119 protein-coding genes, 3 tRNA genes and 2 pseudogenes (1 of these 124 running past the window's edge) are annotated in these 109,262 nt (G+C 61.9%); 58 read left to right on the top strand and 66 right to left on the bottom strand.

Annotation, left to right across the window (positions count from 1 at the left end):
• Positions 1–147: the end of a phosphogluconate dehydratase gene (gene edd / locus AC0L2H_RS23900; RefSeq protein WP_473592507.1), read on the top strand. It extends 1,698 nt beyond the left edge of the window; the window shows 147 of its 1,845 coding nt (coding positions 1,699–1,845); the start codon falls outside the window, past its left edge; the stop codon is at positions 145–147.
• Between the two features lie 57 nt (positions 148–204).
• On the opposite strand, the gene AC0L2H_RS23895 is transcribed toward edd, so the two are convergent.
• The 4 genes from AC0L2H_RS23895 to AC0L2H_RS23880 all read right to left on the bottom strand — a co-directional run bounded on the left by AC0L2H_RS23895 (position 205) and on the right by AC0L2H_RS23880 (position 6,819).
• On the bottom strand, positions 205–1,869 hold the full coding sequence (locus tag AC0L2H_RS23895) for a vWA domain-containing protein (protein WP_473592506.1): 1,665 nt from the start codon (positions 1,867–1,869) through the stop codon (positions 205–207).
• Positions 1,870–2,024: 155 nt separating this feature from the next.
• Positions 2,025–3,023 carry a GlxA family transcriptional regulator gene (locus AC0L2H_RS23890; RefSeq protein ID WP_473592505.1) on the bottom strand — a complete coding sequence of 333 codons (999 nt, stop codon included), beginning with the start codon at positions 3,021–3,023 and terminating at the stop codon, positions 2,025–2,027.
• A gap of 33 nt (positions 3,024–3,056) precedes the next feature.
• Positions 3,057–3,956, bottom strand: a complete 900-nt coding sequence (gene folD, locus AC0L2H_RS23885; protein ID WP_473592504.1) for a bifunctional methylenetetrahydrofolate dehydrogenase/methenyltetrahydrofolate cyclohydrolase FolD — start codon at positions 3,954–3,956, stop codon at positions 3,057–3,059.
• Between the two features lie 229 nt (positions 3,957–4,185).
• On the bottom strand, positions 4,186–6,819 hold the full coding sequence (locus AC0L2H_RS23880) for a GumC family protein (RefSeq protein ID WP_473592503.1): 2,634 nt from the start codon (positions 6,817–6,819) through the stop codon (positions 4,186–4,188).
• A 193-nt stretch (positions 6,820–7,012) separates the two neighbouring features.
• Between AC0L2H_RS23880 and AC0L2H_RS23875 the strand changes: the two genes are divergently transcribed.
• A complete protein-coding gene (locus AC0L2H_RS23875) occupies positions 7,013–8,308 on the top strand; it encodes a lipopolysaccharide biosynthesis protein (protein ID WP_473592502.1) in 1,296 nt (431 codons plus the stop codon).
• 407 nt (positions 8,309–8,715) lie between these two features.
• On the opposite strand, the gene AC0L2H_RS23870 is transcribed toward AC0L2H_RS23875, so the two are convergent.
• Genes AC0L2H_RS23870 through AC0L2H_RS23860 form a run of 3 tightly spaced genes read right to left on the bottom strand, consistent with a single transcriptional unit; the run spans position 8,716 to position 11,605 of the window.
• On the bottom strand, positions 8,716–9,633 hold the full coding sequence (locus tag AC0L2H_RS23870) for a DUF6492 family protein (protein WP_473592501.1): 918 nt from the start codon (positions 9,631–9,633) through the stop codon (positions 8,716–8,718).
• The gene (locus AC0L2H_RS23865; protein WP_473592500.1) at positions 9,630–10,436 is read right to left on the bottom strand and encodes a WecB/TagA/CpsF family glycosyltransferase; all 807 of its coding nucleotides are present in this window, start codon (positions 10,434–10,436) and stop codon (positions 9,630–9,632) included. Before AC0L2H_RS23865 ends, AC0L2H_RS23870 begins: the two co-directional genes overlap by 4 nt.
• A complete protein-coding gene (locus AC0L2H_RS23860; protein ID WP_473592499.1) occupies positions 10,433–11,605 on the bottom strand; it encodes a glycosyltransferase in 1,173 nt (390 codons plus the stop codon). Before AC0L2H_RS23860 ends, AC0L2H_RS23865 begins: the two co-directional genes overlap by 4 nt.
• 173 nt (positions 11,606–11,778) lie before the next feature.
• Here AC0L2H_RS23860 and AC0L2H_RS23855 point away from each other — a divergent pair, with 173 nt between their 5' ends.
• From AC0L2H_RS23855 to proC, 3 genes are all read left to right on the top strand, one after another.
• Entirely contained in the window at positions 11,779–12,777 is a 999-nt protein-coding gene (locus AC0L2H_RS23855; RefSeq protein ID WP_473592498.1) for a glycosyltransferase family 2 protein, read from the top strand.
• A complete protein-coding gene (locus AC0L2H_RS23850) occupies positions 12,746–14,065 on the top strand; it encodes an O-antigen ligase family protein (protein ID WP_473592497.1) in 1,320 nt (439 codons plus the stop codon). The genes AC0L2H_RS23855 and AC0L2H_RS23850 overlap by 32 nt, the downstream gene beginning before the upstream one ends.
• 211 nt (positions 14,066–14,276) lie before the next feature.
• Positions 14,277–15,092: a pyrroline-5-carboxylate reductase gene (gene proC, locus AC0L2H_RS23845; RefSeq protein ID WP_473592496.1), complete on the top strand. Its 816-nt coding sequence runs from the start codon at positions 14,277–14,279 to the stop codon at positions 15,090–15,092.
• Positions 15,093–15,114: 22 nt separating this feature from the next.
• On the opposite strand, the gene AC0L2H_RS23840 is transcribed toward proC, so the two are convergent.
• The 3 genes from AC0L2H_RS23840 to AC0L2H_RS23830 form a co-directional block, all read right to left on the bottom strand.
• A complete protein-coding gene (locus AC0L2H_RS23840) occupies positions 15,115–15,357 on the bottom strand; it encodes a type II toxin-antitoxin system VapB family antitoxin (RefSeq protein WP_473592495.1) in 243 nt (80 codons plus the stop codon).
• 149 nt (positions 15,358–15,506) lie between these two features.
• A complete protein-coding gene (locus AC0L2H_RS23835) occupies positions 15,507–16,820 on the bottom strand; it encodes an NAD(P)H-dependent oxidoreductase (protein ID WP_473592494.1) in 1,314 nt (437 codons plus the stop codon).
• Positions 16,821–16,994: 174 nt separating this feature from the next.
• Positions 16,995–18,389, bottom strand: coding sequence for a multicopper oxidase family protein (locus AC0L2H_RS23830; protein WP_473592493.1), 1,395 nt, complete (start codon positions 18,387–18,389; stop codon positions 16,995–16,997).
• Between the two features lie 381 nt (positions 18,390–18,770).
• Between AC0L2H_RS23830 and AC0L2H_RS23825 the strand changes: the two genes are divergently transcribed.
• Positions 18,771–19,679, top strand: a complete 909-nt coding sequence (locus tag AC0L2H_RS23825; RefSeq protein WP_473592492.1) for a LysR family transcriptional regulator — start codon at positions 18,771–18,773, stop codon at positions 19,677–19,679.
• Here the strand turns inward: AC0L2H_RS23825 and AC0L2H_RS23820 are convergent.
• The 6 genes from AC0L2H_RS23820 to AC0L2H_RS23795 all read right to left on the bottom strand — a co-directional run bounded on the left by AC0L2H_RS23820 (position 19,621) and on the right by AC0L2H_RS23795 (position 26,161).
• On the bottom strand, positions 19,621–20,367 hold the full coding sequence (locus AC0L2H_RS23820; protein WP_473592491.1) for a peroxiredoxin-like family protein: 747 nt from the start codon (positions 20,365–20,367) through the stop codon (positions 19,621–19,623). The genes AC0L2H_RS23825 and AC0L2H_RS23820 overlap by 59 nt on opposite strands.
• Before the next feature lie 210 nt (positions 20,368–20,577).
• Complete coding sequence (locus tag AC0L2H_RS23815; protein ID WP_473592490.1) at positions 20,578–21,285, bottom strand: peroxiredoxin-like family protein; 708 nt, start codon at positions 21,283–21,285, stop codon at positions 20,578–20,580.
• Between the two features lie 116 nt (positions 21,286–21,401).
• Positions 21,402–22,748, bottom strand: coding sequence for a dihydrolipoyl dehydrogenase family protein (locus AC0L2H_RS23810; RefSeq protein WP_473592489.1), 1,347 nt, complete (start codon positions 22,746–22,748; stop codon positions 21,402–21,404).
• A 16-nt stretch (positions 22,749–22,764) separates the two neighbouring features.
• Positions 22,765–24,159, bottom strand: coding sequence for an NAD(P)/FAD-dependent oxidoreductase (locus AC0L2H_RS23805; protein WP_473592488.1), 1,395 nt, complete (start codon positions 24,157–24,159; stop codon positions 22,765–22,767).
• A gap of 35 nt (positions 24,160–24,194) precedes the next feature.
• Complete coding sequence (locus AC0L2H_RS23800; protein ID WP_473592659.1) at positions 24,195–25,352, bottom strand: patatin-like phospholipase family protein; 1,158 nt, start codon at positions 25,350–25,352, stop codon at positions 24,195–24,197.
• A 26-nt stretch (positions 25,353–25,378) separates the two neighbouring features.
• On the bottom strand, positions 25,379–26,161 hold the full coding sequence (locus AC0L2H_RS23795) for a 3-hydroxybutyrate dehydrogenase (protein WP_473592487.1): 783 nt from the start codon (positions 26,159–26,161) through the stop codon (positions 25,379–25,381).
• Positions 26,162–26,395: 234 nt separating this feature from the next.
• Between AC0L2H_RS23795 and AC0L2H_RS23790 the strand changes: the two genes are divergently transcribed.
• On the top strand, positions 26,396–26,842 hold the full coding sequence (locus AC0L2H_RS23790; protein ID WP_473592486.1) for a LysR family transcriptional regulator substrate-binding protein: 447 nt from the start codon (positions 26,396–26,398) through the stop codon (positions 26,840–26,842).
• On the top strand, positions 26,836–26,997 hold the full coding sequence (locus AC0L2H_RS23785; protein WP_473592485.1) for a hypothetical protein: 162 nt from the start codon (positions 26,836–26,838) through the stop codon (positions 26,995–26,997). The genes AC0L2H_RS23790 and AC0L2H_RS23785 overlap by 7 nt, the downstream gene beginning before the upstream one ends.
• 67 nt (positions 26,998–27,064) lie before the next feature.
• Here the strand turns inward: AC0L2H_RS23785 and AC0L2H_RS23780 are convergent, their stop codons facing one another.
• The 5 genes from AC0L2H_RS23780 to AC0L2H_RS23760 all read right to left on the bottom strand — a co-directional run bounded on the left by AC0L2H_RS23780 (position 27,065) and on the right by AC0L2H_RS23760 (position 30,954).
• A complete protein-coding gene (locus AC0L2H_RS23780; RefSeq protein ID WP_473592484.1) occupies positions 27,065–27,529 on the bottom strand; it encodes a DUF302 domain-containing protein in 465 nt (154 codons plus the stop codon).
• A 41-nt stretch (positions 27,530–27,570) separates the two neighbouring features.
• The gene (locus tag AC0L2H_RS23775) at positions 27,571–28,773 is read right to left on the bottom strand and encodes an MFS transporter (RefSeq protein ID WP_473592483.1); all 1,203 of its coding nucleotides are present in this window, start codon (positions 28,771–28,773) and stop codon (positions 27,571–27,573) included.
• Between the two features lie 83 nt (positions 28,774–28,856).
• Entirely contained in the window at positions 28,857–29,339 is a 483-nt protein-coding gene (locus AC0L2H_RS23770) for a cupin domain-containing protein (protein ID WP_473592482.1), read from the bottom strand.
• A gap of 194 nt (positions 29,340–29,533) precedes the next feature.
• A complete protein-coding gene (locus tag AC0L2H_RS23765) occupies positions 29,534–30,448 on the bottom strand; it encodes a LysR family transcriptional regulator (protein ID WP_473592481.1) in 915 nt (304 codons plus the stop codon).
• 230 nt (positions 30,449–30,678) lie between these two features.
• Entirely contained in the window at positions 30,679–30,954 is a 276-nt protein-coding gene (locus AC0L2H_RS23760; RefSeq protein ID WP_473592480.1) for a hypothetical protein, read from the bottom strand.
• Between the two features lie 236 nt (positions 30,955–31,190).
• On the opposite strand from AC0L2H_RS23760, the gene AC0L2H_RS23755 reads away from it, so the two are divergent.
• From AC0L2H_RS23755 to AC0L2H_RS23735, 5 genes are all read left to right on the top strand, one after another.
• Positions 31,191–32,021 carry a patatin-like phospholipase family protein gene (locus AC0L2H_RS23755; RefSeq protein ID WP_473592479.1) on the top strand — a complete coding sequence of 277 codons (831 nt, stop codon included), beginning with the start codon at positions 31,191–31,193 and terminating at the stop codon, positions 32,019–32,021.
• 254 nt (positions 32,022–32,275) lie between these two features.
• Positions 32,276–32,545, top strand: coding sequence for a BufA1 family periplasmic bufferin-type metallophore (locus AC0L2H_RS23750; RefSeq protein WP_473592478.1), 270 nt, complete (start codon positions 32,276–32,278; stop codon positions 32,543–32,545).
• Between the two features lie 44 nt (positions 32,546–32,589).
• Entirely contained in the window at positions 32,590–33,618 is a 1,029-nt protein-coding gene (bufB, locus tag AC0L2H_RS23745) for an MNIO family bufferin maturase (protein WP_473592477.1), read from the top strand.
• Entirely contained in the window at positions 33,605–34,390 is a 786-nt protein-coding gene (locus AC0L2H_RS23740) for an HvfC/BufC family peptide modification chaperone (RefSeq protein WP_473592476.1), read from the top strand. Before bufB ends, AC0L2H_RS23740 begins: the two co-directional genes overlap by 14 nt.
• An 11-nt stretch (positions 34,391–34,401) precedes the next feature.
• Complete coding sequence (locus AC0L2H_RS23735) at positions 34,402–34,872, top strand: DoxX family protein (protein ID WP_473592658.1); 471 nt, start codon at positions 34,402–34,404, stop codon at positions 34,870–34,872.
• Between the two features lie 455 nt (positions 34,873–35,327).
• On the opposite strand, the gene AC0L2H_RS23730 is transcribed toward AC0L2H_RS23735, so the two are convergent.
• A tRNA-Thr gene (locus AC0L2H_RS23730) sits at positions 35,328–35,402 on the bottom strand.
• 158 nt (positions 35,403–35,560) lie between these two features.
• Here AC0L2H_RS23730 and AC0L2H_RS23725 point away from each other — a divergent pair.
• From AC0L2H_RS23725 to AC0L2H_RS23675, 11 genes are all read left to right on the top strand, one after another.
• On the top strand, positions 35,561–35,755 hold the full coding sequence (locus AC0L2H_RS23725) for a hypothetical protein (protein WP_473592475.1): 195 nt from the start codon (positions 35,561–35,563) through the stop codon (positions 35,753–35,755).
• A 133-nt stretch (positions 35,756–35,888) separates the two neighbouring features.
• Positions 35,889–37,181 carry a UDP-N-acetylglucosamine 1-carboxyvinyltransferase gene (gene murA / locus AC0L2H_RS23720; RefSeq protein WP_473592474.1) on the top strand — a complete coding sequence of 431 codons (1,293 nt, stop codon included), beginning with the start codon at positions 35,889–35,891 and terminating at the stop codon, positions 37,179–37,181.
• A gap of 148 nt (positions 37,182–37,329) precedes the next feature.
• On the top strand, positions 37,330–37,761 hold the full coding sequence (locus tag AC0L2H_RS23715; RefSeq protein ID WP_473592473.1) for a DUF2948 family protein: 432 nt from the start codon (positions 37,330–37,332) through the stop codon (positions 37,759–37,761).
• Between the two features lie 10 nt (positions 37,762–37,771).
• A complete protein-coding gene (gene hisD / locus AC0L2H_RS23710; RefSeq protein ID WP_473592472.1) occupies positions 37,772–39,064 on the top strand; it encodes a histidinol dehydrogenase in 1,293 nt (430 codons plus the stop codon).
• A gap of 6 nt (positions 39,065–39,070) precedes the next feature.
• Positions 39,071–39,556, top strand: a complete 486-nt coding sequence (locus tag AC0L2H_RS23705) for a UPF0262 family protein (protein ID WP_473592471.1) — start codon at positions 39,071–39,073, stop codon at positions 39,554–39,556.
• Positions 39,557–39,604: 48 nt separating this feature from the next.
• Entirely contained in the window at positions 39,605–40,015 is a 411-nt protein-coding gene (locus AC0L2H_RS23700) for an arsenate-mycothiol transferase ArsC (protein ID WP_473592470.1), read from the top strand.
• A gap of 195 nt (positions 40,016–40,210) precedes the next feature.
• Complete coding sequence (gene infA / locus AC0L2H_RS23695; protein ID WP_006329283.1) at positions 40,211–40,429, top strand: translation initiation factor IF-1; 219 nt, start codon at positions 40,211–40,213, stop codon at positions 40,427–40,429.
• Between the two features lie 90 nt (positions 40,430–40,519).
• Positions 40,520–41,146 carry a Maf-like protein gene (locus AC0L2H_RS23690; protein ID WP_473592469.1) on the top strand — a complete coding sequence of 209 codons (627 nt, stop codon included), beginning with the start codon at positions 40,520–40,522 and terminating at the stop codon, positions 41,144–41,146.
• An 83-nt stretch (positions 41,147–41,229) separates the two neighbouring features.
• Positions 41,230–41,421: a DNA gyrase inhibitor YacG gene (gene yacG / locus AC0L2H_RS23685; protein ID WP_473592468.1), complete on the top strand. Its 192-nt coding sequence runs from the start codon at positions 41,230–41,232 to the stop codon at positions 41,419–41,421.
• Positions 41,422–41,649: 228 nt separating this feature from the next.
• Positions 41,650–41,725: transfer RNA gene (locus tag AC0L2H_RS23680), tRNA-Phe, on the top strand.
• Between the two features lie 160 nt (positions 41,726–41,885).
• Positions 41,886–42,167: a hypothetical protein gene (locus tag AC0L2H_RS23675; protein WP_473592467.1), complete on the top strand. Its 282-nt coding sequence runs from the start codon at positions 41,886–41,888 to the stop codon at positions 42,165–42,167.
• Positions 42,168–42,220: 53 nt separating this feature from the next.
• Here AC0L2H_RS23675 and AC0L2H_RS23670 read toward each other — a convergent pair whose 3' ends face one another.
• Genes AC0L2H_RS23670 through AC0L2H_RS23660 form a run of 3 tightly spaced genes read right to left on the bottom strand, consistent with a single transcriptional unit; the run spans position 42,221 to position 43,028 of the window.
• Complete coding sequence (locus AC0L2H_RS23670) at positions 42,221–42,517, bottom strand: hypothetical protein (protein WP_473592466.1); 297 nt, start codon at positions 42,515–42,517, stop codon at positions 42,221–42,223.
• The gene (locus tag AC0L2H_RS23665; protein ID WP_473592465.1) at positions 42,514–42,753 is read right to left on the bottom strand and encodes a hypothetical protein; all 240 of its coding nucleotides are present in this window, start codon (positions 42,751–42,753) and stop codon (positions 42,514–42,516) included. Before AC0L2H_RS23665 ends, AC0L2H_RS23670 begins: the two co-directional genes overlap by 4 nt.
• Positions 42,750–43,028 (bottom strand): hypothetical protein, encoded by a 279-nt coding sequence (locus AC0L2H_RS23660; RefSeq protein ID WP_473592464.1) that lies wholly within the window; start codon positions 43,026–43,028, stop codon positions 42,750–42,752. The genes AC0L2H_RS23665 and AC0L2H_RS23660 overlap by 4 nt, the downstream gene beginning before the upstream one ends.
• A 91-nt stretch (positions 43,029–43,119) precedes the next feature.
• On the opposite strand from AC0L2H_RS23660, the gene AC0L2H_RS23655 reads away from it, so the two are divergent.
• The 4 genes from AC0L2H_RS23655 to AC0L2H_RS23640 all read left to right on the top strand — a co-directional run bounded on the left by AC0L2H_RS23655 (position 43,120) and on the right by AC0L2H_RS23640 (position 45,033).
• Positions 43,120–43,284: a type II toxin-antitoxin system antitoxin gene (locus tag AC0L2H_RS23655; RefSeq protein ID WP_473592462.1), complete on the top strand. Its 165-nt coding sequence runs from the start codon at positions 43,120–43,122 to the stop codon at positions 43,282–43,284.
• A gap of 103 nt (positions 43,285–43,387) precedes the next feature.
• Positions 43,388–43,672, top strand: a complete 285-nt coding sequence (locus AC0L2H_RS23650) for a hypothetical protein (protein WP_473592461.1) — start codon at positions 43,388–43,390, stop codon at positions 43,670–43,672.
• 110 nt (positions 43,673–43,782) lie between these two features.
• Positions 43,783–44,598, top strand: a complete 816-nt coding sequence (locus AC0L2H_RS23645; RefSeq protein ID WP_473592459.1) for a hypothetical protein — start codon at positions 43,783–43,785, stop codon at positions 44,596–44,598.
• A gap of 207 nt (positions 44,599–44,805) precedes the next feature.
• A complete protein-coding gene (locus AC0L2H_RS23640) occupies positions 44,806–45,033 on the top strand; it encodes a hypothetical protein (protein ID WP_473592458.1) in 228 nt (75 codons plus the stop codon).
• A gap of 7 nt (positions 45,034–45,040) precedes the next feature.
• On the opposite strand, the gene AC0L2H_RS23635 is transcribed toward AC0L2H_RS23640, so the two are convergent.
• A complete protein-coding gene (locus AC0L2H_RS23635) occupies positions 45,041–45,916 on the bottom strand; it encodes an ATP-dependent DNA ligase (RefSeq protein WP_473592457.1) in 876 nt (291 codons plus the stop codon).
• 86 nt (positions 45,917–46,002) lie between these two features.
• Between AC0L2H_RS23635 and AC0L2H_RS23630 the strand changes: the two genes are divergently transcribed.
• Positions 46,003–46,194, top strand: a complete 192-nt coding sequence (locus tag AC0L2H_RS23630) for a hypothetical protein (protein ID WP_473592455.1) — start codon at positions 46,003–46,005, stop codon at positions 46,192–46,194.
• Between the two features lie 347 nt (positions 46,195–46,541).
• Here the strand turns inward: AC0L2H_RS23630 and AC0L2H_RS23625 are convergent, their stop codons facing one another.
• The 14 genes from AC0L2H_RS23625 to AC0L2H_RS23560 form a co-directional block, all read right to left on the bottom strand.
• Positions 46,542–46,751: a hypothetical protein gene (locus AC0L2H_RS23625; RefSeq protein ID WP_473592454.1), complete on the bottom strand. Its 210-nt coding sequence runs from the start codon at positions 46,749–46,751 to the stop codon at positions 46,542–46,544.
• A gap of 120 nt (positions 46,752–46,871) precedes the next feature.
• On the bottom strand, positions 46,872–49,340 hold the full coding sequence (locus AC0L2H_RS23620) for a phage tail protein (RefSeq protein ID WP_473592452.1): 2,469 nt from the start codon (positions 49,338–49,340) through the stop codon (positions 46,872–46,874).
• Positions 49,341–49,351: 11 nt separating this feature from the next.
• Complete coding sequence (locus tag AC0L2H_RS23615) at positions 49,352–50,536, bottom strand: hypothetical protein (RefSeq protein WP_473592451.1); 1,185 nt, start codon at positions 50,534–50,536, stop codon at positions 49,352–49,354.
• Positions 50,533–50,991, bottom strand: a complete 459-nt coding sequence (locus tag AC0L2H_RS23610; RefSeq protein ID WP_473592450.1) for a hypothetical protein — start codon at positions 50,989–50,991, stop codon at positions 50,533–50,535. Before AC0L2H_RS23610 ends, AC0L2H_RS23615 begins: the two co-directional genes overlap by 4 nt.
• Entirely contained in the window at positions 50,988–51,665 is a 678-nt protein-coding gene (locus tag AC0L2H_RS23605) for a hypothetical protein (protein ID WP_473592449.1), read from the bottom strand. Before AC0L2H_RS23605 ends, AC0L2H_RS23610 begins: the two co-directional genes overlap by 4 nt.
• A gap of 117 nt (positions 51,666–51,782) precedes the next feature.
• Positions 51,783–51,944, bottom strand: a complete 162-nt coding sequence (locus tag AC0L2H_RS23600) for a hypothetical protein (protein WP_473592448.1) — start codon at positions 51,942–51,944, stop codon at positions 51,783–51,785.
• A 19-nt stretch (positions 51,945–51,963) separates the two neighbouring features.
• The gene (locus AC0L2H_RS23595; RefSeq protein ID WP_473592447.1) at positions 51,964–53,415 is read right to left on the bottom strand and encodes a terminase; all 1,452 of its coding nucleotides are present in this window, start codon (positions 53,413–53,415) and stop codon (positions 51,964–51,966) included.
• Positions 53,412–53,810, bottom strand: a complete 399-nt coding sequence (locus AC0L2H_RS23590; protein WP_473592446.1) for a hypothetical protein — start codon at positions 53,808–53,810, stop codon at positions 53,412–53,414. Before AC0L2H_RS23590 ends, AC0L2H_RS23595 begins: the two co-directional genes overlap by 4 nt.
• Before the next feature lie 375 nt (positions 53,811–54,185).
• On the bottom strand, positions 54,186–55,295 hold the full coding sequence (locus tag AC0L2H_RS23585) for an AAA family ATPase (RefSeq protein ID WP_473592444.1): 1,110 nt from the start codon (positions 55,293–55,295) through the stop codon (positions 54,186–54,188).
• 38 nt (positions 55,296–55,333) lie between these two features.
• Positions 55,334–55,636, bottom strand: coding sequence for a hypothetical protein (locus AC0L2H_RS23580; RefSeq protein ID WP_473592443.1), 303 nt, complete (start codon positions 55,634–55,636; stop codon positions 55,334–55,336).
• Positions 55,633–55,857 (bottom strand): hypothetical protein, encoded by a 225-nt coding sequence (locus tag AC0L2H_RS23575; protein WP_473592442.1) that lies wholly within the window; start codon positions 55,855–55,857, stop codon positions 55,633–55,635. The genes AC0L2H_RS23580 and AC0L2H_RS23575 overlap by 4 nt, the downstream gene beginning before the upstream one ends.
• Positions 55,844–56,323 carry a hypothetical protein gene (locus AC0L2H_RS23570; protein WP_473592441.1) on the bottom strand — a complete coding sequence of 160 codons (480 nt, stop codon included), beginning with the start codon at positions 56,321–56,323 and terminating at the stop codon, positions 55,844–55,846. The genes AC0L2H_RS23575 and AC0L2H_RS23570 overlap by 14 nt, the downstream gene beginning before the upstream one ends.
• Entirely contained in the window at positions 56,320–56,514 is a 195-nt protein-coding gene (locus tag AC0L2H_RS23565; RefSeq protein WP_473592440.1) for a DNA-binding protein, read from the bottom strand. Before AC0L2H_RS23565 ends, AC0L2H_RS23570 begins: the two co-directional genes overlap by 4 nt.
• A 31-nt stretch (positions 56,515–56,545) precedes the next feature.
• Entirely contained in the window at positions 56,546–57,022 is a 477-nt protein-coding gene (locus AC0L2H_RS23560) for a hypothetical protein (protein WP_473592439.1), read from the bottom strand.
• Between the two features lie 152 nt (positions 57,023–57,174).
• Here AC0L2H_RS23560 and AC0L2H_RS23555 point away from each other — a divergent pair, with 152 nt between their 5' ends.
• The 8 genes from AC0L2H_RS23555 (at position 57,175) to AC0L2H_RS23520 (ending at position 64,932) form a co-directional block, all read left to right on the top strand.
• A complete protein-coding gene (locus AC0L2H_RS23555) occupies positions 57,175–58,404 on the top strand; it encodes a tyrosine-type recombinase/integrase (RefSeq protein ID WP_473592438.1) in 1,230 nt (409 codons plus the stop codon).
• Positions 58,405–58,420: 16 nt separating this feature from the next.
• Positions 58,421–58,762: a hypothetical protein gene (locus AC0L2H_RS23550; protein WP_473592437.1), complete on the top strand. Its 342-nt coding sequence runs from the start codon at positions 58,421–58,423 to the stop codon at positions 58,760–58,762.
• Positions 58,763–59,068: 306 nt separating this feature from the next.
• The gene (locus tag AC0L2H_RS23545) at positions 59,069–60,271 is read left to right on the top strand and encodes a tyrosine-type recombinase/integrase (RefSeq protein WP_019860425.1); all 1,203 of its coding nucleotides are present in this window, start codon (positions 59,069–59,071) and stop codon (positions 60,269–60,271) included.
• 305 nt (positions 60,272–60,576) lie between these two features.
• The gene (locus AC0L2H_RS23540) at positions 60,577–61,659 is read left to right on the top strand and encodes a nucleoid-associated protein (RefSeq protein WP_155249133.1); all 1,083 of its coding nucleotides are present in this window, start codon (positions 60,577–60,579) and stop codon (positions 61,657–61,659) included.
• On the top strand, positions 61,656–62,642 hold the full coding sequence (locus AC0L2H_RS23535; RefSeq protein WP_019860428.1) for a GTP pyrophosphokinase: 987 nt from the start codon (positions 61,656–61,658) through the stop codon (positions 62,640–62,642). Before AC0L2H_RS23540 ends, AC0L2H_RS23535 begins: the two co-directional genes overlap by 4 nt.
• A gap of 562 nt (positions 62,643–63,204) precedes the next feature.
• Complete coding sequence (locus AC0L2H_RS23530; protein ID WP_027047251.1) at positions 63,205–63,450, top strand: helix-turn-helix transcriptional regulator; 246 nt, start codon at positions 63,205–63,207, stop codon at positions 63,448–63,450.
• 71 nt (positions 63,451–63,521) lie between these two features.
• Entirely contained in the window at positions 63,522–63,743 is a 222-nt protein-coding gene (locus tag AC0L2H_RS23525) for a helix-turn-helix domain-containing protein (protein WP_019860430.1), read from the top strand.
• A 4-nt stretch (positions 63,744–63,747) separates the two neighbouring features.
• On the top strand, positions 63,748–64,932 hold the full coding sequence (locus AC0L2H_RS23520) for a tyrosine-type recombinase/integrase (RefSeq protein ID WP_027047252.1): 1,185 nt from the start codon (positions 63,748–63,750) through the stop codon (positions 64,930–64,932).
• Between the two features lie 126 nt (positions 64,933–65,058).
• Here AC0L2H_RS23520 and AC0L2H_RS23515 read toward each other — a convergent pair.
• Positions 65,059–65,134: transfer RNA gene (locus tag AC0L2H_RS23515), tRNA-Ile, on the bottom strand.
• 236 nt (positions 65,135–65,370) lie between these two features.
• On the opposite strand from AC0L2H_RS23515, the gene AC0L2H_RS23510 reads away from it, so the two are divergent.
• Entirely contained in the window at positions 65,371–66,081 is a 711-nt protein-coding gene (locus AC0L2H_RS23510) for an SIMPL domain-containing protein (RefSeq protein WP_473592436.1), read from the top strand.
• Between the two features lie 168 nt (positions 66,082–66,249).
• Here AC0L2H_RS23510 and AC0L2H_RS23505 read toward each other — a convergent pair whose 3' ends face one another.
• Together AC0L2H_RS23505 and AC0L2H_RS23500 are read right to left on the bottom strand one after the other, a co-directional pair.
• Positions 66,250–66,603, bottom strand: a complete 354-nt coding sequence (locus AC0L2H_RS23505) for a hypothetical protein (protein ID WP_473592434.1) — start codon at positions 66,601–66,603, stop codon at positions 66,250–66,252.
• A gap of 379 nt (positions 66,604–66,982) precedes the next feature.
• Complete coding sequence (locus AC0L2H_RS23500; RefSeq protein WP_473592657.1) at positions 66,983–67,429, bottom strand: YcgN family cysteine cluster protein; 447 nt, start codon at positions 67,427–67,429, stop codon at positions 66,983–66,985.
• A 198-nt stretch (positions 67,430–67,627) separates the two neighbouring features.
• Here AC0L2H_RS23500 and AC0L2H_RS23495 point away from each other — a divergent pair, with 198 nt between their 5' ends.
• Positions 67,628–69,775, top strand: coding sequence for an OmpA family protein (locus AC0L2H_RS23495; RefSeq protein ID WP_473592433.1), 2,148 nt, complete (start codon positions 67,628–67,630; stop codon positions 69,773–69,775).
• Between the two features lie 270 nt (positions 69,776–70,045).
• Complete coding sequence (locus AC0L2H_RS23490) at positions 70,046–70,561, top strand: TIGR00645 family protein (protein WP_107652428.1); 516 nt, start codon at positions 70,046–70,048, stop codon at positions 70,559–70,561.
• 18 nt (positions 70,562–70,579) lie between these two features.
• Here AC0L2H_RS23490 and AC0L2H_RS23485 read toward each other — a convergent pair whose 3' ends face one another.
• Positions 70,580–71,446 carry an SDR family oxidoreductase gene (locus AC0L2H_RS23485; protein WP_473592431.1) on the bottom strand — a complete coding sequence of 289 codons (867 nt, stop codon included), beginning with the start codon at positions 71,444–71,446 and terminating at the stop codon, positions 70,580–70,582.
• Positions 71,447–71,630: 184 nt separating this feature from the next.
• On the opposite strand from AC0L2H_RS23485, the gene AC0L2H_RS23480 reads away from it, so the two are divergent.
• Positions 71,631–71,897 carry a type II toxin-antitoxin system VapB family antitoxin gene (locus AC0L2H_RS23480; RefSeq protein ID WP_473592430.1) on the top strand — a complete coding sequence of 89 codons (267 nt, stop codon included), beginning with the start codon at positions 71,631–71,633 and terminating at the stop codon, positions 71,895–71,897.
• Complete coding sequence (locus AC0L2H_RS23475; protein WP_473592429.1) at positions 71,894–72,283, top strand: type II toxin-antitoxin system VapC family toxin; 390 nt, start codon at positions 71,894–71,896, stop codon at positions 72,281–72,283. The genes AC0L2H_RS23480 and AC0L2H_RS23475 overlap by 4 nt, the downstream gene beginning before the upstream one ends.
• A gap of 1 nt (position 72,284) precedes the next feature.
• Here AC0L2H_RS23475 and AC0L2H_RS23470 read toward each other — a convergent pair whose 3' ends face one another.
• Together AC0L2H_RS23470 and AC0L2H_RS23465 are read right to left on the bottom strand one after the other, a co-directional pair.
• Positions 72,285–72,953 (bottom strand): helix-turn-helix transcriptional regulator, encoded by a 669-nt coding sequence (locus AC0L2H_RS23470; RefSeq protein WP_473592428.1) that lies wholly within the window; start codon positions 72,951–72,953, stop codon positions 72,285–72,287.
• Between the two features lie 7 nt (positions 72,954–72,960).
• The gene (locus AC0L2H_RS23465; RefSeq protein WP_473592426.1) at positions 72,961–73,833 is read right to left on the bottom strand and encodes a S1C family serine protease; all 873 of its coding nucleotides are present in this window, start codon (positions 73,831–73,833) and stop codon (positions 72,961–72,963) included.
• Between the two features lie 168 nt (positions 73,834–74,001).
• Here AC0L2H_RS23465 and AC0L2H_RS23460 point away from each other — a divergent pair, with 168 nt between their 5' ends.
• Positions 74,002–74,949 carry a S1C family serine protease gene (locus AC0L2H_RS23460; RefSeq protein WP_473592425.1) on the top strand — a complete coding sequence of 316 codons (948 nt, stop codon included), beginning with the start codon at positions 74,002–74,004 and terminating at the stop codon, positions 74,947–74,949.
• Here AC0L2H_RS23460 and AC0L2H_RS23455 read toward each other — a convergent pair.
• Both AC0L2H_RS23455 and AC0L2H_RS23450 read right to left on the bottom strand, forming a co-directional pair.
• Positions 74,946–75,863, bottom strand: a complete 918-nt coding sequence (locus AC0L2H_RS23455) for an arginase family protein (RefSeq protein ID WP_473592424.1) — start codon at positions 75,861–75,863, stop codon at positions 74,946–74,948. The two genes, AC0L2H_RS23460 and AC0L2H_RS23455, sit on opposite strands and share 4 nt — an antisense overlap.
• 109 nt (positions 75,864–75,972) lie before the next feature.
• Positions 75,973–76,392 carry a VOC family protein gene (locus AC0L2H_RS23450; protein WP_473592423.1) on the bottom strand — a complete coding sequence of 140 codons (420 nt, stop codon included), beginning with the start codon at positions 76,390–76,392 and terminating at the stop codon, positions 75,973–75,975.
• A gap of 66 nt (positions 76,393–76,458) precedes the next feature.
• Between AC0L2H_RS23450 and AC0L2H_RS23445 the strand changes: the two genes are divergently transcribed.
• Positions 76,459–77,085 carry a TetR/AcrR family transcriptional regulator gene (locus AC0L2H_RS23445; protein WP_473592422.1) on the top strand — a complete coding sequence of 209 codons (627 nt, stop codon included), beginning with the start codon at positions 76,459–76,461 and terminating at the stop codon, positions 77,083–77,085.
• Here the strand turns inward: AC0L2H_RS23445 and AC0L2H_RS23440 are convergent.
• Positions 77,018–77,974: a LysR family transcriptional regulator gene (locus tag AC0L2H_RS23440; RefSeq protein ID WP_473592421.1), complete on the bottom strand. Its 957-nt coding sequence runs from the start codon at positions 77,972–77,974 to the stop codon at positions 77,018–77,020. The two genes, AC0L2H_RS23445 and AC0L2H_RS23440, sit on opposite strands and share 68 nt — an antisense overlap.
• A gap of 106 nt (positions 77,975–78,080) precedes the next feature.
• On the opposite strand from AC0L2H_RS23440, the gene AC0L2H_RS23435 reads away from it, so the two are divergent.
• Together AC0L2H_RS23435 and kce are read left to right on the top strand one after the other, a co-directional pair.
• Positions 78,081–78,719: an FMN-dependent NADH-azoreductase gene (locus tag AC0L2H_RS23435; RefSeq protein ID WP_473592419.1), complete on the top strand. Its 639-nt coding sequence runs from the start codon at positions 78,081–78,083 to the stop codon at positions 78,717–78,719.
• A 236-nt stretch (positions 78,720–78,955) separates the two neighbouring features.
• Positions 78,956–79,888 (top strand): 3,5-dioxohexanoate:acetyl-CoA acetone transferase, encoded by a 933-nt coding sequence (gene kce, locus AC0L2H_RS23430; RefSeq protein WP_473592418.1) that lies wholly within the window; start codon positions 78,956–78,958, stop codon positions 79,886–79,888.
• A 15-nt stretch (positions 79,889–79,903) separates the two neighbouring features.
• Here the strand turns inward: kce and AC0L2H_RS23425 are convergent, their stop codons facing one another.
• The 8 genes from AC0L2H_RS23425 to AC0L2H_RS23390 form a co-directional block, all read right to left on the bottom strand.
• Complete coding sequence (locus AC0L2H_RS23425; RefSeq protein WP_097577360.1) at positions 79,904–80,200, bottom strand: HlyU family transcriptional regulator; 297 nt, start codon at positions 80,198–80,200, stop codon at positions 79,904–79,906.
• A gap of 169 nt (positions 80,201–80,369) precedes the next feature.
• A complete protein-coding gene (locus AC0L2H_RS23420; RefSeq protein WP_107652467.1) occupies positions 80,370–81,056 on the bottom strand; it encodes a PadR family transcriptional regulator in 687 nt (228 codons plus the stop codon).
• A 116-nt stretch (positions 81,057–81,172) separates the two neighbouring features.
• Positions 81,173–81,553 (bottom strand): thiol-disulfide oxidoreductase DCC family protein, encoded by a 381-nt coding sequence (locus tag AC0L2H_RS23415; RefSeq protein ID WP_473592417.1) that lies wholly within the window; start codon positions 81,551–81,553, stop codon positions 81,173–81,175.
• A 123-nt stretch (positions 81,554–81,676) separates the two neighbouring features.
• Positions 81,677–82,288 (bottom strand): sulfotransferase family 2 domain-containing protein, encoded by a 612-nt coding sequence (locus AC0L2H_RS23410; RefSeq protein WP_473592416.1) that lies wholly within the window; start codon positions 82,286–82,288, stop codon positions 81,677–81,679.
• Between the two features lie 274 nt (positions 82,289–82,562).
• Positions 82,563–82,856, bottom strand: coding sequence for a GYD domain-containing protein (locus AC0L2H_RS23405; protein WP_473592415.1), 294 nt, complete (start codon positions 82,854–82,856; stop codon positions 82,563–82,565).
• A gap of 200 nt (positions 82,857–83,056) precedes the next feature.
• Positions 83,057–85,084 carry an RNA polymerase sigma factor RpoD gene (rpoD, locus tag AC0L2H_RS23400; protein ID WP_473592414.1) on the bottom strand — a complete coding sequence of 676 codons (2,028 nt, stop codon included), beginning with the start codon at positions 85,082–85,084 and terminating at the stop codon, positions 83,057–83,059.
• Positions 85,085–85,479: 395 nt separating this feature from the next.
• Positions 85,480–87,414, bottom strand: a complete 1,935-nt coding sequence (gene dnaG / locus AC0L2H_RS23395) for a DNA primase (RefSeq protein ID WP_473592413.1) — start codon at positions 87,412–87,414, stop codon at positions 85,480–85,482.
• Between the two features lie 144 nt (positions 87,415–87,558).
• Entirely contained in the window at positions 87,559–87,933 is a 375-nt protein-coding gene (locus AC0L2H_RS23390; protein ID WP_473592411.1) for an RcnB family protein, read from the bottom strand.
• A 388-nt stretch (positions 87,934–88,321) separates the two neighbouring features.
• On the opposite strand from AC0L2H_RS23390, the gene AC0L2H_RS23385 reads away from it, so the two are divergent.
• The 3 genes from AC0L2H_RS23385 to AC0L2H_RS23375 all read left to right on the top strand — a co-directional run bounded on the left by AC0L2H_RS23385 (position 88,322) and on the right by AC0L2H_RS23375 (position 91,775).
• Positions 88,322–89,986: a Na/Pi cotransporter family protein gene (locus AC0L2H_RS23385; RefSeq protein WP_473592410.1), complete on the top strand. Its 1,665-nt coding sequence runs from the start codon at positions 88,322–88,324 to the stop codon at positions 89,984–89,986.
• A 249-nt stretch (positions 89,987–90,235) separates the two neighbouring features.
• Positions 90,236–90,445, top strand: a complete 210-nt coding sequence (locus tag AC0L2H_RS23380; protein ID WP_097572767.1) for a DUF2061 domain-containing protein — start codon at positions 90,236–90,238, stop codon at positions 90,443–90,445.
• A gap of 148 nt (positions 90,446–90,593) precedes the next feature.
• Positions 90,594–91,775 carry an MFS transporter gene (locus AC0L2H_RS23375; protein WP_107652473.1) on the top strand — a complete coding sequence of 394 codons (1,182 nt, stop codon included), beginning with the start codon at positions 90,594–90,596 and terminating at the stop codon, positions 91,773–91,775.
• A gap of 10 nt (positions 91,776–91,785) precedes the next feature.
• Here AC0L2H_RS23375 and AC0L2H_RS23370 read toward each other — a convergent pair.
• Positions 91,786–91,973, bottom strand: a pseudogene (locus AC0L2H_RS23370) (GNAT family N-acetyltransferase); the annotation flags it as partial.
• A gap of 1,173 nt (positions 91,974–93,146) precedes the next feature.
• Between AC0L2H_RS23370 and AC0L2H_RS23365 the strand changes: the two are divergent.
• The 3 genes and pseudogenes from AC0L2H_RS23365 to AC0L2H_RS23355 form a co-directional block, all read left to right on the top strand.
• A complete protein-coding gene (locus AC0L2H_RS23365; RefSeq protein WP_473592409.1) occupies positions 93,147–93,923 on the top strand; it encodes a hypothetical protein in 777 nt (258 codons plus the stop codon).
• On the top strand, positions 93,923–94,351 hold the full coding sequence (locus AC0L2H_RS23360; RefSeq protein ID WP_473592408.1) for a hypothetical protein: 429 nt from the start codon (positions 93,923–93,925) through the stop codon (positions 94,349–94,351). Before AC0L2H_RS23365 ends, AC0L2H_RS23360 begins: the two co-directional genes overlap by 1 nt.
• 648 nt (positions 94,352–94,999) lie before the next feature.
• Positions 95,000–95,227 (top strand): annotated as a pseudogene (locus AC0L2H_RS23355) (MFS transporter); the annotation flags it as partial.
• Positions 95,228–95,255: 28 nt separating this feature from the next.
• On the opposite strand, the gene AC0L2H_RS23350 reads toward AC0L2H_RS23355, so the two are convergent.
• The gene (locus tag AC0L2H_RS23350) at positions 95,256–96,149 is read right to left on the bottom strand and encodes a LysR family transcriptional regulator (protein WP_473592407.1); all 894 of its coding nucleotides are present in this window, start codon (positions 96,147–96,149) and stop codon (positions 95,256–95,258) included.
• A 111-nt stretch (positions 96,150–96,260) separates the two neighbouring features.
• Between AC0L2H_RS23350 and AC0L2H_RS23345 the strand changes: the two genes are divergently transcribed.
• Positions 96,261–97,109: an SDR family oxidoreductase gene (locus AC0L2H_RS23345; RefSeq protein ID WP_473592406.1), complete on the top strand. Its 849-nt coding sequence runs from the start codon at positions 96,261–96,263 to the stop codon at positions 97,107–97,109.
• Positions 97,110–97,188: 79 nt separating this feature from the next.
• Here the strand turns inward: AC0L2H_RS23345 and AC0L2H_RS23340 are convergent, their stop codons facing one another.
• Complete coding sequence (locus AC0L2H_RS23340; RefSeq protein ID WP_473592405.1) at positions 97,189–99,375, bottom strand: heavy metal translocating P-type ATPase; 2,187 nt, start codon at positions 99,373–99,375, stop codon at positions 97,189–97,191.
• Between the two features lie 107 nt (positions 99,376–99,482).
• Here AC0L2H_RS23340 and AC0L2H_RS23335 point away from each other — a divergent pair, with 107 nt between their 5' ends.
• Positions 99,483–99,899, top strand: a complete 417-nt coding sequence (locus tag AC0L2H_RS23335; RefSeq protein ID WP_473592404.1) for a MerR family transcriptional regulator — start codon at positions 99,483–99,485, stop codon at positions 99,897–99,899.
• Between the two features lie 109 nt (positions 99,900–100,008).
• On the opposite strand, the gene AC0L2H_RS23330 is transcribed toward AC0L2H_RS23335, so the two are convergent.
• Together AC0L2H_RS23330 and AC0L2H_RS23325 are read right to left on the bottom strand one after the other, a co-directional pair.
• Entirely contained in the window at positions 100,009–100,566 is a 558-nt protein-coding gene (locus tag AC0L2H_RS23330) for a GNAT family N-acetyltransferase (protein ID WP_473592656.1), read from the bottom strand.
• Between the two features lie 17 nt (positions 100,567–100,583).
• Entirely contained in the window at positions 100,584–101,033 is a 450-nt protein-coding gene (locus tag AC0L2H_RS23325; protein WP_107652488.1) for a GatB/YqeY domain-containing protein, read from the bottom strand.
• A 288-nt stretch (positions 101,034–101,321) separates the two neighbouring features.
• Here AC0L2H_RS23325 and carA point away from each other — a divergent pair, with 288 nt between their 5' ends.
• Positions 101,322–102,527, top strand: a complete 1,206-nt coding sequence (carA, locus tag AC0L2H_RS23320) for a glutamine-hydrolyzing carbamoyl-phosphate synthase small subunit (RefSeq protein ID WP_473592655.1) — start codon at positions 101,322–101,324, stop codon at positions 102,525–102,527.
• A gap of 170 nt (positions 102,528–102,697) precedes the next feature.
• Here the strand turns inward: carA and AC0L2H_RS23315 are convergent, their stop codons facing one another.
• The 4 genes from AC0L2H_RS23315 to mntR form a co-directional block, all read right to left on the bottom strand.
• A complete protein-coding gene (locus tag AC0L2H_RS23315) occupies positions 102,698–103,966 on the bottom strand; it encodes a TCR/Tet family MFS transporter (protein ID WP_473592403.1) in 1,269 nt (422 codons plus the stop codon).
• Between the two features lie 152 nt (positions 103,967–104,118).
• On the bottom strand, positions 104,119–105,051 hold the full coding sequence (gene ypfJ / locus AC0L2H_RS23310) for a KPN_02809 family neutral zinc metallopeptidase (protein WP_473592401.1): 933 nt from the start codon (positions 105,049–105,051) through the stop codon (positions 104,119–104,121).
• Between the two features lie 192 nt (positions 105,052–105,243).
• Complete coding sequence (locus tag AC0L2H_RS23305; RefSeq protein ID WP_097572777.1) at positions 105,244–105,432, bottom strand: hypothetical protein; 189 nt, start codon at positions 105,430–105,432, stop codon at positions 105,244–105,246.
• Positions 105,433–105,532: 100 nt separating this feature from the next.
• Positions 105,533–105,985, bottom strand: coding sequence for a manganese-binding transcriptional regulator MntR (mntR, locus tag AC0L2H_RS23300; protein WP_167434524.1), 453 nt, complete (start codon positions 105,983–105,985; stop codon positions 105,533–105,535).
• Positions 105,986–106,225: 240 nt separating this feature from the next.
• On the opposite strand from mntR, the gene AC0L2H_RS23295 reads away from it, so the two are divergent.
• From AC0L2H_RS23295 to AC0L2H_RS23285, 3 genes are all read left to right on the top strand, one after another.
• Positions 106,226–107,593 (top strand): Nramp family divalent metal transporter, encoded by a 1,368-nt coding sequence (locus AC0L2H_RS23295; RefSeq protein ID WP_473592400.1) that lies wholly within the window; start codon positions 106,226–106,228, stop codon positions 107,591–107,593.
• A gap of 60 nt (positions 107,594–107,653) precedes the next feature.
• Positions 107,654–108,517, top strand: a complete 864-nt coding sequence (locus tag AC0L2H_RS23290; RefSeq protein ID WP_473592399.1) for a protein-L-isoaspartate O-methyltransferase family protein — start codon at positions 107,654–107,656, stop codon at positions 108,515–108,517.
• Positions 108,518–108,615: 98 nt separating this feature from the next.
• A partial coding sequence (locus AC0L2H_RS23285; RefSeq protein WP_473592398.1) for a dihydrofolate reductase family protein occupies positions 108,616–109,262 on the top strand: 647 nt, incomplete at its 3' end.

The following is a 109,262-nucleotide window of genomic DNA, read 5'->3' as shown; positions in this document are numbered from 1 at the left end:
CTGCGCCGGACGGCGGATGCCGACCTCATCGGCAACGAATTCGGCTTCGGCCGCGAGCTTTTCGCCGGGTTCCGGCAATTGGTGGGCCGCGCCGACCATGGCGCCAGCGCATTCGGGAACGACGTGGCGACATTTGTCCCGTCATGAAAAAGGAGCAGCTCATGCCGCAACTCGTGGCCGCCCCTTTTTCATTGCCTGCGAAACCTATTGAACCGTCAGTTCGGCCCGCTCGCCGGCCTTGACCATCACGGTGCCTTCCTTGCGGCTGTTGTCCGATTTCTCGGAGACGACGACGTAGTCGCCGGCCGGCAGCGCCGCCTGGTATTTCTCGTCATAGGCATAGCCGAGCGATTTGCGGTTGCCGTTGATGTCCTTTCTTGCCTCGAAAATCTCGATTTTCGAGGTTCCGGGCGCGGTGATTGCCAACACGCCGGCATTCATGACGATCTTCAGATCCTGATGCTCGCCGACCTTGACGCTGAACGGCCGCTCGACGACGGCGAGGTCGACGGTAGCGGCCATCACATAGTCGTCCGGCGGCAGATCGAACTTGCTGTCGGGGCCATAGGCATAGGTCACCTCTTCGCGCGTGCCATCGATCTTCTTTTTCGCCTTGAGCACCTTGAAGCCGATGCCAGAGCCGTCGGCCTTGTCGCCGCCGGCAGTATAGTAGGCATTGGCTACCACATGCCCAACGCCAACGATGATGTCCTTGTCGATGACCCTGCCGGCAGCGAGCGGGATCGTTTCGGTCGCCACACCCTGCCCGATCGTGACGGTGACCTTCTCGTCGCCGGCCGGCAGCACGACTTTCGTGTCGCCATAGTAAGTCGCGGGCATATCAGCGCCCGGATAGGCGATCACGACAGCCGCGCCATCGGCCACATCGGCTCCTTCGCTTGGACGCGGATGAATGATCAACGTGCCGGCATTCAGCGTGAAGAGGGGCTTGTAGACCTGGCCGGCCTCGATCTTGATCTTCTGTTCGGTCTTGGCCTCGCCGATGCGCGCGACGACGATGTAGTCGCCCGGTTCGAGATTGCCCTTGTAGGCCCCGTATTCAGTGGCCACTGAATCGCCACGCGTACCGTCGGCCATTGCCTTGTAGATTTCCCAGGCATTGCCGTCGGTAAGCGGATCGCCGCCCTCGGCCAGCACCACGGTCGGGGTGAAATTGAATTCCGGCTTTGCCGGCTCGGGCGCCGGTTCAGGTGCAGGTTGCGGCGCAGGCGCGGGTTCGGGCGCCGGCGCCGCGACGGTTTCGGCCAGCGCGTCCTGCAGCGCCTTCTCGTCCGAGGCCTGGATGTATTTGCCACCGGTGTTTTCGGCGAGACAGGCGACCTGCTTGCCCTCGTCGGCGGTCAGGCCGAAGCCGACGACATCCGCGGTGAAATCGATGCCGGCAGCCTTCGGTTCCTTGCCAAGCGCGCAAGGATCGCCGCCACAGGTTTCGAGCCCGTCGGTGATGAGCACGACCGTGGCCTTGTCCTCGGTGTATTTCAGCGCCTCGGCCGCTTGCTTGACGGCCGCGGTCAGCGGCGTCTTGCCGAGAAATTTCAGGCTGTCGGCGGCGGTGGAGATGGCGCCGGCCGAACCGGCTTGTGGCGGCACAATGAGTTCGATGTCCTCGCAACTGGCTTTCTCGCGATGGCCATAGGCCATGAAGCCGATCTCCCTGTCGATCGGGATGGACTGCAGCGCGGCTCTGAGGGACTCGCGGGCGATCTCGAGCTTGGGCTTACCCTCGATCTGCGCCCACATGGAGCCGGAGGCATCGAGAATGACGATGACACGATCGGCGGCAAGGCCAAGCGTCGTCATCCACAGCAGGAAGGCCGCCGCAGCGACGCTCCGCGCAAGTCCCACCATGAAAATCTCCTGAGTAAGCCCCAAGGTCTGCTGATCGCCAGCACACCCTGCTCCGCCGGCGAAAGCTATTTGACGCGGCGTCAGGACACAAGCCCGGATGCGGGTAAGGCCCAGACGCAGCGGGAAAATCGGCTGCCTCGGCCCGAGCAATCCGCTCAGTATGTCGTGCGCCGCTCCTCGGAAGGCGGACGGCCGAACTGCAGCCGGTAGCTCTGGGCAAAATAGGAGTGCGAGGTGAAGCCGGTGGCAATCGCCACGTCGAGGATCGGCATGTTGGTCTGGCGCAGCAGTTCGCGCGCCCGCTCGAGCCTCAGACGCATGTAATAGCGGCCGGGCGTCACGCTGAGATGGCGCAGGAACAGGCGCTCGACCTGGCGCACCGACAGGCCCGCCGATTTGGCGAGTTGCACCGCCGACAGTGGCTCGTCGAGATGGTCGGCCATCAGTTCGACAATGCGCCGGAGCTTCTCAGATTTGCCGGTCAGGTCGCGCTCCGGCCCGACACGCTGGCGGTCGCCGGCGGAGCGGATGCGCTCGTGCTGGAACTGGTTGGCGACGCCATTGGCGAGGTTGGAGCCGAAATCGCCGCGCACGATCTCCAGCATCAGGTCGATCGAGGTGGTGCCGCCGGCGCAGGTGTAGCGCTTGCGGTCGATCTCGAAGACATTGCCGGTGCAGTTGATGTCGGGGAAGCGCTCGACGAACCCGGCGCGGTTCTCCCAATGGATGGTGCAGCGATAGCCATCGAGCTGGCCCGCTTCGGCAAGCAAATAGGAGCCGACCGACAGCGCGCCGAGCGCGTTGCCGCGCCGGCCCCAGCTGCGCAGCGCCGCCAGCACCTTGCTCTTGCCTGGGAACTCCGTCGTCAGCCCGACCGAGACGAAAAGAATATCGACCGGCGGCAGGTCGGCGACGGCATAGTCGATCTTGAGCGGCAGGCCGTTGGAGGCCATGACGGCGTCGCCGTCGGCCGACACCGTCGTCCAGCCATAGAAGTCGCGGCCGAGCAGCCGGTTGGCCGATCGGAACGTGTCGATCGCCGCGGCCAGCGAGAACATGGAAAACTTGTCGACCAGCAGGAACGCGAAATGCCGCCCGCCTTGAACGGGATCATTCGTGACCGGCCGTTCAACAGGAGCGGTGAGATTCGGCAAAGCTGCGACTTTCCAGGGTTCGGACCCGATGAATTAGAAGGACGGCCGTTTCAACCCGGCCGCGAGATAGGCGGAAGCTAGCGTGTTGGCCATCAGCATGGCAATGGTCATCGGCCCGACACCGCCCGGCACTGGCGTTATGGCGCCGGCCGTCTTCGCCGCCTCGGCATAGGCGACGTCGCCGACGAGGCGGGTCTTGCCCTCACCTCTTTCGGGCGCCGCGATGCGGTTGATACCGACATCGATGACGGTGGCGCCCGGCTTGACCCAGTCGCCCTTGACCATTTCCGGGCGCCCGACAGCGGCCACCAGGATGTCGGCGGTGCGGGCGAGCGCCGGCAAATCCCTGGTACGGCTGTGCGCGATGGTGACGGTGCAGTTGGCGGCAAGCAGAAGGTTGGCCATCGGTTTGCCGACGATGTTGGAGCGCCCGACGACGACGGCGTTGAGGCCGGACAAATCCTTGCCGCGCACCCGCTCGATCAAAAGCATCGAGCCGGCCGGCGTGCAGGGAACAAAGGCAGTCTCGAGCTCGCCGGTGCCGAGCTTGCCGACATTGATGAAATGGAAGCCGTCGACGTCTTTCTCCGGTGCGATGGTCTGGATGACCTTGCCGGCGTCGATATGGCCGGGAAGCGGCAGCTGTACCAGGATGCCGTTGATGGCCGGATCGGCGTTGAGTTCGCCGATGACAGCAAGCAATTCCTGCTCGGAGGTGTCGGCCGGCAACGTGTGCTGGAGCGAATGAAAGCCGCATTCCTTGGCGGTGCGGGATTTGGAGGCGACGTAGACCTGGCTCGCCGGATCCTCGCCGACGATGACCACGGCGAGACCGGGCTTACCCGTGCCCTTTGCCACCAGTTCGGCGGTCAGGTCCTTGACCCGCCGCACCACATCCGCGGCAATGCTTTTGCCGTCAATCACTTCTGCCATGAACCACCTTCAACACCGTTCCGCCCAAAGCACGTCGCGGAAAAGGATTCATGCGGCGCGCTTCGGATCTTTGTCCCATGCAGGTCGTTGCCCCTGCTTGCTCTCGGGGTCCGAGGGCAAGCTTCTGGGTACCATGCAGCGCGGCATTTTCACGAAAAATCGACCGGGCAATCCCGCCAAAGCGCCGTCCGATGCCGCTAACTCGAAACCGGCGGTGTTTATTCGGGGTTCAGAAATAGCGGCGGCGCGAGCGGTTCTCGGTGAGTTCGCGAACCGCTTCGCGGAATTCACGCAGGCTGGCGCGGATTTCGTCGACCGAGCTTTGCTGTTCATCGGCGTCCGAAGCGTGACGGGTCTCCTCCAGCGGGGCCTGAGGATAGGCTGGCGGCGCGGGCTGCTGCGGATAAGGCACCTGCCCCGGATAAGGCATCATGGCCGGCGGATAGGGATAGTAGCCAGCCGGTGGCGGCTGCATCTGCCAGGGATAGCCCATCGGCGGTTGCGCAGAGGGCTGCATGGGCGGGGCCGGATAGACGGCCTGCTGCGGCGGCATCATCTGATGGGGTAGCGGCGGCTGCGGATGCGGAGCATAGGCGCCCTGCTGGGGCTGTTGCTGCGGGTAACCCGCGGACGCGGTCTGCTCAGACGGATAGTATGGCGACGGATAGACGGGATGTTCCTCCATTGGCTTCTCGCTCTCGGCGATAGCGGGTGGGATGGGATCACTGGAACGTGCAGGCTTTTCGCTTGATGCCTTTTCTTCGCCTGCCGCCTTGCCGGGCAGAATCTTGCGCACCGCCGACAGCAGAGCGCCGACCAGGCCCGAACGTTGCGTGCCAGCGGCCTCGACCGGCGGAACCGGCGGCGGCGCCCGGTATGCCCTGTCTTCGAAAGGTGTTGGGCGCTCATCGGTCCTGCGGCGCGAGCGCGAATTGGCGGTTTCGCGCAGGCTCTCATAGGCGCCGCGCATGGCGCCAAGACCGATGCCGGAGGCAAGCCCTCCCAGTAACCCAGCCAGCACCATCACGGCGCGCGAGGGGCCGTTCGGTTCGAGCGGAGCAAAGGCCTTGGAGATCACGTTGATGTTGGCGGTGTTGATGTCCTTCTGCTCGCCGGTTTCCTTGGCGCGCAGAAGATATTGCTCATAGACGGAGCGCTTGGCGGCGGCTTCGCGCTCCAGTTCGCGCAAGCTGACCAGGTCGCTGTTGACGTCGCCGCTGCGGACCTTCAGTTGCGCCAGGCGGGAGGCGAGATCCTGCTCGAGCTGCACAGCGCGCTTCAGGTCGACCTGCAGCGAGGAAGCGATGCGGCGCAGTTCGGCGGCGATGCGGTCGCGCGACCCGGCAAGCTGGGCATTGAGCGCCTGGAGCTCGGGGTGGCGCGGCCCGAGCCGGATCGCGGCGCGATCGGCCTCCTGCTTGAGCGTCGCATATTGCGAGCGCAGTTCGCTCATCGTGTTGGAGTTGATCTCCTCGGGCAAGGTGCCGCTCAGAACCGAGTTCACGTCGATCGAACGCGCCGACGCCGCACGGGCATTGAGCTCCAGCGTGCGGGCGCGGGCGATGGAGAGCTGCTCGTTGAGCTTGAGCATCTCGTCGTCGCTGATCAAATGGCCTTGCGCGTCGACCAGATCGTGCGTCGCCCTGAAATCCTCGACCTTGCGCTCGGCCACTTCGACGCCCTTGCGCAATTCATCGAGCCTGGCCGTCAGCTCGTCGGTTGCGCGGCCTGCGGTGTCGGACTGGATCTGGCCGAAGGTCTGCAAGAAGACATCCGTCATCGTGTTGGCGATGAGCGCCGACTTCTCGCCATTTTGCGTGGTGGCGCTGACGGAGATGACGAAGGTCTTGCCGCCGCGCTCGACCGAAAGGCTTTCGGCCAGATTGCTGACCGCAAGCGCCCGGCGTCGGCCTTCATCGGCGCCCGGCCCATCGCTGCGCGACAGGATCGAGCGGATGAGCGGCATGACGCCCAGGCCGCCCGAACCCTGTCCGTTGAACTCCGGATCGTTGACGAGATTGAGCTTGTCGACGACCTTGTTGAGGACGGTGCCGGAGGTGAGCACGCGGACCTGGTTTTCGACGATGGCCAGCGTCGCGTCGGATGCCACCACGCTTTGGGTGAGATCGCGATCGGTGAGCTTCAGGTCGCGAGGGTCGACGATCAGCTCAGTGGTGGCTTCGTATTTTTTCGGCGTCGACAGCGCGATCGCGACGCCCAGCGCGGTGCCCAGTACCGTCGTGGCGACGATCAGCATCTTTGACCTGGCGATACCGCGCACGACCTGCATCGGATCGATCAGCGGCTTCCATTCCTGTGTGTCGGCATCGTCGCGCAAAGGCCGCTGCTCTCTACCCGCGTATCGGGGCTCGGATGCGGCAGGCGGACGGCGGGCCTCGGAAACACCTGTGGCGGCCGACCGTTCCGGCTGCCACCGGGCTTGCGTATAACCGCCCCTGAAGGCTTCGTCGTGTGAAGGCCGTTGCTCTTCACCCACATATCGAGGTTCGGATGCAGTTGGGGAACGGCGAGCCTCGGAAACAGCTGCGGTGTCCGGCTCTTCCGGCTGCCGGGCTTGCGTGTAGCCGCCTCCGGCAGCCTCGTCGGCGTCATGCTGCGTCTCGGCGGCCGAAACGGTATCGGCCTCGAATTGTGTCGTGTCAGCGGCCAGCAAAGGGTTCAATCGCGCCTCGCGGCGCGAGCGGGCGAGTTGATGGCGTGTCGCGGCATCCTCACGCCATGACGGGTCGGCACGATCGCCGATCGAAACCAGTGAAGCGTCGTCCTCGCCGCGCACGGCCCGGCCGAGCGCCAGCAGAGAGCGCTCGCGCCTCCAGTCCTCACGGTTTTCCCTGTCGACCATTGTCCTTGAGCTTGCCCTTGGCGGCTTGGGAGCGGCTGTAAATCGTTAAGCCACGCTAAACAGGCATAGGAAACAAAAGGTTAATTTCGAAGGGCAGAGGATGAAATTTCTCGCATGGGTTGTGCACATTCTTGACACACCCAGAGGCTGCCGAACGGCACGTTAAGCTTTGCAATCTATGCTTTTGCGACGCATGACCGAGACCAGTGACATACCCCAAAGGCGGCCCCTCGCCCGGATCGGCGCTTTTGTGGCCGAACGACGGGGGCTGGTTCGCGACTATCTCTCGGCGATCAGCGGCGCGGGCGGGCGGCTGGTGTTTTCGCTGGCCTATTTCATCGCGCTGGCCAACACGCTGTCCATCGCCGAGTTCGGCATGTTCGCCACCGCATCGGCCGCCGGCGTGATGCTGTCGCGCATCCTGGCCTTCGGCTTCATCTCGGCGCTCTATCGCACCGCCACCATTCGCCCCAATCTGATCGGCACCTTCACCGCCGGCTTCCTACTGCTTGGCGTCGTATCGCTGCCGCTGCTGGCCGCAGCCTCCTGGGGCGTCTATCTGATCTTCTTTGCCGGCACCGTGCCGCTATCGGTCTTCGCGGCGATCGTGTTTGCCGAAGCACTTCTGTGGCGACCGGTCGAAGTGGCGCTGATCGTCAACAACGGCCTCGGCAAATTCGGCCGTGCCGCCTTGCTGACGATCCTGGCGACAGCCCTGCGAGCGGTCGGCGCCGTGCTGTTCATGCTCGCGGCGCAGCGGACCATAGGAGTCTGGTCCTGGTATTATATCGGTGCCAATGCCGCCTCGCTGCTCATCGCTTTCGGATTCTTCTATCCGCGCCAGAGGCTGCGTCTCAGGTTGGAACTCTATCTCAGGCGGCTCGCCGATTCCATCTATGTGGCCGGCGCCGAGGTGCTGTTCTACCTGCAGATGGAATTCGACAAGCTGCTCGTGCTGGCGATCGGCGGGCCGCATCTCGCCGGCATCTACGCCATCATCATGCGGCTGGTCGACCTGACCGCGATCCCGATCCGCACCTTCTCGATGATGCTGGTGCAGCGCATGATGCGGGCGCCGGAACTCTTGTCGCGCCTCGCGGTCAAGAGCGGCATCGAAGGCGGTGTTTTCCTTGTCTCGACGCTGGCGCTGGCGGCGCTCGGCATCGTGCTGCATTTCTTCCCCAACGCGCTGGGCAGGAATGTCGCGGAGGCCGCCCCCCTGGTGGCGCTGGCGATCTGCGTGCCGGGACTGCGCAACCTGGTCGAATACCAGGCCGAGCTTCTGTTCGCGCGCGGCCAGACGGCGGTAAGGGCGCTCAACCTCGGCCTGCTTGCCGGGCTGAAGGCGGTGCTTTTGACCTATGTGCTGACCACGATTGCCGACACGCCCAATCTGGTGCTGTCGCTCAACATCGTCTTCCTGCTGCTCTATCTCGCATCAGCGCTGCTGACCTATTCGGCGATGCGCAGACCGGCGAAGGCGGTTTAGGCGAAGAGTTGAGAGGCCCATATTTCAAATGGTTCCAAACCCGGCAACCTACGACTGATACAACCTAGGACTGATAGATGAGCAGCTCTCAAATGGAGAAATATGTCTGGGCTTCGATCCTATATTACACCGTGGCCACGGTTGGATTTGTGTTAACTATCTCGATAGGCATGCTTGGCGCTCTGTGGGGTCTGCTTGCACTATTCGGATATCTTGCGCTTGTTATATCTCTCAACATATGGCGGCGCAAAAGACATCCACGAAGCGTCCATCAAATCGAATTGGCCAAACAGAGACTGGATAACTGATCATCAACGGATCTGATCGATTTCTAGAGCGGATTCTTTGAACGGGAGAACGTCAGCAACGGGTGGAATTGGGTCGTTCAGAGCGATTGACCCCCGGGACTATTCAAGCCCGATCAGGCGGCGGATGCGGCCGATATCGGTGCCGATGAAAGACTGCATGCCGATGGCCACCTGTTCCGGCGCCATGGCGGCGACGAAGCGGCGGAACTCGCCATCCGACAGCGCCTCACCCGTCCAGTGGACGCGGCAGAACTCTTCCGAGCCGTGGAAATGGCCGGCGCCGTCCAGCACGTCGTCGACATAGCGGCCGTAGATCATGCATTCGGAGAATTTGCGCGCCGCGCCGACGACCTCGACCCAGTTACGGCCGTGGACCTTCTCGATCCGGGCGCACATGGCCGTCACGGTTTCGCGGCGCCAGGCAATGAGCGTCGAAATGTAATCGTGGGTCGAAGATGTGTCGATGCCGAGCGCCAGACCGGCATTGCGCGACCAGATCCGGTGCTGCTCATGACCTTCGCTGGACAGCACCTCGTCGCGGCGGAACAGGCGCACCTTGCCATCGCGCCAGAAGGCGTTTGTGTCGAAAGGCCTAAGGAAGGCCACGTCGGAATCGCAGAAGATCAGCACGTCCTCGCGCGCATGCGCTGCTATGGCGATGCGGCGAAGCTGCTGCACATGCCAGCCGCGCAGCGGCATGGTCTTCAAGCTGAGCCAGATGCGCCGGCGAAACAGGCTGAGAGGATCATCGAACGCGCGCAGCCAGCGCGGCAGGAGGTCGCGCTCGTCGACAATGGTGCGGCGGCTGTTCTCCAGCCGGCGAAACAGCGCCATGTCGCGATGCTCGACGAGGATGTAGTGATGCGCCACGCCGGAGACGTGGCGGTCGAGGGTTTCGCACAACAGGCGGCAACGTTCGAAGTCCGGCGCGTAGCTGGCCGTCACGACCGCCGCCGTCGGTGTCCGGCGAAGGAGATCGAGTTCGATGTCGGCGCTGGGCACGAACCTGCTGTTCAATGGCCTGCTCCGGGGGTTGCTCCGGCAGGTTCAGGCTTGCCGAACAGTTTCTGACGCAGGACACGCAACAGGAACACAGGATTGCCGACCACGTAGCGGCGCCAGAGACGACCCGGCTCGATCCACAGCCGGAACAGCCATTCGAGCCTGAGCCGGCGCATCCATAGCGGCGCCCGCGGCACCGTGCCGCTGAGGAAATCGAGCAGAGCGCCGACGGCGATCGGCAATGTGCAGTGACGCGCATCGATGTGGCGGGCGATCCACAACTCCTGGCGCGGCACGCCCATGGCGACGAGCAGCACGTCCGGATGCAATCGGGCGATCCGATCGATGATTGCCGGCTCTTCTGTCGGCGGGAAATAGCCGTCGTGAATGACGACAAACCTGTGCTGCAGCGCAAGCGCGGCCAGTTTTGTCGATGCAGCCTCGGCATTGACGCGCGTTGCGCCGAGCAGCCCCACGGTGAGCGGTCTGGTGGATGCCTGCAGGAAGGCCGGGACGAAATCGGTGCCATTGAGATTGTCGGGAAACGGCGCGCCGTAGAGCAGTTTCGCCGCCATGTCGACGCCGACGCCATCGGGCAGGATCAGAAAATCGTCGAGCGCTTCGGCAAAGACCGGATCCACACTGGCGATGTTGGCGTTGTGGGCGTTGAGAAAGCTTACCTTGGTGAAGCGCCGCTCCGCGATCAACCGGGTCAGCAGGGCGATCGCGTCGTCCCAACGGATGGCGAGGACCGGAATGCCCAGGATCGTCTTCAAACTGTCGACCCCAAAGGCGGCATGGGCAGAATGCATGTTCACGCAAACGCCTCCTGCCTGACGGGGTTGAGCTTCTCCAGGCCAAGCCTGATCGCGGCATCGAGCGCTTTCACCTGCCGGCGATGGAAGGCGCTGCCATCGACATCCCTGACATTGGCGGCCGCGGCTTCGAGCGCGGCGGCAAAGGCAAGCGGATCATCGGTGACGACGCAATTGTCCGGACGGTGGTCGATGCCGCGCAGCGAATGGCTTGTGGCGACGGAAGGCAGGCCGAGCTCGAAGGTCTCGATGGTCTTGAGCTGGACGCCGCTGCCGGCCGTGCTGATCAGCGGGATGACGGCGGCGGCGCGCACGAAAGCCCGCGCGTCCGGCACACGTCCGACGAATTCGACGCCCGGATGCTTCGAGCCGACGCCCGAGGGCATATTGCCCGCGATCCTGATCCGAAAATCGGGCTTGAGATGCGGCACTACCTTCTGCAGGAACCAGTCGAGGCCGATGCGATTGGGCTGCCAGGTCCAGGTGCCGATCAGCGCCGCGTCGCAGTCGATGCGGCGCGATTTCCTCTGCTTCGGCGCCTCACTGCATGTCACCAGCGGTAGCACCGCCGAGCGGTCGTCGGAAGCGACGCCGAGTGCCGCGCGATCGTCCTCGGCTAGGGTGAAGACAAAGCGCGCCCGGCGGCAAAGCCGTTCTTCCACCGCCTCGAGCAGCTTGGCCTCGCGGCGAAACAGCAGGCGCTGGAAAAGACCGCCGGCGGCCGCGGCGTTCTCCCGCGCTGAACGGTGTTCGACATTGTGGGCGACGAAGATCGACGGCCGGTCGTCGAAGAGCCTTTCGAAGGCGCCGGCGAATTGCACCGAATTCAGGATATAGCCGTCGAAGGGGCCGGCGCGCTCCATGGCGGCGCGGACCTCGCTGTCGGAAACGACGCGCAACTTGACCGACGCGAAAGTGAGGCCGGAAAGCATCGCCCTTGCAACCCAGGCGAGCTTTTGCAGCGACGATGCACTTTCGGTGCGGACATCGACGGCGCCCAGCATGATGGTGTTTTGCGGATCGCTCGCCGGCTTGCCCGGCCAAATGAAGCCGATCACGGTGACGCGCGCGCCGGCGCGCCGCAAAGCAGCGATGATCGCCGCGTTGGCGATCTCATAGCCCGAGGCAAGAGCACCGTCGGGCACGATCGATGTGGCGAACAGCAGATGCATCTCACCTATCCTGTCCGATGCAGCTAGCAAAGCGGGGTGAAGCGTTGATTAAACGGCAACAATCGAGGGTTGAAGACCACAGGTTTTGCCTGCCCGTCCACGAAAGGTGATTAACGAAACGTTATCATCGCGATGCTATCGAGGGCCAAACTCACCTTCTGGGCTGGACACGGATGATCCCTTCGCCATCGGACGGTTCGGTATCGATCGCGGGGCGGTCTCCGAAACTTGCCGCGGAGGCCGTCGAGGCCGTCGTCACACTGCCGACGTTCAAACGGCCGCAGCAGTTGCTGGCGACGCTGGCATCGCTCAAGGCCCAGGAAACCGGCAGACGCTTCGCCGTGATCGTCATGGAAAACGAGGCCGAGGCCCGCGCGGGCGCCAAGGCGGCGCTGCCGCTGTTCGAGCGCGGCGAGATATCAGGCATGGTGATCGTGGCGCATGAGCGTGGCAATTGCAGCGCCTACAATGCCGGCTGGCAGACGGCGATCCTGCATTTTCCTGCTTTCAGGCACCTCCTGATCATCGACGACGACGAGATCGCCGACCCGCAGTGGCTGGAGCGCATGTGCAAGGCGGCCGAGACGCTCGGCGCCGACATTGTCGGCGGCCCGCAAGTGCCTGAATTTGCCGAGGCGGCCCATGCGAGATGGGCTATGCACCCGGTCTTTGCGCCTCCCTACCGCGAGACCGGGCGTGTGCCCGCGCTCTATTCGTCGGGCAATCTCCTGGTGGGCCGCAACGTGCTCACCGCCATGGGCCCGCCCTTCCTCGACCTGAAGTTCAACTTCATGGGCGGCGGCGATTCCGATTTCCTCAGCCGTGCCGCGCAAAGGGGTTTCGTGCTCGGCTGGTGCGCCGAGGCGAAAGTGCATGAGACCGTTCCCGCCCGGCGCGTCGAGGCCGACTGGATCCGTGCCCGCAGCCTGCGCAACGGCGTCATCTCGACACTGGTCGAGAAGAAGAAGCGGGCCGGCACGCCCTTCGCCGGCACCAAGGTCTTCCTGAAGAGCCTGGCGCTGCTTGCCGCCTCGCCGTTTCGCGGCGCGATCAAGCTGGCGCGGACGGGATCGTTGGCGATAGCCTTTTATCCCGTCCATGTGGCGCTCGGCCGCGTGCTTGCCGAATTCGGATACGCCAATGAGCAATACCGGCAGCCTGAGAAGAACTGAGCGCGCGCCGCTCAGCGCTGCCTTCACGCGTGACGGCGTGGCCACGGCGATCGCCGCGCTGCTGTTCACCGTCATCCTGGTATCGTTCCGGCCTTTCCAGCCGGCTGGCGCCGAATTGACCGGCGATGGCGGCGACATCGTCAACCAGCTCGGCTTCGGCTCGCTTGGCGCGATCTCGATCTTCTCGCTGATGGCGTTCGCGGACCCACGCGTGGTGCGTTCGCTGCTCAGCCCGTCCTGGCTGTTGATGCTGGGTTTCTTCATGCTTTCGGTGGTGATGGCGACCGACCCGGCGTCGGCGATGCGCGCCGCCTTCTTCACGCTGATCGGCATCTTGACGATGGCGACGATCCTGGTGCTTCCGCGCGACGCCGACGCCTTCTCGAAAGTCATCATCTTCACCATCGTCGTCGTCATGGGGCTCTCCTACATCGGGCTCATCGTCTTTCCGCATGAAGCCTTGCACACAGCCGATTCGCAGGAGCCCGAACATGCCGGCCTGTGGCGCGGCGTCTTCACCCACAAGAACATCGCAGGGCCTGTTATGGCCTGCTTCAGCTTCGCCGGCCTGTATCTCTACCGGCGCGGGCAACGGCTGTGGGGTGCGGCAATCTTTTGCGCGGCGATGTTCTTCATGTTCCACACGGGGTCCAAAACGACCGCCGGACTGGTCCCGTTCTCGATCTTGATCGTCGTGTTGCCGAGCCTCATCGGCATGCGGCTCGGCACACCGATCCTGTTTGGTCTGGCGATCATCGCCACGGCGGTGGGCACGCTTGGCATCGTCTTCCTGCCGCCCGTGAAATATCTGGCGTCGATCTATTTCCCGGACATGACCTTTACCGGACGCACGACGCTGTGGGAGTTCGCCGGCGACATGCTGGCGAAGCGGCCATGGACCGGTTATGGCTATGAGAGCTTCTGGGGCACGCCGCTGCTCCTGAACCAGGACCAGCCCTTCGACCGGCCCTGGGATATCAGAACCATCGTGCACGGCCATAATGGTTATCTCGATATCGCCGTGCTGATGGGCATTCCGGCGCTGTGCGTGGCGGTCTACACGTTCCTCATCGCGCCCCTGCGCGACTACATGCGCATTCCCCTGCGCAAGGAGAATATCTATCTCGGCGACTTCTTCATGATGGTTGTGCTGTTCACCGCGTTGAACGCCTTCCTCGAAAGCTTCTTCTTCCACCGCGCCGATCCGGTCTGGATGTTTTTCGTCTTTGGCGTGCTGGGGCTCAGGCAAGTGTCGCTGCGGCCGCTCGCGGTTCGTCACCAGTCCTGATTCGCCCCAATCGAAGGGCTTTCCCGCATCGTCGCGAGCGTCTATGGAGAGCCGCTCCTTTCAGGAACCGGATCCGGTTTCCGGGATCATTCTCTAGAGCGGGATGCATTCGAATTGAACCATGCACCCCACTCTAGCTGTTTGTTTTAGCCGCATTTGTGCGATGCCAAGTGTAACCACTTGGCTGCAAAATGCTCCAGCGGAGGGTTCCATGACGATCAAGCTTGTTCTCGCCGGCTGCGGCAATATGGGCTACGCCATGCTGTCTGGCTGGCTGAAATCCGGCAAGCTGGCACCGGCGGCGATTTTCGTGGTCGAACCCAATGCCGAATTGCGCAAGCGCGCCGAAGCGCTCGGCTGTGGCGCGGCGGCGGATGCCGGCGGCATTCCGGCCGATGCGGTGCCGGCGCTTGTCGTCATTGCCGTGAAACCCCAGGTGATCCGCGACGTGACCGCCGCCTACAAGCGCTTCGGCGACGGCCGCACCACCTTCGTCAGCATCGCCGCCGGAACCCCGGTCGCCACTTTCGAGGACATATTGGGCAATCGCGCGCCGATCATGCGGTGCATGCCCAACACGCCGGCGGCGATCGGCAAGGGCATGATGGTGGTGTTTTCCAACAGGCTTGTTGCCGACGATACCAAGCGTTTCGTCGCCGACCTGCTTTCGGCGAGCGGCGCGGTGGCCGACATCGACGACGAGAGCCTGATGGATGCCGTGACGGCCGTGTCCGGATCCGGCCCGGCCTACGTCTTCCATTTCATTGAAGCACTGACCGTGGCCGCCGAAAAAGCCGGGCTGCCGGCGGCAACCGCCAAGCTCCTGGCCATGCAGACGGTCCATGGCGCCGCCTCGCTCGCCGCCGAAAGCGGTGAGGAACCGGGCGTGCTGCGCCAACAGGTGACCAGCCCCAACGGCACGACGGCCGCAGCACTTGCGGTGCTGATGGGCGAGGAGCGGCTGACAGATCTGGTGACGGAAGCTGTCGAGGCGGCGCGGCTGAGGTCGATCGAACTGGGGAAGTAAGAAGAAGGGAGGCCCGCGAAAGTCAGGTGTGTCCCCACATTTCGTCAACCTCGTCCTTGTTCATACGTCGACCTTGCATACCCGCTTTGGCCTTCAAATCGTCGGCGATATGAGAGAACCGTTCGGCGAGTGGTATGCGGTTGATCTCGCGTTGCAATTCAGATTCCAACGCTTGAATTACCGCCTTTGTCATCGAATTTGGCGCCTCTCTGCAAGCCGTCTCGCCAATTTCGTGGGCGCGTGGGTTTCTGACGTGGAGATTCATCTGGTTCCTCGACGCGACGATTTTGACAGAATGGAAGCCTCAGCGGTAGCTCCCCAAAGTCGTCCCAAGCGAAGCAAGGAGCGAAGCGACGAAGCGCAGACCCTGGATGACGAAACCGTGGGTTGCCGCTTGCCAGATAACGGGAGGATTCAGCCCCCGTACAGCATCTCATCCTGCAGCCGGCGCAAGGCGAACAACCTGGTCGTCCTGTCGGGCGCGGCATTATCCGCCGTCAGCAGATCGCCCTTGCTGACCGGTTTCAGCACCTTGCCGCCTTCGAGCAGACCAACCGGTACAGCGCGATTGGCGCGGGCTTCTTCGACGGTCATGGTCCAGGAGCGGTAGCAGGTCTCGCCGATGGCGTCGAAAGTCTCTCCGGCGGCGAGGTCGCGCTTGGCCACCGCGCAGACTTCCGCGACCGGCTTCGGCAGCGGCACCATGTCCGCCTTGCCGTAGAGCGCGATACGCGCGGCGGTCAGCGGCACTTCCAGCGAGGTCAGATGATAGGGCCGGAAGAAGCTGTAGTAGGGACCGTGGCCGATATGGAGATCATCCATGCGCTCGATGATGCGCGGATGCGTCGCCTCGACGATGACGAACACCCCGGGCGCCACGCCCTTGCCGATCGTATAGTCGACGACGCCTTTCCTGGACAGGATGCCGCCATCGGCGCGCGGGATGAGCACCTTGGCCAGTTCATCGCGGTCGGCCTTGGGCCCATGCATGCCGGCAATATCAGGCACCAGCCCGGTGGCGTTGGCGATGGCGCACATTTCGACCATGGTTTTCGAGCCGTCGACGAACTCGACCAGCATGCGCGGGTTCATGTTGCGACGCAGCGCTTCCTCTCGATAATCGTCGGGCACAGCATTGTGGTTGAGCGGATTGTTCTTGCCCTTGCCGGCCGAGACGATGGTGTAGCCGAGTGCCGAGGCGAACTCGATCAATTCCATGCAGCTCGACGGCTCGTCGCCGGCGCCGACCGAATAGACGACACCGAGCCGGTCGGCCTGCTGCTTCAGATAGCAGCCGATGGTGACGTCGGCCTCGACATTCATCATCACCAGATGCTTGCCGTGCTCCATCGCCTTCAGGTCGAAATCGGCGGCGACGCCAGGTTTTCCCGTAGCGTCGATGACGACGTCGATCAGCGGATTGGTGACCAGCATCTCGTTCGAGGTGATGGCGATCTTGCCGCTCTCGATCGCCTCGGTGACTTTCGAAGCGGCGTCCGCTTCGACGGCCATCGCCTCGTCGCCATAGGCGATGCGAATTGCCTCGCGAGCAGTGTGCGGTCGCCGCGTCGAAATGGCCGAGATCGAAATGCCCGGCATCAGCATGCCTTGCGTCACCAGATCGGTGCCCATTTCGCCCGAGCCGATGACGCCGATGCGCACCGGGCGGCCTTCACTGGCGCGCTTGGCGAGATCGCGGGCAAGTCCCGTCAGGGCGACATTGGTCATGCGCAGGCGTCCATGCTTTTTGATTTGCAGGCGGCAATAGCAGGGAATGGTCCCCGTTTGCCAACAAAACCGGCTGGCAGCGACAACTTCTCACCGATCAATGCAATGCCCAAACAGCTCGTCTCATCCAACCCCTTGAGTCCTTGAAGCCAATGCTGCTGGCCGGGCGAGGCTTCAAACCACTCTGAAATAGCTCGTCATTCCCGATTTCTGGTGCTCGATGATATGGCAGTGCAGCAGCCAGTCGCCGGGATTGTCGGCCACGAAACCGAGCTGAACCTTCTCGTTGGGCTGGATAAGATAGGTGTCGGAAATCATCGGCTGAACCTGACGCGTCGAGGACGACAGCACCTTGAAGCTCATGCCATGCAAATGCATCGGATGGGATTGCGGCGTCAGGTTTTCCATGTCGATGACATAGCTTCCGCCAAGCTTCAATTCGGCCAATGGCGCGGTTGGATCCGGCGTATCGCCTGACCACGGCACCTTGTTGATGGCCCAGAAGCTGTAGCCGAGCGAACCGCAGATGCTGTCGCTCGGGATGTTTTCCGCCGTGGCGCTGAGCGCCAGTGAAATATGCCTGGCCGCGGTGAGGTCCACCTCTTGCACCGGATTGACCTCCAGGGGTGCAAGGTCGCGAAGGTCCCGTTTGAGAGAGCTTCCAACCGCATGCAATGTCGCCAGCACTTTGGGCCTGGTGCCCCTGACGTCCCGCAGGCTCACGATTGCCCCTTCTTCGTCGGGCATGCGTATGGCGAGTTCGATGCGCTGGCCAGGTCCAAGCAGCAAGGCATCGGGTGCAAAGCGCTGCGGCACGGGATTGCCGTCAAGCGCAATGACTGCCGCCTCGGCGCCCTCGACACGAAAGGCATAGATCCGCGTGACGTCGGTGATGGCGGCCCTGAGCCGCACCAGCCCTCCCGCCGGCGCGTCATACTGCGGCTGATCCTGCCAATTGGCGGTGCGCACCGTGCCGTAGGTGCCGGTTTTCGCGGCATCGCGCGGCCGGAACTGGTCGATGAACTGACCGTCGTCGCCGAGCCGCCAGTCGCGCAGATTTATCACGACCTCGGAATCGAATTTGGGATCGCCCGGATTCTCGACCACGATCACGCCTGTCAGGCCGTGGCCCATCTGGGTCAGCGTATTGCAATGCGGATGATACCAGAACGTGCCGGCGTCGGGCGGGGTGAAGGCGTAATCGAAATGATCGCCGGTATAGACATAGGGCTGGACCAGAAATGGGACGCCATCCATCTTGTTTGGGACGCGAATGCCGTGCCAGTGGATCGTCGTCGGGTCGTCGATGGCGTTGACGAGGCGCGCGGCGAAGGGCTCGCCTTTTTTCATCCTGAGCACTGGAGGCATCCCTGCGTTGCCATAAGTCAGCACATCCCTGGTCTGGCCGACATCCATCAGTTTCGCCTGGATCCTGGTTGTCTGCAGCGTCACCGGCTCGGGCTTGACAGCGGCCCAGCCGGCAAACTTTCCTATAGTGGAGAGCCCGACCCCACTCGCTCCGGCAATCGCCGCAGTTTTCAAAAGCCCGCGGCGTGTGAGTATGGTCATGACGGGCTCCAACGCGAAAGACAACTGCCGTGGGAATCGCCGCCGCCTTGGACCGTGAGCGGGCAACCAGGGCCAATGCCGATATTGGCACATCGCATCTCGATGATGCCATGGCGACGAGATGAAGGCGTAGCAGTTTCAATGGGACAGGCTGGTGCTGCGAGAGAGGATTGAACTCTGATTCATGCCAATGAAATCAATAACTTGCAAGGAACTTTGTAACATTGTGGCGAGCATCTAAATGATCTCAATCAATAAGTCGAAATCGGCCAACATCCGAGGAAACGTGCTCCTGCCTTTGCCTCGGCCTCTTGTTGCGTTAGCATAGGCGCAAATTAGCTATTGCTGACGAATCGGATTTCGCTGAGGGGGCGAAGTTTCATGGAAATGCAGCAGGTCCGCTATTTTCTGGCCCTGTCCAGCACATTGAATTTCACCAGGGCAGCCGAAGAGTGCAACGTTACGCAACCGGCGTTGACCCGCGCCATCAAGAATCTGGAAGATGAGCTTGGTGGCGAGCTCATCCGACGTGAGCGTCAGCATTCGCATCTGACCGAGCTCGGTCGCCGCATGCTGCCATTCCTGCAGCAATGCTACGACGCGGCGAGTTCTGCGAAGTCACTCGCCAAAGCTGTAAAAAGCAGCGATGTTGCGCCACTTAACGTTGCGATCTCCAACAGCATCAACATAGCGCTGATGATATCGCCATTTAGCGAGCTCTTTCGTGCCTACCCAGGTGTTCACCTCAAGATCAGCCGCGGCGCTCCGACGATCGTGGTCGAGGCGCTCAAAAATGGCGACGCCGAGCTGGCGATCGCCGGCCCGCTCGGGCAGGCCTGGGACAGGATCGACACGTGGCCGTTGTTCGATGAGGAGATCGAGTTGGTGGTCAATTCAGAGCACCCGCTCGGCAGACGCAACGAAGCCGATGTCGCGCTGAGTCAACTGGTTGGTGAGCCGATACTGAGCCGGGTTGATTGGGAAACGAGCGAAGACCTGTCCCACTCCTTGAAGGCCAATGGGTTTGCGCATGAAGCGGCACATGAAGTCGAAACGGACCATGACCTGTTGGCGCTGCTGGAGGCCAACGCTGGGGTAGGCTTTGTTTCGATGACTGCGCCACGCTCACCCAATGTTCGCAGGCTCAAATTGCGCGATATCCATATTTCCCGAACCGTGGCCGCCTATAGCGTAGCGGGCCGGCAGCGTGCGCCTGTCGCCACGACGCTGCTCAACCTGTTGCGCGCAACCGACTGGTCAACCTTTGGGGTTCGCGAGCCTGCTCGATAGCCGCAAGCAGGTCGTCAATTTCCATACGCTGGCGATAGTCGGGATCAAGGTAGCGCGCTGTGATGATGCCGTCGGTGCCGACAATGAAGGTTGCCGGAATCGGCAGGAACCAGGCGGCATTGCCCTGATAGGTGGGCACATCCCAGCCGGCCCCCCCGATCAGCGTTTCCATTTCCGTCCCGACCCAGATCGCCAGGTTCAGCGACAGCGCATAGCCATTGTCCATGTCGGTGAGGAAGGGAAAGGATGCAGCCGCCTCCTCTTTCAACGCCGTCGTGAATTTGCGCCGCTCGGGCACAATCGCCACGAACTGGCCGCCTAATTGAGTGATTTCCTTCTCGACTTCAGCCATGCCGATCGCATTCAACCGGCAATAAGGGCACCAGTGTCCGCGCTGGAAAGAAATCGCGGCGGGTCCTTTTTGCAGGATTTCGGCTAAGCCGACCAGCCTGCCGTTCTCGTCGGGGAGCAGAAACGGCGGCATTACATCGCCGGGCGCCGGTGCCATCGCGCCCGCACGCTGGTCCTGCAGGCGCTGCACCATCCGGTCGACCGCTTCAGCGAAGGTGGTGCTGAGCGAGCGCACTGCATTGGCGATCACCGCCATCCGCTCGTTAAGCGGCGCATCAAGCGCGATCGCAGCCTCGACGGCCTCTTCGAGCTTCACGACCAATTCATTGGCAGCCATGACGGCAACTCCAAATTCGTAGTTCTGCACAGTGTAGCCTACTGCCAGCCGACGTCCATGCCGTAGATTCATGAAAGGTTCGCGAGACGATGCCTTTTTCGCATGGAAACGATGCGTCAAAGTAATGCGGGTCACTCAGATGCCAGAAATCGCCGCCACCCCGCCCAGGACGATGCTCGAGCTGGTCAACGTTCGGTCGGCCTCTCGCAGTCAGCGAGCGCGCTCAAGCGCGGACACCAGGTCCTCGATCTCCATGCGCTGCTGGTAGTCTGGATCGACATAACGCGCTGTGATGATGCCATCAGCGCCGACAATGAAAGTGGCGGGGATCGGCAGAAGCCAGGCGGCGTTGTCCTGGTAATTCGGCAAGTCGTCACCGCCGGCGCCAAGCAGTTGCTGCATTTCCACGCCGATCCCGATCGCCAGATCGAGCGAAAGTGCATAGCCATTGTCCATGTCGGTCAGAAACGGGAACTCAGCCCCGACCCGGTTCTTCAGGGCCGCTGAGAACTTTCGCCGCTCCGGCGTGATCGCCACGACTTGGCCGCCCATGGCAGCGATCTCCTGCTGCACCTCGACGATGCCGATCGCGTTCAACCGGCAGAAGGGGCACCAATGCCCACGCAGGAAAGTGATCGCCACCGGCCCATTCGCGAGGACGCCGGCCAGGCTTACCAATCTGCCGCCCTCGTCAGGGAGCAGAAAGGCCGGCATGGCATCGCCGGGCCTAGGCGCCGTGGCGCCTGCCCCCTTGTCCTGCAGCCGCATCACCATGCGGTCGGCCGCGTCTGCGTAGCTGGCGTCGAGCCTTCGTATTGCCGCAGCGATCACCGCAAGCCGTTCGCTGAGCGGCGCGTCGAGATCGATCGCCGCCTGCACCGCCTGTTCGAATGTCATGACTTGTTCAACTGCAGCCATATGCAAAGTTCCGCATTTCTCGGTGCCGAATAGCACCGAGGACGCTCTGTCGAACAACCCATTTTCGCATGATAGTCATGATCGGTCGCATCTGGCGATGTCCACCGTGGACTGGCTCACATCATGTTCTTGATGTCCGACGAGAATGTCGGGAAACCGTAGAGATTGGCGGCGAGATCGGTCGCGGTGATGCCGTGCCGCATGGCGAGTGCAAAGATGTGGATCAACTCCTCGCCGGCATGTCCGACAACGTGGGCGCCGAGGATATGGTCGCTCTCAACCCCAACGATGATCTTCGACCACGCCACGGTCTCGGCATAAGTCCTAGCCGACAGCCAGCCGCGCATGTCATTGACCTGCACCTTGATTCTCAGTCCGCCCTCGGCGGCCTTGGCCTCGGTAAGGCCGACACTGGCCACCGCCGGCACGGTGTAGACCGAGGATGGAATCTGGCTGTAGTCAGGCTGGTGCTTCGCGCCCTCGACGATGTTGCGGCCGACAATCCGGCCCTCATAGGTAGCGATCGGCGAAAGCTGGGGTGAGTTCCACACGGCATCCCCGCAGACATGAACGGCAGGGTTCGAGCGCGAGCGCAGGAACCCGTCGATTTCGATACGGCCGTCACGGTGTGCGACGTGCCCCGCGCCGAGATCAAGACCGTCAGTGTTAGCGATTCGCCCTGCGCAATTGACGACGCGATCGGCTTCGATGGTATGCTCGGAGTTGTCGTTGGCGAACAGCACGCGCAGGCGTTCGCCGACTCGGTCGATCCGTTTCACGAGGGCGAGCGTTAGCAAGCGCATGCCGATGCGCTCGCTTTCGCCGCGGATCTGGTCAACCGCGTCGGGGTCGAAACCGCCGAGCATTTGCGGCAGCGCCTCGAGGATAGTGACCCTGACGCCGGCGCGCGCATAAACGTGGCCCAGTTCGAAGGCAATGACGCCGCCGCCGACGAACACCACCGCGCGGGGCGGCACCGGGTCGTTCAGGACATCGTCCGAAATGGTCAGGTGCTCGGCGCCTGGAATTGGCAGTGAACGCGGCTTCGAACCGGTTGCGATGACGATGTTCCTGGGTTCAAGCTCGCGACCGGCGACGCTGATGGTATTGCTGCCGATGAACACGGCCTCGCCGACGATGACATCGACGCCGCGCTCGGCCATCAATCCGGACAGGCGGGAGGGAATGTCCCTGATCATATCCTTTTCGCGCTCGATCAGGACCCGCCAGTCCAATCTCGACCTATCGACCGCTATGCCGTGCTGGTCGGCCTGCTCAATTTCATGGAGCGCATGGGCTGCTGCGACGAGGACCTTCTTTGGGGTGCAGCCGCGATTGGGACAGGTGCCACCGAGATCGCGCGCCTCTATCATAGCGACCGACAGCCCGGCAGCGCGTGTGGCCAGCGTCACCCCCATGCCGGCATTGCCGCCGCCGAGGATCACAACATCATACTTTTCCATCGGACCACCTGCACGCTCAATGGAGCTTGACCCGAGACCTGGTGCGCCTCGCGAGTATCTCGCCTATCGAATCCAGAACGGTCTTCAAAGTCCCGTGCACGGCCTTGAGATGCATCTTGTAAAGCGAGCGATACATCAGCCGGGCAAGCAGGCCTTTGATCTTCAGTCCGCCGATCAAGGCACCAAACGAGCCGTAGTCCGCAAGCGAGACAAGAGAGCCGTAATCACGGTAGCGGAACGCCGGCGCGGCCCGTCCAGCCAGACGCGCGGCAATCACCTTGACCAGGTGATCCGCCTGCTGATGGGCCGTCTGGGCACGTGGCGGCAGGGGACTAACCTCACCAGGGAGGAGACAACTTGCGCAATCGCCAATCGCAAACACATTTTCGTCCCCTCTGGCTTGCAGAGTTTCATCCACGACCACCCGGTTGATGCGGTCTGTCTCGAGGCCGTCGAGTTGTTTCAGAAAATCCGGCGCCTTGATTCCGGCGGACCAGACGACCAGCTCCGCCGGCACGAACAGCTTCTCGCCAAGCCTGACGCCGTCCTCCGTCACCTCGGTGACCTTGATCCCACAGCGTATCTGGACACCGAGGTCGCGCAGCAGATGCGCCGAGGCACGTGCCAGATGCTCGGGCAAGACCGGCAGGATGCGTGGCCCCGCCTCGACGATGGTGATGCGGATCAGCCTTTCGAAGTCGATGTTGTCGAGATTGTGCGAAGCGATCTCCCGCATCGACTTGTGGAGTTCGGCGGCCAATTCGACGCCGGTAGCCCCCGCCCCAACGATGACGCAATGGAGCTGGCCGGGTGAGAGCTGCTCGTATTGCGCATTGGCGCGTAGGCATGCGTCTATCAGGCGCTTGTTGAACCGGGCAGCCTGGTCGGCTGTGTCAAGCGCGATTGCGTGGCGAGCCGCCCCCGGCGTGCCGAAATCGTTGCTGACGCTTCCGACGGCCAGCACCAGAGTGTCGTACACCAGCACACGTGGGGGTATGATTTGCCTGCCATCGTCGTCGAAGCTTGGCGCGACAAAGACCTGTCGCTGGGCGCGGTCGATGCCGACCACTTCACCGATGCGGTATCGATAATGGTGACGACTGGCATGGGCGATGTATTCCACCGCATCATTCGATGGGCTTAGTGTGCCGGACGCCACCTCGTGCAGGAGCGGTTTCCAGATATGGGTGCGATTGCGGTCGACAAGTGTAATCGAAAGCCGTCGCTTGCCGAACTTGCGGCCAAGGTGCGTCGCCAGCTCCAATCCGCCCGCGCCGCCACCGACGATGACGACGCGATACAGCGTGCTATCCGTATGGGATGGCGTCTCCGGTATCGTGCGGAAGAGCGCGGCGTCGTTGGCGAGCACCGCTTCCGGAACCAGCCGCATCCCAGGAGTGATGATCTGCATCGCTAGTCTCCGTCTCTTTCCTCGGTCCCGCCAACTCACTCTTGCGATTCGTGGATGACGATGCCCTGCAGCATGTCGACGTCGCATACCCATGGCTTTTCCGAGAGCACGCGCTGGCCATGCTCATATCCGGCCTGCCAGCGCGTGCGGATGCCTGAGCGGGTGAAGTCGATGTCCTTGGTGTGGTCTTCGCCGTCGAGGCGCGGTGACAGCAGCCGGACAAGGTGCATGACCGAGGGGCAGCCATAGGATGCGAGTTCCCTAAACATCGGATCCTCGCGCCGCTCCTCGGGGACAAGCCTTCCCATTTCGCGCACGACGTGCCTGAGACGATGCAGTTGCTCCTGCCGGGCCACGTGGCTGCGGCCGCGACTGGCGTATTGAAGATCCTTTTGCCGACCCATGACCTGCCAGATCGATTTCGGCTCGGTGGCACGAGGCTGCCACATGTTGACGGCAAAGATCAGCGCGTCGCGCCGCGGACGTTCGTCCAGCACGACCTCGATGGGTGTGTTCGAATAGATGCCACCATCCCAATAGGGCTCACCATCTATGCAGACCGCCGGAAAGGCGGGCGGCAGGGCGCCAGATGCCATGACATGCTCCGCCGACAGGATCATCTCGCGGCTGTCGAAATATTTGAGTTCGCTGGTGTTGACGTTGACCGCGCCAACCGTCAGCCGGGTATGGCGACGGCTGAGGTAGTCGAAGTCTATGAGGTCATTCAGAGTCCTCTTGAGCGGATCCGTGGTGTAGTATGCGGCATTCTCCACACCGACTTCCCGGTTCACCCCGAACATGGCACTTGGGTTCGGTTCGAAGAATCCCGGTATCCCGCGCACCACCGTGCCCATATTGGCGAAGATGTTGCTTGGAACCATCATCCGGAAAAAGTCGTCGAGTGGACTGCTGCGGCTGACACCGTCCCAGAATTCACGAAGTCTCGGCAGCCGGTCCTTCGGCTTATTTCCCGCAATCAGCGCCGCATTGATGGCGCCGATCGAGGTGCCTATAACCCAATCGGGCTCAATCCCGCCTTCAATGAGGGCCTGGTAGACGCCGGCCTGATAGGCTCCAAGCGCGCCGCCCCCCTGCAGCACCAACACAGTCTGGCGCTGGGCCGAACCATCGGCGACATCGGCCGACGCCGGCAAGGGTTCCGATGCTGACGGATTTCGGGTGATTTTGTTCATGGTCATCGAGCTCCTCGTTGCCGGTTTCAATGCGCGGTCCAGCCGCCTTCGATCGGCATGATGGCGCCGGTGATGGAGGCCGCGTCGTCCGAGGCCAGGAACAGGCAGAGCGACGCAACCTGGGCCACGGTCACGAACTGCTTGGTCGGCTGTGCGGCCAGAAGCACGTCCTTGATGACCTGCTGTTCCGTGATCCCTCGCGCCCTGGCCGTGTCTGGTATCTGCTTCTCGACCAGCGGAGTGAGGACGTATCCGGGACAAACCGCATTGACAGTGATGCCCTGCTCGGCGACTTCCAGCGCCACAGTCTTGGTCAGGCCGGCGACGCCGTGCTTGGCGGCGACATAGGCCGACTTGTATGGCGAGGCGACAAGGGCGTGGGCGGACGCGACGTTGATGATGCGACCCCATTTGCGCTCCTTCATCGCCTGCAGCGCGCGCCGGATCGTATAGAAGGACGACATCAGGTCGATCGCCACGACCGCCTCCCATTTCTCGATCGGGAAGTCGTCGATCGGCGCGACATGCTGGATGCCGGCATTGTTGACGAGGATGTCGACCGCGCCGAATTCGGCGATCGCCTTGTCCATCATCGCGGTGATCGCGCCGCCCTTGCTCATGTCCGCATCGTCGTAGCGAACAGTCACCCGATGATCGGCGGCAAGCCTTGCTCGCAGCACTTCGATCTCACCGGCATCACCGAAGCCGTTCAGCACGATGTTGCAGCCCTTGGCGGCGAAGGCCTCGGCTATGCCTTGGCCGATGCCGCTGGTCGAGCCTGTGATGAGTGCTGTCTTTCCTCTGAGCATCGTCGTTTCCTTCGGTTCGAGCCGCGGCCGGAAGGCCCAGTAAACGGCTGCTGGCTTCGATTTCTGGGCCAAGTATGGGGGGCTGCTCAAAGCGGCGGAAATGCCGTTGAGACATGGATTCGATAGCCGACGGTCAGATGGCCGCCTTCAGTGGCGCCCTGGCTTGTTTGACGTAGCGGCAACTTGTAAGATCAAGCCGCAACACTGAAGAAGATGCCGCTGAGGGTCGGCATCATGAGCACGATTGCTCCGGACGAAATCATCGAGCTAATCTCGGCCGTTCGAGCCCACCACCCCGGCGTTGAGCTTCATCTATGCGATGCCGACGCGCCCAGTTTGCGGCGACGGCTGCTCGAGGGCGACCTCGAGGCCGCGATATATGCGCTCCCGTCAAACGCGCCTGACGATGGGGTGCACTCCCTGGCGCTTTTCAAGATGGTGATGGCTGTTGACCTCGCTCATCGTCTGGCCAACCAGAGCTGCGTGCGCGTCAAAGACATGTGCAATGAAAGCTACATCCATCGCAATAACTGTGAATTCGCCGGCTATGCGGACGCCATTCTCGCCGAGCAAGGCGTGACCGTCAGCCCCGTCTACTGGAGCGATCGCGACGATTGGACGCTCGCGATGATCGCGGCCGGGCTCATGCCCGAGCATACCGCCAAGCACCAGGAGTGGTAGCCCTGCCGGTCACCGAACCGGAGTTCTGGCGGGAGGTCAATCTCATCACAGTTCGTGGCCGCAGGCATTCGCCCGCGGTCGGCGCGCTGGTGCGCGAAGCCACGCAGAAGAAGTGGTTCGGCGAGCGGGCGAAGGCATTGTCCGCCGCCGAGTAATCTTGTGGTGTGAAGCAGCATGTCCGGCATGCCTGGCCTGCCGGACCTCTGGCAACATTGACCTGGCTCAATTCTTTCTGATCGTCGAGGTCACGGACTGGATGACTTCGGTCGCCATCTTGAACTGTGGCTCGCGATCGGTAATGCCATGTCGCTTGGCGATCCATTCGAAATCACTGTAGGCGGCGTAAACCGCGCCGTCAGAGGTCTGATAGACCAGCACACGCACCGGCCAGTCGAGACCGGCCTCCGGGTTGGACGTGATGAAGGTCGTGCCCAGCGCCGGATTGCCGAACATCACCAGCCGCGACGGCCTGACGTCGTTGCCAGCGTTGTTGCCAAGCCTTCCCTGGTCGATCACGCCAAAGAACTTGATGCCCTTCTTGAACACGTCCTTCTTGATGCGGGCCACGGTTTCGGCGACGGAATAGTCGCTCTTAACCGTGACGACGCCATCCGAAGCAGCGGCCGGAACGACGACCGTGACAAGCATGGCGGCGCCGGCAAGCAAGGTTTTCAGGTAGGTGGTCATGTCAGTCTCCTTTGTTGAATCATGATTTTTGGTCGTCGGTCTTATTTGTTTGGCGTTTGAAGAAACCGCGCGACCAGGATCGCGGCGGCGAGGATAGCAACGAGCACCGCCACGCATGCCGCCCAGCCGGTCCGGTCGTAGACCAATCCGGTGACGAAGCTGCCGGCGAGCCCGCCCGCATAATAGGAGGCGAGGTAGATGCCGCTTGCAGCGGCGCGGTCGCGCGAGGCTGTCCGGCTGACGTGTCCCGTCGCTATCGCCTGTGCCAGAAAGGTGCCAATGGCGACCAGCGCCATCCCGGTGAGAACGATCGAAAGGCTGGTCGAAAGCAACAGCAGAAGGCCGAGTATAGCCAGCGCAAGCGTTGCACCAATGCCGACCCTTGGGCCGAGGCCCGCAGCGACACGGCCGGCCAGCGGCGTGGTCAGCATGGAGGGCAGAAAGACGAAATACACCAGCCCCAGCGCCATGGGCGACAGCGACAACGGTGCCGCGACGAGCTGGAAATTCACATAGGTGAAAGTGCCTATGAAGACGAACAAGATGAGAAAGCCGATCACGAAGCAGGCGCGTAGCTCGGGAATACTCAGCGGGCCTTTCCAGGCTGCGCGGGCAGGCTCGCCTGTCACATCGGTTCGCATAGCAGCGGATGTGTTCTGCAGCGTGAACCAAACAAGAGCCGCACCGATCAGATTGAGCGCGGCAAATGTCAGGAAATTGGAAGAGATGCCGAATGTGTCGGCTACGGCGGCCGACATCAGCCGTCCGAAGAAATTACTGGCAACATTGCCGGTCACATAGGCTGCAAGTGCACTGGTCGTCTGGCGCGCGGAAAAATGTTCGGCCAGATAGGCCATCGTCAGCGTGAACGCAGTCGACATGCACAGGCCCTGTGCAACGCGCAGCATAGCGAAGACGACAATATTGTCGGTCTGCGACAGCAGCGTCGTTGGGATTGCCAAAACGGCAAGGCTTATCCAGATGCCGTTGCGGCGATCCAGTCGCTGCCCGAAAAGTGCTACTGCGATCCCGGCCAGAGCCATGCCGAACGTGCTGGCGTTGACAGCCAAGCCCATGGTCGCACGACTGACGCCGAACTTTATCACCAGCGATGGCAAGATGGCCTGGGTGGCAAACAGATCGACAAGCGTGAGAAACGCGATCACGGCGATCAGGCCGAAGCGCCAACTGTCGGCAGCAGCCATGCCCAATCGCGTCGGTTCGATGCGTTCGCTCGTCGTCATGGCAAGGCTCCGTCGTGGGACGTCCTCAGGCGACCGCCTGAGGACACTTTGAATTGCGGTTAGAGGAAGGCTGCTGGCGCGATTCACATAACGTGGTCGTCGTGCATCGCTGGCGGCAGCAGGTCGGCCGAGTAGAGCACGGCTTGAACCTTGCCGTTGTTCTTCCACCAATGGGCGAGCTGGCCGAACTCGGCGGTTACGTCGCCGGCCGAATGCTCAATTCCCACCTTGCAGGTGCTGCGATATTCGGTGATGGAGCCCTCGACGATCAGGATGTTGGCTGGGCGAACATTGTGTTCATGCCACGGCACGACTCCACCCGGCTGAACAACCAGCTTCCGCAGGCGCAACATGTTGCCTTTCCAGGCTTCGCCCTTGCTGCTCAGGTCGATTGCCGAGAGAACCGTGTCGGTAACACCAACCGGCTTGCTGGGGTGCTCCTGGATGTCGGTCGTCGCGGCCTGGCCGGCGGGGCAGTCACCGGCGAAGGCCGGCGCGGTGGAAGATGCCACGGTTGCGGCAAGCAATCCCATTGCAAGTGCAAGCTCGAGTTTTTTGGTAGCCATCTTGTATTTCTCCTTTGTCGGTGCCCAAACGCGGGAGGCGGGGCATGACAAGGAGAGTGACCTGAGCGACAAGGAAAGAGAAATGCTGACTGGCTCTCAAATCGATACCTGAAAACTATCGCCGACCATCACGGCGACGCGAACAATCGCGCGGCGATAAAGCCGCACGTCACCATAACTTTATCGACGTTGCTTTAAGCTGCAGTCCTGCGGATCACTTGCGCAATGGGACTTTCCGGCCAGCCATGCGCCTTAACGCTGTTTACGAAGGCCGATGCCGCTGGAGAAAACCTGCGTCCCGCGACGACCACCAGGGATACCTCCCGCCAGACTTCAGGATCAACGACAGGGCGGACCTGCAGGCCCGGGATCACCGCGCTGAATTCCGGGATGAAGCAGATACCAAGTCCGCCGGAAACCATGTTCTGGATCCAGTCCTCGCGCTCGCTGGCGTAAGAGATCCTGAGCTTCACGCCGCGGTCGTTGCATAGGCCAGCGAGGTGATCGCGATATTCACAGTTGAGACGTCTGAGATAATTTTCACCGTCGAGTTCGGAGATGGTGACATTATCGTTGCGGGCCAGACGGTGGCCGTTCGGGAAAGCAAGGACAAAGCGTTCGCGATAGAGTGGGGTCACATCGAACCTATCTGGAAAGCTGTCGCTGGACGCCATAATAGCGACGTCGATCTCTCCCGATTCAAGCAACTGAGAGAGCGATGCCGGCACGCCCTCGACCAGCTGCAGCTGGATGCCCTGCTGGCGCCTGTTGAAGTCCGCCAGGAGGCCTGTGAAGCGGCGCGGGCCGATGGTGCACATGACGCCGACCTTGAGGTTGGCGTTTTCCAGACACAGAAACCGCGACGCCTCCCGTCGCACACCGGTCAATTCATCGAGGATCTGCTGGAAGCGGGGACGTAGCAGCACGCCCAGGTCGGTGAGATGGGTCAGGTTTCGTTCGCGGCGAAACAGCAGACCCCCGACCTCTTCCTCCAGTTGCTGGATGGCGCGCGACAAAGCCGGCTGAGTGACGTTGCACTTTTCACCGGCGCGCGTGAAATTTCTAGTCTCGCATACGGCAAGGAAGTAACGGATGTGATGAATGTCCATGCCGCTTTCTCCCGAGTTGCAAACGAGGATTCTCGTGAATTCGGACCGTGCCGCAAAGCTCGTCTCAGCGCCAATGCACTGCGGCTATAAAGTCGATAGCAGCCCGTCATGGAAGTGATGATCTTAGGCAATGGATACCGAGCATGACCTGGAAACGCTGTCCGACAAAAAGAAGATGGCGAGCAACCTACTCGCCATCTTTTGATCGGGTATTGGTGGCGTTTAGAGGCTCAGTTGGCGCCGCCAAGCGCCTGCAGGTTTGCGCAAAACTCGGCGTATGGCTTGCTCATCGCCGCATCTTGGCATTCCTTCATCATCGCGCTCTTCTTGTCCTTGGCCATCGCCGCCCAGGCGGCCTTGAATTCGGCCTTTGGCTTCATCGTCTTCATGCTGGCGTCGGTATAAAAGGGCTGCATGTTGTCCTGTTCGTCGAGCGCGCCGGCTAGTGCCGCGCTGCTCAAAACGGAAAGTGCAAAAACGCCGAGGCAGATAGCTTTGATATTCATGGCATAGTCCTTCTTTGAGGTTAGGCAGTCGTTCCATCGACAACTGCGTCAAGACTGGCAGCAAATTAACCTCTGCGGTTCCTTCTTGCCGACCTGGACTTTGCTGCAATCCGCCCTCAACTCGCCAATGCAATCTGCCTATGGACTTCATGCCACAACGGCATTTCGCCAACAGAAGATGACGCGGCAATCTACCTTCAAACGCCCTAGCCGGCGATTGGGATGGAGGCAGAGAGATGAATGTCCACGTCGAAACCGACCAAGCTTTAGTTCCTGGTGCTATGTCGTCTTTGGAAGAGCGGCAGCGCGTCGACATTGTCCTGGCAAGCGACGCACACGGCGCCTTTGTCTGGGGCGTGCTCGACCGCTTGCTGGATGAGCCTGGCCTTTCCTTCGGCAGCATCACCGCGTCCGGCTTAGGCGCCATGGAGGCCGCGGTTCTGGTCTACGGCCTGTCCCTGGGCCGCCGCCATGGCGCACGGACGGCGCTCACCAACTTTTGGCGGCGCGTCAGTCATGCGACGATGTTCACGGCCGATACCACCCATCCGCTGAGATCGATCCTGGAACAGTCGATCGACATAGCGGAGATCCGCAAGGAAAGCTGCCCGGTGAGGCTCAGCATCCTGGCTTCGAATGCCCGCACCGATGCGGTGAAGACTTTCACCGGCGATCAATTGTCGATTGACGCGATCCTGGCGGCGGCCACGATCCCTTTCCTCTTCCCGGCCGTCGAGATCGACGGCGACACCTATTGGGGCGATGGCGACGTTTCGGCTTTGCCGCTCGTCCAGCCGTTTGAAACCGGCCATCGGCTGATTGTCACCGGCAAGCCCGCATTGTTCATGGCGCCTTGTGTGGATCGCCGTCTCGCCGCCATTCCTTGTGCGCTGACGTGCGCGCCAATTCACACCATCTTCGACAGCCAGCATCGGGCCGCCTCGGCGCTGTTCGCAAGGTCATGGACCGACTGGGGTGAGTTAACCGACATGCGCGACAGAGGTCGCGAACGAGCTGAGGACTGGCTTCTGGCCGATCATACGTTGTGGACGACTGCTCGGCCGTAGACAGCAAAAACCGATACGTCTAGGCGCCTCCCTCCCGCCTAGCCGCGCCTGCTTCGCTTCGCTCACGAATGCGGGCGCCAAGCCCTCCGGTTCCCCGCCGGAGGGCTTTTTTGCTTGAGCCGATTCAACATAGTGACCGCGTATCAAATCCATGCCGAGACAGCATTTCAGCTCGGCCGCCGGATCAGGGACACTGCTTGCAGACAGGCCGCGAGGCCAGTCTTTCCCTCGAAACGCAACCAGGAGATATGACCGTGATCAATACAAAGAACCTTATCGGATCGGCCCTCGCTGCGGCCACCTCGCTCGCCGCAACGGCGGCTTACAGTGGTCCTGCCGCCCAGCCCAAATTCTCGTTCGAGAAGTGCTACGGCGTCGTCAAGGCGGGCCAGAATGACTGCCAGACCGCAACGCATTCCTGCGCCGGCACCGCCACCGCCGACAACCAGCCGGATTCGTGGCTCTACGTCCCCGCAGGCAGTTGCGCAAAGATCGCCGGCGGCAGTGACAAGCCGAAAGCCTGAACGACCCAGACTTCGACCCAACCCACTTGGAAAGGAGCAGACCGATGTCCCGTGCATTTCAGCCCCTCACGATCCCGGCATCCGCGGGTATCGGTCTTCGCTCTCCTCACATCAGCGAAATGCTGACCCGCAGGCCCTCCGCTGGCTGGCTCGAAGTGCATGCCGAGAACTACATGGGAGACGGCGCCGGCGTCGAGGCGCTGGAACGGCTGCGCCAGATCTATCCGCTATCGGTGCACGGCGTTGGCCTGTCGCTGGGCAGCGCGCGAGGGGTCGACTGCGATCATCTGGAAAGGCTGCGCAAGGTGTGCGAGCGCTTCCAGCCAGATTTAGTCTCGGAACATCTCGCGTGGAGCGTCGCCGACGGCGCCTATCTCAACGACCTGCTGCCGCTGCGCTATGATGAAGAGGCGCTGGCGATCGTGGCGCGCAATGTCGCGACGGTCCAGGACACGCTGAAGCGGCAGGTGCTGATCGAAAACCTGTCCGCCTATGTCGCCTTTGCGGACTCCTCGATGAACGAAGCGGAATTTCTGGCCGAGCTTGTGGCGCGGACCGGCTGCGGCCTGCTGCTCGATGTCAACAACGTCCAGGTTTCGGCACACAATCTTCAATATGATGCGAAGGCGTTTATCGATGCGTTGCCGGCCGATTCCATCGGCGAGATCCATCTTGCCGGCCATGCGACCAATCAGGTCGGAGCAGACACCGTGCTCATCGATGACCATGGCTCGCGGGTCCCGCCGGTCGTTTGGTCACTCTACCAGCATGCCATAGACCGGCTCGGACCGCGCCCGACTTTGATCGAGTGGGACACCGATGTCCCCGTTCTCGATGTGCTGCTTGGCGAAGCGATGTGGGCCGACATGCTCACCGCTTCGATCATGTTCAACCGCAAGCAGGCCGCGAGACAAGCCGCTGCAGCCAAGCCCCGGACGATGCCCACCCTGCTTTCCTTCGAAAGCGCGAGGACCAGCATGCCCGTGCTTGCGGCATTCGCCGCCGCCAAGGCCGGACCAGCCATTCTCACACCGTTGCCGCCAATGGAGGGAGCATACCATGCTGCCGCTTGAACACCTGCAGACCACCATGGCGCGCTCGGTGCTCGCCATGGAACCAATGATCACCTCGAATATGCTGACCGCTGGCAAGGCCGATCCGTTGGCCCGCCTGCGCATCTACCAGAACAATACGCGCAGCTCGCTCACGGCAGTGCTGATGGCGGTCTTTCCCGTCACGGTTCGCCTTATCGACGAACGTTTCTTCCGTTTCGTGGCAAGCGAGTTCATTCGACGGCATCCTCCGGTGGAGTCACGGCTTGCGTGCTATGGGGCCGGCCTCCCGCGCTTCCTGAAGACGATCGACACGCTGTCCGACATGCCGATCGTCGCCGAAACGGCTCGGCTCGAATGGGCCATCGCTGAGGCGCTCGATACCGCTTCGCTGCCACCCCGCACCCTTGCGGACTATGACAAGACCGACCTGGGGCCTTCACCCGATATACTGCTACAGCCATCGCTCAGGCTGATCGTTTCACACTGGTCGATTCTGTCTGTGTGGACAGCGCACCAGCAGGGCACAACTGTCGACCGGCATTGCACCTGGACGAGACGCCCCGAACGCGTGGCGTTGTGGCGGGCCGGGAACAGCGTTCGCCTGGTTCTTCTCGACCGCCCAGACTTCGCCTTCCGCCATTCTCTCAAGCACGGCCTCGGCCTCGAACATGCTGCAAGCCGCGCACACGCGCTCGAACCTAACTTCGACCTCGTTTCCGCGCTCGTGCGCCTGTTCGCCGACGGGCTCGTCACAAACGTGCGCATCACCGTGCCTCCCTGCTCAAACTGATGGAGAAAGTCATGACCGCAATTTCAGAGCATTCCTCGACAAGCCAGGCCGGTCTGTTCGGTTTCTATAAGCGTGTGATCAAACTGCCCGAACACATCCCATTCTCGCTAGTCCAACTCGCGGCACGCATCGCGGTCGCGCATGTCTTCTGGCAGTCAGCTCAGACAAAGCTGGCGTCCTGGCCGGTGACGCTGCAGCTTTTCGCAAACGAATACAATCTGCCGTTCATCGATCCGTCGATCGCAGCGCCTATGGCGACGACAGCCGAAATCACCGGCTCTGTGCTGCTCTTCCTGGGGCTGTTCTCGCGCCTCGGCGCGCTGATGCTGCTCGGTGTTGTATCGATGATCCAGATCTTCGTTTTCCCCGAGAACTGGGCCGAGCACCTGCTATGGGCTTCATTGCTGCTTCTGGTGTTGACACGCGGTGCTGGTGTGTTCTCGATTGACTATATCGTAGCCCGGATCTTCTGGCGAAATTAAGTAAGATTGCAGAGCACAGGGCGGGCGTTTGGAGTTGTAGACCATTAAGGTTGAGCCACGCTGTCCGCGCCGAGGAGATATGCGTCGCAAGTCAACGGTAGCGAAGATCCGTGTCCGCAGCTCATTCAATCAGGGAACATTGCGTGCGCGGTGCTTTGCTGTGTTCTTACCAAGTTATACCAGGCGGCCTGCGATAACGCTGGCGTGAGGTCGTAACAGTCAGTCACGATTAAACGAAATACCAAACTGTCACGGTTGTCGGTCTTCCGGATCCGACACACCGCATCACGTAGGTCCCAGCAACTCGAGCGTTTAAAATGACTGTCCTTGCCCTACCCCGGGCACGATCTTTCTGCAAATGAGATTGGAGCCCTTGAAGACAACATTTACGCCTACAACCGGCATGCAGTAGGACGCAGTGATGCTCAAGGCCTTGGCTTTGTAATGGGACAGGCTGGTGCTGCGAGAGAGGATTGAACTCTCGACCTCTCCCTTACCAAGGGAGTGCTCTACCACTGAGCTACCGCAGCCGCCGATGGCGGGGCTTCTGCCATATCGAACCGGCAAGCGCAAGGCCAAGAGCGAGTATGTGTGGAAGCCGGCTCCGGACGGCTTTGCAGGACATGGCGGCGCCACAATGTTGGCTATGCCTGATTGACGCTGGCTAATCGCTAGCCGAGGCGGGACCATGAGCGACAAGACGAATTCATCGGACAAGGACGGTGCACCGAAGAAGGGCGGCGCGGACCGCAAGAGCCGGCTGGCGGAGCAATTGCGCGCCAATCTGCAGAAGCGCAAGGCGCAGTCGCGCTCGCGGCGCACCGGCGATGCCGACAGGCGCCCAGACGGGCTTCAGGCGTCGAAGGCAATACAAAAAGATTAATTCAAATGAGGCATTCTTGGCCGGGTCCCGGGAAATCCCGTTTCTTGAACCGGGGCGGGCAATGGTCTAGACCGGCCGCTGGACCAGACTCAACCGATTAAACACCGGCATTGGCCGAGGGGACATCTCTTCCATGGATCGCATCAGAATCGTCGGCGGCAACAAGCTTGCCGGAAGCATCCCGATCTCGGGCGCGAAGAACGCGGCACTGCCGCTGATGATCGCCTCGCTGCTCACCGACGACACGCTGACCTTGGAAAACGTGCCGCATTTGGCCGATGTCGAGCAGTTGATCCGCATCCTCGGCAACCATGGCGTCGACTATTCGGTCAATGGCCGCCGCGAAAAGCAGCATGAGGGCTATTCGCGCACCATCAATTTCTCGGCCCGCAACATCGTCGACACGACAGCCCCTTACGAGCTGGTTTCGAAGATGCGCGCGTCCTTCTGGGTGATCGGCCCGCTGCTTGCCCGCATGGGAGAAGCCAAGGTGTCGCTGCCCGGCGGCTGCGCCATCGGCACCCGTCCGGTCGACCTGTTCCTGGAAGGCCTGCAGGTGCTGGGCGCCGATATCGACGTCGACACCGGCTATGTCATCGCCAAGACCAAGAACGGCCGTCTGGTCGGCAACCGCTACGTGTTCCCGAAAGTTTCGGTCGGCGCCACCCATGTGCTGATGATGGCGGCGTCGCTCGCCAAGGGCGAGACGGTGCTGGAAAACGCCGCTTGCGAGCCCGAGATCGTCAACCTCGCCGAATGCCTCAACGCCATGGGAGCCAGGATTTCCGGCGCTGGCACGCCAACCATCACCATTGACGGCGTCGAGGCACTGTCGGGCGCGCGCGTCCGCGTCATTCCCGACCGCATCGAGACCGGCACCTATGCGATGGCAGTGGCGATGACCGGCGGCGACGTCGTGCTCGAAGGCGCGCGGCCCGAGCTGTTGCAGACCGCGCTCGATGTGATTTCGCAGACCGGCGCCGAGATCACGCAGACCAATTCCGGCATCCGTGTGAGGCGCAACGGCGCCGGCATTTCGCCTGTCGACGTGACGACCGCGCCCTTCCCGGCCTTCCCGACCGATCTGCAGGCGCAGTTCATGGGCCTGATGACCATGGCCAAGGGCAGGTCGCGCATCACCGAGACGATCTTCGAAAATCGCTTCATGCACGTCCAGGAGCTCGCCCGGCTCGGCGCCCACATCACGCTGTCCGGCCAGACGGCGATCGTCGACGGCGTTTCCAAGCTGAAGGGCGCGCCCGTCATGGCGACCGATCTTCGCGCCTCCGTCTCGCTGGTCATTGCGGGTCTGGCGGCCGAAGGCGAGACCACGGTCAACCGTGTCTACCACCTCGACCGTGGCTTCGAGCGGCTGGAAGAGAAGCTGTCCGGCTGCGGCGCGGTGATCGAGCGGATTTCAGGATAGGCAATCGGCGGGATTCCAGAGCCTGAGGCCAGTTATCGATCTCAGTGCTGGAGCGATTGGCTTGGGCAGGGTCCGTGGTGCGGTTGCACGGACTGGAAAGACCGCCTAACAGAAGGCTGAATAGTCAACCTTCAGGTGTGAAATCCGCATGGCTCTCAAGCTTGTCGCACTCGACGATCAGGATCTGAGCATTGTCTCGGCTCATGTCCAGGACGCCGTGATGAAGGTCGGCGACCTGGAATACCTGCCGGCGGCCAAGCGTTTCGTGCTGACCATGCACCGCTTCGTCTGGGAGGCGAAATCCGGCCTGTTTCGCCAGCACAATGAGCGGCGGCAGGCCGTGCTGCATTTCGACCGGGTGCTCGGCGCCAAGACCAGCGGCATCGCCCGCGACAAGCCAGGCGAGGTGCTGTCGCTGCTGGCGATCAGCTTCATCGAGATCAGCAAGCCCGCCGGCATTGTCGAGCTGATCTTTTCTGGCGGTGGCGCGATCATGCTCGATGTCGAGTGCATCGAGGCGCGGCTCGCCGACATTGGCGGCGCCTGGGAAGCGACGTCGCGTCCTATCCACAGAGCCTGAGAAGCACAAGATGGCCATTACGCTTCGCCAGTCCGACACCGATTTCGAGCAGCGTTTCGCCGCCTTCCTGTTGACCAAGCGGGAGGTTTCCGCCGATGTCGAGGCCGTGGTGCGCCAGATCATCGCCAGGGTGCGCGCCGAGGGCGACGCGGCGTTGATCGACTACACCAGGACATTCGACCGGGCAGACCTGAAAAGCCTCGGCATCGCGGTCTCCAAAGACGAGATCGCCCGCGCCTATGAGGGCGCCGATCCGGATACGATCAGGGCGCTCGAATTCGCCCGCGACCGCATTCGCGCCTATCACGAACGGCAGCGGCCGAAGGATGACCGCTATACCGACGCCGCCGGCGTCGAGCTCGGCGCGCGCTGGACGGCGATCGAGGCGGTCGGGCTCTACGTGCCGGGTGGCACGGCGAGCTATCCAAGCTCGGTGCTGATGAATGCCATTCCTGCCAAGGTCGCCGGCGTCGAGCGCATCGCCATGGCGGTGCCCGCCTCCGGCGGCGCCGTGCCGCCGCTGGTGCTGGTCGCGGCCGATCTGGCAGGCGTGTCCGAGATCTACCGTGTCGGCGGCGCGCAGGCGATCGCGGCACTTGCCTATGGCACCGAGACGATAAAGCCCGTCGCCAAGATCGTCGGACCCGGCAACGCCTATGTCGCGGCGGCCAAGCGCCAGGTGTTCGGCACCGTTGGCATCGACATGATCGCCGGACCTTCGGAAGTGCTGGTGGTGGCCGACGGCAGCAACAATCCGGACTGGATCGCCGCCGACCTGCTCGCCCAAGCCGAGCATGACGTGTCGGCGCAGTCGATCCTGATCACCGACAGTCCAGCCTTCGGCGTAGCAGTCGAACAGGCAGTGGAGCGCCAGTTGCAGAGCCTGTCGCGCGGCGAGACGGCGGCAGCGAGCTGGCGCGATTTCGGCGCGGTGATCCTGGTGCCTTCGATCGAGGCGGCGCTGCCGCTGGTCGACCGCATCGCGGCCGAACATGTCGAGTTGGCAATTGACGATGCCGAGGGCTTCCTTTTGCGCATGCGCAACGCCGGCGCAGTCTTTCTCGGCCGCCACACGCCGGAAGCCATCGGCGACTATGTCGGCGGCTCCAACCACGTGCTGCCGACGGCGCGCTCGGCGCGCTTCTCGTCGGGGCTTTCGGTGCTCGATTTCGTCAAGCGCACCTCGATCCTCAAGCTCGGGCCGGAGCAGTTGCGGCTGCTGGCGCCCGCGGCCATCGCCCTGGCCAAGGCGGAAGGGCTCGATGCGCATGGCCGCTCTGTCACTATCCGGCTGAACATGTAGGCTGCGATGTCGGACTACGATCGAACCAGTGCCAGGCTGATCGATGTCGAACTCGACGAATCGATCGGCCGCTCGACGCCCGATGTCGAGCATGAGCGGGCGGTGGCGATCTTCGACCTGATCGAGGAGAACAGCTTCCGGCCGGTCAATGACGACGGCGCCGGGCCCTACCGGCTGAAGCTGTCGCTGGCCGAGTCCCGCCTGGTCTTCGCGGTGACGCGCGAGGACGGCACCAAGGTGGTCACCCACATCCTGTCGCTGACGCCGTTCCGGCGCATCGTCAAGGACTACTACCTGATCTGCGAAAGCTACTACGACGCCATCCGCTCCTCGACGCCCAGCCATATCGAGGCGATCGACATGGGCCGGCGCGGCCTGCACAATGAAGGCTCGCAGACGCTGATGGACCGGCTTACCGGCAAGATCGACATCGACTTCGACACGGCGCGCCGGCTGTTCACGCTGGTCTGCGTGCTGCACTGGCGAGGTTAGACCCTGGCTGCCGGCCCCGCGCCCCGCTCGATCCTGTTCGTGTGCGGCATGAACGCCGTACGCTCGCCGATGGCCGAGTTGCTGGCGCGCCGGGCGCTTCCGGCCACGATCTTCGTTGCCTCGGCTGGCGTGCGCGCCGGCGAGCGAGACCCGTTCGTCGACGCCGTGCTTGCCGAGGACAGCCTGTCGCTGGGCGAGCGTCACCCTAGGACCCTGGACGATCTCGAGGACGACTATTTCGACCTGATCGTCACGCTGGCGCCGGAAGCGCATCACGCCGCACTCGAACTCACCCGCTCGCTCGCCGTCGACGTGGAATACTGGCCGACGCCGGACCCGACAAATGCCGGCGGCACGCGCGAGCAGGTCATGGCCGCCTATCGCGACGTGCGCGAGCGTCTGAAGGCGCGGATATCCAGCCGTTTTCTCAATATCGAGGCAAAAAGCGACGCGGATTAAGCGTGTTCACAAGCGCACGATTATCATATAGGTTCCGCCCAAATTCCGGCTAGAGTCGGGTGATTTCAGGTCTGTTCGACCTGAAATTTGAATCCGCCTCTAAAGAAGTAGAGCATGATGTCGTCCGAAAACCGCTTCACACTTTTCGGCATCATGCTCTAGGCGCTGGAACTGCCATCCAAGCAAAGGTATCGAATGCCGAAGGAAGAAGTCCTCGAGTTTCCGGGTATCGTCACGGAATTGTTGCCCAACGCGATGTTCAGGGTGAAGCTTGAAAACGAACACGAAATCATCGCCCACACGGCCGGCCGCATGCGCAAGAACCGCATCCGCGTGCTGACTGGTGACAAGGTCCTGGTCGAGATGACGCCCTACGACCTGACCAAAGGCCGCATCACCTACCGTTTCAAGTAAGAGCGCCAGAGCATCGGACCGAAAAGTGCGCAGCGGTTTTCGGACAAATCCCATGCTCAAACGAAGAGATAGAGCCCGGCCGGATTAACGATGAGCATTTTGCAGAAGCTGGTGCTTGCTTCGGGTTCACCGCGCCGGATCGAACTCTTGCAGCAAGCCGGCATCGAGCCGGACCGTGTGCTGCCGGCCGATGTCGACGAGACACCGTTGCGCGCCGAGCATCCACGTTCGCTGGCCAAGCGCCTGTCGAAGGAAAAGGCCGAGAAGGCACTGGCCTCGCTCAGCACCGAAGAGGACTATAAGCCCGGTTTCGTGCTGGCCGCCGACACGGTGGTCGCTGTCGGCCGGCGCATCCTGCCCAAGGCCGAAACGCTCGACGACGCGTCCAACTGCCTCGGGCTGTTGTCGGGCCGTTCGCACCGGGTCTATTCCGGTATCTGCCTGATCACGCCGGCCGGCAAAGTGCGCCAGCGGCTGGTCGAGACCAGGGTGCGCTTCAAGCGGCTGCCGCGCGATGAGATCAACGCCTATGTCGCCTCGGGCGAATGGCGCGGCAAGGCGGGCGGCTATGCCGTCCAGGGCCTGGCCGGTTCTTTCGTCGTCAAGCTCGTCGGCTCCTACACCAATGTCGTCGGCCTGCCGCTTTACGAAACGGTGGCGCTGCTCAGCGGCGAGGGGTTCAAGGTGCACGCCAACTGGATGTCGGCTCGACCGTGAGTTGGGAGGTGGGCATGAATTGGAGGTGGGCATGAGTTTGGGGGCAGCAACAAGTTCGAGGCGATCATGAGTTCGAAGCTAACATGAGCCCGGATGACAAGGTGACGCCGCTGCGCCCCAAGCGCCCCTGCCCCGAATGCGGCAAGCCGTCGGCGCGCGAAACCTATCCGTTCTGCTCGACGCGCTGCAAGGACATCGACCTCAACCGCTGGCTGAAGGGCGCTTATGTCATTTCGGCCCGTGACGACGAGGAAGACACCGACGGCGAGAAATGAGGCTGTTCAGGCAGGCCCGCGGTGCTCCTGCTTGAACCATGATCTCGTTCGAAAACCGGATTGCACTTTTCCGGATCATGGTCTGGTGGATGCCTTATCTTTCCTGCTTGAAATCAGCGCCTAAGCGCTGGACAGGCCGGATTCCCGTGCTATAACCCACGCGCTTTCAAGGGGCGCCGAGGGTGCCTTCAAGAAATCCGGAGCGCGAGTTTTCGTTAGCCGGAACAGGCCCAGATAGCTCAGTTGGTAGAGCAGCGGACTGAAAATCCGCGTGTCGGTGGTTCGAATCCGCCTCTGGGCACCATCACTTTCCACAATAAAAACAAACACTTGGATGGAAACGGGTTGCAGCAAAACCCGATTGCCATGTCGCGTCATGTTGCAACTGACTACCGTTGATTTCCAAGGGTTCCCTGTCACACTCGGCAAGTCCACGCGACATGGCTGCGACATGGGGGAACGCTATGGGTGCAATCGAAGACGTTCGCAAATGGCTGGCTGACATGCCCTTATGGCGGGAACTCGGGAAGATGCCTGACCGGATGGCGGCGATCGAGGGCCGGATGGCGGCGATGGAGGAAAGGCTCAAGACCCGGCCAGGCGAGACCTGTCCAAAATGTGGGGAGCATTCCATGCGGCTCACGATGGCAGGCCGCGTGGTTGGCGAAATGGGCAAGCAGCAGCGAAGCGACGTTTGGAGTTGCGCTAACTGTGACCACCTGGAGCAACGGATCATCAAGTTCTAAAAAGCCCGCCACCGTGAGGCAGCGGGCTTCAAGTGGACAAGTTGTCCGGTTGATCAGTGTCGGCCCTTCGGCGCGTCTAGAAACTCAAGGAACGCGTTGGCTACTTCCGTCCCGCTGGCGTCGGTGCGAGCGGTGTCGCAGCTCCGCACGATAGCGGCGGCGATCTGGAGCATGTCAGCCCTGCTCCCGACGATCCTTGCCACCACGACGTTTTCTGGACTGTTGTCCATGGTCGAGCGCTGAGCAACAAACAGGGTGAGCCTGAGATTGTCGCCCATCACCGTCGTTGGTGCATTTCCTGTGACGAAGACATCTGGAACGATGGCCGGTTCGATAAGTGGCGTGCTCATGGCGCGTCCCATCCAAGCGCTTCGTAGTATGCGTTCCTTGCTGTTTTAGACATCGACATCGCAACACAGGCGACGAAAAACAGCCGGTCGCCTTCCGCCTCGGGGATGATGTAGTGGCCCTTTTCGGGAGTGCTGCCGAAATGCCCCTCCAGCATACTCATCAGCACGTCGCCCATGTTGATAGAGTCGCAGATCAGCGGCTCCAGATCCTGAACCTTTGACTTGTCGATATTCATGAGGCACCGCCGATCTTGCCTTCGTGGCTTTCGAGGGCGTCATGCATCGGTGCATGAAGTTCGATCGCCAGTGCGAGGAGGTTCGGCAGGGAATGAACCACCTCCTGCGAGGGCTCATCCTGCAACTTCCTCGCTGCGTATTCAGCAACGCGCAGGATCGCCAGCAGATCATAGCTGGTGTCGATGATCTGGTCCGCCGTCATGTCGCCTTGGGGAATAAAGCGGCTGCTTGCGGGCATGCCTTCGGCGGCAGCCCGAACAGTGGTGTTCAGCATTGGGTTTCTCCCGTTGGTTTAGTTTGCTTACTCTCTCACAATCGCATACATTGTCGTCGATCGTCAACTACATTGTATGAGGTTCGCACACATGGTCAGAACAGCGCCGATTTCATTCCGCATCGAACAGGGTTTGAAAAATGCCCTGGAGGAAGCAGCGAAGGATGACATGCGGTCTGTGTCATCGATGGTCGAGAAGATTCTGACCATGTATCTGCGGGACAAGGGCTTTCTGCCGAAGGGCACGGCAGAATAATTCAAGCACGCCCCCCCCAAGCAGGTGCAGCTTGTAATTCGAACGCGCCTCCCTTTACATGGATCGACCATATTAAGGGGGAGGTTTTATGGTCCGAATATGCATGATGGCTGTGATTTTGGCCCTCGCAACCAGTCGCGCCTCAGCCACTTGCTTTCAAGGCAGCGATGTGAACGGAGCTCTGCAGTATCTGGTCTGTCTGCACAATGAACAGGCGGACACCATCAGCGACCTTGCCAGGACTGTCAGTTCCAATGCCGACATTGCCAACACGAACGAGGGTCGTCAGTCCAACAGGGTCGAGGAACTAGAAAGCCAGATCCGTGATCTTAAGATCGAGGTCTATGACCTTCGACAAAGATTGGGCACTCTGGAAGCTGCTCGATAGCGAAAGAGGGTTAAGTAGCCAGCACGCCCCTTGCCGGTGCGAAGCTTGCGCGCACTTAAAAAGGGCGACATCCTGCGCCTCCTCGAGCGCACAGGAATGGGGATGGGGCTTTGATCGCGAAGTTGGATGATCCGGTTGTCGATAACGCAATAAACATTTGTACACAGGGAAGTTTGTATAGCAGCGTCACCTTCGAAAAAGACAAACAATCCGAATACTTGGAAACTTTTAGAGACGAGAATTTTCAGTTTGACACTCATTGCATTTGGTGCAGGAAGCCAAGTACATTCAAAACTTTTAGGCAGGGCAATCATTATAGTAGTTGGCTTGCCGCAGCTAACAATCGAATATTGCCCGGATTGTTCACAGCTATTTTGAGATGCCAACGAGAACACACTCATCTTTACAGCTATCTATTTAGTTGGACTAGCGAGTCAATTATAAAGGTCGGACAATTTCCGTCGCTGGAAGACATCGCGTCGTCTGATATCCATCGCTTTCGAGCAGTTCTAGAGCCATCATACTTTTCGGATCTTCATCGAGCGGGCGGGCTATTCAGCCACGGCATTGGCGCCGGAGCCTTCGTCTATCTCCGACGGATTTTCGAGCGTTTGATCGTACGGCATCACGAAGAACTCCCGAACCCCATCGAGAGTTTTGCGACAATGCGAATGGATGAGAAGATCACTGCCCTGAAAGCAGTGTTGCCCGCGGCTCTGGTTGAAAACAAGGCCGCTTACGGAATTCTAAGCAGCGGCGTGCACGAGTTGGATGAGGAGACCTGTAAGAAACACTTCCCAATAGTACGAGCGGCGATTATCGCCATCCTGGAAGAAGATCTTCAGGCGCGTGAAAAACGGAAGGCGGCCGACGATTTGAGGAAGGCAATCGCCTTGGCGGCTGGCGAAATCAAGGCGTCGAAGTGATGATCTTCCTTTGGCTCAATACCGTTGGTTTAATCCTCTCGGCTGCTGGCGTGATCGGGCTATTTTTCTTCGGGATACCTTTTCGAGTTCGGACCGGGGCGCAACCTACATCGTAGTGGATAGCGATCTCGGAGCGCTTGCCTGGCGCCTAGGAATATGGTCCTCATGATGCCGGTGCGGCGATCCACTCAAACGGAGATCGCCCCAATGGCCAGAACCAAACCCTCTAAGCAGCTTTCACAAGCCGAGATCGAGCGCTTCATGTCGGCGGCGGAAGGGCTTCACAAGAGCATCGTCCAGCCGCTGATATCGCCGAGCTGCGATCACTACCGGGCGCTCAGAGAAGTGCATGAAGCCCTGCTCAAATCGGTGAAGGACATCACCGGCCAGGATGCAGCCTTCATCAAGTGGAACGGCACCGGGCCGGTGCGGTAGCAACTTCTCATTTCTCGCGAAAATCCTGCAGCGAGGCATGGCGCAAGTCTTCCTCGCCCCGCAGGTGCTTCACGCGACCGATTAAGCCCGGTTTGACCCAATGTGTAGCTGGCCGCTTCATGTCCTTAGGCGCCGGGCCAGCGTGCTCTTGGACGCGCTTCCAAAGACGTTCGCGGATTGCTCGGCTGGAGTTGATGAAGGCGGAGCCGACGTATTTGCGCGTGCCTATTTCGCCCATCAGGGCGAACGCCGGCTTGCCGGCCTCGCGCTCGACGCCGAGCAGCTCGTATTCGCCGATTACGAAGCTCTTGATCTTCAGCCAGTTGGTCGACGGGCCGCTGCGATACTTGCTGTCACGGCGCTTCGACACCATGCCTTCGAGGCCGGCTTGGTCGACCAGGTGGTATATCGCCTTGGCATCACCAGGCAGCGCCTGGCTGAACTGGATGCGGATACCGGCGGGGATGAGGCCGGCGAGGATCTCTCGCCGCTCGTCCAGCGCCATGTCGCGCAGATCGTGGCCGTTGAGATGCATGATGTCGAAGGCGACGAAATAGAGGTCGTGCTGGCGGCGCGTGATCGCCTTACGCAGCGCGGCGAAGTCCGACAGGCCGGCTTCGTCGAGAACGATGATCTCGCCGTCGATGATGGCGCTTTCCACGCCTTCCAGAGAGCCGGCGGCCGCGGCGAGGTCGCGGTATTTGGATGTCCAGTCGAGACCGCGCCGGGTCAGGATGCGTGTGCCCGCCTCGTCGATGATGATCTGCGAACGGTAGCCGTCGAACTTGACCTCATGGCTCCAGTCGCCGCCTTCCGGCGGCTTGTCGACAAGGGTCGGCATCAAAGGCTGGATGAACTTCAGACGCTCGCGGGCGTTACCCATGCACTCGAAAACTCCGGGACGCGATTCAAGCCGCGGAACGGCAATCGGTTCCTGGCATTTTAGCAAAATTGTATGTGAGAGTGGTTATGGCGATGATGGACGTGACGGCCTGCAGGGCTGCGTTGGGCCTGATCAGGATGGCAATCGAGGAAACCTGCCCGGCCGGCGTGCTGCCCAGCGAGGAAGCCGTGTTGCTGCTCTACGGCCCGGACCCGACCGATGAGGCCGAGGCACTGGCGAAGGCAATTATCGAAACAGTCGAGAAGCTAAGCCGATGAAGCAAGATACAGGCAGAAGAAGCGCTCCAGCGTATATTGTCTATAGTCCGCCAATATCGGGCTTGCCGTTCCTCGCGGTGACACTGAAGGTCGACGGCAGCGTAAGCGCGAAAGCCTTCGACACGGCAGAGGCAGCCGCTGCGTTCAACAAAACGGCGGCGAAGCGGGCAACGAATTCTAAAAAATCTTGGTTCGTCTAACAGAGAGGCCCGCCGCTCCCATGGAGCGACGGGCTGCCGGCGACCGGAGACGGGTGGGGTCTATAGCCGCCTGTCGGGTGCTTTGCGGCGGGCTCCCGATGTCTCCCGAACATCGTCTCGCAAGCTTTGTTCCAGATCGTTGGGCAACTAACGGCCGTGCGGCAGTTTGGAGGTCGAGACCAGCTCGTCCTCGTCGATAATTCCTGCTGTGAAGTTGGCGATGATCCTGGAAGCTAACGCTTCGCGCCGCTGTTCTGATTGCCCCTCGATCTTGAGCCTGTCGTATACGCGGCCGAGCAAAGCGAGCTCGGATGGATTGAATACGCCAGCCTCTTGGGCCTTCCGATGAATCGGCATGTGACCCTCCCACACCAATGATCCTGCGCAGTTAATCCGACTTGGCGATTTCCGCAACGAGAAAGCCCGCCACCTTTCGGAAGCGGGCAAGTTCGGCGCCCTCGCCTTGCTCCTTCCGCCCTAAGGTTCCATGTCGAATATTGGCGTGACTCCCCTCACCGTGCACGGCGTCGGGTTGGTGTGTCGCAAGCGATATCGGCCCTGCCCCTCCCAACTGTCGTCGATCGGCACCTCGACATTGCCAGTGAAGAGATTCGCCATTCCGGACGGTGCGACAACCGAAGGGATACGCACCGTTTCCCACCGGCCGCGCTGCATGGACTGGATCTGCAAACCGGTCGTGTCGGTTTCGAGCAATGACAGGATCACGGCCGAGACCTTTTTGCGCCTACCCATGACAGAGCCATCCTTGGAACCTACGTCGAGTTCGAGGGTGTCGGCCGCCGTGGCAAAGGGAAGCCCTACGGACCATTTCTCAGCAGTAGCGCTGCCTGGCAGGGAAACCTGGCCAGAGGCCACGACAAGGCCTTTGTAGACCCGTCCGTCGGCCAATGCGTCGACACTCTGGCCTTCGAGGTGATCGAGACCTGAGACGGTTCCAACTGCGGCGCCGGTGTATGTGAGCCCGCAGTCGACGGCAAAGGCGTCCTCGATTTCCTCGTATTCGAACGGGACGCTGATCAGCTCGATATAGCGCTTGGTGACGCCGCCAATGGTGCGCTTGACGATCAGCCAAAGGTCGTCATTGCCATCCTGGCCGGGAGTGATGGCGGCACTCTCCACGATGCCCCATTCCGAACCGGCGTAGCTGCCGCCAAGCCGATGGCGGTGCATGCCGCGCACCTCTTGCGGCGGCTGGTGGGTGTAGCCGCCCAACTCGCCGTTCGCCAAGGGAAACCATAGGAACGGATCAGGGTCCGTCTGAAAGGCAATTTCGATGACGCCTTTCTTCGGGATGTGTTCCGAGATTTGGCCGATGTCGTCGGACGTGAATTGGCCATAGGAATTCTGTGTCAGCTCGGCGATCGATCGCCGGCTCCTGGTGACATAGAGGAACGACTGGCCCGCATCGACCGGCCGGATGCCAGCACAACCGAAGGTGCGCGAGCGCCTATTCTTGAACGATGACGGGGTAAGGGCCTCGTCCACTCCTGATCCTGAAAGAGCTCGGACACCCCCAAGCGTGCCGATCAGAAGTGCGCCCGAACTCTCTGCAATCCACTGAATATCATTGGCCTGACCGCCGCCGGCCTGGATGAACTCCAAGGCGTCATCATCCTCCTCGCCTGCGGCAAAATTGTCGAAATCGCCCGTGGCCGAGGCGTAGACCGAAAACTTGCGGCTGAAAGCAAGACGCTCCTCATAGAGCGAGCCGCTTTCGACATACTTGCCCGGGACGAAGGTGCCGAGCCGCCACCGCGTAATCGGGCTGAGATTCGGCAGCGCATGGCCGTAAAGCTGGATTGTAACGACCGTCGTGCTGGTGCGCGTGATGATCTTTGCCCAGCGCCAGCGACCATCCGAGCCAAGTAGGCGCACCGCCCGACCAACGTCCGAGGTCTGAAACCCCGTCCCATCGTTGATGCCGACGATCGAAGAAGCCGTGAGATTGAACGGCGTCTGGTCGGTTGCCGCGACATGGAAAGCCAGTTCGGCGCTTATCGAGTCGCCTGAACCACCGCCGCTGCCGCCGCCAGTGAAGGCAAGCTGATAGTACTCGTAGGCCGTTTTGTTGACGAACTCGTAGAAGCGGGTTTCGCTGTTGCCCCAGTCTGTTTCTCCCGCTCTCGTATCGAGCGTCACCCAATTGGTGCCGTCGTTTGATCCCTGGATTTCCCATCCCGAAAACATGTTTGGGAACGCTACAACGTGCTGGTCGGCAACAATCCAGTAAGCATCTACGATGCGCTGCGCACCACCCGGGAGGCGATATCGGATGTAACCGCTCGTGTTTGGTTCGACGCTGACAATCTGGGCCTTGTCGCGGTCGAACATTTGGTATGCGTCAGATGTGCCGCTGGATGTCGACGCGGTGCCCGATGGCAGCGTGTTGCTGGTCATTTTTGGCGTCAGGTGGCCGGTTTCGGCCGGCGTCAGGGTCGTGGCGGTGTCATTGATCTCGTCATACGGTCCGTCCTCGAACTCGTAATCATCCAGCGTCCATGTCGTGTGCGCTGTTCTGGTCAGCACCTTGAGCGGGTAATCCCTGTGGCTGATCCACATCTGATCGGCCGATTGGACAAACTGCAACGCGAAGAGATCGGCTTCGAGATAGGGTGTCGCCACCTCGACGGTGCCAACGCGGGCGCCGTAGGCGTAAACCCTGATGTAGAGATCACCGAACTCCAAAGCGTAGGCTTGATCGGCAGAAAAGATGAAGGGAATTGTGCGGGTAATCTTCGCCGACGTTTTCACCTCACCAACGAAGTGAGACCCACCGCGCTTCCTGATGCCGCCATGCGGCAGGGTGATGAAATTCTCGCATTTCGACAGGCCGGCCCGGTAGAGATCGAGCGACGCGCGCGCATGCAGCCGCGGCGAAATCTCGCCTCTAACGAACGTGTCCTGCAAAGGGTACAAAGCGGTCATTTTTGGCGCTCCTATCGGGCTTTTGCCGCTGCATCCGGCAGACCCAAGGCGTCGCCCGTGGCGGCCTCGACCCTGTCGAACAGCGTCCTGGCGTAGAAAAGATTCTGAATTGGGAGCAGTTGGCGGGCGGTGTGGAGGTCGCTCTGCTTGAAATCGCCGGCAGCAATAGCGCCGGAAACCTGGAACATGTCGGCGGCGAGGTTCGCAGTCGGGCCTAGGAACGCGCCAGCGACGTTGCGGCTGGCGTACCGGGAAACTTCCTTGCCGGTGAAATACGACAGACCAACCGTGCCCCTAGTGGCCTTTTCAAGCACCCCATTTGCGTCCATGGCCCATCCAACGAGACCCGACCAATCCAGCGCCTCGACTGCCCAGACGGCAGGATCGTCGGATGTCTCACGGTTGGCGATGGTCTGCTTCGCCCAATACGTCACTGCACCCAGGCCGAGCGCCAAAATCATGCCGTTCAACGTGGCGGCGTCACGTTGCTGGAGGCCTGCGAGCATCGTCTTTTGCATCGAGGACATCGCAAAACTTTTGAATTGGCCCACCAGCTTGCCGGTTTCAGTGCTCATCCACAGCGGCTTATCCTGGCCAGGCGTGACGATGGTCCGGTCGACTTCGCGGACAACCGCAACCCGGAACGAATCCAGCGCCTCGCGATCGGTCCAGTCCGCTCCTTTGGCCAGGAGAATGCCATCCTGACTGTCACCATGTTCCGCGAACTGCTTGGCGATCCTGCCGGCGAGATCGGCATTGATGCCCGACGATGCCAGATTGCGAATGTCCTTTGCCGTGCCCTTCCCTGCCGCAACGCGCTGCGAAGCCCGTAGGATATTGGTCATGGTGATCAGCCCCGAAAACTGCTTCAGGGTCGCATTCCATGGCGCCATCAACGAGACGACGCCGAAGCGCGAACTCAGGGAAGTCAAACCTCGCTCAAACGCGGTGTGGCGGCCGAAATCATCGGTGATGTCAGCCATTGCCATGGCGCGGCTGTCCAGGACCATATCCAAAGCCGTTCCCGCGTCCTTGACCTCCTGAGCGGCGAGACGGAAAACGCGGACATTGCGGACCAGCGGAATGAAGCCGTCGCGGAACGTGCTGGTGAGACCATGGCTGAAGACGACTTTGGCCATGTCTGGAATGGCTGAAATCGTCATGCCGCCGACGAGTTGGAGGGGATGGACGGTCATTGCTGGTATCCCTTCGGCTGCCACGTCGGGTTGATCGGCGATCGGGCGTCGGCACTGGTGACGAACGGCATCAGCAGCTCCATGGCCGCCAAATCCTGTTCCGTGAGCCCGCCTGCCGTCGCAAGGATGCCGGCCTCGGCACAACGGTGCATGGCGGCAATCGCGCTTGCCGGGATCGGCGAAATCACCGGTGGATTGAGTTGCGCGACGAGGTGAACCGTCTCGCCGTGACGGGACTGGTGCGAGCCGAGATAAATCTTGCAGACGCCCATGAAGCCATCGGCGCCGATGCTGTTTATGAAACCGGCAAATGCCCCGCCTGCCTCGGAATCAAGCAGAACCGCGACGATATCGAGCGGGCGAATCTCCAGTGCCGGATCGACCTGGACATCGCTGCCGTTCGGCACGACGTCGCCAAGGCAGTTTCCGCAGAATTGGAAGCCATACGCCGTCATTGGTCACCGCGCTCGGCAGGATGATGGAAATCCGACTTCGAGGACACGCCTTTCACTGGCGTTCCGACCCCAGCGCGGTTGTCGAGCAGTCCGCCAAGGCTCAGGAACGACAGGAGCACCTTGTCGGCCTGCACCGCCGGACGGCTCAAACGTGCGGGAACAGAGGCCCGTGGCCCTGCCATCGCTTCGCGGCGCAAGGTGGTCAGGTTGATGCGAAGATCGGGCCGCCTGGCCATTTCGAATTCGCCGTCGGTCGCCAGCAACTGGCGCTTGAGGGCATCGCATTCGAACAGTTCTGCCCTGGCCTGCTCGATGAGGCCATAGACCTTTTTCCATCGCTTCGAGAGATCGGCGGCCTTGGCCTTTGCATCCTTGCCAAGCGCCTCGATGTCGACGGCAGCCTCGTTCCTGGCAGCCGCGATGCGCCTGTTGTCGGCGCCCTCGATCGCCTTTTCGATGAGTTCGATCTGGGAATTGCAGTCCGCGATCGACGCACGAACCTCGGCCAAGTTGCCATCGCCGAAAATCGCCTTGTCCTCGGCTTTCGCAAGCTCGGCCTTGCGAGCCATAGCCGCATTGAGGTCGGTATCCAGCGCGGAAATCACCGCAGCGAACTCGGCAGACGTGCGGGCAGCGTGAAGCGCTTCCGAATGGGCGTGCAGTAGCAGGGTCATTTCTTCGATCCTCTCGCGGCGCGGGCCCTTGCCTTCGCAACGGCTTGTTTCTGGGCCTTTCGCAGCTTGGCCGCATTGGCCGGTGCTGAATTGGTGCTTGCGGACATCTCCGCCCTCCTATTTCGGGTTTTGAGGGAACCAGGCATCCAGCTTTTCGCCGGCCGCCTTGCACAACTGGACCGCGCGAAGCGGGTTTTCCTTGCAGAGCTTGGAAATCGCGGTAACGCTCGGAATCTTCCCGTCCTTGTCGCGGACGAATGGGTTGGTGGTGTCGCTCATCGGTACGCCTCGTTTCGTTTCATCGATAGTCGGACAAAGGATCTGAGAAGACGGGTTGCGGCTTCGGGCCGTAGTGGTAGGTCCGCCTGGCGGCATCCCATGCAGGCGCATTGACCAGCGCCCCCAGGGCCGCATTGCAGAGGTCATCGGCGCCGCCGCGCGTATGGTCGACAGCATCACGGCCGGAGCGCATCGTGCGACGCTCCAGTTGCGCGATCTGCGAAACAAGCCGGGGATTGTCGAGCAACACCGCATGCCGCGACATCAGCACCGGCAACGCGTCCAGATAGATCTCGCTTCGCGTCTTCTCGCTGGGAACGTACCTGATGCCATTTCGGTCGAAGGCATCGGAAACCCACGCTCCGGCATACCGATCGCCGCGCACCGTGAGGCACTGATAGGACTTCAACGTCGCGGCAAACTCGGTGACGACATCATCCGGCACGAAGGGCGCGCGAACCTCACGGACGCAGTCCAGGACGACGCGGACGCCTTCTCGGTGGCTGACGCCAAGGCACATCGAATCATGCGCGCCGCCGCTTGGGTCGCAGAAGGCAGCGTAGCGGAAGTCGCGGACATAGCTGCGCTCGTGAATGCCTTGCTCGATGCAAGCTTCCACCACGCGGCGGTCAATGTAGTTCGACAGATCGCCACGGAACTCCGCATCCCATTCGGCGCTCGCTGCCTCGGGGTCATCCCGGTGCGCCTTGGCGATCAGGTCGGCGTCGATGGTCGGATTGAACGACGCGGTGCCGGCGCGCACAACCAGCGTGTCGGGCTCGTCGCCGCCGAATGCGTCCTGGAACTTTTGGAAAAGCAGGCCGCGCTGCGCATAGGGCGAGGAGATCGCCACCAGCATGCCCTTGGTCGTGGCCAGGGAAGGCAGAATGGCGCGGTAGGTCTCGACATCGGGCTGGGAAGATGTCTCGTCGCGCCAGAAAGCGGTTTCATCGAAAACGGCAGCGATCAACGTCCGGCCGCGAACGCTCTTGAAGTTGTTGGTGTGGATGGCGATGGCGATGTTGCCGACAAGCCGGATCTCGTCGCTCGTCGTGTTCTCGATAAGGCCGGAAAGGATCGGGCTGCTTTCGAAGAAGGCGAGAATGTAGCGGAACACGGCGTTCGCCTGCGACTTGCTGGCGGCCAGCACCAGCACGACGCCAGTCTCGCCGGCAGCAAGCCCGGAATGGTCGCCGAATGCCGCGAGGTACGTGGCCACAGCGGCGGCCATGCGCGATTTCCCGCTACGGCGCCCGATGATGCACCAGAGTTCACGCACGCGCGCTGGAGGCGGCTCCCTGCCCCCGGCAACGGCCTTGAACGTGGCGCGGTCATTTTCGGTCATCGACAGCCCGAAGGCGGCGCGCAGAACGCTTACCCATGTGTCCCATGTCGGCGAAGTGCCGAGGGCAGCGCCAAGCAGGTTCGGATCGCGCAGCGCCTTGTCGATGGTGATGTTTTCGAGGCTCACCCGGCAGCCCCTGCGTATTGGCTGGCGGCATAGTCACGCAGCGAGGGGGTGATGTCCTTCAGAGCCCGACGCTCAAGCCCGAGATCGGCAAGCAGCCGGCGCTGAGCGTTGGTCAAGCTCATGAACTCGTTGATGTCGATCGGCTTGCCTTCGAGATAGTTGGCCGCAGCATCCTTGAGCATCGCGCCGAGACAGGCCACGTTGTCGATCAACTCCAGCTTCATGACGCTGAGATTGGGTTTGCCGCCGAGATCAGCAGCGAGGCTGTCACGGAGTTCGAACACCACGCGGGCAGCGGTCGTGCGCCGGTCCAGATCGTCAAGCGTCTTAAGCCGAACCTTCTGCCCACCTTTCGGTGCGGACTCGCCTTCCAACTCAGATGCTTCTGCGGCCACTTTTCAGCTCCGATTCAACGTGCAAAGCATACCACCGGGCGCAACATTGTTGCAACATGCTTATTTTTATTGTTTGTTTTCAAACTGTTATTAGTTGACTGGCGGATAAATAGTCCGCTTGTCAATCTCGATTTTTGGCCATACCGGAAACGCCGCGACGGCATGAAGAAAAACCGGCGTTCGAGTGAGTGTCTCGCGAGACATCTCGCTAAACCTATTCCCATCGTGCGGCGCGCCTCTAAAGGGCAGCGCAGCGCATAGGGGGTATGGGGGTGTGGAGAAGCAGGCAGTTGGCACCTGTTGGAAGGTGGTTGGCAGCCGGTGGGCAGGCAGTTGGAAGGTAGGTTGGCAGGGCGTTGGCAGGGCGTTGGCAGGTCACGCATTGGCAATCCGCTTCCTGTCCTTTGAAGGCGGGCCGTAAGACGTGAGCACGATCTTCTTCGCTTCGAATAGGCGGTTCATGGCATCGGTAAAGCCCGGCTTGCGAACGCCGCTGGCGCGAGGGTCCTTTGCGAATACCGCTGGCGCATAGTTGGCGGATGGCGTGGCGCTCACATACCGGCCGTCTGCTTCGTAGGCGGTGAGGATTTCGAGGAACACGCGTTCGGCCTTCGATTGGGCTGCTATCTGCACTGAGCTGTCGCCGGATGCATGGGGCGTGAAGGCTCCTGCCTTCCAGCGCAACCGGATCTCCTGCCCGAGCGGGCCATAGTTGGCCTTGACTGTGCGCAGCACGCGTAGGTCGCTGTCGGGCTCGTCGCCGTCGTCGCCTTTCAGCCGCTCCAGATAGAGCCTGCTGCGGACACTGTTGTTCCATGCCGTCGAACCCGATGAGCCGCTCCCGCTTGCCATGCCGGCGAGTGACGGGTGCGCTAGCAGGAGCGCGGTCGTGTTGTGGCGAATGCAAAGACCGCGAAGCACCCCGACAAACTGGCGGGCCTGAGCGCGCTGGTTTTCCTCGCCCCCGAAGACATCGGCTAATGTGTCGATGATGTAGAGCGCGGGCGCCGTGGAACGCAGCAGACTGTCGAGGGCTGCAAACAGCTTGGTCGTCTTGAGCACATTGCCTTTGCCGTCCGGTGTGGCGAGCAGCGCATCTTTGCCGGCCATCGGCGCAATCGTGAGTTCTGCGAGGTCGCCTATCGTGATGTTACTGGACGCCGCAATGTCGAACAGGCGGCGGTGCAGTTCGTCAACGTCGTCTTCGGCGCTGAAATACACCGCGCGGCCCGGCTTGACGGCCCTGCCTGCCCAGTAGCCGCCTTGCGTCGTGGCTGCGGCAAGTTGCAGCGCCAGGAGGCTCTTGCCGGTTCCGCCGTCGCCATTGAGCAGAGTGACGGTCTTGGCCGGTATGAATTCTTCAACGTGCCATTCGCGTGGCGGAACGGCGCGCCCTGCAAGGGTATCCGCGCCGAAGGCTGCCAAAGCTTCGTCCGCCTTCGGATTGCCATCATAATCAACGCCACGGTAGGGGTCATCGTCCATGCGGGACGCGATTGGGTCTGCGTGTCGGTAGTTCATGATCAGTAGCCCCGACCTTTCGACCGCCGCCATTCGATCGCCACTTCGGTCATCCGTTCTGGATGCTCTCCCGTCGTCGGGTCGCATGGGTTCCACAATCTGCGCACGTCAGGCTCAGGCGGCCGAAACCGCCCCTGCCATTCAGACAGAAGCACGGCGCAATCGGAGTTCAAGTCATCGAGCGTGGCGCATTCGTAGCCAAAGCCGTCGAGGCAGAACTGCCCGAGCATGAGATGCGCTCTTGCGACCTTGACGGCACTGATGACGACTTTCGGGACGGGCTCGATGAGAGGAATAATCGTCATGCCAGCCTCGCGCCGATGGACGCCAGTTCGCAGACCAGGCGGGCCATGCATGGCGAGAGATGGAAGCGGGCCGCCACGACAGACGCCGCGAACGCCGTTGCGGATCGGCCGAAGTTGGGATAGTTTCCCGGTACGGTGCCTTCGGAAGAGATGCCGATTTCTATTCCGCCGCTGCGATGGACCAGATCGCGAGCGGCGGATTCCGTTTCAGGAGGTCGCATTTGCGCCTCCAATCGTTTCTGCTGCGAAACGTGCAAGCAAAGCCGCTTCGGCGCGACCATGATCTTTCTTGCGACTGAAATGGACACTTGAGGGCCAGTAGCGAAGCGCCAAAGCGCGGGCCTTCTCCTTGTCACTGTCTAGACGGAAATGCTTTTTCCAACGTCCAGGGGTGACAAGGTGCATGGGGACGTTGAGCGCCTGCACCACGCCGCGAACGACGCCGTAGGCGACGCCGAACTTGAAAGTCGACGAGACGCCCTGTTTCGGCATCGGCCCGACATGCTCGATGATGGCAACAGTGGGAGCCATTTGCACGATCCGGTGCGCCAAGGTCGCCGCGTCAATCTCGCCGCCGGCTACTGGAACGTCTTCAGCGCCAATCAAGTCCGGTCGAGATGGAAAATAGAAGGCGATCGCCCCGGACGCTCCAGGATCAATACCAAGGATGCAAAGCTCGCTCATCATGCCGCGTCCTCCGTCAGGAAAAACGCTCTCAGCTTGCCCCGCTCGGCTACCCACTGATTACCGACTTTCTTTGCAGGCAATAGTCCGGATTCCAGCATGTGGAAAACCTGACGAGGTTTCTTGTTGATCTCTTTGCCGATGTCGACGGCGCCCCAGACGAGATCAATGGGAAGGGCTTCCTTTGTAATCAAGTACGTTCTCCGTTCTTCTTGAGCCAAAAAATTACCGCAAGACAGCGAGGTACTTATCGAGACGCATCACTCCGCAGCCGCCTGATTGTCCGGTCGCCTTCTCTATAAAAGTGCCTAGGGCTTGGAGCTGTTGTTCCGCCGACAGGGAAGGATTGACCGCATGGAACGTGGTGGAGAAGGCCTTATAGGTCGGATCGGCATAGCTGGCCATGTAACCCACCATCCTGCCGGCGATGCACTCCTCGAAGAGTGCGTCAAACCGCTGCATCAGCGTCCGGTAGTGGTCGGCAAGCAGCTTTAACATGCCGATAGAGATTCGCAGCTCAGCCTGTCTGGCGATCAGGACTGCGATGATTGCTTCCGCTCGGGAAAACCGCCGATGAACCCCGGTGCCCGCACGCTCTGTCTCGACGTCCGCTTTTATAACGCCAGCTTCTGCCCACAGTTGCACCGATCGCCGCTTGGAATCGGTGATCCTGGTCAGGTCAGCAAGGCTATAGTCGGCCATTAGATATTTCCACTCTTCAAGTACGTAGTGCGTATTTGGCACGGAATGACGGTGGGTGTCAATCGGTGCCGCTCACTATCATGTGTTGACAAGCGGATTAATTGCGACATAATGCAACATACTTCCATCCGTTCCGGGCAAGGGGTTATGTCATGTCAGTTCGCAAGCGCAAATGGACCACGGCCAAGGGCGTCGAAAAAGAAGCCTGGGTGGTCGATTATGTGGACGGCAAAGGCGCTCGCCGGCTGAAGACATTCGACCGAAAGAAAGAGGCCGATGCCTTCGAAGCTACCGCCACGGTGGAAATTCGAGAGGGCACCCACGTTGCCGACAGTGACAGCACCACGGTCAAGAAAGCCGGCGATCTCTGGATTAAGGCTTGCGACGGCCTGGAGCGCTCAACGCGAGACCAATACCAGCAGCACCTAGACCTTCACATTGTCCCGTTCATCGGCGCCGAAAAGCTCTCGAAGCTGAGCATTCCCATTGTCCGAAACTTCGAGGACCAGTTGAGATCAGGGAATACCGACTTGCCAGCGGACGACCCGAGACGGGAACCGCGCTCGCCTGCGATGATCCGCAAAATCCTTGTCAGCCTCGGCTCTCTCCTCGCCGATGCACAGGAGCGCGGCCTTACCGCCCGCAACGTCGTTCGCGACATGCGAGGTAAGCGCCGGAAGGGCAAGGAGCGCAAGGCCGAGAGGCGCCAGAAAGGCAAGATCAAGGTCGGCGTCGATCTTCCTACCCGCGAGGAGATCAAGGCCATTGTCGGGGCTGTGGAGGGCCGCTGGAGGCCTTTGCTGCTGACAGCCATATTCACCGGTCTGAGAGCTTCCGAGCTTCGTGGCCTGCGCTGGAGAGACGTGGATCTCGACAAGCGGGCGATCCGAGTTCACCAACGCGCCGATCGCTTCAACGAGATCGGCCAGCCGAAGACAGAAGCGGGAGAAAGGACCGTCCCCGCCCCGCCGATCGTGATCAACACTTTGAAGGAATGGAAGCTGGCCTGCCCCAAGGGTGAGCTCGGGCTGGTGTTCCCGAATGGTGTCGGCAATGTCGAGTCGCTGGCCAACATCATCAACCGTGGGCTCATGCCCGCTCAGATCGCGGCCGGCGTCGCGGTCGACACTGGCGAGAAGGACGGAGAAGGCAAACCGATCATGAAAGCGCGCTACACCGGGATGCACTGCCTTCGGCATTTCTTCGCCAGTTGGTGCATCAACCGTGTGGCGGATGGAGGCTTAGGCTTGCCTCCCAAGATCGTGCAGGAACGACTCGGGCATTCTTCGATCATGATGACGATGGATGTATATGGGCACCTGTTCCCGCGCGGAGATGATGCCGAAGAGCTGGCTGCGGCAGAGAAGGCGCTTTTGGCCTAAAGAAGGATGTTCGAAGATGAAGGCGTTTCAACACAGAGACCTGATTTGGGTCGAAGATCTCGGGGCTTCCCGCGTTTTTGAGGTCCGGACCATTGAAGGGTGGGCCAAAGAGTATGGAGGGGATCGAGACGCGTTGATTGCCGAGAATTTGCGGACCGGAAAACCACTGGCGGATGTGTTGGAAGAGGCAGAAGGTTATGATGCCGCGCTTCTCCTCCAGCAGAGGAAAGGCACCAAAGTGACTTTTGGAGAGGTGGTTCTTGTCGAACGCCGGCAATACACCATAGTGCAGAACCCCGCCGCCGGAGTTGGCGATGAGGTGTTGCTGATTCCGATCATTGGCTCAGTCGCGACATAGGCGCGACACGAAGGCATAAAGGCAAGCAAAATCAAAGCTTATAAGCGGACTGAAAATCCGCGTGTCGGTGGTTCGAATCCGCCTCTGGGCACCATCCCCTCTTCTCCCGACAGTCTCTTTAGCCGAAGCTTCTACGCTTCTGCCTCTTCAACCACTTGAAATCCTTGCTGATTTCGGCGCGTAAAGCGCAGGTGAGCGGGGTTTGTGGAACTACGGCGCAGTTGGTCCAACGAGGCGGGGGGCTGGTATTTTCGCTGGTATTGGAGATCCTGATGGTATCGATGCAGCCAATTGCAGGTCCCGAAAATGGCCCTTTCCGACGTAAAATGCCGAAACGCCCGACCCGTTTCCAAGCTCGTGAAATTGTCTGACGGTGGGGGGCTCCAGCTTTGGGTGCAGCCTACCGGATCTCGCCTATGGCGCCTCGCCTATCGTTTTGGCGGCAAGCAGAAGCTTCTGGCGTTGGGCAGCTATCCCCTCATCTCCCTCGCTGAGGCACGCGAGGCGCGCGATACCGCCAAACGTCTCCTCCTACGTGGCATCGACCCCGCACAGGAGCGTAAGTCGCAAAAGGCTTCGGCAGAGGACACCTTTCGCTCAATCGCGGAGGACTATGTCGATAAGCTGAAGAAGGAGGGACGTGCCGACCGTACAATCACCAAGGTCAAATGGTTGCTCGACTTTGCCCATCCAACGTTTGGGGACAAGAGCGTTCGGGAGATCGATCCGGCTACGATTCTTGCCGCTCTCCGCAGTGTGGAGGTTCGCGGTCGATACGAGTCGGCTAGGCGACTGCGCTCCACCATCGGCAGTGTGTTTCGATATGCAATCGCAACCGCACGCGCCGATGTAGATCCGACGATCGCCCTGAGGGGCGCACTCGTCGGTCCGACGGTCACGCCGCGTGCCGCGGTTACCGATCCTAAGGCCTTGGGAGGCTTGCTAAGGGCGATTAATGCATTTGACGGACAGCCTACAACCCGAGCCGCTCTGAAGCTGATGGCCCTGCTGTTTCCCCGCCCCGGCGAACTGCGCGCGGCCGGATGGGACGAGTTCGATTTCGGAAGCTCGGTGTGGAGCATCCCTGAAGGACGCATGAAGATGCGACGGCCGCACCGCGTACCTCTTTCCAGTCAGGCCGTCAGGGTCCTGTCCTCACTTAGAGAAATCTCTGGTGGTGGAGCACTGCTGTTTCCCAGTGTTCGATCGGATTCGCGCCCGATTTCCGACAACACGCTTAACGCCGCCCTGCGCCGCATGGGCTACCGTAAGGAAGAAGCTACCGCGCACGGTTTTCGAGCGACAGCATCGACTCTGCTCAACGAATGCGGAAAGTGGCATCCGGACGCCATAGAGCGGCAGCTGGCCCATGTTGAGAACAACGACGTTCGTCGCGCCTACGCCCGGGCAGAGTACTGGGAAGAACGCGTAAAGATGATGCAATGGTGGGCCGATTATCTCGATGAACTCGAGAGCAAAAACGCGCGGGTGAAAATTGCCGGCGGTTGAAGACCCCTAAAACTGGGCCGCGGCGTACGGATGACCTCCACGCCACGGCCTTATTGTGCGCAAGGTGGGAGTTTGAAGGAGACAGAACGATTTCCTCCAAATGAGATATCCGAGGCCTCACGATGGAGTACGGGTTCGACGGGCGTCAACCCCGCAGTTCAGCGCCGAGTAGCGTACCCCTGCCTATGATTCCACCGGTCACTGTTCCTGCGAAGGGACCCTTGTGTTCTTACTTTGTTCTGATTATCCTTCCTTAACCCGCTCAGAATAACATTCTCCAATATTTTCGAAGTGGGGATTGAGTTTTGCTTGTAGAGAATCTTTCTATCGGCCGAGTCGTTATGCACGAGGTATTCCAGAGGAAAGACGGGCCCAATGTAGTGCCGCCATCCTACGGCAAGGAGCTCGAAATATTGGATGCCAAGGCTCTCAGTCATTTTGGGATGCGTATCACCGACGCGCTCTCCGCACAGTCCAAGAGCATAGAGATGCAGATAGTGAAGACCGATGACGCGAGCGTAGTTGGAACGGCTCGACGTCTTGTTCTCGCAACCGACACCGATTTCCCCAACATCTCCAATCACATGGCCGATGCCCTCGCTGACGCACAGAAATCACGAGGGATCCCCGGAGGAATGCTTCTAGTCTTCGATGGGAAAGTCGGTGGCGACGGAAAGCCCTTCGTAGGGGTAATTAAAGCGGAGATGCAGTCCGGCTTTCAACGCCGACTGGCTGCGGCAAAAGTTGTGACCGAATTCCTCGAGAACATCTTCCTGACGCCAGCCACGAGGCTTTACAAGCTTGCTATGTTCATCTCCGAAGATGTCGGTGTCACGGCGAGCACAAGTTGGCGATGCTTTGTATTCGACAGCAATATCACCGCCGCCCGCCGAGAGAACGCGGCCGTATATTTCTATGATGGCTTTCTTGGCTGCGCCTTTCCTGAGAGCGGGAAATACGAAACCGCGAAGTTCTTCGACCTCACGAAGGAATTCGTTCGAACATCGGTAAATGACCGAGATCTCCAAAGGGACCTGGGCGACGCGCTGTTCGCCTTCGTCAAGGTAGATCAGGCACCCACGTTCACCTCGCAACAGTTCGGCGATACGTATCTGCCACCCGAATTGCGCGACCCGTTCAACAAGTTCCTCGAAGCCAAGAAATTCCCGACCAATAGAGCCGTGGTTCGGGACATCAGCGAGATGGGTGGTAGGCTGCGGCGCCGGAAGTACAAGTTCGGTCCAGACATTGAGTTCTCGGCGTCCCCGGACGCGATACGGAACGGCACCGTGACAATCGAGGATGTGCCGCCAGGCGATATTTCCGAAGGGGAGGCTGCAAGCTGGACCAGGATCACGGTCCGCAGGCCAGTCACCGAACAGTTATGACGACCGAGTTCGAGATCCTGCGACGCTGGGAGGCGGAGCAGCAGTACTACGATGCGTGGGGCAGGTTCATCATCCACACGGTCATCGACGGGCTCTCAACCCAAGTGGAGGCGCCGGACCTGTTCTTGCGCCTTCCGGTTAAGCATAGGCTGAAGGAGAGCAAGTCACTTATCCAGAAGGCACTCTATCGCGGCAAGGGCTACGCAAGCCCGTATGACGACATCGAGGACAAGGTGGGCATCCGCTTCGTCGTGCTCACTTCCGACGAAATACCCATCGTCGAGAAGGCGATCACCGAATTCGGCGACAGATACTGGTTCTGGGAAAAGGCGCGGGACTTCGCTGAGGAGCGAGCCCGCAAGCCTTGGGAGTTCGGGTACCAGTCGGTCCACTACGTGGTTCGCGCAAAAGCGGGGGTCGTTTTCGAGGGCGTCCCTATGCCGCTGGACATTCCGTGCGAGATCCAGGTCCGCACGCTGCTGCAGCATGCCTTCAGCGAAGTCACCCACGACACAATCTACAAGCCGAGCGTAAAATCGACGCCTGAGATGATGCGGGCTGCGGCAAAGGCGATGGCGTTGATCGAAGCGACCGACGACTACTTCCGCCAAGTCGGCAACCTCATCGACGCATCGGTCAAGAGCGTCAAGGCACTGATCGACGCCTTGTCCGTATACTACCGAGACAAGATCGGCGTGAACGCGACTGTCACCACTCTCGACGGTGAGCTGATCGACGCGTACCTCCCACTGGCCGGCGAGAGCTCAATCGAAGACATCCTCCTTTGGCTGAACACCAAGGATTTCATCATGGAGCGCATCAAGGGCCGGCGAGAGGACCAGACCGTATTCGCCTTGCCCTCGATCTTGTTGCTCTACTTCGTGGTGGGCAATTTTCCGAGCATCGCCACCTCGCCCGGTTTACTGACCGATGAGGAACTCGGGCCGATATACTCCGACCTGGGCTTGGCCCTTCCGCAGTAGGCCACAAAGCAGGTTCAAGGCGTCGAAGCTTAAATCGAAAAAGAAGCTGGGCTTGCGAAAAATTTTCGCTCAGCAGGGGAATCTGTGCTGGAGCAGCGGCTGATAAGTCGCGCATCCCCATGAGAGACGCTCCGCCCCAAGGAGTTGTCAAGAGAAGTTGGCCAAGCGTGACGTTAACGGGCGGCCGCTATCTTGGTTCTCGAATTTGGCGGCGAATGACCGCAATGAGGTCGCCTGCAGAATGGCAGCTTATCGCAAATCCCAGCCGAAACCCGCCAGGCCGGCAACGGCCCCGAACGCGACATCTGAGTAGTGGCTCACTGATCGCCAGCTCAGGAAAGCCCGTCCGCCAACTTGCCCCACCGATTGCTCTCCTGCCGGAATGTCCCCGTTCACACGTTGCTGCCAGTTTACGCCGAACGAACTAGTCAGGCCGCTTCCGCTTAACGAGGCTCTTCGTATTTTAGCCCACACGATCTCCTCGCTACGAAATGGCAACTAGGATGTGGCTTTGTGCTTCGATACCACCACGCCCGGAAATATCAGGACCGAGGCAGCGTCCATGAAGAGTGACGCGATCTCGTATGCCCCACGAGGGCTATCTCGTGAGGAAGCAGCTCGTTACATCGGTGTCGGATCGACGCTTTTTGACGAGATGGTTGCCGATGGGCGCATGCCGAAGCCTAAGCGCATCAACAGCCGCGCTGTCTGGGATCGCGTAGCCCTGGATATCGCTTTCACCTCGTTACCGGACAAAGACAGCGGCCTTCAAGAGCTGTTGCAACGAAGCAAACGGGACGTAGAATAAAGATAGCAACTACGCTGGTTGCGTATGCGCTGCAGGCGTAGTATGATGATAACCGGCGCGGAAGGGATGACGTGAACGAGAATGAGAAACTTGCGCAAGACGTGAAAGCATGGCGGGCCAAGGAAGGATTCACTGCCGAAGCCGCGGCCAAGGTGCTGGGAATACCGAAGCGCACCTTTGAAGGTATAGAACAAGGCAGAGGTTTTCCATATCCAGTCCTGCTGCGCGTTGCCATGAAAAGTGAGGACTTGTTGCAGAAGCCCCTACGCGAGGACTTGCAGCGCGGAGAGTAATTCAATGGCCAAACATCCTGACTACCCTGGAGCTTCTTCGCGCCTGGTCAATGGCAAGGAGTACTGGCGCTTCCGAGCTAATCGCCATGCTCGACAAATAACCTTACCCGGCCAGCCCGGCGACGGAGCGTTTGAGATCGCCTACCGACGTGCCGTTGAAGGTCGCGCTGGCAGCGCGGAAATTGTCAAAATGCCGGGGCGCGCCTTGCCGCGTACTTTTGGGCATGCAGCACGGCGACTCGAAACTACCATGGAATGGCTGGACTTCGACGAGGCAACGCAGCGGAAGAACCTGCGGCTCATTGAGCGATTCCTTGAGATGCAGGTCGATCCTGACTATCCACTGACGTGGCGCGATACCCCGGTGGAACATCTCGATGCCGATCGTCTGCGCGCGATAATCGAGGGCATCTTTCTTGCCAACCGGACGGTCGCCAAGCACCTTCTCGTCGCGATCAAAAAACTGCTGTGGGTGGCAATTCAAGTCGAGAAATGGATAAAGCCGCAGGATGATCCTTCGCTGTCAATCCGCGTACGCGTGCCCAAATCGACCAAGAACCCGGCTTGGCCAATTGCGATCCGAGAAAAGTATGAAGAGCGGCATCCGATCGGTACGCCGGCTCGGACGTGCTATGCGCTCGGTTTCTGGCTCGGCAACCGACGAGGCGACATCGCTGGCCTTGAATGGGACGATCTCGTGAGCGAGGAGATCGAACTATTCGACGGTTCCTTGGCATTGATCGAGGCGTTCGCCTTCCGACAGAAGAAGAATCGAAACCGTCATGGCGGACGTGCGATGTTTATCCCTGTGGTGGACAAGCTGGCGGCAGCGCTGGATCCGCTTGACCGGTCGAAGGGGGGAACCGTCTTGAAGAACGGGTATGGCAACCCGTTTTCAGAAAAGAGCCTGACAGGCATGATGCAGCATTGGGCACGGCAGGCTGGCATTCCTGACGGCTATACGCTCCATGGTCTGCGTCGTACCTTCGGAACCTACCTCGCCGAATGCAACATCCAGGCCCGGGCCATCATGGACGCCATGGGGCATTCCTCCATGACGGTGACGGATGAGTACGTGCGCGAGGCCAATAAAAAGCGGATTGCGGTTGATATCGCGATGGCTATCAACCAGCGCGAGGAAAAGCGCGATCAGATGAAGCGGCGGGCGAACTTAAAGGTGGTGCGCTGAGACGGAATCTCGCAGCGACTGCTGAACGCGCCCTTCGGGCGTCTTTGTTGCCAGTTGCTGTGCCGTGGGCAAAGCGTGGGCAGGGCGTGGGCAAGGGCCAATTTTCCCTAATAAAATCAATGGTTATGGTGGGCCCGGAGGGACTCGAACCCCCAACCAAGCGGTTATGAGCCGCCGGCTCTAACCATTGAGCTACAGGCCCCACACGCGGCTGGATTAATGTTTTTCCCCGAGCCGCACAAGGCTTTCCGGATGGGGGTAGCCGAGATTGCCCAAATCAGCCCATATTCGCGCACTAGAGCCACGTGCGCCCAATTGGACGAGTAAGTACGCTCTAGCGCTTTGAATCGACACATCGTGCTTTCCGAGAATCGATTCCGATTTTCGGGCCGATGCGGTAGTGACGAAAGCGACTGGATCGCAGACCGAGGAGTTTTCATGACCAGACATCTTTTGCCCCTGGCGCTCGCCGCCGCGATCGCTTTTCCGGCGGTGGCCGGCGCTGCCGACACGCAACCACCGCCCCGCATCGTTGTCTCAGGCGAGGGCCAGGCGACGGTGGCCCCCGACCTGGCATTGCTCACGCTCAGCGTCATGCGCGAAGCCAAGACCGCGCGCGCCGCGCTCGACGCCAACAACGACGCCATGGCCGCCGTGATCGCCGCGATGAAATCCTCCGGCATCAAGGACCGCGACCTGCAGACCGCGGGCATTCAGATCAACCCGCGCTACAACTACACCAACAAGCCGGACGGCAGCCAGGAGGCCGAACTCATCGCCTATCAGGTCACCAACACGCTGTCGGTGCGCGTGCGCGACGTTGACAAGACAGGCGAGATCCTGGACAAGGCGGTTTCGCTCGGCGTCAATCAGGGTGGCGGCATCACCTTCACCAATGACAACCCGGCAGTCACGGTTACCGAGGCCCGCAAGAAGGCAGTCGCCGACGCCATGGACAAGGCCAGGACGCTGGCCGAGGCTGCAGGCGTGAGCATCGGCCGGGTTCTTGAAATCACCGACCAGAACGTCCCGCCGCCGCCGATGCCGATCAACGCCAAGGCCTTCGACGTGCAAGGGGGATCGGTTCCGGTGCAGGCCGGTGAGAATTCCTACACCGTGCAGGTCACTGTCACATTCGAGTTGAAGTGATCAGCGCCTGAACGGCCTGATTGCGATTGTCGTCGCGTAAGACAGAACCCGGAGGACAGGTCCTCCGGGTTCTTGTTTGAGCCGCACCCTTCCGTCCTGGCGGAAAGGGGCTGATCTTCGCTGAAGTTCCCCGGCCGCTGCCGGCCGCCGGGCAACCTGCCTGAACGCCTAGCGACGAAGAATCGGGCAGCCACGCTCGTTGGCGAACACGACCACCACGCGGTCGCCATACTGGCGGCCCGCAACCTTGACCGTGCGGCGGTTGATGTCGATGAGGCGAGCACGGCGCAAGCCCATGCGCTCCGCCTTGTTGACGGCGCGCTCCGGCGAGCAGGACCGACGCCAGTCGCGATCGCGGCGGTACTCGCGGCGGTAGCCGTCGTCCCCGGAATAAACGCCGACGCGGGGATCGTTGTCGTTGCCGAAACCGAGATAGATACTGTCCGCATGAGCGGGGACCGCGGCAAGCGTGCCGAGGCCGATAAGGGCCGAAAGAGTCGCCGTCTTGATCGTGTTGAACATTGTCTTCTCTCCTTGTTGAGGGCTTCCGCCCGTCTTAATCGAACCGATAAGTCTTGATCGAACCGATGAGCGAAGAATGCGCTTGCGTATCTGAACTTTTTACGAACCAGCCGTTCATTTCCGGTTCATGTGGCAATCAGAGAGGCACAACAACAAATTACCGGCAGTTTACTCAGCCTGTCACCGACTCTAAATCTGGACGAAAACGCCCGGCCGCACAGTCGGTTCCGGACTGGCTGAAAGGCTCGTCCCTACAGCATGTCACGCAAAAGCATGCCCACGGGCTTGATCCGAGCGTGCGCAGCGGTTCGCATTAACAACATGCACAAAAGCAAGATTTTGAAGCGCATCGCATGAATCCGTTCAAACGCAACCCGCTTTAGGGCTCGTCGTCCAGCATATGCTCGAAATAGTCGTCGGGCTCGGCGAGCTCGGTCTCGCTGGCGCTAACCCGGCCACGGATCGAGATGCCGGCCTCATGCACCGTCTCGGCACTTCCCGACACCAGCCTGTGCCACCAGTAGAGGTCTTGCCCCTCGGCGACCAGCCGGTAGGCACAGGTTCTCGGCAGCCAGGTGATGGTGCGCACATTCTGCGGCGTCAGCCCGACGCAGTCCGGGACGCGCGCCAGCCGGTTGGCATAGTCCGAGCAACGGCAGGTGTCGGCGTTGAATAGCCGGCAGCCGACACTCGTCCAATAGATCTCGCCGGTGTCCTCGTCTTCCAGTTTCGACAGGCAACACTTGCCGCAGCCGTCGCAAAGCGACTCCCACTCGGCCGGGCTCATCGCCTCGAGCGCCTTGGATTTCCAGAACGGCTTTTCCATCGTTGGGATGTGGCCCCCGCCGGCCGCAAGGTCAAGCGTGGCAACGACCTGAATTGCGACCTTGCACCATACGAAAAACACGAATTCGCCTTCAAAATGCCGGCCAACCGCCCTTCGCCGCCGTTAATGCCGGCAAACCGGAACCAATCCGGTTGACGACAGTTTGGGCCGGGATGGGACGCCACAAGGAGATTTCAGATGAAACGCCAACCACGGATACTGGCAGGCACGGCACTCGGCCTGTTGATGGCATCCGCGCCGTTGGGCGCGTCCCCGCTGCAAGGCAGCGCCACGTTCGGCCCCTCGCAGCAAACCGCAGCACCGATCATCCTTGCGCAGTCGAATTGCGCCGAAGGCGAGGCCTGCGCGCAGCAGGGAGAGCCGGAGCAGAAGCCGCGCAGGAAGCGCGATCAGCAACAGCAAACCGAATCGGCCCCTGCTGAACGGGCTGCCCCCGCAAACGACGAGCAGCAGCCACGCAGGAAGAGGCGCGATCAGCAGCAGCAAACTGAATCGGCACCTGCTGAACAGGCCGCCCCGGCAATCGACGAGCAACAGCCGCGCAGGAAGAAGCGCGACCAGCAGCAGATCGAGGCGGCGCCTGCCGAACAAGCCGCCCCGGCAATCGACGAGCAGCAGCCGCGCAGGAAGAAGCGCGACCGGCAGCAGCAAACCGAATCGGCACCTGCCGAACAGGCCGCCCCCGCAATCGACGAGCAGCAGCCACGCAGGAAGAAGCGCGACCGGCAGCAGCAAACCGAATCGGCCCCCGCCGAACAGCCTGCACCGGCAAACGACAACGAGCAGGCCACTCCGCGTAAGAAGAAGCAGGACCAGCAGATCGAGGCAGCACCCGCCGAACAGGCGCCGGCCAAGAAGGAAGCACCCGCGGGCGAGCCGGTTCCTCAGGCCGAACCGCTTCAGCCCGAGCAGCAGGCGGCGCCCACCCAAACCGAACAGGAGAAGGGCGAACAGCCCCAGGACAGGAAAAAACGAGGCAAGAAGCCGGTCGGCGAACAGCCGGTGACAGGCGAGCAGCCGGCCACTGGAGAACAGCCGTCGACGGCTGAACAACCCGCGAATGGCCAGCAGCCAGTGACCGGCGAACAACCGGCCCAGGGCGAGACTCCGGCCCAGAGCGAGGCCCAGACCGATCCGAACGCCGCCCCCATTCTGGACAGCCAGAAGGATGTCCAGCGCAAGCGCAGGGGCGGCAAGGATCGTGGCGGCCAAGCTGAGGGCGGCCAGAACGCAGGTGGCCAGAATGACAACATGCAAGAGGGTGGCCAACCCGTCCAGCAGAATGGCGATCAGGTGCAAGCCCCGAAGTCGGCTCCGGTCGACCAGGGACCGCCGCCCACTGACGACAGGTCGGCCCAGCAGGAGATCAAGCCCGAGAAGATCGTTCCGGTTACGGAGGAAAAGGGCAAGCGCGTCGAGCGTGCACCCGACGATAAAGATGTTCGTCGTCGTCCGCGCCCGCAAGGCGTCAACGTCCTCAGGCAACTCGGCGATCGCGTTATCCTCCAGTTCAACAACCAGACGATCGTCGAGAGCAATGATGCTCCGCGCATGCATCGCGGCGCCAGGAACGTCTATTATGAGGATCTGTCGGGTGATCGCAGGCGCGAAATCGTCGAGCGCGACAATGGCGTCCGGATCGTCACCATCCGCAACCGCTATGGTGACGTCATCCAGCGTTCACGCATCGCCCCTGACGGACGCGAATATGTGCTGAGCTATGTCGACGAGCGGAACTATGACGATGATGGCGACTGGCGCGATCCCGGCGACGACCTGCCGCCGATGCGGCTCACCATTCCGCGCGAAGAGTACATTCTGGACTCCGAGGAGGTGGAGGACCCGGATGACTATTACACCTTCCTCGAACAACCGCCGGTCGAGAGGGTCCAGCGCCTCTACTCGATCGACGAGGTCAAGCGCTCGGCCCGCGTGCGCGACATTGCCCGCCGCGTCGACCTCGACACGCTGAACTTCGAATTCGGTTCGGCGTCGATCTCGGACACGGAAGTGCAGAAGCTGGAGGGGGTCGCCACCGCCATGGAGAAGCTGCTAGCCAAGAACCCGGCGGAAACCTTCCTGATCGAAGGCCATACCGATGCCGTCGGCAGGCCGGAAGCCAACCTTGCTTTGTCCGACCAGCGCGCCGAAGCGGTCGCCGAAGCCTTGAGCAACGCTTTCGGCATTCCGCCGGAGAACCTGACGACGCAAGGCTACGGCGAGGAATATCTCAAGGTCGACACATCGGGGCCCAACCGCGAGAACCGTCGCGTCGCCATCCGCCGCATCACCTCGCTGGTGGCGCCGGTCGCCAGCGCCAACTGACCATCATCTTGATCCATCCCGATCTTGTCGGGATGGATCGACCACCAAGATGTGACCCCGCGATTCGAAGGAGATCATTGAATCGCGTGGTCGCCCACCCCAGATTCCAAACAGGGCTTCCCTGCCCTGTCCCGACTCCAGCGGGACACATGAGCCCCGCCGGCCCTCTCCGGCGGGGTTTTTCTTTTGAGCGGCAGACCTTGCAAGCGGCGCCAGCCTGGCAGAAATACGACCCAAGCAAGATCAAAAGAGCTTAGCCGGAAGCATTTCATGAAACGTCTTGAACTCGCCATCGAATCGATCATTCTCGCCTCGCGCTGGCTGCTCGTCGTCTTCTACATCGGGCTGGGCCTGGCGCTCGCCATCTACGCGGTGTCCTTCGGCAAGAAGCTGTTCGAATTCGCTTCGACGGCGCTCATGCTCGGCGACACCGATACCATCCTGAAGATGCTCGGCCTCATCGATGCCGCTCTCGTCGCCTCGCTGGTGGTGATGGTCATCATCTCCGGCTACGAGAACTTTGTCAGCCGTTTCGATGAGAATGACGGCAAGGTGCACTGGCTGGGCACGATCGATGTCGGCTCGCTGAAGGTCAAGGTCGCCTCGACCATCGTCGCAATCTCCTCCATCCACCTTTTGCAGGTGTTCCTGAACTCGGTCTCCTACACGACCGCCCAGTTGATGTGGCTGACCATCATCCACCTGGCTTTCGTTCTCTCGGCGTTCATGCTCGCCTATATCGACCGCCTGATGGGCCTGGGCAAGGACAAGAAGGCCGAGGAGTGAGAGAGGCAGCGTCCAGTGTCAATAAATACTCTTGATGTTGGTATCCGTCCGGGCAAACACCTCGTCCGGCACGAAGAAGTCGCCGGCGAGCGGACCAGTCGCGTCGGGCGCATAGATTGAAAAATCGCTGACGCCTTCGGCGCGCAGCACCTCCTCATCGATGTAGAAATTGCCGGTCGCCTCACGCGATGGCCGCATGAAGATCGCATGCGCTGCGTCAGCCATGATGTCGGGCGAACGGCTCATCGCCGCGACCGTCGCGCCACCGAGAAGATTGCGCACCGCCGCCGTGTCGATGGTAGAGATCGGCCACAGCGAATTCACCGCGATACCGTCCTTGGCAAACTCCGCGCTCATGCCCAGCGTGCACATCGACATGCCGAACTTGGCCATCGTATAGGCGACGTGGTTCTTGAACCACTTGGCCTTCATGTCGAGCGGCGGCGCCAGATTCAAAATGTGAGCATTCTTGGCCAACTTCAGGTGGGGTATGCACATTTTGGAAACCAGGAAGGTGCCGCGCGTGTTGATCTGATGCATCAGATCGTAGCGCTTCATGTCGGTTTCCAGCGTGCCGGTGAGCTGGATGGCGCTGGCATTGTTGACGCAGATGTCGATGCCGCCGAACGTCTCGACCGTCCTGGCGACCGCCTCGGCAACCTGCCCTTCTTCGCGTATGTCGCACAGCACCGGCAGCGCCTTGCCGCCGGCCCGCTCGATCTCTTGCGCCGCCGTATAGATCGTGCCGGGCAGCTTCGGATGCGGCTCGGCGGTCTTGGCGGCGATCGTCACATTGGCGCCGTCGCGCGCGGCGCGCAGCGCGATCGCCAGGCCGATGCCACGCGACCCGCCGGAGATGAACAGCGTCTTTCCCTTGAGCGACATTTTTCCTCCGCCTCCCTGTGCCGACCTCTTTGCCTGATCCTTGCCCTCGCCCGCCCGCGGACACAAGAGCCTGCCGTTCAAAGCCACGGTGTCGCTGCGGAGGCAGCGTGGATGACACGGCAAAAAACTCGTTGAACTGGCGGTATGCTTGATATATACTCTATATAAATAGGTAGACTATAGAATGGCTCTGTCGATCAAGAACATGGAAGTTGAGCAACTGGCGCGGGAACTCGCCCGTCGTCGTCGCGTGTCGGTGACGGAAGCCATCCGCCAGAGCCTCGAGCGTGAGGTCGCGCGCGAGCGGTTGGTGCCCCGCGACGACACCAGCGACCTGTTTCAGCGACTGATGGCGATTTCCGACAGTGCGGGAAAAATCCCCAAACGCGAAAATGCAATGACCGGCGACGAAGTCCTCGGTTACGACGAGTTCGGTATCCCGACGAAATGATCATCGATTCCTCGGCCCTCGTCGCCATTCTGCGCGCTGAGCCTGACTACGAGCGTTTCGTGCTGGCTATCGCGCAGGCCAAAAGGCGGCTGCTGGCGGCACCAACGTTGCTTGAAACGACGATGGTGCTCGCCGGCGGCTGGCAGGATGAAATTCTTGATCGCCTCGACTCCTTCCTGCGCGTGGCCTCGGTCGAAACGATCGCCTTCACCGCTGACCACGCCGCGGTCGCCCGTCAGGCTTTCCTGCGCTATGGCAAGGGCAGGCATCCGGCTGCGCTGAACTTCGGCGACTGCATTGCCTATGCCACGGCCCGGCTCGAAGCCATGCCGCTGCTGTTCAAGGGTGACGATTTCCGGCTGACCGATATCGAACCGGCCGTTTAGGTCAGACGAGCACCAGGCCCTGCCGCATGGCGATGGCGATCGCATCGGTGCGGTTGGCAGCACCGAGCTTGATCAGGATCGCCGCGACATGGAATTTCGCCGTGTGTACGGAAATATTCAGCCGGCGCGCGATCACCTTGTTGGGCGCGCCCTCGGCCAGCAGCGCCAGCACCTCGCTCTCGCGCGGCGAAAGCGCCGGCCTGGCACTTCCATCGTCGACCGGCTCCTCGTCCAGCGGGTCGCCGTCGTGGAAGGCGAAATCATCATCATGCCGGCCAGGTACGCGTCGGGCCCCGCCCGAAATCCTGTAACCTGCCGCGGCAAGCCGGACAGCCGCGGCGATCAACAGATCGTCGGCCGCCGTCGGCAGAACGGCGAAAAGGTTGTCGGCCCGAGGTTCGTGGCCGGTCCGCCGGGAGAGCAAAACCCGAGGTATGACGGGGCCGATGGTCCGGCCTTGCAGGCTCTCCTCGTCGACGACAGCGACATCCGCTCGCTCGCCGCCACCGCTCCTGCCGGCCGTGACCGGCAGCAGATCCCCGCTCGCAGCGAGCGCCGAGGACAGGTGCTCGGCATACGCCGCATCCCCAAGCGCGATCAGCACGGTCAGCCTCCGCTCCGCGACCGTGCCATCCGCGGTCCTGTCCCTTGTGATCGCCTCAACAGCCATGGATGCCTCAGCTCAGCGGCTTCTCGCCGATTGTTAGCGCGACGTCGCGCTGCTCGCCGCCGCGCACCACGCCGAGCGTTACTGGAGCACCGGCGCTGTCCGGCCCAAGTCTGCGGATCAGGTCGCGCGGACCGTGCACGGCCTCGCCGTTCCACGCCACGATGATGTCGCCGAGGGAAAGGCCAGCCGCTTTTGCCGGACCATTGTCGTCGAGGCTCATCACCATCGCGCCATAGGCGTCGCGATCGCGGACCGGATGTAGCCCGGCGCCGAGATAGCCGCGCGCCACATGGCCCTTCTCATGCAGCGTCGCCACCGCCCGTTCGATCGTCTCGTAGGGCATGACCAGCGCCCGCCGGCGCGGCCCGAACAGCAGCATGCCGATCAGTTCGCCCTTGGCATCGAGCACCGGGCCGCCCTCGAAACGGCCGCCGGTATTGACGGCCAGATTGATGCGCCGGTCGATGGTGCCGCCGCGCATCGAGCGCCAGGCCGGACCGACCTCGCCGACCGTGCCGAAGACGGCAAGCGCGGCACCTTCGCTGTTGCCGATGGCGATGGCGAGATTGCCGGGCCGCACCGCATCCGCCCTGGCAAGCGCAGGCGCCGTGGCAGCACCGGCAGGCTTCAGCAGAGCCACTCCCGTCGACGGATCGCGGCCAACCAGCTCTGCCTTCACCGTCTCGCCCGAGGCCAAAGTCAACTCAATCTCCTCGCCAGCCTCGACTGCTTCCTCGGCTGTGACGAAATAGCCATCACGCCAGTGGAAGGCGGTCGCCGTGCGATGGTGATAGGTGGCGAAGCTCGCCGCTGCCGGCGCTGCCGTTGCCGCGATGTCGGCAATGGCGTCCGAGAATGCGCTCAGGTTGAAATCGCTCATTACTGTCTCCTGGGTTCTTTCATGCCCCAGATATCGCTCGGTTGCATGGTCGCGGATACTCGCCTGACGGCTAGTTGCCGGTTTGACTGGCCATGTGGTCAGGTCGCGGCCGCACGGACCGCTCCGCACATATAGTCACGATAAAGCCTGAAAACACGGAGCCCACCCATGGCCCTCACCGCCGCCAACTTCCAACCCGACGACGACCTCCTCGATGCCTATTCGACGACGGTCGCCGATGCTGTCGACCGCATCGGTCCGGCCGTCTGCCGCATCGAGCGCATTGGCGGCGCCGGCGGCCATGGCTCCGGCTTCGTCATTGCCCAGGACGGGCTGGTCGTCACCAACTTCCACGTCGTTGGCGATGCACGCGCGGTGCGCGTCTCGATGCCGGACGGCGCCTCGCGGGAAGGCCGTGTGCTTGGTCGCGACCCGGACACCGACATCGCACTGGTGCGGGCCGATGGCAACTTTGCCGATGTCGCGCCGCTTGGCGATTCCAAGCGTCTGAGGCGCGGCCAGATCGCCATCGCCATCGGCAATCCGCTCGGCTTCGAATGGACCGTCACTTCGGGCGTCGTCTCGGCGCTTGGCCGCTCGATGCGCGCCTCCACCGGCCGGCTGATCGACGACGTCATCCAGACCGACGCAGCGCTCAACCCGGGCAACTCAGGCGGACCGCTGGTGTCCTCGGCGGGCGAGGTCATCGGCGTCAACACAGCCATGATCCATGGCGCGCAAGGCATCGCTTTCGCGGTTGCCTCCAACACCGCCAATTTCGTCATTTCGGAGATCATCCGCTTCGGCCGCGTCCGCCGCGCCTTCATCGGCGTTTCGGCCGACACGACCAATCTGCCGCGCCGCGCCGCACTTCTGTCGCAAGTGTCCAGCAGCACGGCGGTGCGCCTGCGCAGCGTCGAGAAGAACAGCCCGGCGGCCAAGGCCGGCCTGAAGGAGGGCGACATCATCGCCGCCATCGACGGCCGGCCGGTGAGTGGCGTCGACGACCTCGTGCGCATGCTCGATGCCGAGCGCATCGGCCGCGAAACCCTGTGCACCGTGGTGCGCCGCTCCGGCATCAGCCAGGTTACGGTGATGCCGGTGGCGCGCAGCTAACTTTCTCTGCGTGCAAAGACCCTGCCAAGCAGCGAAACGAGCAGCACTGCCAGCCCGCCGGTCGGATCGAGGTCCGGATCGAAGATCGTCATGTCCATTCCGGAGCAGCGCGGGTCTGCCACCAGCGCTGCGAGGATGGCGACGAGATCGTCGGGGTCGATGCCGGGGCTGCCCGGCGAATCCACCGCCGGCATCACCGTCTGATCGAGCGCATCGACGTCGAAATGCACCCAATACGGCCAGCCGGTTCGCGCCAACGTGGCCCGGGTCTTTTCCAGCACCTTTGCCGCGCCAAGCTCTCGCGCGGCAAAGACATCGATGAGCGTCATCGCGGTCGCCTTGATGTCCGGCCAGGCGAAATCGGGATTACGGTTCTCGCGTTCGCCGATCTGGATCACCTGTTCGTCCGCAACAAGCGGCCCGGCGATATCAGGCCAGTCGGTCAGCAACGGTTCGCCGCGGCCGGTGGCGAGCGCAAGGTCCATGCCGGCGGCCGAACCGAGTGATGCATTGATATCGTAGTTGCCGGGATGGCGAAAATCGCTGTGGCCGTCCACGTGCACCAGAGCGAGCGGATCGGAACGCCGCGCCGCAGCCAGCGCGCCGAGCAGAATCGCGCAATCGCCGCCGACGACCAGCGGGAACTCGCCCCGTCCGAGGACACCGGCAACGATATCCGCAAGCTCCAGATTGAAGCTGCGTATCGCGTTGCCGTTGCGCAGCCGGGTACCCGGCTGTGGCTCGGTGCTGTAGGCAGGCCGATCGAGGTCGACCACCTTGGCGGGTGAAAGCACCTCGACCAAGCCGGCTTCAGTCAGCGCCTGCGGTGCGCGCCACGTCCCAGGTACATGACCCGACCGCAGCGGACGAAGTCCAAGGTTGAAGGGTGCGCGGACAAGGCAGATTTCACGCATGGAACGGGGTCCGAGTTTGCCAAGCTCACCATAGACCGCGAATGCCCGCCCGGTCACGCGACCGGAGCCCACCTCTGCCGCCAGTTCCTGCCAGCGCTATCGTTCAGGATCACGCCGCCCCTTCGACAAACTGCGCCAGGAACTCCGCGCTCGGCGGGATCGGCTTGATCACGTCTATCAGCACGCCATTGGGGTCTTTGGTGATGAAATGGCGTTGTCCGAAGGGTTCGTCGCGCAAGGATCGCAGGATCGGCAGGCCGGCGGCAAGGATCCGTTCGTAGACCGCATCCGGATCCCTGACCTCGAAGTTGATCAGCAGGCCCGACGTGCGGCCCCGCCCCTCTTCCGGGATCGTCTCGTGATCGCCCTGGACGATGCCGAGATTGACGCGACGGTCCTCGGCCGATTGCAGATGCACATACCAGTCGCTCTCAAACAGCGGCTTGAAGCTGAAATGCTTGATATAGAAGGTCTTTGTTCCGGCCACGTCGCCCGTCATCAGCACCGGGTAATAGCTCGTCGTCTTCATCTTTCCTTCTCCCGCTAAATAACATACAGTCTGCATGTAGGTGCAATTAACATACAGGCTGCATGTATGCAACAGGAATCCAGCCGCCGTTCCAACCGCGATCGCACTGAAGCGACGCGTGCCGACCTCATCGCGGCGGCGCGCAAACTCTTCACCGAAAAATCCTATGCCGAGACCGGCACGCCGGAGATCGTCGTCGCGGCCGGCGTCACCCGCGGCGCGCTCTACCACCATTTTGCCGACAAGCAGGCGCTGTTTGCCGTCGTGGTCGAGCAGGAGGCGGCGGTTGTCGCCGAAGAGATCGAGCGCGCCTCGCCGCCCTCGTTATTTGCCCGCGACGCGCTGATTGCCGGCTCCGATGCCTACCTCGCTGCGATGCGCGCGCCAGGCCGCACACGGCTGTTGCTGCTTGACGGGCCGGCCGTGCTCGGCCGCGCCGCAATGGACGAGATCGACAACCGCCACGGCAACCGCACCTTGCGCGAAGGCCTCGTGGCGGCGATGCGAGCGCAGGCCATGGTGAAATTGCCGGTGGACGCACTGACCGCGCTGCTCGCCGCCGCCTTCGACCGCGCCGCTCTTGCGGTCGAGGCCGGCGCTTCAGCGCAGGACTATCGCGCCGTTCTCATAGCGCTGATTGATGGGCTGTCTCCGGTTCCTCCTCAGGCACCTCGCCCGGCTCGAACTCGTTGAAGCAGCCAAGCTGGCGCTTGAACTGGTCGATCAGCCAGGCCGCCGCCGGTTTCGGGCTGCGATCAGACCGGTGCATGGCATAAAGGGGCGAGCGCACTTCGCTGTAAGGTTCCAGATCGAGCTCCACCAGCCGGCCGCTGGCCAGATCGTCGGCGATCAGCCATCGCGGCAAGCCGCCCCAGCCCAATCCTTCGCGCATCAGCGTGTGCTTGGTCCGCACATCCGTCAGCCGCCAGGTGCGGTAGGCGAAGACGCCATAGTCGCGCCCGCGGGTGCGCTCGGACTGGTCAGAGACGACGAGCTGGATGTGTTCGCGCACCTCTTCGAGCGGCACCGGCTTGGGAAGCAGCGCCAGCGGATGGCTGGGTGCTGCGGCCGGCACCATTGACATGAAACCGATGCGCACGAGACGCACGTCGACCTCGCCCAGCAGGCCGCCAATGCCGAGATCGGCCTGTCCATTGACGACATGATCGGGGATCAGGCCGAGCGTGCCGATATGCAGGCGCAACATCACGGTTGGAAACTGCGCCTCGAACGCCTTCAACACCCGCACCAGCACAGGGGAAGGCAGCGTCGCGTCGACCGACAGCGCGACTTCGGCCTCCAACCCCTGATGATGGCCGTCGACGCGCGAACGGATACGCTGCAGCACGCCGACCATGCGCCGCGCATCCTCCAGCATCGCCCGGCCCATTTCGGTCAGTTGCGGCTCGCGCGTACCCTCGCGCTCGAACAGTTTAAGCCCAAGCTGGGCCTCGAGATTGGCGATGCCATAGCTGATTACGGACTGCGCCCGGTTGAGCTTGCGGCCGGCGGCCGAGAAACTTCCGGTGTCGGCGACGGCAACAAGGATCTGAAGCTGGTCGAGTGTCGGATTTGGCTGCATCGATTCCATCCATAATTTCGATGGATCATATACAAAATATCCCAGTTTTTCAAATAGGTCGCAGGCCCCATATCCGGTGCACCAAATTCACCCACTGGAGAGCACCATGTCCATTCTTCTTGTTACCTCGAGCCCGCGCGGCAGCGCCTCGCACTCGACCCGCATTGCGACCGAATTCGCCAACAAGCTTGTCGCCGCCGATCCGTCGGCGAAGCTTGTGGTGCGCGACCTCGTCGCCAACCCGCTGCCGCATATCGATGCCGACTATTCGACCGGCATCTATACGCCGGCCGAATCCCGCACCCCGCGCCAGGCGGAAGTCGTCGGCGTCTCCGACGCCGCGCTTGACGAACTGTTCGCCGCCGACACCATCATCCTGGCCACCGGCTTCATCAACTTCAACATCTCCTCGACCCTGAAGTCCTGGGTCGACCACATCGCCCGTTCCGGCAAGACCTTCTCCTATGGCGAGAATGGCCCGAAGGGTCTCGTCACCGGCAAGAAGGTCTATATCGTCCTTGCCTCGGGCGGCATCTATTCGGAAGGCGCGGCCGTGCAGTTGGACCACGCCATTCCCTATCTGCGCAGCGTGCTCGGCTTCATCGGCATGACCGACGTCGACGTCATCCGCATCGAAGGCGTCGGCATGGGGCCCGACGCAGTCGAAGCCGCTCTGGCCAAGGCGACGGCAAAGGTCGATGCGGTGGTGGCTGCGAGCGCAGGCGGACAGGCTGCTGCGGCATAGACCACCAACAGCCGATTTCAGAACTGGAGAAGGCAGGCGCCAAAGCCTGCCTTTCTTGCATTGTTGCCTGGGCGCGGTGGCATCTGGCGGTCAACTGTCACAATCGCCTTGTCGGCTATAGGTTCAGGCGGAGCGCGCTGGTGCTGGCGTTTCACCCGGCTGACACTGGCGGCGCTGCCGACAGCGCTGCTTTATGTGGTGTGTCGAAGCAGCAAATCAGGCAAGGAATTCGAGACGTGGTCAATCAGAGCAAGATCATCATCACCTGTGCGGTAACGGGATCGATCCATACGCCGTCGATGTCGCCTCATTTGCCGGTGACCGCGCAGGAAATCGCGCAAGCCGCGATCGAGGCGGCGCAAGCCGGCGCGGCCATCGTCCATCTTCACGCGCGCAATCCCGTCGATGGCCGGCCCGACCAATCGACGGAAGCGTTCGCGCCGTTTCTGCAAGTGATCAAGCAAAGCACCGACTGCGTGGTCAACATCACCACCGGCGGCGCTGCGACCATGACCGTCGAGGAGCGGGTCAGGCCGGCCGCGACCTTCGCCCCGGAAGTTGCCTCGCTGAATATGGGCTCGATGAATTTCGGCCTTTATCCGATGCTGGAGCGGTTCAAGACATTCCAGCACGACTGGGAGCGGCCCTATCTCGAAGGCTCGCGCGACCGCATCTTCCGCAACACTTTCGGCGACATCGAACATATCCTGCGGACCTGCGCGCAAAATGGCACCCGCTTCGAAATCGAGTGCTACGATATCGGCCATCTCTACACGCTTGCCCATTTCGTCGAGCGCGGCCTGGTGAAGGCGCCTTTCTTCGTGCAGAGCGTATTTGGCATCCTTGGCGGCATCGGCGCTCATCCGGAAGACGTGGCGCATATGAAACGCACGGCTGACCGCCTGTTCGGCAACGACTATCATTGGTCGGTCCTCGGCGCCGGCCGCAATCAGCTTCCCATCGCCACGCAGGCCATCGCGCTCGGCGGCAATGTCCGTGTCGGGCTCGAGGACTCGCTGTGGATCGGCAAGGGGCAATTGGCGAAATCCAACGCCGATCAGGTAAGGAAGGTCCGCCAGATCATCGAGGGGCTCGGCGCCTCGGTCGCCACGCCCGACGAGGCACGACAGATCCTGCAGCTCAAGGGCGGCGACAAGGTCGCTTTCTGATGGAACCTTGCTGCATTAGCCGAACATCTTCTCGCCCTGCTCGTCGACCAGTTGCATGCCCTTCTTGATCGAGATGTCGACGGCGTCGTCCAGTCCGGCGAAGCGGTCGGCGCGAATGAATTTGTGCTCCTTCAGCACACCGTCGATCTCTTTCGAAACCACGCCGCAGGTCTGGTACTGGCCATCCGCCTTGTAGGGCGTGGCGCTGATCAGGAATCCCTTGTGCTCGATCTGCTTGGCCGGCGCGCCGCTCTTGGGTTCGCCCGCGTCACCGCCGTCACCACCGCCGAAAAGACGCTTCAGAAAAGACATGGGGGTATCCTCCAACGGCAATCACCCTGCACCACATAACGCGGCGCAGGGTGATTTTCACTATCGTTCCTCGGTCGAACGGGCAAGGGCCGCATTGGAGCGATGTGCGTCCATTTGGATGCACCAAGCACGCTCTAACGCCGATGCGGTAGCTCGCCTGCCGGAGGGGTCAGCGGCGCGACAGCGCCTCGAGGGCTTCGGCGGTGTCGACCAGGATGCTCATCGCCTGGGCCTGCTTGTCTTCGGATGCATCGACGATGTCGCTGAGCGCCGCGCGCAGGCGGTGGCGGACGGCGCGGAACTCGTCGCGCTTTTCCGAACGACCGCGGCCACGCCGCCCGCCTTCCTCGCCGTCGTCGTTCCAGCCGAACCAGTCGCGCGCCTTGGCCATCTTGCGGCCGAAACGCTCGAGATGCTCGAGCACGTTGTCGATCATCTCGCGGTTTTCCTCGAGATGCGCCTGCCCCGCCTCGGTGATCGAGAACACCTTCTTGTTGCCTTCCGCCGACGAGACGGCATAGCCGGCCTCTTCCAGGAAGGTCAGCGTCGGATAGACCACGCCGGGGCTTGGGCTGTAGACGCCGCTGGTGCGCTCCTCCAGCGCCTTGATGATGTCATAGCCGTGGCGTGGCGCCTCGGCCAGAAGCGACAGCGTAATCAGCTTGAGATCGCCGTCGGCCAGCATGCGCCCGGCGCGGAACATGTCGCCCGGGCCGCCACGTCCGCCGCCACGACCGCCATGGCCGAACGGGCCAAAACCGCCGCCACGACCGCCGAACCTGCCGGCCATGTGCATGAAGGCGCGCAGGGGATGCGCGTCGAAATGAGGATGCCCGAAATGATCATGTTTATGCATCGTTTTCTCCTAAGATATGTCTTGCGATATATCTTATTAGAGAGCGGCATCCGCCAAGTCAAGATATATCTTACGATGTATCTAAAACGGCGCCAGCGGGATTGACTTGTCAAGCACTACCAGCGGCCCTTGCGGCGGTTCCAGCCGTAAAGGAGATCGGCGAAGCGATCGTAAATAAAGCGCGTCAGCGGCAGCACGACGCGATTGCCGAACAGCGTTGCCAGCCAGCCCTCGCCCGGCGCGGCCTTCCAGACGGCAATCGCGACATCGGCGCCGACCAGCAGCCTGCCGTCGGCGTCGGTTGCGTGCAGCCGGCGGCGGATGTCCTCCAGCGACGCGCCGTAGCCGGCCAGTGCCGCAGGTTCGGCATTGATGTCGCGAAACGCGATGCGGCCGGCCTTGACCGCTTCGATCAGCCGCCGCCTCTGCCTGCTGATGCCGGCATCGCAGACCGGACAGCTTGTGTTGTACCAGACAGTCAGCAGAGGCTTGGGCATGTGTTTCGAGACGCGACCTGAAGGATACGCCGACTATCCGGGAAACGCCTTCGCCTCGCAACGTCTCGGACCAGCCTAGCCACGACGCAGCATCGTGCCGATGAACTGCGGATGTTTGAAAAATCAGAAATCGTAGCCGAAGCGCTCGAAATCCCTGAAATAGAGCCGGCGCACGATGCTTCTCGCCTCGTCATCATAGACGGCGCGATAGTCGTAGGGTGCATTGGCATTTGTTCGGGGAAGCTTCACCTCACCCGATAAGCCGAGCCGTTCGACCAGGGCATTGAATTGCTCGGCCAGTGTTTCAAACCGCAAAATCTCGTCGATGATCAGGTTTCCCTGTCTGTCAGCAATCCAGCTCGTCTGGTCCACCCGCACAAAAAGGTTCTTGCGTTCGAGGTAGCGCAAGAAAGTCTTGAAATCCTGGGCCCCGCCCCCCCTCTGGCGGAAATAGTAGGTCGAGACAGCAAGTTCGAAAGGGTTGCGGACGACGGCGAACTTATACGCTTTGTCATAGATCTCCGCCGGCAGCTTGTTCTTCGCCCAGCTTGCCTTGTCGTGCTGCCTGAGGAAAACTTTTGGAGGCGTTTCGCGAACCGGCAGATGCGACAGGAGCCGCCGCCACTGCGTCCGCTTCGGCTTCAGACTCCACGGCCTGAGCGCGTGCGTGATCGATGACCCGGCCGTCTTCGGGATGTGGATGAAAATGAAGTTCTTCTCGAGCGAGAGCAGCATTTTCTACTCATTAACGGCGGAAACGGAACCGTCAAGCAGCGCCCGATCCTCAATTGCCGGAAAAATCTCCTTGAGCGTCACCCCTTCCGAAGCGACGATCGGCGCAGCGAAGGTCGACATCGATTTTCGCTGTGCCGGACTGGCCGGTTCAGGTGCCTGAGCTTCTGATACATATTGCGCAAAAGCCGCCGTTTTGCGGTAACGACCTGTATCGAAAACAAGGGCCTGAAGCGCTTCACCTGAACCCGTTCAACGCGACGCGCTTCAGGGCGCCTCATCCGAGCGAAGCGATGATCTCGCGATAGGCAAATTCCGGGAAAGCCTTAAGCGTTCGCGTCTTCAAATTGCCGCCCGCCGCCAGGATCAGTGCGAAACGGGCGAGCACCGCGTCGTCCGGCGCCTCGACCACCGCCACCATGTCGCATTCGCCCATGGTCAGGTAGAACGCCTTGAACGTGCCGCCCATGTCTCCCAGGAGCTTTTTGGCGGCGTCGAGCCGCTTCGGCGAGTCGCGCACATTCTTGGCGCCTTGTTCCGTCCAGTTGATCAGCACGATGTAAGTCGTCATGGCACACCTCCTCCGGCGCCACGGAGCACGGCGGTCGGCCGTTCACGGCCTGCGCCGGGGCGGGCATCCGGGTTGTCGCCCAGAAATGCATCCGACACGAAATTATCCTCCCGACCGGCACGAGCCGCAAGGGCATCCCTGCCGCGCACGAAAAAGGGCGCCACCGGCGCCCTCAATTCATGCACGGCCGGTTGCCTGCATCAGCTATCCAGGAAGCTTCTCAGCTTGCGCGAGCGGCTCGGATGCTTGAGCTTGCGCAGCGCCTTGGCTTCGATCTGGCGGATACGCTCGCGGGTGACCGAGAACTGCTGGCCGACTTCCTCCAGCGTGTGATCGGTGTTCATGCCGATGCCGAAGCGCATCCTGAGCACACGCTCCTCGCGCGGCGTCAGCGAGGCCAGCACGCGGGTGGTGGTCTCGCGCAGATTGGCCTGGATCGCCGCGTCGATCGGCAGGATCGCCATCTTGTCCTCGATGAAATCGCCGAGATGCGAATCCTCCTCGTCGCCGACCGGCGTTTCGAGCGAGATCGGCTCCTTGGCGATCTTCAGCACTTTGCGCACCTTTTCCAGCGGCATGGCGAGCTTTTCCGCCAGTTCCTCCGGCGTCGGCTCGCGGCCGATCTCATGCAGCATCTGGCGCGAGGTGCGCACGATCTTGTTGATCGTCTCGATCATGTGCACCGGAATGCGGATGGTGCGCGCCTGGTCGGCGATCGAGCGGGTGATTGCCTGCCTGATCCACCATGTCGCGTAGGTCGAGAACTTGTAGCCGCGGCGGTATTCGAATTTGTCGACCGCTTTCATCAGGCCGATATTGCCTTCCTGGATCAGGTCGAGGAACTGCAGGCCACGATTGGTGTATTTCTTGGCGATGGAGATGACGAGGCGCAGGTTCGCCTCCACCATTTCCTTCTTGGCGATCGCGGCTTCGCGTTCGCCCTTCTGCACCTGGTTGACGATCTTGCGGAATTCCAGGATCGAGATCGCCGTTTCGGTGGCGAGGTTCTGGATCTCGGCGCGCAGGTCGCGGATCGCATCCTTCTCGTTCTTGGTGAATTCCTTCCAGCCGCGCGAGGTCAGATTGCCGATCGAGCGCGTCCAGTTGGGGTCGAGCTCCGAGCCCTGATATTCCTTCAGGAACTCCTCGCGGCGCACGCCGTAGCTTTCGGCCAGCCTCAGCAGCTTGCCCTCGTTCTGCACCAGGCGCTTGTTGATGTCGTAGAGCTGCTCGACCAGCGCCTCGATGCGCGCCGTGTTCAGGGAAAGCGACTTGACCGCCTTGATGAGCTGGTCTTTCAGCTCCTTCAGCCGGCGATCCTGGCTGGGCGACAAGGTGCCCGCGGCAGCCAGCCGGTTCTCGACCTGCTGGTCCTGCAGCTTGCGCAGCTTCTTGTAGGTGTCGGCGATGACGTCGAGCGTCTCCATCACCTGCGGACGCAGTTCGGCTTCCATCGCCGCCAGCGACAGGCTGGCCTCGTCCTCGTCTTCCTCGTCGTCGTCGGTCAGGCCGCGCGTGTCGGCGCCGACATTGGTGATGTCTTCCTCGTCCTCGCGTGAGGCGCGGCGCGGCTTCTCCTCGACCTTGGGGGCTTCCTCGATGCGCTCGACCACGGGCGCCTGCTTGGCTTCAGGGCCGGCATAGGTCGCCTCGAGATCGATGATCTCGCGCAACAGGATCTTGGATTCGTTGAGCTCGTCGCGCCAGATGATGATCGCCTGGAAGGTCAGCGGGCTTTCGCACAGGCCAGCGATCATCGTCTCGCGACCGGCCTCGATGCGCTTGGCGATCGCGATTTCGCCTTCGCGCGACAAAAGCTCGACCGAGCCCATCTCGCGCAGATACATGCGGACCGGATCGTCGGTGCGGTCGGTCGGCTCTTTCTTGGTGGTCGTCGCGGCAACGGCCGTGCCGGTCTGCTCGGCCAGCTCGTTGGCGTCTTCCTCCGCGTCGGCGGTCGCATCGGCGGCTTCGGGCTCCTCGCCCTGCTCGTCGTCCTCGACCACATTGATGCCCATGTCGGAGAGCATCGCCATCGTGTCCTCGATCTGCTCGGAAGTCACTTCCTCCGAGGGCAGCACCGAATTCAGTTCGTCCATAGTGACGTAGCCGCGCTTCTTGGCGGCCTTGATCATCTTCTTGACAGCATCATCGGAAAGGTCGAGCAGAGGGCCATCGGTGGCGCCTTCACGTTCGGTCTCGACCTCTTCCTTTTCCTTTGTCGCCATTCTTTATCGTCTCCAAGCGGCTGCGTATCTAAGCCGCGTAAGCTGCCGGGCCGGTCAAATCGGATGCGCTCGCTTCAAACGCACTTCACCGGGCCAGCAACCGCATCAAGTCTTTGTTTTTATGCCCGTTACCCCGGCATCATGCATTAAGTCCAGATTAACCCTGATATCTGTGGCAGGCCGGCGACCTGTCCAGTGACCAGTACCTAACATCGCTCAATTCCCGTCGACGCCGGGCACGGGTTAACGTTTCGAATCGTCCTGATTCCGCCATTCTGCAAGAAGGTCAAGCGCCTCTCGCATGATTCGCATTAAAAAAGCGAATCAATTACCCGACTTAGAGGCGTCGATTCGACGCGCCGCCCATTTCCACTTCATTTCTTGCGCAGGTTTAACTATGCGCGCCCAGCCCTGCCCGAGGACACGCCGAACCCTTCGATTAGCGCTTCCGTTGCTTGTACATCGTTGAATTGCGCCTGAATCTCGAGCAGATGTCGGAAGTTTTCGTCCGAGGGATCCTGATCGAGCGCCGCCTGCGCCTGTTTCAGCTCTCTATGTAAGGTGCGCGCGCTGCGCTGCAAGTGCAGCGCCTGGCTGAAGGCATCACGAGCATCGTCAAGCCCCGCGTTTTCCAGCGCCGGCCATTGCCGCGCGCGCTTGATCAGCGCCACCGCTCGTTCCCAAATATCGCCGCAGCCGGCCCGCTCGATTGTTGCGATGACCGCATTGCGGTCGTCGGCCATGTCATGCGCCATCGCATCGAGGATTGCCGCGTGCAACCGCCTCAGCTCGGTGTTGGCCAGATCGAGAAATTCAACATGCGCGAAATTCTCGTCGATCAGCGCCGGGTGGTTGATCAGCGCCACGATAATCGTCGCCTCGCGCACCGACATGCCTCCACTGCCGCGCTTGACAAGTGCCGATTGACCGAGACTTTCGCTGATCGCAATGCGGCCGCCACCGCCCTTGGCAAATTGTCCGCCCGGCGCCGCCGCCTTGCCCTGGCCAGGCCGGCCGTCCTGGCGACCTTGCCGGGAACCACGCTGAGCCCCGAAAAAACTCAGCACCCGCTCGCGCATCTCCTGTTGGTAGTGATAGCGCAGGCTTTCGTCGCGAATACGGCCGGTCAGCTCGCGCAGAGTCTTTTCGAGCTCCGCCCGACGCTCAGGCGTGTCGAAGACGCCACCTGCCGTCTCGCGCATCCATAACAGGTCGACCAATGGCCGCGCCTCGGCCAGTACGGCACGGAACGCGTCCGGGCCTTCGGCCTTGACCAGATCGTCGGGATCCTTGCCTTCGGGCAGCAGAGCAAAACGCGCCGAACGGCCGGCCTGAACGGCCGGCAGCACCATGTCGGCGGCCCGCCATGCCGCCTTCAGCCCGGCCTTGTCGCCGTCGAAGCACAGCATCGGCTCGGGCGCCATGCGCCACAAAAGTTCCAGCTGGTTTTCGGTGAGCGCGGTGCCGAGCGGCGCCACGGCATTTTCGAAGCCGGCCTGCGCCAACGCGATGACATCCATATAGCCTTCGACGGCAATGACGGTGCCGCCTTTGGCCAGCGCCTTGCGGGCGCGGGCGAAATTATAGAGCACATTGCCCTTGTGGAAGAGCTCGGTGTCAGGCGAGTTCATGTATTTGGCCAGCGCATCCGGCGCCAGCGCGCGGCCGCCGAAGGCGATGATCTTGCCTCTGGAATCGGGGATCGGAAACATGATGCGGTCGCGGAACCAGTCGTAGGAGACCGGAATGTCGTCGCCGTGACGCACCAGCCCGCAGGCCTCGATATCGGCCTTGGGAACACCCTTGGCGGCAAGGTGCTCCTTGAGCGCATTGCGGCTGTCCGGCGCATAGCCGAGGCGGAACGATTGCTGCGTCGCCGGCGTCAGCCCGCGCTCTCGCAGATAAGCACGGGCCTTTGCGCCCTCCGGCCCCTGCAGTCGCTCCTGGAAGAAGGCCGTCGCCATTTCCATGACGTCGGTCAGGCTGGCGCGCTCCTTCTCGCGCCGTTCCTCCTGGGCATCGCGCACCGGCATCGGCACGCCGGCCATGTCGGCGATCTTCTCGACCGCTTCGGGAAAGCTCATCCCGTCAAGTTCGGTGAGGAACTTGAAATGATCGCCCGAAACCGAACAGCCGAAGCAGTGATAGCGCCCCTTCTTGTCCTCGCAATGGAAGGACGGGTTCTTCTCGCCATGGAAGGGACAGCACGCCCAATAATCACCGCGCGGCGCGTTGGTCTTCTTCCTGTCCCACGCGACGCGCTGGCCGATAACCGATGAAATCGGCACGCGGTCGCGTATCTCGTCGAGGAAGGCGGGCGGAAAGCGCATGGGTTCCATATAATCATGCCGGCGAAGCCCGACGACTCCTATTGCCGGCCATACCCGTTTTTCACAGGGCAAAAAGAAAGGCGGCCATCGCGGGCCGCCTTTCCTTCATCGTCCCGGCGAACCGCCGGTCAAACCCTGCAAGGGTTATTGTGCGGCCATGGCGCCGAAAATGATGCCGGAGACAATGCTGACCAGCACGTAGTCGTTACCGACGCGGATCCACTCCTGCCCGCGGCCGGGACGATGCAGGCCATAGCGGCCATAGTCGCGGATCGGCTGATGACGCTTCCAGCTGGAATATTTCTGGCCCTTGCGCCAATGGCTCCTCTTCACGACGACCACCTTCTTCTTCACCACGACGCGCTTCCTGACGTCGACGTGCTTGCCGGGCTTCTTCCAGTCGACCTGGCTGTAACTCGACTGCGGTGCAACAGGCGCGTTGAGCGGTGCTGCCTGGCCGGTCAGGGACGTGGCGGCCAGCATCGAGAAGGCGACTGCTGAAAGAATGATGCGTTTCATAGTGGGTACTCCTGGGTTGTCGATGCCCAAGGAGTAGCGCTCGAAGAATGAACCGAAACTGAATAGGCAGATTACGTTTTTGTAATGATTTCCTACATTTACATCTTCTAATTCAACACTCTCATCAAACTGGACCTGAACTGGTCGCGCGCTTCCGATCGAGCGGGCCGCGCAAGGCGGCAGGCGATGCAACCATTTTGTCATCCATCCATTTCCGACACGCCCTGTCGCGCGACGGCCGCTGCCAGAATTGGGCAAAAATTATTACCCGGCTAAGCGCAATCAGAGTAATGTCGGCCCTTGTAATGTCCATGATTCAAACCCTCTTGCGCCCGTTGGCCATCACGATGCTCGTGCTATTGGCGCCTGCCGGATTGCCGAGGCCGGCATGAGCGGCTCCGTCGTCCTCCTGCATCTTGCCGGCGCGGTGGCGCTGATGCTGTTTGCCACCAGAATGGTGAAGACCGGCGTCGAGCGCGCCTATGGCGATCTGCTGCGTCACAGGCTGCGCGCCACCATGCGCAATCCCTTCATGGCGGTCCTGGCCGGCTGCGGCCTGTCGATCGCTTTGCAAAGCTCCACCGCCGTCACCTTGCTGGTCGGCTCCTTCGCCGGCGCCGGCATCGTCAGCGGCATGTCGGGCCAGTTGGCCGTGCGCGGCGCCGAGATCGGCTCGGCGCTGGTGGTCAAGCTGCTGACCTTCGATCTCACGCTGCTGGTGCCGGTCTGCCTTGTTGCCGGCACGATCATGTTCATGGCCACCGAGCGGCGCGACTGGCGCCAGTTCGGCCGCATCCTGGTCGGCATCGGCCTGCTCGTCCTGTCGCTGGAAATGATCGGCCAGGCGTCGGAGCCGCTGCGCCAGAGCACGCTGATGCCGGTCATCGTCGACTACTTCTCCGGCGACCCGGTCACCGCCTACCTGCTGGCGGCACTGGTCACCTGGCTGTTCCATTCCTCGATCGCCGCGGTTCTGCTGATGGTCACCCTTGCCGGTCGTGGCTTCATCCCGCCCGAACTCGGCATCGTCCTGGTGCTCGGCGTCAACCTCGGCTCATCGATCATCGCGCCGCTGCTCACCCGCAATGCGGAGCCAGGCGTGCGCGTCGTGCCGATCGGCAATCTCCTGATGCGCGGCATGGGCTCGCTGGTCATGCTCATCCTGTTCCTCTCGTTCAAGCCGCCGGTCGCCTTTCTCGGCGCCGCCGTGCCCGACCAGATCGTCAACGCCCACATCCTGTTCAATGTGCTGATCCTGCTCGCCGGCCTGCCGCTGGCCGGGCTGGTCTACCGCGCCTCGGAGAAGATCGTCGCGCTCGGCACCAGGCCGGCGCCGCCCGAGTCGCTCGAAATCATCGAGCTGTCGGCGCTCAATGAAAGCGCCCTCGACACGCCGAGCCAGGCGCTGGCCAACGCCACCCGCGAGGTGGTGCGGGTCTGCGAGACGGTTGAAATCATGCTGAAACGCATCATCGAGCTCTACGAGAGCGCCGACGCCGGCAAGATCAAGGCGCTGGCCGCGCTCGATGACCGCGTCGACAAGAAACACGCGGCGATCAAGCTCTATCTCGCCAAGGTTACCAAGAACCCTCTCTCCGAGGACGAGGCGCTGCGTTGCCAGGAGCTGATCGGCGCCTGCGTCAAGCTCGAGCAGGTCGGCGACATCATCGTGCGCAACATGCTGGTGCATGTCAGGAAAAAGCTCGAGCGCGGGCTGGAATTCACGCCCGAAGGCTGGCGCGAGCTCTCCGCCTTCCATGCCTCGGTGCTTGCTAATGCGCGGCTCGCCTTCAACGTGCTGGTGTCGCGCGACGCCGAGACCGCGCGCCAGCTCGTGCTGGAAAAGGACCGGCTGCGCGACCGCGAGAAGGAGACGAGCGCCAGCCATTTCGTGCGGCTGCGCGACGGCAGCGCCAAGAGCGTCGAGACCAGCTCCATCCATCTCGACACGATCCGCGACTTGAAGCAGATCAACTCGCTGCTCGCCTCGATGGCCTATCCCGTCCTGGAAGAACGCGGCCTGCTCGGCGGCTCGCGGCTGAAGGCCGGTTAATGCATGTCGCCCAAAAGTGCGCAGCGGCTCTGGGAAAACAACACGCATAAACAAAGGCTTAAGCGCATCGCCTGAATCCGTTTCGGCGCGACGCGCTTAAGGCCGGCCTGCAAGGCGAAAATTGCTGCTGGGGAGCATCGGCTTGGAACCAGCCTCTACCCTCCGGACCAAAACAGGAAAATTAGTCTTTGCTCATCCTTAGGTGTCTCGGCTAAGGATCGCCCGGTCTACTGGGAGGATAATCGGCCGATGGATACCCATTCGCGCAGCTTCGCCAAGGCGCTTTCCTGGCGCGTTACCGGCACCATCGACACGATAATCATTTCGCTCGTCGTGACCGGAAGCATCAAGCTCGCCGCGGCCATCGGCCTGACCGAAGTCGTCACCAAGTCACTGCTCTATTACCTTCACGAGCGGGCGTGGCTGAAAATCCCTTACGGGAGAAAGACCCCGGTCTAGCCTTTTTTGCTCAGCCATTTTTTGGCACCGCAGCCGGCTGGATCGAACCCAGTCAAGAAAACCTAAAGCAGCCTCGACAATTTCTGCATTGCCCGCGGCTTTTATCCGTGATTTGAGGCCGTCTCATTCAAGGATCGCTGTTCGCGTCATGCTGCCCCTCTTCGCCCTGTTCTTTGCCGCCTTTGCCTTCGGCACCACCGAATTCGTCATTGCCGGCGTGCTGCCGCAGGTGGCGCAAGGACTTGACGTTTCGGTTCCGACCGCCGGCTACCTCGTCTCCGGCTATGCCGGCGGCATCGCCATCGGCGGCCCGTTATTGGCCCTTGCCACCAACGGCATCTCCCGCAAGACCCTGCTGCTCGGCCTCGCCATCGCTTTCACCATCGGCCAGGCCGCCTGCGCGCTGGCGCCCGACTTTTCATCCATGCTGCTCTTGCGCATTGCCGTGGCCGTGGCGCATGGCGCCTATTTCGGTGTCGCCATGGTGGTCGCGGTCGGGCTCGTTCCCGAGGACAAGCGCGGCATGGCCGTGGCCGTCATCCTGTCCGGCCTCACCGTCTCCAACGTCATCGGTGTGCCGGCCGGCACGGCGATCGGCAGTCTGTGGGGCTGGCGCGCCACCTTCTGGGTGATGTGCGCACTGGGCGTGGTGGCGACCCTGGCCATGCTGGCGCTTCTGCCGCGCACGACAGGTGCATCGAACCGGCCGGCGGGGTTTGCCCGCGAGGTGCGCGTGCTGGCCCGTCAGCAGGTCTGGACCTCGCTGATCCTCATGCTGATGCTGATGATCGGCCAGTTCACCCTGTTCACCTACATCACGCCGACATTGCTTGAGGTCACCGGCCTCGACGAGAGCCTTGTGCCCTGGGTGCTGCTGCTCAACGGGGTCGGCGCCACGATCGGCGTTTTCCTCGGCGGCAAGCTTTCCGACTGGAAGCTGATGCCGTCGCTGATCACCATGCTTTTCCTGCAGGCAATGATGCTGGCGGTGATCTATGCCGTCAGCCCCTATCCGGTTCCGATGATCGTTGCGATCGTCATCTGGGGCGGCCTCAACTTCGCCATCGGCACACCGATCCAGACCCGCATCCTTACCTGGACCGCGGACGCCTCCAATCTTGCCTCCTCGCTGATCCCATCCGGCTTCAATGTCGGGATCGCGCTCGCCGCATCCCTGGGGGCCGCCATGCTCAATGCCGGCTACGGCTATCGCAGCCTGCCGGTGGTTGGCGCCATCGCCATGCTGGTCGCCGTGGCGGTCGCGCTCGCCTCGCATGTTTCGGAATGGCGCCGCAAGGCCGCGCCGCCCCTGCCGGCCGCGGCCGAATAGCGCCGGGCCCCTACAGCTCAATCCGGAAGCGCAGGCTTTCCGCGCCGCAATAGGCGGCATCTCGAAGAAGCGGCCGACCAGCCTGCCGCCATTGGCTGTTATCACCTTGTGCGACGCCGGATTGCCCGGCTTGGCGGTGATCTCCACGAAAGGCAGACCGACCGCCCTCGCCTCAGCGAGCATCTGCCGCAGCGCCTCGGGTTCCGACTAGACTACCTAGACAAACGCACACCTCCCGAAAGAGACTACCAACGCCCGTTGGATTTCAAAGATCCGCATACGGCACGCAAGCCAAACCCCTTCTGAAAATTCCGCCCATAGATACTGTTGATTCTCTGCAACAAAATAGGAACATATCCTATCCGGTTTTTGCGAGGTCACCATGCCTGCCCGTCACGAGGGAATCCACACGGATTCCTACCTCGACCGCTTTTGGCCGCACCATGCCGTGATCCCGAACTCGCTCACAGCCGCGCTCGTTCAATGGGGTGCGCTGAACGGGAGATGTCTATTAGCCGATTCTACCCGCAAGAGTACCTAGCCTTCCGGTTCAAGGAGCCCGAGCAGGCGGAAGCGATGGCTGCCGAATTCGACGGCGAAACCTACTATGCGCTCGATCACGGCAAAGGGAGTGGATGGGAGAAGTGGCGGAAGAAGGTCAAGCGGTTCCCGTTTATCACCGACTGACAATCAGACGTCTCACCCTTATTGATTGACGCAGAGCAGCATCTGCAGGACATTTTTATACGTACTTCGCTGCATCCCTCTCTCGTGCAACCCGTTGCAAATTTCTGCAAGGTAAGCACGGCCCTGGAATTCAGAGTGCCCCTACAAAGCGATACCTGTCCTCGTCCACGGGTAGGACGCTGGGGCGCATACTATCTAAAAAAAAGCATGTCATTTGGAAAGCCGCACTGCATGGGATATCCTCTCATTATGCGACATACGTTTTCTGGAGCGGGTTAGCGTCACGATAGAATGTGAAGAAGTTCCCACACGTAGCCACTCTCAGAAAAAGAGGGCACTACTGTTGGTAGATGGGAGCCCGCAGGGCGATGTCGACAACCTGGCCAAATCGTGTTGGATGCCTTAGCTACAGCAGCTGTATTAGCTGACGATGGGCAGATCACCAAGCTGATATGCCGGAAACGGTACGGGTTGATCGACGCCGTTCGCGTGAAAATTTCACCTGTAACCCTGACTAACTAGGGGTGCTTGGCAGGGTACCTGGCAGGTACCATTATGCTTTTCTGTGGTTAAGCGTGGATTTGTGTTTGCACATTATGCGGCCCGCGCCTATATAGGCCCACAGATGACGTTCAGTCATCGACCTTTCTTGCGGTTCTGGTGGACCATCCCATGGAGCATCCAATGAGTGATGAAGCCGAAACAGAGACTGCCACCCCCGCGGTGGACGAGAACGGTGGAGCCGGGGAGCGAGAGCGCTCGACCATCGGCTTCCCCTATATGAACTTGGCCGACGCGATGGAGATGGCTAAGGCCCTCCATGAGAACGTCGGCGTCGGCGAATGCAGCGAAGACCAGCTTGCCGCATGGATGAACCTGAGCCCGCGCAGCAGCGGCTTCCGCGTCCGCACCGCCACCACCAAGATGTTCGGCCTAATTGAATCGCCCAGCCCTGGGCAGTTCACTTTGTCCCCGCTCGGCCGCGCTGCGGTGGACCCGACCCGTTCCGCGAAGGCCAAGGTCGAAGCCTTCCTGTCGGTGCCGCTCTATCGACTCGTGTACGACAATTATAAAGGCGGCGTTGTTCCGCCCCCGGCCGCTGTCGAGCGGGACATCAAGAGCTGGGGCGTGGCGGTGAAGCAGACGGCCCGCGCGCGTCAGGCGCTGGAGCGTTCTGCGGAGGAGGCGGGATTCTTCGCCAATGGCCGCAACCGCCTCGTCATCCCGGCCGTCGCGAACTATAAGGGCGCGGAGGTGGTGACCGGCGACGTGGTGCCCATCAAGCCTCCCGGCGAGACGGTCGTCTTGCCGCCCGATGTCGACCCGATCATCCGGGGCCTGATTGCCCGACTGCCGCCGTCGGGCACCATATGGCCCTCGAACGAACGCGAGCTGTGGCTGAACATCCTGAAGTCGAGCTTCCAGCTCGTCTATAAGGACAGCGAAAGCACAGCCAACTGATGAATGCCAGGCCACCCATTCCGACCCACCGCCACGTCGTTTCCCTTAATGACGTGCGCGACCTCGGCTTTATCACAGAGGAAATGGCCGTCCTTGCCGCGTGCAAGAGCGGCCCTATCCGCGTGTTAGAGGGGTTTCAGGCGCCAAACGGCAAGGGCTTCGGTCTCTTGCACATCGAGGCCAACGGGCCGCGCGGGCGTCAGCTCGACGGTCTCGGGTTCAAATCCGCCCTTGAATTCGTTGCGTACATCGCAGCAAACTTCTCCATCGTCAGCGCCCAGCCCAATGGCCGTTTGCTGCTCCTGAGTGAGTGCAAGCACGATTGGCTCCATCTGGTGGTGGAGTGGGACACAGAAGGTTTCTGGAGCTGTACGACCGCAATTCCCAAGCGTCACAAGCGTGACATTATCGCAGTTTGGACGAAATAGCGCTCCAAACACGACAATTAGCGATACGGGAGAGGGAAATAGGGCGGTCTGATGAGAGCGAACCCACATCCGACAGTGTCGGAACTATCACCGCTTTGAGACTTTATCATCGCTCACGAGCCGACGAGCGAAGAGTCCTAACGCTTGCGGAGACCGCCTTATTTACAAACGAATACGTATGTCGGTTTGTTCCTAATTGCAAGCAGGGACATACGTAGGGACATTAATAGCGACAACTCTGTTACGATAGCGTGTACAACCACCGCAATCGCTAGCCGGGACTAATGGCCGGAAACTATGGCGAAATTAGCGGGATAATTGCCGTGTACACGCATTAGCAGGGACAGGCGTGAGCGGGGTACGAGCCGATTAGTCCGTGTCCCTGAGCAGGGACAGGGACCATCATCAAACGCTCCTGACAGGCCTCTGTGACAAACCGTCTAGTCGCTTTGATAGTGAGAACGATCGAGGCTGTCTGCTTGCAGAAACAGGGTCTAAGCCCTGTCCGGTTGAAAGTAGTGCTGTCGCCGCTCTACTCGTCCGGCAGGGGACCATCACCCTGCAGGAGATTGCCAACCTGGGCGACAACTCGCGCTCCAAAACCGTGCGCCGCATGCGTGATGACGGCGTGCTGAATGCCGATGCCTCGCGGACGCCTCCAATCTTGCCTCCTCGCTGATCCCATCCGGCTTCAACGTCGGGATCGCGCTTGCCGCTTCCCTGGGGGCTGCCATGCTCAATGCCGGCTACGGCTATCGCAGCCTGCCGGTGGTTGGCGCCATCGCCATGCTGGTCGCCGTGGCGGTCGCGCTCGCCTCGCATGTTTCGGAATGGCGCCGCAAGGCCGCGCCGCCCCTGCCGGCCGCGGCCGGATAGACGGCACCGGCCGTGCGGATGGGCTCGTTCAGCCTGTCTCCTTCAGCACATCGATAAAGGCGCGCAGGGCCGGCGGCACAAGCCGATGGCCGGGATAGTAGAGGAACAGGCCGGGGATGGGCGGACACCAATCGTCCAACACGCTGACGAGCGCTCCCCGCTCGATGTAGGATTGCGCCAACCTGTCGGAAATGTAAGCGATTCCCAAGCCATCGACCGCTGCCTCGGCCATCAGTTCCATATGATCGAGCGTGAGCATGCCCGGAACATCGATGGCGATTTCCTGGCCATGTTTCTCGAACTCCCAACGAAACGGCTTTCCGCTCGGCAGGCGGAACCGGATGCAGCTGTGACCCTTCAAATCGTCCGGAACCTTCGGGACCTGGCGGGTGGCGAGATAAGCCGGCGACGCGACGGCAATGAAGCGCGTCTCGCCGCCGAAGCGTACCGCGACCATGTCTTGCGGCACGGCCTCGCCAAGCCGGATGCCCGCGTCGAAGCCTTCGCCGACAATATCGACCAGCCTTCCCTCGGTGACGATATCGAGCGCAACCTGCGGGAAGCGTCTGAGAAATACCGGCACCGCGGATTTGAGCAGCAGCCGGGCTGCGATCTCGCTGGAATTGATCCGTAGCGTACCTGCCGGCAGGTTGCGGAAATTGTCCACCTCCGCCAGGGCCGCGCCTATGTCCCGCAGCAGCGGTTGCAGGCGCGAGACGAGCCGTTCGCCTGCCTCGGTCGGCGCCACGCTGCGCGTCGTGCGATGGAGCAGTCGCACGCCCATGTCCCGCTCCAACGCCCGCATCATGTGGCTGAGCGTCGAGGGCGACAGGCCGAGATCGTCCGCCGCCCTGCGAAAACTTCGGTGGGAGACAATTGCGGCAAGTGCGGTCAGGTCGCGAAGGCCGGGTCCATCATTCATGGGAAATTTTCACTAACTCATGCAACACTGAACGGATAGTATCATGAATTGGAAAAGATACCTTGTGCGGAGATAGCCGCGATCAAGCGGCTTGGCGAAAGGACTTCTCCGATGACCAAGATTTCTCCCGCGACCAGGACGTGGTTCATCACTGGCACCTCCTCCGGCTTCGGCCGGCTGCTCACGGAAAAGCTTCTGGCCCGTGGCGACCGCGTGGCAGCGACCGTGCGCAAGCCTGAAGCGCTTGCCGACTTGAAGGCGGATCATGGCGATCGCCTTTGGATCGCTTCCCTCGACGTTACCGATTCCGAGGCCGTGCGGCGCACGATCGACAAGGCTTTTCACGATCTCGGCCGCATCGATGTCATTGTCAGCAATGCCGGCTACGGTCTGTTCGGCGCGGCGGAGGAACTGGGTGACGACCAGATCCGCCATTTGATCGATACCAACCTCATCGGCTCGATCCAGCTCATCCGCGCCGTGCTCCCGCATTTGAGGAAACAGGGCGGCGGCCGGATCCTGCAAATCTCCTCGGAAGGCGGACAGATGGCCTATCCCGGTTTCAGCCTCTATCACGCCACCAAATGGGGCATCGAAGGCTTTGTCGAATCCGTTCGGCAGGAGGTAGCGCCGTTTGGCATCGACTTCACCATCGTCGAGCCCGGACCGACGCGGACAAACTTTGCCGCCGGCCTGGTTAGCGCCGAGCCTACGGCCGCCTATGAAAACACGCCGGTCCGTGATCTGCACCGGGCTTTTGCCGGAGGTTCGTTCGAAGTAAAGGGCGATGCGCGGAAAATGGTCGAAGCGATGATCGCCTCGGTCGGACAGAACACCGCTCCCCGGCGGTTGACCTTCGGCGCCGCCGCCTACGCCTCGATCAACAGCGCGCTCCGGAACAGGCTCGCCGAACTCGAAGACCAGAAGGATGCTGCATTGTCGATGGATTTCGACGACTGACAGACCGGACCGGTTCCCGGCCCTACGGTGGCCCACGAACAACCGTGCCATCGCCAGCACATGGCGACAACAGGCCGCGTCACCCGCGCCAGCGCAGCAGGCGCATGGCGTTGGCGGTGACCAGCACGGTGGCGCCGGTATCGGCGAGGATCGCCGGCCACAGACCGGTGATGCCGGCAATCGTGGTGACCAGGAAAATCGCCTTCAGCCCGAGCGCCACTGCGATGTTCTGGCGGATATTGGCCATCACTGCCCGCGACAGCCGCACCATGCGCGCGACGTCCATGACACGGCCATGCAGGATCGCCGCGTCGGCCGTCTCCAGCGCCACATCCGTGCCGCCGCCCATGGCGATGCCGATATCGGCGGCGGCGAGCGCCGGCGCGTCGTTGATGCCGTCGCCGACCTTGGCCACCTTCAGCCCCTGGCGCTGCAACTCGCCGACGATGCGCTGCTTGTCCTGCGGCAGGAGTTCCGCCCGCGCATCGATGCCCAGCGAAGCGGCGATCGCCCCGGCGGTGCGGCGGTTGTCGCCGGTCAGCATGACCGCGCGGATGCGCAGCGCCTTCAGCGCGGCGATGCCTTCTGCCGCATCCGGCCTTGGCTCGTCACGCATGGCGATCAGTCCGGCCACGGCGCCATTGGCCAAGAGCACCGACACGGTCTTGCCTTCGCCGTTAAGGCTGTCGATCGCCAGACGCTGTGCTTCACTCAGCGTCGCGCGTTCGGTCGCCGCCTGGCCCGAACCGAGGAAGGCGGCAACACCGCCAACGCTGCCTTCGACGCCCTTGCCCGCTATCGCCTTGGCAACCAGCGCCGGCGGCACCGGCGCCTTGTCGGCCTTGGCTCTGTCGAGGATCGCCACGGCGAGCGGATGGCTGGAGCCCTGCTCGAGCGCCGCCGCCAGCGCCAGCACGGCGCGTTCGTCGCGGCCAAACGCCAGCACGTCGGTAACCACAGGCTTGCCCCCGGTCAACGTTCCCGTCTTGTCGAAGGCGACGGCTGTTATGTCGCGAAACCCCTCCAACACCGCGCCGCCTTTCATCAACAGGCCGCGCCGCGCGCCCGTCGCCAGGCCGGCAGCGATCGCTGCCGGCGTCGAGACGACCAGCGCGCAAGGGCAGCCGATCAGCAGGATCGCCAGGCCCTTGTAGATCCATTCGTTCCAGTCGCCTCCGGCCAGCAGCGGCGGCAGCACCGCGACCAGCGCCCCGGCCGCCAGTACTGCCGGAGTATAATAGCGCGAGAAACGGTCGATGAAGCGCTCGGTCGGCGCCTTGGCTTCCTGCGCCTCCTCCACCAGCCGCACCACCCGGGCGATGGTGTTATCCGACGCGGCAGCGGTGACCCGCACCTTGAGCACGCCGTCGGTGCTGATCGTGCCGGCGAAGACCGGTTCGAAAATCGCCTTGCGCTTCGGCATGCTTTCGCCGGTCACCGGCGCCTCGTCGATATCGCTCGCACCCTCGACGATCTCGCCGTCGGCCGGGATGCGGTCGCCCGGCCGCACCACGATCACGTCGCCGACCACAAGCCTTTCCGCGGGCACCTCGACCGTGCCGCCCGCCCGCTCGACCAGCGCCACCTTCGGCACCAGGTCGGCAAGCCCCTGGATGCTCGCCCGCGCGCGGGCGGCGGCAAGGCCTTCCAGCATTTCGCCGATCAGGAACAGCACAACCACGGCAGCGGCTTCCTCAGTGGCGCCGATCATCACGGCACCGGCAGCCGCGATCGTCATCAGCGTCTCGATCGAGAACGGTGTGCCGGCCAAGGCCGCCATCAATGCGCGCCGCGCGATCGGCACCAGGCCGACCAGCAGCGCGGCCAGGAAGAGCCAGCGCTCGGCCGCCGGCAACAGATGGCCAATGCCGTAGGCCGCCAGGAGTGCCGCCGCGCAGGCCAGCGTCAGCGCCGCACGGCGCCACCATGCCTGCCCGGGTCCGGCATTGTTGTGGAGATGGGAAGGCGCCGCGGCTGGTTCGCCGCCGTGACCGTGATCATCGTGATCGAGCGCCCTGCCCGACGTGCCCTGCACGGCGCGTTCGTCCACCTTGACGATGCCGTAGCCCAGCCGCGCCACCTGCTGCAGCACCTTGGCTTCGGGCAGCGCGCCGCCGTGGCTGATCGTCATGCTGGCGCCCGTCACCGAGACCGAAACATCGACGACGCTGTCGAGACGGCGTACCGCCGTATCGATCTTGGCCGCGCAGGAGGCGCAGTCCATGCCACCGATCTTGAACCGCGTCTGCTCGATGGGAGCCGTCATCACAATACCTGTCTGCCTCGCGCACGCAGCGTGTCGCCGCGTGGGTCTTGAACCTTGATGCCAGGCACTGTAATTCCTCTAGTCACTAGAGCTTCAAGAGGAAAAAGATGTTCTCGATCGGTGATCTTTCCCGCCGCACCGGGGTCAAGGTGCCCACCATCCGCTATTACGAGCAGATGGGCCTGGTTGCCGCGCCCGAGCGTTCGGAAGGCAACCAGCGCCGCTACTCCAGGCAGGAGCTGGAGCGCCTGGCCTTCATCCGCCATGCCCGCGACCTCGGCTTTGGCGTCGAGGACATCCGCGCGCTGATCGATCTCAGCGGTCATCCCGAACAGCCATGCGGTCACGCCGACCGGATCGCTGAAGAACAATTGCTTTCCGTGCGGGAAAAGATCGCCCGGCTGAAGCGGCTCGAGGCCGAACTCGAACGCATCGCCTCTTGCTGCGGCGGCAAGACGGTCGGCGACTGCTACGTCATCCGCGCGCTATCCGACCACGCGCTGTGCGCGGATGAACACGGCTGACCTTCAATCCGGGAAGATCAAGACTTAACAACAGGCTGGGACACTGCCCGGAATCAATCCATCAAGCTGTCGGCCGACCCGCATTGCGCGCGGAAGGCGGCCGCCGGCCCTACAGCTCAATCCGGAACCGCAGGCTTTCCGCGCCGCCATAGGCGGCATCCCTAGAGAAGCGGCCGACCAGCCTGCCGCCATTGGCTGTTATCACCTTGTGCGACGCCGGATTGCCCGGCTTGGCGGTGATCTCCACGAAGGGCAGACCGACCGCCCTCGCCTCGGCGAGCATCAGCCGCAGCGCCTCGGTCGCATAGCCGCGCCGCCGCTTCCACGGCACCACGGCATAGCCGATATGGCCAAGCACATGCGGCGGCAGCGCGGCGGTGCCGTGCTGCCAGCGAAAGCCGACGGAGCCGGCTGCTTCGCCGTCCCAGATCCAGCGCCGGAAGCCCGGCAGCCGCGGCACTTTCGTGCCGTCGGGCAAGGTGACCGGCGGCCCCTTCGCTTCCGGATCGTCGAGGCTGGCCAGGAAGGCCACCGGATCCGCCTCGATGGCCGCAAGCTGCTCGCGCGTCGCTTCCAGAAGGCGCACATTGTCGGGCGACCAGCCGCGCGCCAGCGCGGCCTTGTAGGACGGCAGGTGTTCGAGTGTCGGTTTGACGATCTCGACCAGAGCCATGCTCTGCTGCCCTACTGCAGCAAGCCTTTGACGATGCCGCTGGCCTTGCCGAAGTCCATCTGGCCGGCATATTTCTGTTTCAGCGCCGCGATCACCTTGCCCATGTCCTTCTGGCTGGCCGCGCCCGTGGCGGTGATCGCCTCGCGGGCCGCGGCCGTTATGGCGGCATCATCCAGTTGCGTCGGCAGGAAGCCGCGAATGATTTCCATCTCGCCGCGCTCCTGCGCGGCCAGTTCCGGCCGCTTGCCGTCTTCGAAAGCCTTGGCCGATTCCTCACGCTGCTTCACCATCTTGGCCAGGATTTGCAGGATCTCCTCGTCGCTGGCCGGCTCCTTGCCAGCGCCGCGATTGGCGATGTCGCGATCATGGATGGCGGCCTGGATCAGCCGCAACGTCGGCAGCCGGTGCTTGTCCTGCGCCTTCATCGCGCTCTTCAGGGATTCGGCGATTTTTGCGCGCATCATGCTTTCTCCTTCGAACGCGGCGGAACATAGCCCCGCCGAAAGCACAAGGCAAATTTCAGGCTAATCCGGCAAATCACTGATATTGTTGGCCGAAATAAATTGAAGCCGTTCGGCGGCAGCAACATTGACCGCTTTGGCTGCTTCCCATATGTACTGGGCCTTGCATGAGACAATGAGTTGACGCGCGGAGGCTCGAGAAATCGCCGCTGCGTGTCGTTTGCTGCGCGAATTGGTCGACGGGCCAGTTGAAGGACGCAGCCTGACAGGAGCGCCGCCATGGCAACGATGACCGCTGCTACCCCCGCTTGGGCCACCGAAAAGCCGACCGCCTTGCTGGTCCTGGCCGACGGCACCGTCATCGAGGGCCGCGGCCTTGGCGTCACCGGATCGGCCGTCGCCGAGGTCTGCTTCAACACCGCGCTGACAGGCTACCAGGAGATCCTCACCGACCCCTCCTATGCCGGCCAGATCGTCACCTTCACCTTCCCGCATATCGGCAATATCGGCACCAATGACGAGGACATCGAGGACCTCAACCCTGCCGCCCGCGCCGGCGCCGTCGGCGCCGTGTTCAAGGCCGACGTCACCAATCCCTCCAGCTATCGCGCCGCGGCCGGTCTCGACCAGTGGCTGAAGAAGCGCGGCATCGTGGCGCTGTCGGGCATCGATACCCGCGCGCTGACCGCGCTGATCCGTGAAAAGGGCATGCCCAACGCCGTCATCGCACATGCGCCGGACGGCGTCTTCGACCTCGACGAACTGAAGCGCCGCGCCGCCGCGTGGTCCGGCCTGATCGGGCTCGATCTCGCCAAGGAGGTCACCTCAGGCCAATCCTCGGTCTGGCGCGAGACGCCCTGGGTCTGGAACGAGGGCTTTGGCGAACAGGCCGAGCCTTCGATGCATGTCGTCGCCATCGACTACGGCGTCAAGCGCAACATATTGCGCCTGCTTGCCGGTCTCGGCGCCAAGGTCACCGTGGTGCCGGCCAAGACCGGCGCCGAGGAGATCATGGCCATGCAGCCGGACGGCATCTTTCTGTCGAATGGCCCCGGCGATCCCGAAGCCACTGGCGACTATGCCGTGCCGGTTATCCAGGATCTGTTGAAGACCGACATCCCGGTGTTCGGCATCTGCCTCGGCCACCAGATGCTGGCGCTGGCGCTGGGCGGCAGCACCCAGAAGATGCATCAGGGCCATCACGGCGCCAACCATCCGGTCAAGGACCACACGACAGGCAAGGTCGAGATCGTCTCGATGAACCACGGTTTTGCCGTCGATGCCGACTCGCTGCCCGAAGGCGTCGAGGAGACCCACGTCTCGCTATTCGACGGCTCGAACTGCGGCATCGCGCTGACCGGCCGTCCGGTGTTTTCGGTCCAGCATCACCCGGAAGCCTCGCCCGGCCCACAGGATTCGCACTATCTGTTCCGCCGCTTCGTCAATCTGATCCGTGAGAGGCGCGGTGAGGAATTGTTGGCAGAGCGCGCCTAATGCATGTCGCGCAAAAGTGCGCAGCGGTTTTGCGACAACGACATGCATCAAACAGGGACTTAAAGCGCGTCGCATGAGGCCGGTCAAACGCGACGCGCTTAGAAGCCTTACGCAAAGTGGATACCGGTATACCGTCTGCAATTGCGTAAAACGGATTCAACAGGCGAGGATCAAATCCTGTCGGTCGCCGCTTCCTGCGCATGCATGCGCTCGGCTTCCTTGGACGTCGGCTTGGCTACTTTCGTGACGAAGACGACGAGCGCCAGCGTCAGGAAAATCGCGCCGAGCAGATAGGGCGCGCCGCCGAAGGTCACCGGCGCGGTCGGCCCCGTGAACCAGGAAAAGATCGCCGTATAAAGCAACGGCGTGATGATCGAGGTGATCGAGAAGATCGACGTCATCGCGCCCTGGAGTTCGCCTTGCGCCGAAGGCGGCACCTTGGCGGCGGCGAGGCTCCTGAGCGGCGGATCGGCCAACGCTTCGAGGCATCCGGCGACGATCACCGCATAGATCATCCAGCCTTGCCAGGCGAAGGCGTAGCCAAACGCGCTGAGCGCGGTAAATGCAAGACCGATTACCGCCGTCTTCCACTCGCCAAGCCTGGGGATCACGCGCGGCAGGACAGTCGCCATGACGATCGCTCCGCACAGGCCGAAGACGCCGAGCGAGAAGCCGATCTGCTGTTCGCTCCAGCCATAGCGGTAATTGGAGACGAACGACCAGACCGCCGGATACATCATGTGCCCAAGCGTCATCAGGAAGAAGGCAAGACCGATCCAGCCTATGCCTTCGTAGTTGCGCATCTGGAGGAGCGTGCCGACCGGATTCGCGCGTTTCCACTCGAAGCGGCGACGGTGCTTGTCATCAAGAGTTTCCGGCAGGAAAAACAGCGCGATCAGGAAATTCACGAAAGCAAGTCCGGCGGCGAAATAGAACGGCACGCGCGGCCCGAACGTGCCGAGCAGCCCGCCCAGCACCGGTCCGATGACGAAGCCGACACCGAAGGCGATGCCGAGCAGGCCGAAATTCTTCGCCCGGTTCTCGTCGGTCGAGATGTCGGCGATGAATGCGGATGTCGTGGAATAGCTGGCGCCGGAAATGCCGGCCAGCACGCGCCCGATGAACAGCATCGGGTAGGACCAGGCGATGGCGCAGATCAGATTGTCGATGGAGAAAGTCAGCACGGAGGCGAGCAGGATCGGCCGTCGTCCGAACCGATCGCTCAACCCGCCCATCACCGGTGCGAAAACGAACTGCATCGCCGCATAGGCGAACAACAGCCAGCCACCTTCGATCGCCGCTTCGCTAACGCCGACGCCGGTCAGTTCCCTGAGATAGGCCGGCAGCACCGGCATGATCATGCCGAAGCCGATGATGTCGAGCAGCAGGGTGGTGAAAACGAGCGCAAGGCCCCGCCTGGCGGTTTTGGGATCGATCATGATGATATCTCCTCGGGCCGCCCGGGGCGAAGGCAGAGGCACCTTATAGGTGAGTGCGTCGCCCGGAACAATAAGGGAACGGGAAGGGCATTTCCATCCTGACATCCCCTGACGGCAACGCTGCCGTTAGATCCGCGAGAAAAGCCGGCGCTTCAGATCGGATTGTTGAACGTATCGCAATCCGAAAGCTTGCCGCTCTTGTAACCGCGCGCCAGCCAGGTCTGGCGCTGTTGCGAGGTGCCATGGTTGAAGCTCTCCGGCACGACGTAGCCTTGCATCTTCTTTTGCATCGTGTCGTCGCCGATCTGCTGTGCGGCGTTCAGCGCCTCCTGAATGTCACCCTGTTCAAGAAGACCTTTCTGGGCGGTGAAATGCGCCCAGACGCCGGCGAAGCAGTCGGCCTGTAGCTCGACTCGCACCGACATCTGGTTGGATTCGGCCTCGCCCATCTGTTGGCGCATCTGGTTGAACTTGGGCAGGATGCCGGTGAGGTTCTGGACATGATGGCCGACCTCATGCGCGACCACATATGCCTGGGCGAAATCGCCCGAAGCGCCGAATTGCCGGTCGAGTTGCTGGAAGAAGGTGGTGTCGAGATAGACCTTTTGGTCGCCGGGGCAGTAGAACGGACCCGCCGCCGAAGAGGCGAAGCCGCAGGCCGAGCGGATCTGCCCGCTGAACAGGACCAGCTTCGGATCCTTATAGGTCAGGCCATTGGCCTGGAAAATGCCGGTCCAGGTGTCCTCGGTCTCGGCGAGCACTGTTGAGACGAACTGCTTCATCTCGTCGGAGGCCGGCGCACCGGTGCCGCCGCCCTGCTCGCCGCTGTTGTCGGTGATCTGGCCGCCGCCGCCCGGCATCAAGCTGCCGCCGCCGTTCAGAATCTGCAGGGGATTGATGCCGAAAACACCCCAGGCAATCAGGGCTATCACGCCCAGGATGATGAGGCTCGACAGCGACATGCGGCCGCCGCCGGCACTGCCGCCGATCGGGATACGGAACTGGCCGGGACGGCCGAAGCCACCGCCGCCCTGGCTGCGTTGATCCTCGACATTGTCACTCTGACGACGACCCTTCCAGAGCATGGCAAATCCTTATGACGCACGTTTCCGGCTTATCGGGCGGTGATCAAGCCCATCCCGTCAAACAATAATTATCCCAACGATGGTCCCAAGTCACAGCATTTCTCACGTTGCGAAACATGCGACGAGCAACGCCGCTCTGTCCGAGACGCAAGCCAACTCGGGACCCGGCTGATCGTTCTGGACGCGGCCCGTTCAGCTCTTCTGCTTGGCCCCGGCGCTCTTGCCGTCGGAGCTTTTCGAGCGCTCCTCGAAACGCGCGGCACCTTTCTTCAGCGGGCGGCCGGTTTCCGCTTCCGTCTTGCGCTCGTCCTTCGCAGCGGCCTGCCTCAATCCCTTGGCGGCCTGCTTGCCCTTCGCGGTCGGTGCCTGTTCAACGCCCATGATATCCTCCTCGCCTCGCGACAATCGCGCGGCACGATATCAAACGCACCGGCGATGCAGCGGTTCCGGTGGATCAACGGCGTGGAATGGCGAGCCGGTATCAGCGTACCGCGATCATCGCCTTGCGGAAGGCTTCAAGCGTCTCGGCGCTGACATGGTGCTCGATGCCCTCGGCATCGATGCGCGCCGTCTCGGCGCTGACACCGAGCGAGCGCAGGAAGGCTTCCACCGTCTGATGGCGAATGCGGCTCTCTTCCGCGACCTTGCGGCCGGCTTCCGTCAGGAACACGCCGCGGTAGGGCTTCCTCGAAACCAGCCCGTCGGCGCACAGCCGCGTCAGCATCTTGGCAACCGTCGGCTGGGCAACGCCGAGCCGCGCCGCGATATCGACCTGCCGCGCCTCGTTACCGTCCTCGATCAGGTCGGCGATGAGCTCGACATAGTCCTCGACCAGCGCGCTGCGGCGTGCTTCGCGCGTCTGCCGGAAGCCTTCCGAATGGATTTCGGCGTCGGGCAGCGGTTCGCGCGGGACCGGTTTTTTCTTCAGCGCCAATATGCGCTCCTCTTCGACTGTCGGCGGATGAGCCGGCATTGCACATTCATAGCACGGGCTTCCCTTGCCCTGGCCGTTTATTTGCATTCCGAGGCAGGCGCAACCGGCGTTTGGGGTTATCCATCCGGGCATCGATCGAGCACATCACAAAAGCATGATCGATGAAATATAGCATATTGCATAATGTTGAGCCGCGACATAGATAGAACCGCAAGCCATCCATTCAAGCGGAAAGCCTCCATGTTAGACGCCGAAGCCACATCAGCACCCCGATCCATGTGGCGGTTTGCCCGGCCGGAAGAAGACGAGCAGCCCAGCCTGCGCGAGGTCAACGCTTCGATCGCGGTGCCGCAAACTGGCACCTGGTTCCGTCGCCTGTTCGCCTTCATGGGGCCGGGCTACATGGTTTCGGTCGGCTATATGGATCCGGGCAACTGGGCGACCGACCTCGCCGGCGGCGCCCAGTTCGGCTATACGCTGCTCTTCATCATCATGCTGTCGAACCTGATGGCGATCCTGCTGCAGGCGCTCGCCGCCAGGCTCGGCATCGCCACCGGCCGCGATCTCGCCCAGGCCTGCCGCGCCTATTACCCGCGCCCGGTCAATTTCATGCTGTGGATCGCCTGCGAGCTGGCGATCATTGCCTGCGACCTGGCCGAAGTCATCGGCACGGCAATCGCCTTGCAGTTGCTGTTCGGCATTCCGCTGATCGGCGGCGCCGTCCTGACCGCCCTCGACGCTTTCCTCGTTCTGCTGCTGATGAACAGGGGCTTCCGCTACCTCGAGGCCTTTATCGTTGCGCTTTTGATCATCATCTTCGGCTGCTTCGCCATCCAGATCTTCGCCGCCTCTCCGCCGGTCGGCTCGATACTGCATTCGATGTTCGTGCCGTCGTCCGAAATCGTCACCAACCCGGCAATGCTCTACATCGCCATCGGCATCATCGGCGCCACGGTGATGCCGCATAATCTCTATCTGCACTCCTCGATCGTGCAGACCCGCGCCTATGAGCGCACCGACAAGGGCAAGCGCGACGCCATCAAATGGGCAACGACGGACTCGACCATTGCCCTGATCCTGGCGCTGTTCGTCAACGCCTCCATCCTCATCGTATCGGCCGTGGCCTTCCATGGCACCGGCCATCAGGATGTCGCCGAGATCGGCCAGGCCTTCGAGCTTCTGTCGCCGCTGCTTGGCCTCGGCATCGCCTCGATCCTGTTTGCCGTGGCGCTGCTTGCCTCCGGCCTGAACTCGACGGTGACGGCGACGCTTGCCGGGCAGATCGTGATGGAAGGTTTTCTGCGCCTGCGCATCCCGCAATGGGCGCGCCGCCTGCTGACGCGTGGCATCGCCATCATACCGGTCGTGATCGTCACCGCGCTCTATGGCGAGAAGGGGACCGGCCAGCTCCTGGTCTTCAGCCAGGTGATCCTGTCGATGCAGCTCCCCTTCGCGGTGATCCCGCTGGTGCAGTTCGTGTCGGACAAGAAAAAGATGGGCACGTTCGCCATTCCACGCGCCGTCGCCGCACTTGCCTGGGTGGTCGCCGGCGTCATCCTGGTGCTCAACTTCAAGCTGCTCTACGACACCGTCGCCGGCATCGGCTGAAAGTTTCTCTCAGCCAGGGCGGCGGCGACAAATCGGCAATCCGCGCTATGTTGCCAGGCCATGACGCAGATTGCCGAAGCTCGAAAATTCTACGCGCGGCTGCTGGCCGCCCATGCCGGCTCGGTCGATCCACGCCTCGAAGCGGTTTTCGCCGAAGTGCCGCGCGAAGCCTTTCTCGGCCCCGGGCCATGGACGGTCATCGCCGGCAACGCCAAGCTCGAAACGCCGAGCGCCGATCCGGTCCATATCTACCAGAATGTGCTGGTGGCGCTCGACGCCGCCAAGGGCATCAACAACGGCGAACCGTTCCTGCACGCCATGTGGATCGGCAAGGTGGCGCCAAAGCCCGGCGAGGACGTCACCCATATCGGCGCCGGCACCGGCTACTACACAGCGCTGCTGGCGCGGCTGGTTTCGCCCGGCGCCGTCACCGCCTTCGAACTGGAGGCCGATCTTGCCGACCGCGCCAGACAGAATCTCGAACCCTATGGCAATGTGAGCGTCATCCATGGCGACGCGGTGACCGGCAGCCTGCCGCGGTCTGATATCATCTATGTCAATGCCGGCGTCGTGGCGCCGCCGGCCGACTGGTTGAAGGCGCTGAAGCCCGGCGGCCGCATGATCTTTCCCTGGCGCCCGGCCGAGCGCGTCGGCCTGGCGGTCATGGTGACCCGCACCGAAAGAGGCTTTGCCTGCGACCCGTTCATGCGGTCATGGTTCATTCCTTGCGTCGGCGCCTCGCTCGCAGGCCCCATGGCGAAAATCCCCGACCGCGACAAGGCCGCGCGCAGCCGCTCGATCTGGCTGACCGCCGACAAGGCGCCGGACCGCACCGCCATCGCCGTCATCGGCGACGTCTGGTTCTCGTCGAGAGACATTCGCGGCCGACTGGCAAGCGGAAGTCATCGGGGCCGGACGGGCTAAAGCGCCAGAAATTTCGCCGGCCTTGTCGGATGAGCCCTTGCTCGCCCGTCCTTTGACCGAAATCTGACGGCACGGACAATTAAAAAGGAGAACACCCGATGAGGAAGATCATCGCCGCGACATTTGTCAGCCTCGACGGCGTCATGCAGGCGCCTGGCGGACCGGAGGAAGACCCGGTCGGCGGTTTTGAATTCGGCGGCTGGACGTTCCATTACTGGGACGAAGTGATGGGCGCCGCGATGGACGAGACATTTTCGAAACCGTTCGCGCTGCTTCTCGGCCGCAGGACCTATGACATCTTCGCCGCCTACTGGCCCTATCAGAAGAACGGCCTGATCGCCGACGGTTTCAACGCCGCCACCAAATATGTGGCGACGCACAGGCCGGGGACGCTCACCTGGCAAAACAGCCAGTCGCTTGGCGATGATGTCGTGGCCACGCTGCGCCAGCTCAAGCAGGAAGCTGGCCCGGACCTGCTCATCCAGGGGTCAAGCGAGCTGATCCAGACTTTGCTCGCCAACGGCCTGATCGACGAGATCACCTTGCTGATCTTCCCGCTGGTGCTGGGCAAGGGCAAGCGGCTGTTCGGCGACAACGCGCTGCCGGCCGCCTTCCAGCTCACCAAGTCGCTGGCTTCGAGCACTGGCGTCATCATGGCGCGCTATGAACGCGGCGGCGAGAGGCGGCTTGAGATCCGGGGGATTGGCGCCGCGGTCTCAAGTTTTCATACGGCATCGCCCTACGA

The organism is Mesorhizobium sp. WSM4871, from assembly GCF_055811295.1.
This window is presented reverse-complemented; position numbering and strand designations above follow the sequence as displayed.

Excerpts from the sequence above, each read along its gene's own strand:
- AC0L2H_RS23895 (WP_473592506.1), bottom strand. The coding sequence starts at position 1,869 with ATGGTGGGACTTGCGCGGAGCGTCGCTGCGGCGGCCTTCCTGCTGTGG.
- folD (WP_473592504.1), bottom strand. The coding sequence starts at position 3,956 with ATGGCAGAAGTGATTGACGGCAAAAGCATTGCCGCGGATGTGGTGCGG.
- AC0L2H_RS23880 (WP_473592503.1), bottom strand. The coding sequence starts at position 6,819 with ATGGTCGACAGGGAAAACCGTGAGGACTGGAGGCGCGAGCGCTCTCTG.
- AC0L2H_RS23875 (WP_473592502.1), top strand. The coding sequence starts at position 7,013 with ATGACCGAGACCAGTGACATACCCCAAAGGCGGCCCCTCGCCCGGATC.
- AC0L2H_RS23860 (WP_473592499.1), bottom strand. The coding sequence starts at position 11,605 with ATGCATCTGCTGTTCGCCACATCGATCGTGCCCGACGGTGCTCTTGCC.
- AC0L2H_RS23855 (WP_473592498.1), top strand. The coding sequence starts at position 11,779 with ATGATCCCTTCGCCATCGGACGGTTCGGTATCGATCGCGGGGCGGTCT.
- AC0L2H_RS23850 (WP_473592497.1), top strand. The coding sequence starts at position 12,746 with ATGAGCAATACCGGCAGCCTGAGAAGAACTGAGCGCGCGCCGCTCAGC.
- proC (WP_473592496.1), top strand. The coding sequence starts at position 14,277 with ATGACGATCAAGCTTGTTCTCGCCGGCTGCGGCAATATGGGCTACGCC.
- AC0L2H_RS23840 (WP_473592495.1), bottom strand. The coding sequence starts at position 15,357 with ATGAATCTCCACGTCAGAAACCCACGCGCCCACGAAATTGGCGAGACG.
- AC0L2H_RS23835 (WP_473592494.1), bottom strand. The coding sequence starts at position 16,820 with ATGACCAATGTCGCCCTGACGGGACTTGCCCGCGATCTCGCCAAGCGC.
- AC0L2H_RS23830 (WP_473592493.1), bottom strand. The coding sequence starts at position 18,389 with ATGACCATACTCACACGCCGCGGGCTTTTGAAAACTGCGGCGATTGCC.
- AC0L2H_RS23825 (WP_473592492.1), top strand. The coding sequence starts at position 18,771 with ATGGAAATGCAGCAGGTCCGCTATTTTCTGGCCCTGTCCAGCACATTG.
- AC0L2H_RS23820 (WP_473592491.1), bottom strand. The coding sequence starts at position 20,367 with ATGGCTGCCAATGAATTGGTCGTGAAGCTCGAAGAGGCCGTCGAGGCT.
- AC0L2H_RS23815 (WP_473592490.1), bottom strand. The coding sequence starts at position 21,285 with ATGGCTGCAGTTGAACAAGTCATGACATTCGAACAGGCGGTGCAGGCG.
- AC0L2H_RS23810 (WP_473592489.1), bottom strand. The coding sequence starts at position 22,748 with ATGGAAAAGTATGATGTTGTGATCCTCGGCGGCGGCAATGCCGGCATG.
- AC0L2H_RS23805 (WP_473592488.1), bottom strand. The coding sequence starts at position 24,159 with ATGCAGATCATCACTCCTGGGATGCGGCTGGTTCCGGAAGCGGTGCTC.
- AC0L2H_RS23800 (WP_473592659.1), bottom strand. The coding sequence starts at position 25,352 with ATGAACAAAATCACCCGAAATCCGTCAGCATCGGAACCCTTGCCGGCG.
- AC0L2H_RS23795 (WP_473592487.1), bottom strand. The coding sequence starts at position 26,161 with ATGCTCAGAGGAAAGACAGCACTCATCACAGGCTCGACCAGCGGCATC.
- AC0L2H_RS23790 (WP_473592486.1), top strand. The coding sequence starts at position 26,396 with ATGAGCACGATTGCTCCGGACGAAATCATCGAGCTAATCTCGGCCGTT.
- AC0L2H_RS23780 (WP_473592484.1), bottom strand. The coding sequence starts at position 27,529 with ATGACCACCTACCTGAAAACCTTGCTTGCCGGCGCCGCCATGCTTGTC.
- AC0L2H_RS23775 (WP_473592483.1), bottom strand. The coding sequence starts at position 28,773 with ATGACGACGAGCGAACGCATCGAACCGACGCGATTGGGCATGGCTGCT.
- AC0L2H_RS23770 (WP_473592482.1), bottom strand. The coding sequence starts at position 29,339 with ATGGCTACCAAAAAACTCGAGCTTGCACTTGCAATGGGATTGCTTGCC.
- AC0L2H_RS23765 (WP_473592481.1), bottom strand. The coding sequence starts at position 30,448 with ATGGACATTCATCACATCCGTTACTTCCTTGCCGTATGCGAGACTAGA.
- AC0L2H_RS23760 (WP_473592480.1), bottom strand. The coding sequence starts at position 30,954 with ATGAATATCAAAGCTATCTGCCTCGGCGTTTTTGCACTTTCCGTTTTG.
- AC0L2H_RS23755 (WP_473592479.1), top strand. The coding sequence starts at position 31,191 with ATGAATGTCCACGTCGAAACCGACCAAGCTTTAGTTCCTGGTGCTATG.
- bufB (WP_473592477.1), top strand. The coding sequence starts at position 32,590 with ATGTCCCGTGCATTTCAGCCCCTCACGATCCCGGCATCCGCGGGTATC.
- AC0L2H_RS23740 (WP_473592476.1), top strand. The coding sequence starts at position 33,605 with ATGCTGCCGCTTGAACACCTGCAGACCACCATGGCGCGCTCGGTGCTC.
- AC0L2H_RS23735 (WP_473592658.1), top strand. The coding sequence starts at position 34,402 with ATGACCGCAATTTCAGAGCATTCCTCGACAAGCCAGGCCGGTCTGTTC.
- AC0L2H_RS23725 (WP_473592475.1), top strand. The coding sequence starts at position 35,561 with ATGAGCGACAAGACGAATTCATCGGACAAGGACGGTGCACCGAAGAAG.
- murA (WP_473592474.1), top strand. The coding sequence starts at position 35,889 with ATGGATCGCATCAGAATCGTCGGCGGCAACAAGCTTGCCGGAAGCATC.
- AC0L2H_RS23715 (WP_473592473.1), top strand. The coding sequence starts at position 37,330 with ATGGCTCTCAAGCTTGTCGCACTCGACGATCAGGATCTGAGCATTGTC.
- hisD (WP_473592472.1), top strand. The coding sequence starts at position 37,772 with ATGGCCATTACGCTTCGCCAGTCCGACACCGATTTCGAGCAGCGTTTC.
- AC0L2H_RS23705 (WP_473592471.1), top strand. The coding sequence starts at position 39,071 with ATGTCGGACTACGATCGAACCAGTGCCAGGCTGATCGATGTCGAACTC.
- AC0L2H_RS23700 (WP_473592470.1), top strand. The coding sequence starts at position 39,605 with ATGAACGCCGTACGCTCGCCGATGGCCGAGTTGCTGGCGCGCCGGGCG.
- infA (WP_006329283.1), top strand. The coding sequence starts at position 40,211 with ATGCCGAAGGAAGAAGTCCTCGAGTTTCCGGGTATCGTCACGGAATTG.
- AC0L2H_RS23690 (WP_473592469.1), top strand. The coding sequence starts at position 40,520 with ATGAGCATTTTGCAGAAGCTGGTGCTTGCTTCGGGTTCACCGCGCCGG.
- yacG (WP_473592468.1), top strand. The coding sequence starts at position 41,230 with ATGAGCCCGGATGACAAGGTGACGCCGCTGCGCCCCAAGCGCCCCTGC.
- AC0L2H_RS23675 (WP_473592467.1), top strand. The coding sequence starts at position 41,886 with ATGGGTGCAATCGAAGACGTTCGCAAATGGCTGGCTGACATGCCCTTA.
- AC0L2H_RS23670 (WP_473592466.1), bottom strand. The coding sequence starts at position 42,517 with ATGAGCACGCCACTTATCGAACCGGCCATCGTTCCAGATGTCTTCGTC.
- AC0L2H_RS23665 (WP_473592465.1), bottom strand. The coding sequence starts at position 42,753 with ATGAATATCGACAAGTCAAAGGTTCAGGATCTGGAGCCGCTGATCTGC.
- AC0L2H_RS23660 (WP_473592464.1), bottom strand. The coding sequence starts at position 43,028 with ATGCTGAACACCACTGTTCGGGCTGCCGCCGAAGGCATGCCCGCAAGC.
- AC0L2H_RS23655 (WP_473592462.1), top strand. The coding sequence starts at position 43,120 with ATGGTCAGAACAGCGCCGATTTCATTCCGCATCGAACAGGGTTTGAAA.
- AC0L2H_RS23650 (WP_473592461.1), top strand. The coding sequence starts at position 43,388 with ATGATGGCTGTGATTTTGGCCCTCGCAACCAGTCGCGCCTCAGCCACT.
- AC0L2H_RS23640 (WP_473592458.1), top strand. The coding sequence starts at position 44,806 with ATGGCCAGAACCAAACCCTCTAAGCAGCTTTCACAAGCCGAGATCGAG.
- AC0L2H_RS23635 (WP_473592457.1), bottom strand. The coding sequence starts at position 45,916 with ATGGGTAACGCCCGCGAGCGTCTGAAGTTCATCCAGCCTTTGATGCCG.
- AC0L2H_RS23630 (WP_473592455.1), top strand. The coding sequence starts at position 46,003 with ATGGCGATGATGGACGTGACGGCCTGCAGGGCTGCGTTGGGCCTGATC.
- AC0L2H_RS23625 (WP_473592454.1), bottom strand. The coding sequence starts at position 46,751 with ATGCCGATTCATCGGAAGGCCCAAGAGGCTGGCGTATTCAATCCATCC.
- AC0L2H_RS23620 (WP_473592452.1), bottom strand. The coding sequence starts at position 49,340 with ATGACCGCTTTGTACCCTTTGCAGGACACGTTCGTTAGAGGCGAGATT.
- AC0L2H_RS23615 (WP_473592451.1), bottom strand. The coding sequence starts at position 50,536 with ATGACCGTCCATCCCCTCCAACTCGTCGGCGGCATGACGATTTCAGCC.
- AC0L2H_RS23610 (WP_473592450.1), bottom strand. The coding sequence starts at position 50,991 with ATGACGGCGTATGGCTTCCAATTCTGCGGAAACTGCCTTGGCGACGTC.
- AC0L2H_RS23605 (WP_473592449.1), bottom strand. The coding sequence starts at position 51,665 with ATGACCCTGCTACTGCACGCCCATTCGGAAGCGCTTCACGCTGCCCGC.
- AC0L2H_RS23600 (WP_473592448.1), bottom strand. The coding sequence starts at position 51,944 with ATGAGCGACACCACCAACCCATTCGTCCGCGACAAGGACGGGAAGATT.
- AC0L2H_RS23585 (WP_473592444.1), bottom strand. The coding sequence starts at position 55,295 with ATGGACGATGACCCCTACCGTGGCGTTGATTATGATGGCAATCCGAAG.
- AC0L2H_RS23580 (WP_473592443.1), bottom strand. The coding sequence starts at position 55,636 with ATGACGATTATTCCTCTCATCGAGCCCGTCCCGAAAGTCGTCATCAGT.
- AC0L2H_RS23575 (WP_473592442.1), bottom strand. The coding sequence starts at position 55,857 with ATGCGACCTCCTGAAACGGAATCCGCCGCTCGCGATCTGGTCCATCGC.
- AC0L2H_RS23570 (WP_473592441.1), bottom strand. The coding sequence starts at position 56,323 with ATGATGAGCGAGCTTTGCATCCTTGGTATTGATCCTGGAGCGTCCGGG.
- AC0L2H_RS23560 (WP_473592439.1), bottom strand. The coding sequence starts at position 57,022 with ATGGCCGACTATAGCCTTGCTGACCTGACCAGGATCACCGATTCCAAG.
- AC0L2H_RS23555 (WP_473592438.1), top strand. The coding sequence starts at position 57,175 with ATGTCAGTTCGCAAGCGCAAATGGACCACGGCCAAGGGCGTCGAAAAA.
- AC0L2H_RS23550 (WP_473592437.1), top strand. The coding sequence starts at position 58,421 with ATGAAGGCGTTTCAACACAGAGACCTGATTTGGGTCGAAGATCTCGGG.
- AC0L2H_RS23545 (WP_019860425.1), top strand. The coding sequence starts at position 59,069 with ATGGCCCTTTCCGACGTAAAATGCCGAAACGCCCGACCCGTTTCCAAG.
- AC0L2H_RS23535 (WP_019860428.1), top strand. The coding sequence starts at position 61,656 with ATGACGACCGAGTTCGAGATCCTGCGACGCTGGGAGGCGGAGCAGCAG.
- AC0L2H_RS23530 (WP_027047251.1), top strand. The coding sequence starts at position 63,205 with ATGAAGAGTGACGCGATCTCGTATGCCCCACGAGGGCTATCTCGTGAG.
- AC0L2H_RS23520 (WP_027047252.1), top strand. The coding sequence starts at position 63,748 with ATGGCCAAACATCCTGACTACCCTGGAGCTTCTTCGCGCCTGGTCAAT.
- AC0L2H_RS23510 (WP_473592436.1), top strand. The coding sequence starts at position 65,371 with ATGACCAGACATCTTTTGCCCCTGGCGCTCGCCGCCGCGATCGCTTTT.
- AC0L2H_RS23505 (WP_473592434.1), bottom strand. The coding sequence starts at position 66,603 with ATGTTCAACACGATCAAGACGGCGACTCTTTCGGCCCTTATCGGCCTC.
- AC0L2H_RS23500 (WP_473592657.1), bottom strand. The coding sequence starts at position 67,429 with ATGGAAAAGCCGTTCTGGAAATCCAAGGCGCTCGAGGCGATGAGCCCG.
- AC0L2H_RS23495 (WP_473592433.1), top strand. The coding sequence starts at position 67,628 with ATGAAACGCCAACCACGGATACTGGCAGGCACGGCACTCGGCCTGTTG.
- AC0L2H_RS23490 (WP_107652428.1), top strand. The coding sequence starts at position 70,046 with ATGAAACGTCTTGAACTCGCCATCGAATCGATCATTCTCGCCTCGCGC.
- AC0L2H_RS23485 (WP_473592431.1), bottom strand. The coding sequence starts at position 71,446 with ATGTCGCTCAAGGGAAAGACGCTGTTCATCTCCGGCGGGTCGCGTGGC.
- AC0L2H_RS23480 (WP_473592430.1), top strand. The coding sequence starts at position 71,631 with ATGGCTCTGTCGATCAAGAACATGGAAGTTGAGCAACTGGCGCGGGAA.
- AC0L2H_RS23475 (WP_473592429.1), top strand. The coding sequence starts at position 71,894 with ATGATCATCGATTCCTCGGCCCTCGTCGCCATTCTGCGCGCTGAGCCT.
- AC0L2H_RS23470 (WP_473592428.1), bottom strand. The coding sequence starts at position 72,953 with ATGGCTGTTGAGGCGATCACAAGGGACAGGACCGCGGATGGCACGGTC.
- AC0L2H_RS23465 (WP_473592426.1), bottom strand. The coding sequence starts at position 73,833 with ATGAGCGATTTCAACCTGAGCGCATTCTCGGACGCCATTGCCGACATC.
- AC0L2H_RS23460 (WP_473592425.1), top strand. The coding sequence starts at position 74,002 with ATGGCCCTCACCGCCGCCAACTTCCAACCCGACGACGACCTCCTCGAT.
- AC0L2H_RS23455 (WP_473592424.1), bottom strand. The coding sequence starts at position 75,863 with ATGCGTGAAATCTGCCTTGTCCGCGCACCCTTCAACCTTGGACTTCGT.
- AC0L2H_RS23450 (WP_473592423.1), bottom strand. The coding sequence starts at position 76,392 with ATGAAGACGACGAGCTATTACCCGGTGCTGATGACGGGCGACGTGGCC.
- AC0L2H_RS23445 (WP_473592422.1), top strand. The coding sequence starts at position 76,459 with ATGCAACAGGAATCCAGCCGCCGTTCCAACCGCGATCGCACTGAAGCG.
- AC0L2H_RS23440 (WP_473592421.1), bottom strand. The coding sequence starts at position 77,974 with ATGCAGCCAAATCCGACACTCGACCAGCTTCAGATCCTTGTTGCCGTC.
- AC0L2H_RS23435 (WP_473592419.1), top strand. The coding sequence starts at position 78,081 with ATGTCCATTCTTCTTGTTACCTCGAGCCCGCGCGGCAGCGCCTCGCAC.
- AC0L2H_RS23425 (WP_097577360.1), bottom strand. The coding sequence starts at position 80,200 with ATGTCTTTTCTGAAGCGTCTTTTCGGCGGTGGTGACGGCGGTGACGCG.
- AC0L2H_RS23420 (WP_107652467.1), bottom strand. The coding sequence starts at position 81,056 with ATGCATAAACATGATCATTTCGGGCATCCTCATTTCGACGCGCATCCC.
- AC0L2H_RS23415 (WP_473592417.1), bottom strand. The coding sequence starts at position 81,553 with ATGCCCAAGCCTCTGCTGACTGTCTGGTACAACACAAGCTGTCCGGTC.
- AC0L2H_RS23410 (WP_473592416.1), bottom strand. The coding sequence starts at position 82,288 with ATGCTGCTCTCGCTCGAGAAGAACTTCATTTTCATCCACATCCCGAAG.
- AC0L2H_RS23405 (WP_473592415.1), bottom strand. The coding sequence starts at position 82,856 with ATGACGACTTACATCGTGCTGATCAACTGGACGGAACAAGGCGCCAAG.
- rpoD (WP_473592414.1), bottom strand. The coding sequence starts at position 85,084 with ATGGCGACAAAGGAAAAGGAAGAGGTCGAGACCGAACGTGAAGGCGCC.
- dnaG (WP_473592413.1), bottom strand. The coding sequence starts at position 87,414 with ATGCGCTTTCCGCCCGCCTTCCTCGACGAGATACGCGACCGCGTGCCG.
- AC0L2H_RS23390 (WP_473592411.1), bottom strand. The coding sequence starts at position 87,933 with ATGAAACGCATCATTCTTTCAGCAGTCGCCTTCTCGATGCTGGCCGCC.
- AC0L2H_RS23385 (WP_473592410.1), top strand. The coding sequence starts at position 88,322 with ATGAGCGGCTCCGTCGTCCTCCTGCATCTTGCCGGCGCGGTGGCGCTG.
- AC0L2H_RS23380 (WP_097572767.1), top strand. The coding sequence starts at position 90,236 with ATGGATACCCATTCGCGCAGCTTCGCCAAGGCGCTTTCCTGGCGCGTT.
- AC0L2H_RS23375 (WP_107652473.1), top strand. The coding sequence starts at position 90,594 with ATGCTGCCCCTCTTCGCCCTGTTCTTTGCCGCCTTTGCCTTCGGCACC.
- AC0L2H_RS23365 (WP_473592409.1), top strand. The coding sequence starts at position 93,147 with ATGAGTGATGAAGCCGAAACAGAGACTGCCACCCCCGCGGTGGACGAG.
- AC0L2H_RS23360 (WP_473592408.1), top strand. The coding sequence starts at position 93,923 with ATGAATGCCAGGCCACCCATTCCGACCCACCGCCACGTCGTTTCCCTT.
- AC0L2H_RS23350 (WP_473592407.1), bottom strand. The coding sequence starts at position 96,149 with ATGAATGATGGACCCGGCCTTCGCGACCTGACCGCACTTGCCGCAATT.
- AC0L2H_RS23345 (WP_473592406.1), top strand. The coding sequence starts at position 96,261 with ATGACCAAGATTTCTCCCGCGACCAGGACGTGGTTCATCACTGGCACC.
- AC0L2H_RS23340 (WP_473592405.1), bottom strand. The coding sequence starts at position 99,375 with ATGACGGCTCCCATCGAGCAGACGCGGTTCAAGATCGGTGGCATGGAC.
- AC0L2H_RS23335 (WP_473592404.1), top strand. The coding sequence starts at position 99,483 with ATGTTCTCGATCGGTGATCTTTCCCGCCGCACCGGGGTCAAGGTGCCC.
- AC0L2H_RS23325 (WP_107652488.1), bottom strand. The coding sequence starts at position 101,033 with ATGCGCGCAAAAATCGCCGAATCCCTGAAGAGCGCGATGAAGGCGCAG.
- carA (WP_473592655.1), top strand. The coding sequence starts at position 101,322 with ATGACCGCTGCTACCCCCGCTTGGGCCACCGAAAAGCCGACCGCCTTG.
- AC0L2H_RS23315 (WP_473592403.1), bottom strand. The coding sequence starts at position 103,966 with ATGATCGATCCCAAAACCGCCAGGCGGGGCCTTGCGCTCGTTTTCACC.
- ypfJ (WP_473592401.1), bottom strand. The coding sequence starts at position 105,051 with ATGCTCTGGAAGGGTCGTCGTCAGAGTGACAATGTCGAGGATCAACGC.
- AC0L2H_RS23305 (WP_097572777.1), bottom strand. The coding sequence starts at position 105,432 with ATGGGCGTTGAACAGGCACCGACCGCGAAGGGCAAGCAGGCCGCCAAG.
- AC0L2H_RS23295 (WP_473592400.1), top strand. The coding sequence starts at position 106,226 with ATGTTAGACGCCGAAGCCACATCAGCACCCCGATCCATGTGGCGGTTT.
- AC0L2H_RS23290 (WP_473592399.1), top strand. The coding sequence starts at position 107,654 with ATGACGCAGATTGCCGAAGCTCGAAAATTCTACGCGCGGCTGCTGGCC.